The sequence below is a fragment of the Panacagrimonas perspica genome (genome assembly GCF_004364935.1).
Lineage (GTDB): Bacteria > Pseudomonadota > Gammaproteobacteria > Nevskiales > Nevskiaceae > Panacagrimonas > Panacagrimonas perspica.
The window spans coordinates 1,016,913-1,132,255 of record NZ_SOBT01000009.1 but is presented as its reverse complement, the minus strand read 5'-3'; the positions used below and the strand labels follow the sequence as shown (position 1 = coordinate 1,132,255).

Annotated in this window: 102 protein-coding genes, 1 tRNA gene and 1 pseudogene (2 of these 104 cut by a window edge); 34 read left to right on the top strand and 70 right to left on the bottom strand. The window is 65.7% G+C overall.

All coding sequences use genetic code 11. The features are described from left to right. The 7 genes from DFR24_RS16575 to DFR24_RS16545 all read right to left on the bottom strand — a co-directional run. A protein-coding gene (locus DFR24_RS16575; protein ID WP_133882488.1) for a 2OG-Fe dioxygenase family protein crosses the window boundary here: on the bottom strand, positions 1-526 show its 5' portion. It extends 182 nt beyond the left edge of the window; only the first 526 of its 708 coding nucleotides appear in the window; the start codon lies at positions 524-526; the stop codon falls past the left edge of the window. A 52-nt stretch (positions 527-578) separates the two neighbouring features. After that, positions 579-2,195: a GMC family oxidoreductase gene (locus DFR24_RS16570; protein ID WP_133882487.1), complete on the bottom strand. Its 1,617-nt coding sequence runs from the start codon at positions 2,193-2,195 to the stop codon at positions 579-581. A 31-nt stretch (positions 2,196-2,226) separates the two neighbouring features. Then, positions 2,227-3,117, bottom strand: a complete 891-nt coding sequence (gene mmsB, locus DFR24_RS16565) for a 3-hydroxyisobutyrate dehydrogenase (RefSeq protein ID WP_133882486.1) — start codon at positions 3,115-3,117, stop codon at positions 2,227-2,229. A gap of 73 nt (positions 3,118-3,190) precedes the next feature. Next, complete coding sequence (locus DFR24_RS16560; RefSeq protein WP_133882485.1) at positions 3,191-4,345, bottom strand: enoyl-CoA hydratase/isomerase family protein; 1,155 nt, start codon at positions 4,343-4,345, stop codon at positions 3,191-3,193. Continuing rightward, the gene (locus tag DFR24_RS16555; protein ID WP_133882484.1) at positions 4,338-5,120 is read right to left on the bottom strand and encodes an enoyl-CoA hydratase; all 783 of its coding nucleotides are present in this window, start codon (positions 5,118-5,120) and stop codon (positions 4,338-4,340) included. The genes DFR24_RS16560 and DFR24_RS16555 overlap by 8 nt, the downstream gene beginning before the upstream one ends. A gap of 121 nt (positions 5,121-5,241) precedes the next feature. Further along, positions 5,242-6,402: an acyl-CoA dehydrogenase family protein gene (locus tag DFR24_RS16550; protein WP_133882483.1), complete on the bottom strand. Its 1,161-nt coding sequence runs from the start codon at positions 6,400-6,402 to the stop codon at positions 5,242-5,244. A gap of 27 nt (positions 6,403-6,429) precedes the next feature. Continuing rightward, positions 6,430-7,959: a CoA-acylating methylmalonate-semialdehyde dehydrogenase gene (locus DFR24_RS16545; RefSeq protein ID WP_133882482.1), complete on the bottom strand. Its 1,530-nt coding sequence runs from the start codon at positions 7,957-7,959 to the stop codon at positions 6,430-6,432. A gap of 234 nt (positions 7,960-8,193) precedes the next feature. Here DFR24_RS16545 and DFR24_RS16540 point away from each other — a divergent pair, with 234 nt between their 5' ends. After that, complete coding sequence (locus DFR24_RS16540; protein ID WP_133882481.1) at positions 8,194-9,561, top strand: short-chain fatty acyl-CoA regulator family protein; 1,368 nt, start codon at positions 8,194-8,196, stop codon at positions 9,559-9,561. A gap of 110 nt (positions 9,562-9,671) precedes the next feature. Here DFR24_RS16540 and DFR24_RS16535 read toward each other — a convergent pair whose 3' ends face one another. The 4 genes from DFR24_RS16535 to DFR24_RS16520 form a co-directional block, all read right to left on the bottom strand. Beyond that, entirely contained in the window at positions 9,672-10,454 is a 783-nt protein-coding gene (locus tag DFR24_RS16535; protein WP_133882480.1) for an SDR family oxidoreductase, read from the bottom strand. A 23-nt stretch (positions 10,455-10,477) separates the two neighbouring features. Continuing rightward, positions 10,478-11,632, bottom strand: coding sequence for an acyl-CoA dehydrogenase family protein (locus DFR24_RS16530; RefSeq protein ID WP_133882479.1), 1,155 nt, complete (start codon positions 11,630-11,632; stop codon positions 10,478-10,480). A 228-nt stretch (positions 11,633-11,860) separates the two neighbouring features. Then, positions 11,861-12,040 carry a rubredoxin gene (locus DFR24_RS16525; protein WP_133882478.1) on the bottom strand — a complete coding sequence of 60 codons (180 nt, stop codon included), beginning with the start codon at positions 12,038-12,040 and terminating at the stop codon, positions 11,861-11,863. A gap of 24 nt (positions 12,041-12,064) precedes the next feature. Continuing rightward, complete coding sequence (locus DFR24_RS16520; protein ID WP_162851264.1) at positions 12,065-13,354, bottom strand: cytochrome P450; 1,290 nt, start codon at positions 13,352-13,354, stop codon at positions 12,065-12,067. Between the two features lie 248 nt (positions 13,355-13,602). Here DFR24_RS16520 and DFR24_RS16515 point away from each other — a divergent pair, with 248 nt between their 5' ends. Next, on the top strand, positions 13,603-14,367 hold the full coding sequence (locus tag DFR24_RS16515; protein WP_133882476.1) for a MerR family transcriptional regulator: 765 nt from the start codon (positions 13,603-13,605) through the stop codon (positions 14,365-14,367). 184 nt (positions 14,368-14,551) lie between these two features. Here DFR24_RS16515 and DFR24_RS16510 read toward each other — a convergent pair whose 3' ends face one another. The 15 genes from DFR24_RS16510 to DFR24_RS16440 form a co-directional block, all read right to left on the bottom strand. Then, positions 14,552-14,923 carry a response regulator transcription factor gene (locus tag DFR24_RS16510; protein WP_133882475.1) on the bottom strand — a complete coding sequence of 124 codons (372 nt, stop codon included), beginning with the start codon at positions 14,921-14,923 and terminating at the stop codon, positions 14,552-14,554. After that, positions 14,923-17,013 carry a PQQ-dependent dehydrogenase, methanol/ethanol family gene (locus tag DFR24_RS16505; protein ID WP_281280182.1) on the bottom strand — a complete coding sequence of 697 codons (2,091 nt, stop codon included), beginning with the start codon at positions 17,011-17,013 and terminating at the stop codon, positions 14,923-14,925. The genes DFR24_RS16510 and DFR24_RS16505 overlap by 1 nt, the downstream gene beginning before the upstream one ends. A gap of 146 nt (positions 17,014-17,159) precedes the next feature. Further along, entirely contained in the window at positions 17,160-18,899 is a 1,740-nt protein-coding gene (locus DFR24_RS16500; protein ID WP_133882473.1) for an AMP-binding protein, read from the bottom strand. 199 nt (positions 18,900-19,098) lie between these two features. Beyond that, a complete protein-coding gene (locus tag DFR24_RS16495; protein ID WP_133882472.1) occupies positions 19,099-20,493 on the bottom strand; it encodes a DUF1329 domain-containing protein in 1,395 nt (464 codons plus the stop codon). Positions 20,494-20,791: 298 nt separating this feature from the next. Then, the gene (locus tag DFR24_RS16490) at positions 20,792-23,515 is read right to left on the bottom strand and encodes a LuxR C-terminal-related transcriptional regulator (RefSeq protein ID WP_133882471.1); all 2,724 of its coding nucleotides are present in this window, start codon (positions 23,513-23,515) and stop codon (positions 20,792-20,794) included. Positions 23,516-23,657: 142 nt separating this feature from the next. After that, positions 23,658-25,115 (bottom strand): fatty acid desaturase, encoded by a 1,458-nt coding sequence (locus tag DFR24_RS25175; protein WP_136249388.1) that lies wholly within the window; start codon positions 25,113-25,115, stop codon positions 23,658-23,660. A gap of 272 nt (positions 25,116-25,387) precedes the next feature. Next, positions 25,388-26,887, bottom strand: a complete 1,500-nt coding sequence (locus DFR24_RS16480) for a hypothetical protein (RefSeq protein WP_133882470.1) — start codon at positions 26,885-26,887, stop codon at positions 25,388-25,390. Positions 26,888-27,063: 176 nt separating this feature from the next. After that, positions 27,064-28,173 (bottom strand): NAD(P)-dependent alcohol dehydrogenase, encoded by a 1,110-nt coding sequence (locus DFR24_RS16475; RefSeq protein WP_133882469.1) that lies wholly within the window; start codon positions 28,171-28,173, stop codon positions 27,064-27,066. 265 nt (positions 28,174-28,438) lie between these two features. Then, positions 28,439-28,618 (bottom strand): rubredoxin, encoded by a 180-nt coding sequence (locus DFR24_RS16470; RefSeq protein WP_133882468.1) that lies wholly within the window; start codon positions 28,616-28,618, stop codon positions 28,439-28,441. A 261-nt stretch (positions 28,619-28,879) separates the two neighbouring features. Then, positions 28,880-28,956 (bottom strand) — tRNA-Arg (locus DFR24_RS16465). Between the two features lie 57 nt (positions 28,957-29,013). Then, complete coding sequence (spt, locus tag DFR24_RS16460; RefSeq protein ID WP_133882467.1) at positions 29,014-30,219, bottom strand: serine palmitoyltransferase; 1,206 nt, start codon at positions 30,217-30,219, stop codon at positions 29,014-29,016. Next, entirely contained in the window at positions 30,216-30,473 is a 258-nt protein-coding gene (locus DFR24_RS16455) for an acyl carrier protein (RefSeq protein WP_133882466.1), read from the bottom strand. Before DFR24_RS16455 ends, spt begins: the two co-directional genes overlap by 4 nt. Before the next feature lie 153 nt (positions 30,474-30,626). Beyond that, positions 30,627-32,411 (bottom strand): fatty acyl-AMP ligase, encoded by a 1,785-nt coding sequence (locus DFR24_RS16450; RefSeq protein WP_210772516.1) that lies wholly within the window; start codon positions 32,409-32,411, stop codon positions 30,627-30,629. 215 nt (positions 32,412-32,626) lie between these two features. Continuing rightward, positions 32,627-34,606, bottom strand: coding sequence for a non-ribosomal peptide synthetase (locus tag DFR24_RS16445; RefSeq protein WP_162851263.1), 1,980 nt, complete (start codon positions 34,604-34,606; stop codon positions 32,627-32,629). Between the two features lie 8 nt (positions 34,607-34,614). Further along, complete coding sequence (locus DFR24_RS16440) at positions 34,615-35,910, bottom strand: cytochrome P450 (RefSeq protein WP_133882463.1); 1,296 nt, start codon at positions 35,908-35,910, stop codon at positions 34,615-34,617. A 27-nt stretch (positions 35,911-35,937) separates the two neighbouring features. Here DFR24_RS16440 and DFR24_RS16435 point away from each other — a divergent pair, with 27 nt between their 5' ends. After that, positions 35,938-36,576: a 4'-phosphopantetheinyl transferase family protein gene (locus tag DFR24_RS16435; RefSeq protein ID WP_162851261.1), complete on the top strand. Its 639-nt coding sequence runs from the start codon at positions 35,938-35,940 to the stop codon at positions 36,574-36,576. Between the two features lie 32 nt (positions 36,577-36,608). Next, entirely contained in the window at positions 36,609-37,415 is an 807-nt protein-coding gene (locus DFR24_RS16430) for a phosphocholine cytidylyltransferase family protein (protein WP_133882461.1), read from the top strand. 17 nt (positions 37,416-37,432) lie between these two features. Here DFR24_RS16430 and DFR24_RS16425 read toward each other — a convergent pair whose 3' ends face one another. After that, positions 37,433-37,930 carry a PepSY domain-containing protein gene (locus tag DFR24_RS16425; protein WP_133882460.1) on the bottom strand — a complete coding sequence of 166 codons (498 nt, stop codon included), beginning with the start codon at positions 37,928-37,930 and terminating at the stop codon, positions 37,433-37,435. A 112-nt stretch (positions 37,931-38,042) separates the two neighbouring features. On the opposite strand from DFR24_RS16425, the gene DFR24_RS16420 reads away from it, so the two are divergent. From DFR24_RS16420 to DFR24_RS16405, 4 genes are all read left to right on the top strand, one after another. Next, on the top strand, positions 38,043-38,378 hold the full coding sequence (locus DFR24_RS16420; RefSeq protein ID WP_133882459.1) for a PepSY domain-containing protein: 336 nt from the start codon (positions 38,043-38,045) through the stop codon (positions 38,376-38,378). Next, a complete protein-coding gene (locus tag DFR24_RS16415; RefSeq protein WP_133882458.1) occupies positions 38,375-39,043 on the top strand; it encodes a response regulator in 669 nt (222 codons plus the stop codon). The genes DFR24_RS16420 and DFR24_RS16415 overlap by 4 nt, the downstream gene beginning before the upstream one ends. Beyond that, positions 39,040-40,365, top strand: coding sequence for a sensor histidine kinase (locus DFR24_RS16410; RefSeq protein WP_133882457.1), 1,326 nt, complete (start codon positions 39,040-39,042; stop codon positions 40,363-40,365). Before DFR24_RS16415 ends, DFR24_RS16410 begins: the two co-directional genes overlap by 4 nt. Positions 40,366-40,536: 171 nt before the next feature. Then, entirely contained in the window at positions 40,537-41,703 is a 1,167-nt protein-coding gene (locus DFR24_RS16405; RefSeq protein ID WP_133882456.1) for a sensor domain-containing protein, read from the top strand. 174 nt (positions 41,704-41,877) lie between these two features. Here DFR24_RS16405 and DFR24_RS16400 read toward each other — a convergent pair whose 3' ends face one another. The 7 genes from DFR24_RS16400 to DFR24_RS16370 form a co-directional block, all read right to left on the bottom strand. Then, positions 41,878-42,678 carry a nucleotidyltransferase family protein gene (locus tag DFR24_RS16400; RefSeq protein ID WP_133882455.1) on the bottom strand — a complete coding sequence of 267 codons (801 nt, stop codon included), beginning with the start codon at positions 42,676-42,678 and terminating at the stop codon, positions 41,878-41,880. After that, entirely contained in the window at positions 42,675-43,802 is a 1,128-nt protein-coding gene (locus tag DFR24_RS16395; protein WP_133882454.1) for a dATP pyrophosphohydrolase, read from the bottom strand. The genes DFR24_RS16400 and DFR24_RS16395 overlap by 4 nt, the downstream gene beginning before the upstream one ends. After that, entirely contained in the window at positions 43,802-45,016 is a 1,215-nt protein-coding gene (locus DFR24_RS16390) for a CDP-alcohol phosphatidyltransferase family protein (RefSeq protein WP_133882453.1), read from the bottom strand. Before DFR24_RS16390 ends, DFR24_RS16395 begins: the two co-directional genes overlap by 1 nt. Next, positions 45,013-46,080, bottom strand: coding sequence for an LptF/LptG family permease (locus tag DFR24_RS16385; RefSeq protein WP_133882452.1), 1,068 nt, complete (start codon positions 46,078-46,080; stop codon positions 45,013-45,015). Before DFR24_RS16385 ends, DFR24_RS16390 begins: the two co-directional genes overlap by 4 nt. Next, positions 46,077-47,291, bottom strand: a complete 1,215-nt coding sequence (locus DFR24_RS16380; RefSeq protein ID WP_162851260.1) for an LptF/LptG family permease — start codon at positions 47,289-47,291, stop codon at positions 46,077-46,079. The genes DFR24_RS16385 and DFR24_RS16380 overlap by 4 nt, the downstream gene beginning before the upstream one ends. A 7-nt stretch (positions 47,292-47,298) precedes the next feature. After that, positions 47,299-47,742 carry an HIT family protein gene (locus DFR24_RS16375; RefSeq protein WP_133882587.1) on the bottom strand — a complete coding sequence of 148 codons (444 nt, stop codon included), beginning with the start codon at positions 47,740-47,742 and terminating at the stop codon, positions 47,299-47,301. Between the two features lie 176 nt (positions 47,743-47,918). After that, positions 47,919-48,815, bottom strand: a complete 897-nt coding sequence (locus DFR24_RS16370; RefSeq protein WP_133882450.1) for a metallophosphoesterase family protein — start codon at positions 48,813-48,815, stop codon at positions 47,919-47,921. 75 nt (positions 48,816-48,890) lie between these two features. Between DFR24_RS16370 and DFR24_RS16365 the strand changes: the two genes are divergently transcribed. From DFR24_RS16365 to DFR24_RS16355, 3 genes are read left to right on the top strand one after another with little or no spacing between them, the layout of a single operon-like run. After that, positions 48,891-50,003 carry a CDP-alcohol phosphatidyltransferase family protein gene (locus DFR24_RS16365; protein WP_133882449.1) on the top strand — a complete coding sequence of 371 codons (1,113 nt, stop codon included), beginning with the start codon at positions 48,891-48,893 and terminating at the stop codon, positions 50,001-50,003. Positions 50,004-50,007: 4 nt separating this feature from the next. Next, entirely contained in the window at positions 50,008-50,949 is a 942-nt protein-coding gene (locus DFR24_RS16360) for a hypothetical protein (RefSeq protein WP_162851259.1), read from the top strand. A 33-nt stretch (positions 50,950-50,982) separates the two neighbouring features. After that, positions 50,983-51,858 carry a hypothetical protein gene (locus tag DFR24_RS16355; RefSeq protein WP_133882448.1) on the top strand — a complete coding sequence of 292 codons (876 nt, stop codon included), beginning with the start codon at positions 50,983-50,985 and terminating at the stop codon, positions 51,856-51,858. 68 nt (positions 51,859-51,926) lie between these two features. Here DFR24_RS16355 and DFR24_RS16350 read toward each other — a convergent pair whose 3' ends face one another. After that, the gene (locus DFR24_RS16350) at positions 51,927-53,036 is read right to left on the bottom strand and encodes a sensor domain-containing protein (protein WP_133882447.1); all 1,110 of its coding nucleotides are present in this window, start codon (positions 53,034-53,036) and stop codon (positions 51,927-51,929) included. A gap of 104 nt (positions 53,037-53,140) precedes the next feature. Here DFR24_RS16350 and DFR24_RS16345 point away from each other — a divergent pair, with 104 nt between their 5' ends. The 5 genes from DFR24_RS16345 (at position 53,141) to DFR24_RS16325 (ending at position 60,153) form a co-directional block, all read left to right on the top strand. Then, on the top strand, positions 53,141-54,289 hold the full coding sequence (locus DFR24_RS16345; RefSeq protein WP_133882446.1) for a glycosyltransferase: 1,149 nt from the start codon (positions 53,141-53,143) through the stop codon (positions 54,287-54,289). A 190-nt stretch (positions 54,290-54,479) separates the two neighbouring features. Further along, positions 54,480-56,042: a hypothetical protein gene (locus tag DFR24_RS16340; protein ID WP_136249389.1), complete on the top strand. Its 1,563-nt coding sequence runs from the start codon at positions 54,480-54,482 to the stop codon at positions 56,040-56,042. A 258-nt stretch (positions 56,043-56,300) separates the two neighbouring features. After that, positions 56,301-57,533, top strand: coding sequence for a CDP-alcohol phosphatidyltransferase family protein (locus DFR24_RS16335; protein ID WP_162851258.1), 1,233 nt, complete (start codon positions 56,301-56,303; stop codon positions 57,531-57,533). Between the two features lie 70 nt (positions 57,534-57,603). Beyond that, positions 57,604-58,635, top strand: coding sequence for an acylneuraminate cytidylyltransferase family protein (locus DFR24_RS16330; protein WP_210772517.1), 1,032 nt, complete (start codon positions 57,604-57,606; stop codon positions 58,633-58,635). Between the two features lie 21 nt (positions 58,636-58,656). Next, a complete protein-coding gene (locus tag DFR24_RS16325; protein WP_133882443.1) occupies positions 58,657-60,153 on the top strand; it encodes an N-acetylneuraminate synthase family protein in 1,497 nt (498 codons plus the stop codon). A 64-nt stretch (positions 60,154-60,217) separates the two neighbouring features. On the opposite strand, the gene DFR24_RS16320 is transcribed toward DFR24_RS16325, so the two are convergent. Beyond that, positions 60,218-61,387, bottom strand: a complete 1,170-nt coding sequence (locus tag DFR24_RS16320) for an N-acylneuraminate cytidylyltransferase (RefSeq protein WP_162851257.1) — start codon at positions 61,385-61,387, stop codon at positions 60,218-60,220. Further along, positions 61,387-62,910 (bottom strand): surface carbohydrate biosynthesis protein, encoded by a 1,524-nt coding sequence (locus DFR24_RS16315; RefSeq protein WP_133882441.1) that lies wholly within the window; start codon positions 62,908-62,910, stop codon positions 61,387-61,389. Before DFR24_RS16315 ends, DFR24_RS16320 begins: the two co-directional genes overlap by 1 nt. Positions 62,911-62,995: 85 nt before the next feature. Between DFR24_RS16315 and DFR24_RS16310 the strand changes: the two genes are divergently transcribed. Further along, positions 62,996-63,910, top strand: a complete 915-nt coding sequence (locus DFR24_RS16310; RefSeq protein WP_133882440.1) for a 2OG-Fe(II) oxygenase — start codon at positions 62,996-62,998, stop codon at positions 63,908-63,910. Positions 63,911-63,953: 43 nt separating this feature from the next. Next, positions 63,954-65,063, top strand: coding sequence for a glycosyltransferase family 4 protein (locus DFR24_RS16305; RefSeq protein WP_162851256.1), 1,110 nt, complete (start codon positions 63,954-63,956; stop codon positions 65,061-65,063). A 281-nt stretch (positions 65,064-65,344) separates the two neighbouring features. Here the strand turns inward: DFR24_RS16305 and DFR24_RS16300 are convergent, their stop codons facing one another. Genes DFR24_RS16300 through DFR24_RS16280 form a run of 5 tightly spaced genes read right to left on the bottom strand, consistent with a single transcriptional unit; the run spans position 65,345 to position 71,126 of the window. Beyond that, a complete protein-coding gene (locus tag DFR24_RS16300) occupies positions 65,345-66,316 on the bottom strand; it encodes an NAD-dependent epimerase/dehydratase family protein (RefSeq protein ID WP_133882438.1) in 972 nt (323 codons plus the stop codon). Then, entirely contained in the window at positions 66,313-67,257 is a 945-nt protein-coding gene (locus DFR24_RS16295) for a lysophospholipid acyltransferase family protein (RefSeq protein WP_133882437.1), read from the bottom strand. Before DFR24_RS16295 ends, DFR24_RS16300 begins: the two co-directional genes overlap by 4 nt. Further along, positions 67,250-69,004, bottom strand: coding sequence for an ABC transporter ATP-binding protein (locus tag DFR24_RS16290; protein ID WP_133882436.1), 1,755 nt, complete (start codon positions 69,002-69,004; stop codon positions 67,250-67,252). Before DFR24_RS16290 ends, DFR24_RS16295 begins: the two co-directional genes overlap by 8 nt. Positions 69,005-69,018: 14 nt before the next feature. Then, positions 69,019-70,020: a diacylglycerol kinase family protein gene (locus DFR24_RS16285; RefSeq protein ID WP_133882435.1), complete on the bottom strand. Its 1,002-nt coding sequence runs from the start codon at positions 70,018-70,020 to the stop codon at positions 69,019-69,021. Further along, the gene (locus tag DFR24_RS16280) at positions 70,017-71,126 is read right to left on the bottom strand and encodes a fatty acid desaturase family protein (RefSeq protein WP_246051678.1); all 1,110 of its coding nucleotides are present in this window, start codon (positions 71,124-71,126) and stop codon (positions 70,017-70,019) included. Before DFR24_RS16280 ends, DFR24_RS16285 begins: the two co-directional genes overlap by 4 nt. A 144-nt stretch (positions 71,127-71,270) precedes the next feature. Between DFR24_RS16280 and DFR24_RS16275 the strand changes: the two genes are divergently transcribed. The 3 genes from DFR24_RS16275 (at position 71,271) to DFR24_RS16265 (ending at position 74,194) form a co-directional block, all read left to right on the top strand. Next, positions 71,271-71,867, top strand: coding sequence for a c-type cytochrome (locus tag DFR24_RS16275; protein WP_246051677.1), 597 nt, complete (start codon positions 71,271-71,273; stop codon positions 71,865-71,867). A gap of 226 nt (positions 71,868-72,093) precedes the next feature. Further along, the gene (locus tag DFR24_RS16270) at positions 72,094-73,209 is read left to right on the top strand and encodes an outer membrane beta-barrel protein (protein WP_133882433.1); all 1,116 of its coding nucleotides are present in this window, start codon (positions 72,094-72,096) and stop codon (positions 73,207-73,209) included. 253 nt (positions 73,210-73,462) lie between these two features. Continuing rightward, positions 73,463-74,194, top strand: a complete 732-nt coding sequence (locus DFR24_RS16265; protein WP_133882432.1) for a TorF family putative porin — start codon at positions 73,463-73,465, stop codon at positions 74,192-74,194. A gap of 49 nt (positions 74,195-74,243) precedes the next feature. On the opposite strand, the pseudogene DFR24_RS16260 reads toward DFR24_RS16265, so the two are convergent. After that, positions 74,244-74,912, bottom strand: a pseudogene (locus DFR24_RS16260) (ATP-binding protein); the annotation flags it as partial. Positions 74,913-75,051: 139 nt separating this feature from the next. On the opposite strand from DFR24_RS16260, the gene DFR24_RS16255 reads away from it, so the two are divergent. Genes DFR24_RS16255 through DFR24_RS16250 form a run of 3 tightly spaced genes read left to right on the top strand, consistent with a single transcriptional unit; the run spans position 75,052 to position 77,106 of the window. After that, positions 75,052-75,771, top strand: coding sequence for a TnsA endonuclease N-terminal domain-containing protein (locus DFR24_RS16255; protein WP_133882430.1), 720 nt, complete (start codon positions 75,052-75,054; stop codon positions 75,769-75,771). 2 nt (positions 75,772-75,773) lie between these two features. Beyond that, entirely contained in the window at positions 75,774-76,340 is a 567-nt protein-coding gene (locus DFR24_RS24965) for a helix-turn-helix domain-containing protein (protein WP_246051676.1), read from the top strand. Then, positions 76,225-77,106 (top strand): TniQ family protein, encoded by an 882-nt coding sequence (locus tag DFR24_RS16250; RefSeq protein ID WP_366518936.1) that lies wholly within the window; start codon positions 76,225-76,227, stop codon positions 77,104-77,106. Before DFR24_RS24965 ends, DFR24_RS16250 begins: the two co-directional genes overlap by 116 nt. Here the strand turns inward: DFR24_RS16250 and DFR24_RS16245 are convergent. Next, the gene (locus DFR24_RS16245; protein ID WP_133882428.1) at positions 77,079-77,927 is read right to left on the bottom strand and encodes a hypothetical protein; all 849 of its coding nucleotides are present in this window, start codon (positions 77,925-77,927) and stop codon (positions 77,079-77,081) included. The two genes, DFR24_RS16250 and DFR24_RS16245, sit on opposite strands and share 28 nt — an antisense overlap. A gap of 183 nt (positions 77,928-78,110) precedes the next feature. Further along, complete coding sequence (locus DFR24_RS16240; RefSeq protein WP_133882427.1) at positions 78,111-79,553, bottom strand: hypothetical protein; 1,443 nt, start codon at positions 79,551-79,553, stop codon at positions 78,111-78,113. Between the two features lie 291 nt (positions 79,554-79,844). Between DFR24_RS16240 and DFR24_RS24470 the strand changes: the two genes are divergently transcribed. Next, entirely contained in the window at positions 79,845-80,018 is a 174-nt protein-coding gene (locus DFR24_RS24470; RefSeq protein ID WP_162851255.1) for a hypothetical protein, read from the top strand. A gap of 113 nt (positions 80,019-80,131) precedes the next feature. Continuing rightward, a complete protein-coding gene (locus DFR24_RS16235; RefSeq protein ID WP_133882426.1) occupies positions 80,132-80,620 on the top strand; it encodes a winged helix-turn-helix transcriptional regulator in 489 nt (162 codons plus the stop codon). Between the two features lie 28 nt (positions 80,621-80,648). On the opposite strand, the gene DFR24_RS16230 is transcribed toward DFR24_RS16235, so the two are convergent. From DFR24_RS16230 to DFR24_RS16205, 6 genes are all read right to left on the bottom strand, one after another. Next, on the bottom strand, positions 80,649-82,001 hold the full coding sequence (locus tag DFR24_RS16230; protein WP_133882425.1) for a hypothetical protein: 1,353 nt from the start codon (positions 81,999-82,001) through the stop codon (positions 80,649-80,651). Positions 82,002-82,142: 141 nt separating this feature from the next. Next, complete coding sequence (locus DFR24_RS16225; protein WP_133882583.1) at positions 82,143-83,780, bottom strand: sodium:solute symporter family transporter; 1,638 nt, start codon at positions 83,778-83,780, stop codon at positions 82,143-82,145. Next, positions 83,765-84,082: a DUF485 domain-containing protein gene (locus DFR24_RS16220; RefSeq protein WP_281280180.1), complete on the bottom strand. Its 318-nt coding sequence runs from the start codon at positions 84,080-84,082 to the stop codon at positions 83,765-83,767. The genes DFR24_RS16225 and DFR24_RS16220 overlap by 16 nt, the downstream gene beginning before the upstream one ends. Continuing rightward, complete coding sequence (locus DFR24_RS16215) at positions 84,072-84,869, bottom strand: glutathione S-transferase family protein (protein ID WP_133882423.1); 798 nt, start codon at positions 84,867-84,869, stop codon at positions 84,072-84,074. The genes DFR24_RS16220 and DFR24_RS16215 overlap by 11 nt, the downstream gene beginning before the upstream one ends. A 118-nt stretch (positions 84,870-84,987) precedes the next feature. Continuing rightward, positions 84,988-85,971, bottom strand: coding sequence for a WD40/YVTN/BNR-like repeat-containing protein (locus tag DFR24_RS16210; RefSeq protein WP_133882422.1), 984 nt, complete (start codon positions 85,969-85,971; stop codon positions 84,988-84,990). Further along, positions 85,968-88,424 carry an efflux RND transporter permease subunit gene (locus DFR24_RS16205; RefSeq protein ID WP_133882421.1) on the bottom strand — a complete coding sequence of 819 codons (2,457 nt, stop codon included), beginning with the start codon at positions 88,422-88,424 and terminating at the stop codon, positions 85,968-85,970. Before DFR24_RS16205 ends, DFR24_RS16210 begins: the two co-directional genes overlap by 4 nt. 250 nt (positions 88,425-88,674) lie before the next feature. Here DFR24_RS16205 and DFR24_RS16200 point away from each other — a divergent pair, with 250 nt between their 5' ends. Continuing rightward, positions 88,675-89,355 carry a glutathione S-transferase N-terminal domain-containing protein gene (locus tag DFR24_RS16200; protein ID WP_211346611.1) on the top strand — a complete coding sequence of 227 codons (681 nt, stop codon included), beginning with the start codon at positions 88,675-88,677 and terminating at the stop codon, positions 89,353-89,355. 21 nt (positions 89,356-89,376) lie between these two features. Here DFR24_RS16200 and DFR24_RS16195 read toward each other — a convergent pair whose 3' ends face one another. Beyond that, entirely contained in the window at positions 89,377-90,165 is a 789-nt protein-coding gene (locus tag DFR24_RS16195; protein WP_133882419.1) for an enoyl-CoA hydratase/isomerase family protein, read from the bottom strand. Positions 90,166-90,439: 274 nt separating this feature from the next. Here DFR24_RS16195 and DFR24_RS16190 point away from each other — a divergent pair, with 274 nt between their 5' ends. Then, positions 90,440-91,318, top strand: coding sequence for a LysR family transcriptional regulator (locus DFR24_RS16190; RefSeq protein WP_162851254.1), 879 nt, complete (start codon positions 90,440-90,442; stop codon positions 91,316-91,318). Between the two features lie 44 nt (positions 91,319-91,362). Here the strand turns inward: DFR24_RS16190 and DFR24_RS16185 are convergent, their stop codons facing one another. The 6 genes from DFR24_RS16185 to DFR24_RS16160 form a co-directional block, all read right to left on the bottom strand. Then, complete coding sequence (locus DFR24_RS16185) at positions 91,363-92,868, bottom strand: aldehyde dehydrogenase family protein (protein ID WP_133882417.1); 1,506 nt, start codon at positions 92,866-92,868, stop codon at positions 91,363-91,365. Between the two features lie 110 nt (positions 92,869-92,978). Further along, positions 92,979-93,608, bottom strand: coding sequence for a CoA transferase subunit B (locus tag DFR24_RS16180; protein WP_133882416.1), 630 nt, complete (start codon positions 93,606-93,608; stop codon positions 92,979-92,981). Between the two features lies 1 nt (position 93,609). Next, positions 93,610-94,308, bottom strand: coding sequence for a CoA transferase subunit A (locus DFR24_RS16175; RefSeq protein ID WP_133882582.1), 699 nt, complete (start codon positions 94,306-94,308; stop codon positions 93,610-93,612). 40 nt (positions 94,309-94,348) lie between these two features. Continuing rightward, entirely contained in the window at positions 94,349-95,584 is a 1,236-nt protein-coding gene (locus DFR24_RS16170; protein ID WP_133882415.1) for a CaiB/BaiF CoA transferase family protein, read from the bottom strand. 1 nt (position 95,585) lies between these two features. Next, positions 95,586-96,368: an enoyl-CoA hydratase/isomerase family protein gene (locus DFR24_RS16165; RefSeq protein WP_210772519.1), complete on the bottom strand. Its 783-nt coding sequence runs from the start codon at positions 96,366-96,368 to the stop codon at positions 95,586-95,588. A gap of 32 nt (positions 96,369-96,400) precedes the next feature. Next, positions 96,401-97,330, bottom strand: coding sequence for a BKACE family enzyme (locus DFR24_RS16160; RefSeq protein WP_133882414.1), 930 nt, complete (start codon positions 97,328-97,330; stop codon positions 96,401-96,403). A 239-nt stretch (positions 97,331-97,569) separates the two neighbouring features. On the opposite strand from DFR24_RS16160, the gene DFR24_RS16155 reads away from it, so the two are divergent. Then, positions 97,570-98,436, top strand: coding sequence for a LysR family transcriptional regulator (locus DFR24_RS16155; RefSeq protein WP_162851253.1), 867 nt, complete (start codon positions 97,570-97,572; stop codon positions 98,434-98,436). 198 nt (positions 98,437-98,634) lie between these two features. Beyond that, positions 98,635-99,375, top strand: coding sequence for an acetoacetyl-CoA reductase (phbB, locus tag DFR24_RS16150; RefSeq protein WP_133882412.1), 741 nt, complete (start codon positions 98,635-98,637; stop codon positions 99,373-99,375). Between the two features lie 55 nt (positions 99,376-99,430). Here the strand turns inward: phbB and DFR24_RS16145 are convergent, their stop codons facing one another. After that, positions 99,431-100,306 (bottom strand): hypothetical protein, encoded by an 876-nt coding sequence (locus DFR24_RS16145; protein WP_133882411.1) that lies wholly within the window; start codon positions 100,304-100,306, stop codon positions 99,431-99,433. Between the two features lie 131 nt (positions 100,307-100,437). Here DFR24_RS16145 and DFR24_RS16140 point away from each other — a divergent pair, with 131 nt between their 5' ends. From DFR24_RS16140 to DFR24_RS16130, 3 genes are all read left to right on the top strand, one after another. Further along, the gene (locus DFR24_RS16140) at positions 100,438-101,724 is read left to right on the top strand and encodes a serine/threonine protein kinase (protein ID WP_133882410.1); all 1,287 of its coding nucleotides are present in this window, start codon (positions 100,438-100,440) and stop codon (positions 101,722-101,724) included. 91 nt (positions 101,725-101,815) lie between these two features. Next, positions 101,816-102,286 carry a hypothetical protein gene (locus DFR24_RS16135; protein WP_133882409.1) on the top strand — a complete coding sequence of 157 codons (471 nt, stop codon included), beginning with the start codon at positions 101,816-101,818 and terminating at the stop codon, positions 102,284-102,286. 53 nt (positions 102,287-102,339) lie between these two features. Beyond that, positions 102,340-103,029, top strand: coding sequence for a hypothetical protein (locus tag DFR24_RS16130; RefSeq protein WP_133882408.1), 690 nt, complete (start codon positions 102,340-102,342; stop codon positions 103,027-103,029). Between the two features lie 13 nt (positions 103,030-103,042). Here DFR24_RS16130 and DFR24_RS16125 read toward each other — a convergent pair whose 3' ends face one another. The 3 genes from DFR24_RS16125 to DFR24_RS16115 form a co-directional block, all read right to left on the bottom strand. Beyond that, the gene (locus DFR24_RS16125) at positions 103,043-104,083 is read right to left on the bottom strand and encodes an NADP-dependent oxidoreductase (protein ID WP_133882407.1); all 1,041 of its coding nucleotides are present in this window, start codon (positions 104,081-104,083) and stop codon (positions 103,043-103,045) included. Further along, positions 104,080-105,471 (bottom strand): DUF1329 domain-containing protein, encoded by a 1,392-nt coding sequence (locus DFR24_RS16120; protein WP_133882406.1) that lies wholly within the window; start codon positions 105,469-105,471, stop codon positions 104,080-104,082. Before DFR24_RS16120 ends, DFR24_RS16125 begins: the two co-directional genes overlap by 4 nt. Positions 105,472-105,594: 123 nt before the next feature. Further along, a complete protein-coding gene (locus tag DFR24_RS16115; protein ID WP_133882405.1) occupies positions 105,595-107,625 on the bottom strand; it encodes a DUF1302 family protein in 2,031 nt (676 codons plus the stop codon). Positions 107,626-108,021: 396 nt separating this feature from the next. On the opposite strand from DFR24_RS16115, the gene DFR24_RS16110 reads away from it, so the two are divergent. Then, a complete protein-coding gene (locus tag DFR24_RS16110; protein WP_162851252.1) occupies positions 108,022-108,618 on the top strand; it encodes a TetR/AcrR family transcriptional regulator in 597 nt (198 codons plus the stop codon). 54 nt (positions 108,619-108,672) lie between these two features. On the opposite strand, the gene DFR24_RS16105 is transcribed toward DFR24_RS16110, so the two are convergent. The 8 genes from DFR24_RS16105 to DFR24_RS16070 all read right to left on the bottom strand — a co-directional run. Next, entirely contained in the window at positions 108,673-109,143 is a 471-nt protein-coding gene (locus DFR24_RS16105; protein ID WP_133882403.1) for a tautomerase family protein, read from the bottom strand. Between the two features lie 135 nt (positions 109,144-109,278). Further along, positions 109,279-110,658, bottom strand: a complete 1,380-nt coding sequence (locus DFR24_RS16100; protein WP_133882402.1) for a DUF1329 domain-containing protein — start codon at positions 110,656-110,658, stop codon at positions 109,279-109,281. 256 nt (positions 110,659-110,914) lie between these two features. After that, on the bottom strand, positions 110,915-112,141 hold the full coding sequence (locus DFR24_RS16095; protein WP_133882401.1) for an NAD(P)/FAD-dependent oxidoreductase: 1,227 nt from the start codon (positions 112,139-112,141) through the stop codon (positions 110,915-110,917). A gap of 21 nt (positions 112,142-112,162) precedes the next feature. Further along, the gene (locus DFR24_RS16090) at positions 112,163-112,528 is read right to left on the bottom strand and encodes a Rieske (2Fe-2S) protein (protein ID WP_133882400.1); all 366 of its coding nucleotides are present in this window, start codon (positions 112,526-112,528) and stop codon (positions 112,163-112,165) included. Then, positions 112,525-113,556: an AraC family transcriptional regulator gene (locus tag DFR24_RS16085; RefSeq protein ID WP_133882399.1), complete on the bottom strand. Its 1,032-nt coding sequence runs from the start codon at positions 113,554-113,556 to the stop codon at positions 112,525-112,527. The genes DFR24_RS16090 and DFR24_RS16085 overlap by 4 nt, the downstream gene beginning before the upstream one ends. Further along, a complete protein-coding gene (locus tag DFR24_RS16080; protein ID WP_133882398.1) occupies positions 113,556-114,599 on the bottom strand; it encodes a ferritin family protein in 1,044 nt (347 codons plus the stop codon). Before DFR24_RS16080 ends, DFR24_RS16085 begins: the two co-directional genes overlap by 1 nt. Positions 114,600-114,648: 49 nt before the next feature. Further along, positions 114,649-114,951 carry an MmoB/DmpM family protein gene (locus DFR24_RS16075; RefSeq protein ID WP_133882397.1) on the bottom strand — a complete coding sequence of 101 codons (303 nt, stop codon included), beginning with the start codon at positions 114,949-114,951 and terminating at the stop codon, positions 114,649-114,651. 64 nt (positions 114,952-115,015) lie between these two features. Beyond that, a protein-coding gene (locus DFR24_RS16070; RefSeq protein WP_133882396.1) for a hypothetical protein crosses the window boundary here: on the bottom strand, positions 115,016-115,343 show its 3' portion. The gene runs 185 nt beyond the window's last position; only the last 328 of its 513 coding nucleotides appear in the window; its start codon lies off the right edge, out of view; the stop codon is at positions 115,016-115,018.

The window sequence follows — 115,343 nt, the reverse complement described above, 5'->3', positions numbered from 1 at the left end:
CGCTCGCGATGTTCTGGCGCCGGATCATCAGCACGAGCACGTAATCCACGCCGTCCTGATGCCGGCCTTCCGGTGTGGGATTCCCGACCACATCGCCGGCTGCCTCGATACGGAACTGGTGCACCTCGACGTGCCACGTCGCGACCTCGGGCGGCGCCAGCGCGTCGAACACCTGCGCGCAGAACCGCAGCATCGTGCCCATCGTCGGGCCGGTGGCCACGCTCTCTTCGATCGGCTCGAACCAGCGGACCACGCCGCCGTTGAGCGGGTTGTAGTCGCGGCTCTGGTAGTGCGGCTGGTGCGGCCTTCGTTCACTGTCGCCGGCTCGCGATACCGCGAACGTGGCGTGGCGTCGCCGTCGATAACGCCCGCCGTCCGCCATGTAGCCGTCGTGCGGCAGGTCGTTCCAGCTCGCGCAGAAAGCATCCCAGTCGGCGAGGCTCCCGCAGGCTTCGATCAAGCCGCGCGACTCGGCCGGCAGAAGCCGTGCAAAGCCGATGCGGGACAGGGATTCGACGAGCGTCATCCGCGAAGTATGAAGGATGGCCGAGCCGCCCTGCTTCGCGACCCGTCAGCGCTCAGCGGCGACGATCCTCGCGAATCATCGCAGCGGCCTTCTCCGCGATCATCGCCGTCGGCGCGTTGGTGTTGCCCGAGGTGATGGTCGGCATGATCGACGCGTCGGCGATGCGCAGCCCCGCGATGCCGCGCAAGCGCAGACGCGAATCCACGACGGCCTGTGCATCGTCGTCGCGGCCCATCCTGCAGGTGCCGACGGGATGGAAGATGGTGGTGCCGACGACACCCGCCGCGACGGCCAATTCGTCGTCGCTCTGGAATCGCGCGCCCGGTAAATACTCGTCGGGCCGATACGGCGCGAGCGCCGGCATCGAGACGATGCGCCGCGTCAGTCGCAATGCGTCCGCCGCGACCCGCCGATCATGTTCCGACGAGAGATAACGCGGCGAGATGCGGGGAGCGTCCGCCGCGTGCGGCGAGACGATCTCGACCGTGCCGCGCGACGTCGGCCGCAATGCGCAGACGCTGGCCGTGAACGCAGGGAAGCGATGCAGCGGATCGCCGAACTTCTCGAGCGACAGCGGCTGCACGTGATACTCCAGGTTCGGCGTCGCCTGCGACGGATCGGAGCGCGTGAACACGCCGAGCTGGCTGGGCGCCATGCTCAGCGGACCGCTGCGTCGCCACGCGTACTCCAGCCCCATCAGCAGCTGGCCCCAACGACTGTTGGCGTGCTGGTTGAGCGAGCGGATCCCTTCGATCCGGTAGATCGAGCGCAGCTGCAGATGATCCTGCAGGTTGGCGCCGACACCCGGCAGGTTTACACGCGGCTCGATGCCCAGGGTCGCGAGCCTGCGGGCATCGCCGATGCCCGATCGCTGGAGGATGGCGGGTGATCCGATGGATCCCGCCGCCAGCACCGTCTCGATGTTCGCGGACACGCGAAGGCGTTCGTCGCCGCGCGAGAATTCGACGCCGCTGACGCGCGATCCGTCCAGCACGAGCTTGTCGATCAGGGCGCCGGTGACGACGCGCAGGTTCGGACGTTTCGATGCGGGCCGCAGGAAAGCCTTGGCCGCACTCCATCGCCATCCGCGGCGCTGCGTGACTTCGAATTTGCCCGAACCCTCGTTGTCGCCGGTGTTGAAATCCGAGGTGCGCGGAATGCCGGCCTGCTCGGCCGCGTCGGCGAAGCGATCGAGGATGTCCCATCGCAGTCGCTGCTGCTCGACGCGCAGCTCGCCGCCGCTGCCGTGGTACGCATCACCGCCGCGCCAGTGGTCCTCCGCGCGCTTGAAGACGGGCAACACCTGATCCCAGTTCCACGACGCGTCGCGGGTGAGCTGCGCCCATTCGTCGTAATCGCGCCGTTGACCGCGCATGTAGATCATCGCGTTGATCGACGAGCTTCCGCCGAGCACGCGGCCGCGCGCGTAGCCGATGTTGCGGCCACCGAGGCCTTCCTCGTCCTGCGTCCGGTAACACCAGTCGGTCCGCGGATTGCCGATGCAGTAGAGATAGCCGACCGGAATCTGGATCCAGATCCAGTCATCCTTCTCGCCCGCCTCGAGCAGCAGGACCGAGACGGCGGGATCCTGCGACAGGCGGTTGGCCAGCACGCAGCCCGCCGTGCCGCCGCCGAGGATGACGTAGTCGTAGCTGCCGAAATCCTTCATCCGCAGCGTGGACGTCGAGGAGCAGAGCCCGCTAGGCGCCTGCGCGCAGCGCGTCGACGATGCTGGAGAAATCCAGCGCGCCGTAGCCGCGTCCGCTGTGGAGCTGATAGAGCTGACGCGTCAGCGCGCCGAGCGGCGTGGCGACGCCCGCGGACTGCGAGGCTTCCTGCGAGAGTCCGAGATCCTTGAGCATCAGGTCGGTGCCGAATCCGCCCTTGTACTCGCGCGACGCCGGCACGTTCTCCATCACGCCGGGCCAGGGGTTGTACAGCTCCAGCGACCAGTTGCGACCGGAGCTCTTGGCCATCACGTCGGACAACACCTTCGGATCCAGCCCGAGACGCGTGCCCAGGTTGATGGCTTCGCAGGTGCCGAGCATGTGGATGCCGAGCAGCATGTTGTTGCAGATCTTGGCGATCTGGCCGGCGCCGCTGGCGCCGGCATGGAAGACGTTCTTGCCCATCTTCTCGAGCAAGGGACGCGCGCGTTCCAGCGCTGCGGCTTCACCGCCGACGATGAACGTCAGCGTGCCGGCCGCCGCACCGGCGGTGCCGCCGGAGACCGGCGCATCGATCATCGCGAAACCCTTGGCAACTGCCGCCGTCGCCACTTCGCGCGAGACGTCCGGCGAAATCGTGCTGCTGTCGATCAGCAGCGCGCCGGCCGCCGCGTGTGCGAGTACGCCGCCGTCGCCGAGGTACAGCCGCTTCACCGCGGCGCTGCTCGGCAGCATCGTGACCACGACCTCGGCGTTGCGCACCGCGTCGGCCGCATCGCGTCCGGCCTTGGCGCCGTCCTTGACCAGCTTGTCGACGCTGGCCGCGACGAGATCGAAAACGGTCAGCTCATGACCGGCCTTGATCAGGTTCTGCGCCATCGGCGCACCCATGTTGCCCAGGCCCAGGAAGGCGATCCGCATGATGTTCTCCTCGTTGAATTCGGTAGCCCGGACGATGTCCGGGGTTCTGCGTGTTCCGTCCCGGACTTCGTCCGGGCTACGGGCGGCCCAGGTCGGCCAGCGGGCTGACCTCGTTGGCGAGTGCTGACCACGGCGCCGTGAAGTGCTCTTCGACCCAGGCGGCGGTGACCGCTTCCTGCGTGGCCGGCGTCCACTTCGGCTTGTTGTCCTTCTCGATCAGCAGCGCGCGCACGCCTTCCGGAAAATCGGGATGCGCACAGCACTGCAACGCCACGATCAGCTCCATGCGGAACACGTCCGCGAGGCCCAGGTGCTGCGCGCGACGGCGCAATTCCCAGATCAGCGCCGCCGTGGTCGGCGATCCGGAGGCCAGCGCAGCGGCGGCGCGCTTGAGCCACGCGTCTTCGCCGGTGTAGCCGGTGATCTGCTGGCGCGCTTCGGCCAGCGTCGCGCCTTCGGTCATGCGTGCGATCGCGTCGGCGTGCTTGCGCACGTTGGATTCGGGTGCCGCGTCCTTGCGCAGCGAGAACTCACGCAGCAGGAAGGTGAGGCGAGAGCGGTTGTCGTCCGCGCCAGTCGACCACGTGGCACGCGTCAGCGCTTCGAGCACGCGGCCGCGATCACCGGTGGCGACGAGGTGATCGCCGAGCCCCAGGTACAAGGCATCCGACGCGTTGATCGCCGCGCCGGTGAGCGCAAGGAACAGCCCCGCGCGACCCGGCATGCGCGGCAGGAACCAGCTCCCGCCCACGTCCGGGAACAGCCCGATCGTGATCTCCGGCATCGCGATGCGCGAGGTCTCGGTGAGCACGCGGTGACTCGCACCGGCCAGCAGGCCGAGGCCGCCGCCCATGACGATGCCGCCGCCCCAGACCATCACCGGCTTCGGGTAGGTGTGGATGCGATGATCGAGACGATATTCCTCGGCGAAGAAAGCCTCGGCCTGCGGATTCGGACCCACGCCCTTGAACGACAGCGATGCGTCGCGCAGGAAGCGCACGTCACCGCCGGCGCAGAAACCCTTGTCGCCGGCGCCATCGATGACGACGCAGGCGACGGACGCATCCTTGGCCCATCGCACCAGCGCGGCATCGAGTGCCCGCACCATGTCGAGCGACAGCGCGTTGAGCGCCTTCTCGGCGTTCAAGGTCGCGTGGCCGATCTTCTTCCCGCCGCCTGCCGCGATCTCGCGCAGCAGCACGACCGCGGTGTTGCCGGCGTCGTCAGCCATTCTTCCACTCCGGCTTGCGCTTCTGCAGGAACGCGCTGACGCCTTCCTTCTGGTCCTGCGTGTCGAACAGGTCGACGAACGCATCGCGCTCGAGCGGCAGCAGTTGCGACAGCGGCGTGTTGCGCGTGCCCTGGATCAGCTTCTTGCACGCAGTGACGCTGCTGGGACTCTGCTTGGCGACGGACTCCGCGAGCTTGAGCGCGGCCTCCAGCGACGTGCCCCCTGGCACGACCTGTTCGACCAGGCCGATGCGCAGCGCGGTCGCAGCGTCGATGCGCTCGCCGCACAAGATCATCCGCTTGGCCCAGCCTTCGCCGACCAGCAGCGCAAGGTTCTGCGTGCCGCCCGCGCAAGGCAGCAGGCCGACGCCGGCTTCCGGCAGCGCGAGCTGTGCCTGTTCCTCGGCGATGCGCAGGTCACAGGCCAGCGCGCATTCCAGCCCGCCGCCCATCGCGTAGCCGTTGATCGCCGCGATGCTGACGCCGCGAAACGCGCTGAGCGTCTCGAAGGCTTCGCCGAAGCGCGACGCCATGTCGCGTGCGACGGCCTTGTCGCCGGAGGCGAACAGTTTCAGGTCCGCGCCGGCCGAGAAGAACTTCGCACCTTCACCGGTGATCACCAGCGCGTAGATGTTGCGATCCACGTTCAGGTCAGAGACCAGCTCGCGCAGCGAGCGCAGGCTTTCGGCCGTCCAGGTGTGAGCAGGGGGATTGGAGAGCGTGACGATGGCCGTGTGGCCGCGCTTCTCCAGCTTGAGGTTGATGTATTCGCTCATGTGGGGTCTCTATGAACAGCGGTGAACGCAGAGGCGCAAAGAACGCAAAAGAAGAAAGGAAAAAAAGGTTTTGGATTCCTCTGCGTCCTTTGCGCCTCTGCGTTGAATGGGTTTTCCAACTTCATCGCAAGTCCTCGGTCGCGCCTTCGCGCAGCACGGCGCGGGCGACGATCACCCGCATGATTTCGTTGGTTCCTTCGAGGATCTGGTGTACGCGGCTGTCGCGGACGTGCCGTTCCAGCGGGAACTCGCGGCTGTAGCCGTAGCCGCCGTGCAGTTGCAGCGCCTGGTTCGCCACTTCGAATCCCACGTCGGTGGCGAAGCGCTTGGCCATCGCGCAGTACGTCGTGGCATCGGGGCTGCCGGTGTCGAGCTTCCACGCGGCGAGTCGCACCATCTGTCGCGCAGACACCAGCTCGGTGACCATGTCCGCGAGACGGAACTGCAGCGCCTGGAACTGCGAGAGCATCTGGCCGAACTGCTTGCGCGAATTCAGATGCTCCTGCGCACGATCGAGCGCCGCCTGAGCGGTGCCCACCGAGCAGGTCGCGATGTTGATGCGCCCGCCGTCGAGCCCCTTCATCGCGATGGAGAAGCCTTCGCCTTCGGCACCGAGGCGATGGCCCCCGTCGATCTCGACGTCGTCGAAGGCGATCGTGCGCGTGGGCTGGCTGTTCCAGCCCATCTTGTGTTCGCGCTTGCCGAAGCGGATGCCCTTGCTGTCCGCCGGCACCGCGAACGTCGAGATGCCCTTCGCACCCGGAGCGCCCGTGCGCGCGAACACCACCAGCAGATCCGTCGCGCCCGCGCCGGAGATGAACGCCTTGCCGCCGTTGAGAACATAGCGGCCGTCGCGCTTGTCGGCGCGCGTCTTGATCGACGCCGCGTCGGATCCGGCACCCGGCTCGGTCAGGCAATAGCTGCCCAGTGCTTCGCCGCGTGCCAGGCGTGGCACCCAGTTTTCGCGAACGCCAGGCTGCGCGAACGTGGCCACCATCCACGTGGCCATGTTGTGGATCGTGATGTAGGCCGTGGTGCTGGTGCAGCCGGCGGCGAGTTCTTCGAGGATCACCGACGCGTCGAGCCGCGACAGTCCCAGGCCGCCGAGCGCTTCGGGCGTGTAGATGCCGCAGAAGCCCAGCTCACCCGCGCGGCGGATCGTCTCGATCGGGAACTCGCTCTTGGCGTCCCATTCCGCCGCGTGCGGTGCCAGCTCACCGCGCGCGAAATCGCGTGCGGCCTGCTGGTAGGCGAGCTGATCCTCGCTCAGACCGAAGTCCATGGCGGGCGTCCGGTTCCAGCCGTCGGATCAGCGCAGCGAAATCGTGGTGTTCACACCGCCGGTGACGACGTCGTCCTCGAACCAGCGCTGCGTCACGGTCTTGGTCTGCGTGTAGAACAGGATCACCTGCTTGCCGTACGGACCCAGGTCGCCGAGCTTCGAGGCGCGCGAGCCGGTGAACGAGAACAGCGGGACCGGCACCGGGATCGGCACGTTGATGCCGACCTGGCCGACGTCGATGTCTTCCTGGAACTTGCGTGCGGCGGCGCCGGACTGCGTGAACACCGCCGTGCCGTTGCCGTTGGGATTGCTGTTGACCAGTTCGATGGCCTCGTCGAGCGTCTTCGCCGACAGGATCACCAGCACCGGCCCGAAGATCTCCTGCTCGTAGATCGACATCGACGGCTTCACGTTCGAGAAGATCGTGGGACCGACGAAGTTGCCCTTGCCGTAGGCGCCGACGTCCGGGTTACGACCGTCGAGTTCGAGCGTCGCGCCCTCGCGCAGACCGGCCTCGATCAGGGTCGTGACGCGATCGCGCGCCGAGCACGAGATCACCGGGCCGAGATCGCTGCCGCCTTCATGGCCCGCGTTGATCTTCAGCGTCTTCGCCTTGGCGACGAGATCCGGAATCCACTTCTGCGATTCGCCGACGAACACCGCCGTGGATGCGGCCATGCAGCGCTGGCCGGCGGCGCCGAACGCGGCGCCGACGAGCTGGCTCAGCGTCTGCTCCTTGTGCGCGTCGGGCAGGATCACGGCGTGGTTCTTCGCGCCCATCATGCACTGCGCGCGCTTGCCGGCCAGCGTCGCGCGGCGATAGACGTGCGTGCCCACTTTCGTCGAGCCGACGAAGGACACGGCCTTGATGTCGGGGTGGTCGCAGATGCCGTTGACGATGGCCTCACCGCCGTGGACGACGTTGAGCACGCCCTTGGGCACGCCGGCCTCGATCGCGAGTTCCACCAGGCGCATCGTCACCATCGGGTCCTGCTCCGAGGGCTTGAGCACGAAGGTGTTGCCGGTGGCGATGGCCATCGGGAACATCCACAACGGGATCATCGCGGGGAAGTTGAACGGCGTGATGCCGGCGCACACGCCCAGCGGCTGCAGCAACGTGAACGTGTCCACGCCCGACGCGACGTTGGTGGCGAGCTCGCCCATCTGCAGCGAGCCGATGTTGGCGGCGTGCTCCACGACCTCGAGGCCGCGGAAGATGTCGCCTTCGGCATCCGGCAAGGTCTTGCCCTGCTCGGCCGTGAGAATCGCCGCGAGCGGCTTCATGTTCTCGCGGATCAGCTGCTGGTACTTGAGGAAGATGCGGGCGCGCACACCGATCGGCGTCTTGCGCCAGGTCTTGAACGCCGTCTGCGCCGCGCCCACCGCCGCATCGAGCTCCTGCGGCGTGGCGAACGGCACGCGCGCCAGCACTGCCTGCGTCGCCGGATTCACGACGTCGCGCCACTGCGTGCTGCGCGAGTCGATGAACTCGCCACCGATCAGCAGCTTCACGGTGGGAACGGAAAGGGTGGAGCCGGAAGCGGTAGGAGCGTTCATGGGATCTCGTCGTGTGAGAACGCGGCGCTGTTCATGCCGCGCGATGTTTTGCATTATTCGCATCCGATAGCGCGCAGGAAGGGTTAAAAATGCGAAGGATTGCGAAGGTCGAAACGCCTGTTTGCGAATCTTGCGAAGTAGCCCGGGTGCAACCCGGGATGCGCCGCTCTCGGAAAGGCGGGCCCCGGGTTGCACCCGGGCTACGCATCGCGCTTCGCGTTCGCGAGGCCTGAGATGGCAAAGGCCTTCATGGGCGTGCGCCTGCAACGGCTGCGCGAGGAGCGCGGCATCAGCCAGGTCGCGCTCGCCAAGTCGCTGGGCATCTCGCCGAGCTATCTCAACCAGATCGAACACAACCAGCGGCCGCTGACGGTGCCGGTGCTGCTGCGCATCCATTCGCAGCTCGGCCTGGATCCGCAGGTGTTCTCGGAGGACGACGAGTCGCGGCTGATCGCCGAGGTGCGCGAAGTGCTGGCGGACGCCGGATCGGAGTCGATCTCCACGGCCGAGCTGCGATCGCTGGCTGCGAACATGCCGGCCGTCGCGCGTTCGATTCTCGAACTGCATCGCCGCGCCCGTAGTGCCAACGATCGCGCGGACGGTTTGCTCGGCGCGCTGGGCGACCAGCAGCGACTGCCGTCCTTCAGCATGCTCGGCCAGCACGAGGAAGTGCGTGACTACCTCAACCGGCGGCACAACCACGTCGAGGAACTCGACGAGGCCGCCGAGATGATCTTCCGCGATGCGGCGCTGACCATCGGCGACGCCGCGCCGCGGCTCGCGCAGCGGCTGCGCGACAAGCACGGCGTGCGCATCGTGACGAGCAGCGGCAGCGACACCGGCGCCGACAAGCATCGCTACGACGCGGCCACGCGAACGCTCGTCCTGGCGGATTTCCTGCGCCCGGGTCAGCAGGCGTTCCAGATGTCGTTCCAGCTCGCGCTGCTCGAAGCCGGTGACGTGCTCGATGCGCTGCTACGCGACAGCGCCTTCACCAGCGACGAGTCGCGTCGCCTCGCGCGCATGGGCCTGGCGAATTATTTCGCCGGCGCGCTGACGATGCCGTACGTGGCGTTCCTGCAGTCCGCGGAGGAAGTGGCCTACGACATCGAGCGTCTCGCCAATCGCTTCGGTGTCGGATTCGAGGCGGTCTGTCACCGCCTCTCGACGCTGCAGCGTCCCGGCATGCCGGGGCTGCCGTTCTTCTTCGTGCGCGTGGACCGCGCGGGCAACGTGTCGAAGCGACACTCGGCCTCCGACTTCCACTTCTCCCGCGTCGGTGGCACCTGTCCGCTTTGGATCGTCTACGAGGCCTTCAGCCAGCCCGAGCGCGTGCTCACGCAGATAGCCGGCATGCCGGACGGACGCAGCTACTTCTGGATCGCGCGGCAGGTGGTGAGCGGCCCGATCGGTTACGGGCGGCCGCAGAAAACGTTCGCCGTGAGCCTGGGCTGCGATCTGCGCCACGCGCACCGGCTCGTGTACTCCCGCGGCCTCGACCTGACCGAGCCCGATGCGTCGACGCGCATCGGGCTCGGCTGCAAGGTGTGCGAACGCCGCAACTGTGCGCAGCGTGCATTCCCGTCATTGCTGGAACGCTAGAAAGCTGCGGATGCTGTTGCGTGACGGCACGTTTCGGCGCTGGCGTAAAACGTTCTCCAGCGAGGGCCGTATCCCGGTCCGGGGTCGTGCGGCGTGAATGGACTTCGGCGTCAGGCGACGACCGCGCGCGCCATCGCGCCAGACCCTCCCAACGACCAGCCGCCGTCCACCGGCAGCACCACGCCGGTGACGTAGGCCGCGTCGTCCGAGCACAGCCACTGCGCTGCCTTGGCGATCTCGCGCTTGGTCCCCCAGCGGCGCAGCGGAATGCTGTCGGTCCAGGCCTTTTCCGCTGCCGGCGTCGGCGCCAGCCGGCGCATGCCCTCGGTCTCCGCGATGGGCCCTGGCGCGATGGAGTTCACGCGGATGCCGTGTGCCCCCCATTCCATTGCGGCGGTGCGCGTGATCTGGTCGATGCCGGCCTTCGCAGCGCAGACGTGCATCTGCATGGGTGTCGGCAGCCACGACTGCGGCGCGGTGATGTTGACGATGGCGGCACCCGGCTTGCGCAGGTGCGGGAAAGCGGCGCGCATCACGTTGAAGCATCCGAGCAGATCGATGTCGATCACGGTCTTGAAGCCGTTCGCGGACAGCTTCTCGGCCTCGGCGAGGAAATTTCCGGCAGCGCCGGAGATCAGCACGTCGATCGCGCCCCACTCCGCGCTCACGCGCGCCATCGCCGCCTCGATCGATCCGATGTCGCGGACATCGCCTGCGAAGCCGACCGCGCAGCCGCCGCCGGCCTTGAGCGACTTCACGGCCGCCTCCACCTTCTCCTCGCTGCGGCTCAGCACCGCCACCCGGGCGCCGCGAGCGGCGAAGGCCTGCGCGATGCCGAAGTTGATGCCGCTGGTGCCGCCGGCGACGAAGACGACCTTGTCGCGAAATTCCACGTCGACCTCCCCCCGGTGGGCACTCACATCGAGCGCGCGATGACTTCCTTCATGATCTCGTTGGCGCCGCCGTAGATCTTCTGCACGCGCGCATCGGCGAACATGCGGGCGATCGGGTATTCGGCGATGTAGCCGTAGCCGCCGAAGAATTGCAGGCAGGTGTCGACGATCTCGCACTGCTTGTCGGTGATCCAGTACTTGGCCATCGACGCGGTCGCGGTGTCGAGTTCGGCGACGAGCAGCTTCTCGATGCAGTGATCGATGAAGACGCGGCCGATGCGGGCCTCGGTGTGGCATTCGGCGAGCGAGAAGCGCGTGTTCTGAAAGTCGGCGATGTGCTTGCCGAAGGCCTTGCGCTCGTGCGTGTACTGGTGCGTGAGCTCCACCGCGCGTTCGGCGGTGGCCAGCGCCTGCAGCGCGATGATGACGCGCTCGCGCGGCAGCTGCTGCATCATCTGGGCGAAACCCTGGCCCTCGGCGACGCCCAGCAGCGCCTCCACCGGCACGCGCGCCTCGTCGAAGAACAGCTCCGAGGTGTCCTGGCCGTGCATGCCGACCTTGTCGAGGATCTTGCCGCGGCGGAAGCCAGGCAGGTCCGCGGTCTCGACCAGCAGCATCGAGATGCCGCGGCCTCCCGCATCCAGGTTGGTCTTGACCGCGAGCACGAGCAGATCGGCCTGCGAACCATTGGAGATGAAGGTCTTGGCGCCCGAGATGACGTAGTGGTCGCCGTCGCGCACGGCGCGGGTCTTGATGTTCTGCAGATCCGATCCGGCGCCGGGCTCGGTCATCGCGATCGCAGCCACCATCTCGCCGCTTGCGAGCTTGGGCAGGTAGCGGCGCTTCTGCGCCTCGCTGCCGTAGGCGTTGACGTAATGCGCCGAGATGCCGCTGTGCACGTGGTTGCCGAAGCTCGTGCAGGCCGCGCGGCCCTGCTCCTCGAAGATCACCGCCTCGTGCGCGAAGGTCCCGCCGGCGCCGCCGTATTCGGCAGGGATTCCCGCGCAGAGGATCCCCACCTCGCCCGCCTTGCGCCAGAACTCGCGATCGACGTGCTTCTGCTGGTTCCAGCGGTGGTCGTTCGGTACGGCCTCGGCCTCGAAGAAGCGGCGCACGGAATCGCGCAGGAGATCGAGTTCCTCGTTCATCCACGAGGAGCGGAAGGGAGTGGCGGTCATGATGGGCTCGAAGCAGTCGAAAAATGGCGTGTGGCGGGCAACTCGAGGATCCCGGCCACGGGAGCGGGGATCACGCCGCCCTTGCCGGATCCCGGAAGCCGGGACCGCGACGGCGGCAGCGGCGCGATGCGCGCGGGCCCGGGATGGAAAACAGAAAAGGGCGCCGCCCTCCCCCAGAGTGCAACCGAGGGGGAGGAGGGAGAGGGCGGCGCGGTACAACTCGGTGGATCAGCCTTCGAGCAGCACGTAGTCGGATTTGGGCGCGCCGCAGGCCATGCAGAGCCAATCCTCGGGCACATCCTCCCAGCGCGTGCCGGGAGGGATGTTGAACTCGGGGACGCCGAGTTCCTCGTCGTAGATCTCGCCGCAGGGGACACACTGGAACTTGCGCCAGGGCTGGGTGCTCATCTCGATCCTTCTTTGCCGGCGCGCTCAGGCAAGGGTGTAGTTGATGGGCACGCTCTTGGGCCCGCAGACGAACTCGGACTCGGCGAACTTGCCGGGGGCGGCCATTTCCACGGACGCGAGCCGCGGCAGCAGCTCCTCCCACAGGACGCGCATCTCCAGCTTGGCCAGGTGCTGGCCCAGGCAGATGTGCGGACCGTAGCCGAAGGCGATGTGGCTGTTGGGCGAGCGCTCCGGATCGAACGTGAACGGATCCTTGAACACCTCCTCGTCGCGGTTGGCCGAGATGTATGACAGGTACAGCAGGTCGCCCTTCTTGATCTGCTGGCCGCGCAGCACGTAGTCCTCGGTCGCCGAGCGCACGAACTGCTGCACCGGGCTGGCCCAGCGGATCGACTCGTCGACGAAGCCGCGGATCAGGCCGGGGTTGTCCTTCATCTTGCGGAACAGCTCGGGATGTTCGGCCAGCATCCACATGCTCATGGCGCTGGTCGCCGCCGCGCTGTCGTGCCCCGCCGTGGAGAGGATCACGAGGTAGCTGATCATGTTGCGCTCGTTCATCGGGCAGCCGCCGACCTTGCCGTTGGCGATCAGCGAGGTCAGATCGCCCATCGGGCAGGTCTGCCGCTCGTGGATCATCGACTCGAAGTAGTTCTTGAACTCGTTGTAGACGACGTCCCAGGTCTTGATGATCTCCTGCGGGTCGGTGATGTTCGCCCCCGGCCGGCACAGGTCCGGATCGGCGTAGGTGAACAGCCAGTGCGTCAGGTCGAGAAGCTTCTGGTGGTCCTTCTTGGGCACGCCGATCATCGTGAGGACCACTTCGGCGGGAAACCGGAACGCGAGCTCGGTGGCGAAGTCCGCGCCCTGCCCCTTGGCCAGGAATTCGTCGATGTGCCGGCGCGCCATCTCGCGGATCTGCGACTCCATCTTGGCGATGGCCTGCGGATAGAACTCCGGCTGGGTGACCTTGCGGTGCTCCGCATGTTCCGGATCATCCATGTGCACGAGCGTCTTGAAGATCGTCGGCATGCCGCCGCTGTAATCGCGCATCAGCTTCTCGGCGATCTGCGATGCCAGCGTCTTGGACCGGTCTGCGCTGTGGAACAGGTGATCCTGGCGCGAGATCTCGCGGATGTCCTCGTACTTGGTGACGATCCAGTGCGGGTCGTAGCCCGGCACCTCGGCCAGCGCCAGGGGGTAGTCCTTGCGCAGCCGCGTGAAGAGTTGATCGATCGCTTCACGGCGGCCGATGCCGAACGTCGCCGGATTGAACGCCGGGGCAATCAGCTCCGTCGGAATCTTCGGAACACTCATTTGGTTCTCCTCTTGCGTCTGGGTACTTGGCCCGGTGCCAGGCATCCCCACGAAGTCCGAGCCGCTCACCTTCGAAGAGATCCGCCGCGCTCCGGTAGCAGCGCGTATGTAGTAAACGCAATAATGCGTATACTGTCAACGCATTTTTGGAAAGACGGGACACGTGCTTGGTTAAGCTGTTGAGCAAAGGCGCAATTGAGCGGCCCCGCCCCGCCAGGAACCGGACCGTGTCCGGGAGTTAGAACACCATGAAAATGCGGGATCTCGAGCAGCGGACCGGTGTGAACCGGGAAACCATCCGCGTCTACCTGCGCCACGGCCTGATGCCGGAACCATCCCGGCCCGCGACCAACGTCGCCGACTATGGCGAGGAGCATGCGCAGGCCGTCATCGCGATCCGCAAGCTGCAGAAGGAAAAGCGACTCCCGCTCCACATGATCAAGCGCGCGCTCGACGGCGACGCGACAGCGATGCCGGCCGACGCGAGCGCGTTTCCGCACCTCGACCGCCTGATCGCCGCGCGCGTGGGCGTGGACGATTCGCTGGTGCCGCTATCGAGCGTGCTCGGACTCAACCCGAAAGCGATGGACGATGCCAGGGCGCTGGAGAAGATCGGCGCGATCAAGCTGGTGAAGCGTGGCAAGGCGCTGCATCTGGGCCGGATCGATGCGCAGCTCGTCGGCATCTGGGGAGACATGCGTGCAGCGGGCTACACCGAAGAACTCGGTTTTCATCCGGAGGTCTGCAAGCTGCATGTCGAGGCAGCCACGAACCTCGCGCACGCCGAGCTCAAGATCTTCCTGGAGAACCTGGAAGGGCGCAGCCCGGAAGGACCGGCCGCGCAGATGGCACAGGTGGCACTTACCTCGCTGCTCAGCTTCTTTGGCCTCGTGCGCGTGCGGACGGTGCTGGAGGATCTTCGCAGTCGTGCGGCGACGGTACGCGCCCAGACTCGCCGTCCCGGTGCGACGCACGCGGACCCTCGTGCCGAACCATCACGTGTGCGCAAGTGACGTGATTTTCATCCGGCGCGCGGCGGCGTGGCTTGCGTGGATTGCATCAACAGTCCCCGACCTCATTTGGCGCCTTGGGGGCAGCCAGAAGGCGATGCTGAAGCACTGACGGGCGGAGCCGCCACGACAGGTTCGCGTAGCGGTTTGCACGCGCAGGCCGCGTCGCTTCTTTGTTCTATTTGTTCTACTCGATGCTGCAGGACGACGGCGTCGCGGCCGGGAACCGGACCAGGCCCAGCTGCGAGGCGACATACACGGCCTCCATGCGGCTGTGCACGCCGATCTTCCGATACGAAGCCTTGAGGTGGAACTTGACCGTGTCCTGGGCGACGAACAGTTCGCTGGCGATGCGCTTGTTGGACCATCCGCGGCTGAGCATCTGGATGACCTGCTGCTCGCGACGCGTGAGCTTTGCGTACGGGACGACCGAAGCCCTCATCGGCTCGAGCTTCTCCCCGATGGAGCCACTGCGATGAAGTCCCGAGCCTCCTTCCCGCGCGCCCGACACGATGCCGTCCTTGTCCAGCGCATCGGACCTGCTGGATACGCGGTCCATCAGCGCGTGGCCTCCTCGGCACGTTCCTTCTTCAGGTCGTGTGCGCGCTTGATGATGTACTGGTGGATCGCGTCGACATCCGGCGCCGTCAGCACGTCCATGAACGACGGCATTCCCTGGGGCGCGAAGGCGCCGGCCAGGATGCCCGCGAAGATCTGATGCTTGTCCGGTGTGAGGTAACGCAGATCGGGGAGCACCGAACTTCCCACCGTGCTCGGCCCGTGGCACATGCCGCAGTGACCGTTGTACAGCGCGCGTCCCTTGTCGATCATCGCCGCATCCGCGGTGAGTGCGGGCGGCTCGGGCAACGCCGTGGGCCGCGGCCTGGGCGCCGGCAACGTGGCCTTGCCGCCCAGCTTGTAGGTCAGCACGCGCGCTTCGGATCCGACATCCCCGGACGACGACACCGCACCCAGCACCAGCGGCGCACCACCGCCCCAGCCCGCGGCGACGGTGACGTACTGCTCGCCGCCGATCTCGTAGCTGATGGGCGCGGCGATGACGCCGGTATTCGCCGCCACGTCCCACAGCCTGCTGCCCTTGTCCGCGGAGTACGCAAGGAACCGCCCGTCCGCCGTGCCCTGGAAGACGAGGCCGCCCGCCGTGCTCAGCACGCCACCGTTGTTGATGTACGGATACGGCTGGCGCCACACCTCGCGCTGCGCGACCGGGTCCCACGCGAGCAGCGATCCCTTGAACAGGCCGAGCACGTCCTTGAGGGTCTTGGCGTCCTCGGGAAGATCGACCGGCGGCATGCCCAGATGCCAGGCCCCTCGGCCGGTGAAGCGCTGCTCGTTGTTCGGCGTGTACAGCGCGGGCGCCTCGTTGCTCGGGATGTACACCAGGCGCGTCAGCGGACTGAACGACATCGGCTGCCAGTTGTGCGCGCCGATCGGCCCGGGATACACGAGCTGCGGCTCCTTGACGTTGGCCCAGTCGGCTTCGGGATTCTCGACGGGTCGCCCGGTCTTCAGATCGACATGGGATGCCCACGTCGCCTTCGCGAATTTGTCGGCGCCGAGCAGTTTTCCGCTGGCGCGATCGATGACGTAGAAGAATCCATTCTTCGGCGCCTGCATCAGCACCTTGCGCGGCTGCCCCTTGATCGTCAGCTCGGCCAGGATGATGTGCTGCGTGGCGGTGTAGTCCCAGGTGTCGCCCGGCGTGGTCTGGTAGTGCCAGACGTACTCACCGGTGTTCGCCTTCAACGCAACGATGGACGAGAGGAACAGATTGTCGCCGCCATCCGGACTGCGCAGCTTGCGATTCCACGGCGAGCCGTTGCCGACGCCGATGTAGAGCAGATCGAGATCCGGGTCGTAGGCCATCGAATCCCAGACCGTGCCGCCGCCGCCGAACTTCCAGAAGTTGTCGCCGGTCCACGTGGCCTTCGCCCGCTTCATCGCCTCGCTCTCGGGCGGATAACGCGGATCGCCCGGCACCGTGAAGAATTTCCAGAGCTGCTTGCCGGTGTCGGTATCGTAGGCGGCCACGAATCCGCGCACGCCGAGTTCGGCCCCGCCGTTGCCGATGATCACCTTGCCGTTCACGACGCGAGGTGCGCCGGTGACCGTGTAGCTGCGCGTCTTGTCGGGCGTCGTGTCGGTTACCCACAACGGCTTTCCGCTCTTCGAGTCCAGCGCGATCAGGCGGCCGTCGTAGGCGCCGAGGAACACTTTTCCTTTCCAGACCGCGACGCCGCGGTTGGCCACGTCGCAGCAGCCGTCGCGGCCCTTGTCACGTGAAACCTTGGGATCGAACTTCCAGAGTTCCGCGCCGGTAACCGGATCGAGCGCGGACAGAATGGAGAACGCACCCGTCACGTACATGACGCCGTCGACGACGATCGGCGTGGCTTCCGTCGCACGATCCACATCCAGCCGATAACTCCAGGCGAGGCCCAGATCCTTGACGTTGCGCGTCGTGATCTTCGCCAGCGGACTGAAGCGCTGCTCGTCGTAGGTCCTGCCCGTGCTCATCCACGATCCTGGCTCGCGATCCGCGTCGATGATTCGCTTCGCATCGACCTGCGCCGATCCTGTCGCCGGCGCGGGCGCAGCCGTCCATCCTTGCCCCGTCGCCAGGCTCATCGAAGCGCAAGCCACCACGCACGCCAGCCTCACCGAGTCCCGCATCTGTCTCCTCCGTTATTGTTTGATGGATCGTTGCTGCTTGGCGCGATGGAATCGCCTCGTTCGCCCGTTGCGTGGAAGGGGCGCGAAGTCTGCCCGCCGATTCAGGACGAACCGAACCGGCTGTTGCTGAATTCTGGAAAATCCATCTCGAAGAACTCGCTCTCGAGCCGCTCTCCGCTGGCCCTTCGTTCGGCTTCCGCCTTGCGCAGATCGACGCGCCGGATCTTTCCCGAAATGGTTTTCGGCAATTCACCGAACTCGATCACGCGGATGCGCTGATACGGCGCCAGACGCGCCCGTGCGTGTTCGAAGATGGATTTCGCAGTGATGTCGTCTGCGCGGATTCCCGCCCTGAGCGTGATGAAGGCTTTGGGAACGAAGAGGCGCCTGGCGTCCGGGCTTTCGACGACGGCGGACTCGACGACGGCCGGATGTTCGACAAGCACGCTCTCGAGTTCGAACGGCGAGATCCGGTAGTCGGAGCTCTTGAAGACGTCGTCCGTGCGGCCGACGTACCAGTAGAAGCCGGACTCGTCGCGGCGCGCCGTATCGGAGGTGCCGTAGAAGCGTCCGCCGATGGCGGCCTGTGTCTTCTCCGCATCGCCGTAGTACCCGCCCATGAGCCCGGCTGGGCGCTCGGCCAGGCTCACGGAAATTTCACCTTCTTCCGCCGGCGTTCCGTCGGCATCGAGAAGTTCGATCCGGTATCCCGGCAGCGGGCGTCCCATCGAACCGGCACGAACTGCCTGCCCCGGCGAGTTGCCGATCAGCGCCGTCGATTCGGTCTGGCCGTAGCCTTCGCGCACGGTCAGGTTCCACGCAGCGCGCACCTGCTCGATCACTTCCGGGTTGAGCGGTTCTCCCGCGCTGACGATTTCGCGCAGGCGCATGCGGTACGACGACAGATCCTTCTGGATCAGTGCGCGCCAGGCAGTGGGCGGTGCGCACAGCGTCGTGACGCCGTGGCGTTCGATCGCTTCGAGCGTGCGCGCGGCATCGAACGCCGGCTGGTTGAAGACGAACACGGTGGCGCCCACCGTCCACGGAGCGAAGAGACAGCTCCACGCATGCTTGGCCCAGCCCGGGGTGCTGATGTTGAAGTGCACGTCACCCGGAAGCAGGCCCAGCCAGTACATCGTGCTGAGATGGCCGACCGCATAGCTGCGCTGCGTATGCGTGACCATCTTCGGCTTGCTGGTCGTGCCGGACGTGAAGTACAGAAGGCTCGGATCTTCCGGGCGCGTCGTGCCCTGGCCATCGAACGCTTCTGCGCAGTCCGCCGTGTCGTATGCGGCCCAGCCCGATCGGGACGGGCCGCAGATGATTCTCACCGCGCAAGGAAAGCCGTCACATCTCGCGGCGGTGTCGGCATCGGCCACGATCGCGCGTGCGCCGGCTCGTTCCGCACGCTCGCGAAGATCGGCCTTCGACAGCAGCGTCGTCGCGGGACAGATGACGATGCCCAGCTTGATCGATGCCAGCATCAGCTCCCAGAGCTCGACGCGATTGGGCAGGACGACGATCATGCGATCGCCGCGGCACATTCCCTTGCGGATCAGGAAATGCGCGGCGCGGTTGGAGGCTCGACGCATCTGCTCGAACGTCCGCGACGTCTCGCTGCCGCTCGCGTCGACGATCTTCAGTGCGACGTTCGCATTCCCCAACGCGAGCGCATCGAAGTGGTCCAGCGCCCAGTTGAAGCGGGAAGCCTGCGGCCAGCGGAACTGCCGATACGCCGTGTCGTAGTCCTCTCTCAGGCGCACCAGCAGATCGCGGAGCGCGAGGTACTCGTCGGCTTCCTTGCTCCCGGGTGTCCTGCGACTGGCGGTGTCGACGTTCATGCATCCGTATCCGGCGATCGATCGACCGCGATCGGTCGCGGTTCTCCAACGAGCTTGCCGACCACGCGACGGATTCGCGCCTGTCGAAATGAGGGCTTTGCGGAAGGGGAAGAAGAGCGCATCAGCAAAAAAGCCCGGGCGTTTCAGCCCGGGCCTTTGCCATCACCTGCTTCGCCAGAACCTCGATCAGGACATCGGCTTACAGACCGAGACGGTTGATCGCCGAGCTGGTCATGTACTTGTTGTAGACGTCCTCACCACCATCGTCGTACCGGCTGGCATAGCCGGACTTCACCTTCTCGCTGTGACGCAGCAGCGTCATGCGATTGGTCTGGATGTCGTGGATCGTGCAGTACAGCCACGACCAGTCGGGATATCCCTTCTTGTCCTTGTACGCGCCCTTTTCGTTCTTGAACTGACCGAAGCCGGGCTCGAACTGCTTCCAGATTCCGCCGCGCCGGTCGTAGGTGACCTGGCTGATCATCATGCCGTTGCGGGCGTCCATCCATTCGCGGCGGCGGCCGACCGGCGAACGCGGATATCCGGTCGGTGCCGAATCCCACACGATCGCTTCCGGGATCAGCTCGAACGTCGTGTCCCAGAACGTCTTGCCCTTCGGTCCGCCGTTGCGCGGCGGCTCCCAGTTCGGCGACTTGCCCGCGCCGTACCAGTTGTGGCTTCCGGATACCGCGCCGAGAAACGGCTTGCGCTCGACGATCTTGAAATCGCCCCAGGTGAGCATCGGGTCGCCGGCGCCCCACGCGTCCGACAGGAACAGCGTGATGCCGGGCACCAGCGGCTCGAAGCGCTGGTTCGTCGGGAACTGGCGAACACGCTTGAACGCCGGGAAGTATCCGTAGAGATCCGGAAACTTGCGCTGATCGTAGTACCACACCGACAGGAACGACGAACCCTTCGTGTCGTTCGGAGCGGTGAAGAACACCGTGTTGTAGCGCAGCTTGTCGCTGAAGTTGTTGTAGACGGTGCCGTCGTTGCGGCCCGTGACCTGCAGCTCGGTCCAGACGAATTCGTGGAAGTACGCGTCGTCGCCGCCCGGATCCAGCGAGTAGCTCGGGATGGCGTACTGCGAGTAGTCGTGGCGACCCCAGTTCCCGCAGAGATTGGCCATGCACTGCGCGCCTTCGGTGATGTCGGGGAACGGAAGACCACCGACCCAGTGCTTGCCGACTTCGCCATCGGTCCAGACGTTGCCGTCGGGGCCGAACTTTCCGCGTCCCTTGTTCTTGAGCGTGATGTCCAGGTACGTGTTGTTGAACAGCGAGGTGACGTCCTTCGTCGCCTCCTTGATCCAGATCTTGCGGCCCTGCTCCTTGACCTGCTTGTAGGCGATCGGATCCAGCAGATCCTTCACGACGTCCACGTTGTTCGGCGTCAGCAGATCGCCGGGCTTGATCTTGCCCTTGGTGTAGAGCTCGATCGACAGCAGTTCGTCGGGATAGGCTTTCGAGATGTCGTCGGCCGAGTTGGCAATGGTTGGCCACAGCGGAGCGAGAACACCGGCTCCCGTGCCCTTGGCCACCTTCTCGATGAACGATCGCCGGCTGTAATCAAAATCATATTTTCTGATGCGCATGCGCTTCTCCTCGTTGATGTATCGCGGGGGCGGATCTCCGCCGCTCCGGCTGTTCGCTGCTCCTGCGTCTCGCCGGATCGCATTCCGGCGACTGTCGATCGCAGGCCTCCACCGGCGATGTGTTTCGCGGCGGGACGTTGGAACAAACGGATCGGCGTTGCGCCTGCCGTAAGGAGGGTCTTTGGATCCCCTCCTTTTGAGGACGGAAAAATCGCGAAGACCCTACTCAACAGGCACGACGAAACCGCATCCGAACGGACGCGGTCTTCGTAGGCGAATGGTTTTCCCGCGGCTCGCGCTATCGAGCCGAGGCGCGTTCCGGCTTGCGGCTTTCGCCTTCCTCGGCGATCAGTCCCATCTGGCGGGCGGCGGAGACGGCGGCGAGCCGGCTCACGACGCCGAGCTTGCTGTAGATGTTCCGCAGGTGCCACTTGAGCGTCCCTTCGGTGATGAAGAGAACGTCCGCCAGCTCGCGATTCGACAGCCCGGACTGAAGCTTCCTCAACACCTTGAGTTCACGCGTGGTGAGCTCCTGCCCGATCGGCGCCGTCCCCGCTTCACTCGAGGTTTCGCTGCGCGGACCAAAGGCCTTCTGCACCTGCTGCAGATAGGCCACGCTCGCAGGACTCAGCGCATCGCCACGCTGTTCGCGATACGCCGTCAGCAAGCGCTGCAGCGGCGGTCCCTCGTCGGCGAACACGCGGATGTAGCCCTGCGACATGGCGACGTCCAGCGCTTCCTGGACGATCGCAAACGTGGCGTGCAGGTTATCTCCCTGCTGTGTCGCCATCGCCTTGAGCAGCAGCAGCTCGACCTGCTTCCTGCGCTGCCGCGTTTCGACTGCGTGCGCGAGTGCCGGTGCGATCAGTTCCAGCGCGCGGGCGGACCGGTTGGTCAGCAGCGCCGCACGCGCCTCGATGCGGCTCGCCTTGTCACGCAGGACGTTGTCGAACTCGCGGCCGGCCTTGCGCGATGCCGAGCATTTCAGATCGTCCCAGACCACCAGCGCCTGGTTGATCTCGCCGTGGCGCAGCAGCAGGTCGATGCGCTCGGCGGCGACGGCGATCGCCAGGCGCGGAAGATTGTGCGCCCAGCCCAGCACCTCGCCCTCGGCCAGCGTCTCGAGGGCGTCCATCTGCGATCCCTGCGAATTCTGGATACGCGCCAGCGCCACGTAGCCCATGATCAGCGAGTCGACCGAGCACTGCTCAACGAGCGCGGTGAGTCCGTACTCCAGCGCCGCGCCTGCTTCGTCGATGCGATTCATCTCGTACAGCAGGTAGCCCCGCATCGCCTGCAGCATGATCTCGGCGGGCGTCTGTCCGCCCAGATGCGTCGCCACTTCGGCGACCGCCTCGTCGCATTCGTAGAGGGCCTGTCGCACCTGGCCCTGCTTGGCGAGCGTCGTGACCGCCCACATGTCGGCCCAGGCCGCGACGTAGTGCGCCTTGACCTCACGCCAGTAGCGCTGGCCCAGCCGAAGGTGGTGCAGGGCTTCCTCGAAATCGCTGCTCGCACTCAGTCCGCATCCGATCAGGACGTGCGCGATGCCCAGGTCCATCTTGTCGCTGTCGGGCCAGCGCTCGATCCAGTTGCGCACCTTCGGTGCGAGACCAACCCACTGGTCGCGCAACGTCAGCTGGATGTAGCGCTCCAGCTCGACCGCGCGGACGACGTAGTCCCGCTGCGACGAAGGATCGAGGACATCGCGCGAATTCTGCTCGGCGACTTGTGCTTCGAGGCCATGGAGGATCGCGTCGGCCTCTCCATAGCGTCGGACGACATTGAGCGACCACACGCGGATGCACTGGATCTTCGGAAACCGGTTCAGGTGCTCGGGGGGCAGCTTGTTGGTCCAGTACAGGAACGTGGAATGCCGCCCGTAGTTGCGGGCCTCCATTCGCGAGTAGCGATCGATCAGCGCGGCGGCCGCGTCGATGTCGCCGACGTCCAGGCTCAGGTCGATCGCAGCATCCACTCGCCGGTTGGCATCCATCCATTCGAGGGCGCGCCGGCTCTGTTCCGCGATGGCGACCGGGTCCTCGCGATTCACCCGCGCGAGCAGGAACTCCCGGACCAGTGGATGCAGCGCATACGGAAGCGCGGGATCTCCGCTGCGGCTGAACGGCAGCGCCCGACGCTCGAGGTCATCGAGAAGACTCCGCGCGTCCGCCATGCCGGTGGCCGCTGCCACCAGGCTCACGCTGAAACGGCGCAGCAGCGAGATCCGGAGCAGAAAGGTGGCGGACCGCTCGGGCAGGCGCGACAACAGCACATCGCTCAGGTATTCCGTCAGCGCCTGGCGTCGATCCACCATGCCGCGCAGGAAGGCGTCCTGGTGATGCGGATCCTCCTGCAAGGTCATCGCGATCAGGCGGATGACCGCGGGCCAACCGTGTGTGCGTTCGACGATGCCGTTGACGAGCGCCGGGCGCGGATCGACGTCGTGCTGTCGCAGAAGAGCCGCCACTTCGGCATCGTCGAACGCGAGCTGCGACGACGCGAATCGCGTGAGGCGTCCTTCCAGCAGCGCCTCGCTGACCAGCGAGGACTCCTGTGTTCTGCCACTGAGAACGAGGCCGAGTCCCCTCGGCTGATTGGCGATCAGCAAGCGCAGGATCGGTTCGGACGCGCTGTCCGCCAGCCAGTGGATGTCGTCGATGAACAGGACGGTGCGATGACTGCGCGATGCGATCTCGGCGAGCAGCGCCATGATCACGGCGCGCTTTCCCTTGGTGCCCGCTCCGCCCAGCAGCATCTGGCTACGCTGGGCATCCGCAGGAGCGACGGCGTGAAGAAGATCGATCGTCAGCTTGTCGCCGTCGCGATCATCCTCGGCAACGACCAGCCACACGACTTCGGATCCGCGTGCGACGACGTCCTTGCGCCACTCCGACAACAGCGTCGATTTTCCGTAGCCGGCCGGCGCGGTCACCGTGACCACGGGTTTTGGCTGCTCGAAGAAGGCCTCGGACAGCTCCCATCGCTTCGCCTTGAGAATGCGCTGAGCGGATGGCTTCATCGGCGAACCCTTCTATGGCCTGGCTTCGAGCAGGAGCCTTGCTTGCACCCGTGCACAGACGCATGCGCGGCGCGACGTCCAGCTGTCGCGCCGCCTCCAGCCGTCGACTGCGCGCGACGGTTTCATCGCGTGCCGCTGCGTTTCATGCGTGGACGTTCGCGCGCGCGGGATGCACCTCGACGAAATCCACCTTGTCCCGCACCGCGCAGTCGGGGCACGACCACGTGAAAGGGATCTGTGCCCAGCGCGTGCCTGCTGCGAAACCCTGCGACGCATCGCCGTTGGCTTCCCGATAGGTGTAGCCACACCCGGGGCACTTGTAGGACTTCGGCGCTGCGTTCGCCGTCACGGAGACGCTGGCAGTCGGCGACGACGCTGCTTGCGCAGGCGCTGCAGCCGGCAGCGCCTTGGACGCGTCAGGAACGCGCGAGTACTTCTTGAACAGCGCGTCGCGCTTGCCTGGATCGAGGTTGATCCTGTTCAGATCGAAGTCATACATCTGCAGTATTCGCGGGTGCATCACCGCGCGCCACAGCGGCGGAAACATCGCGAGCCAGAACATGCCCGGATAGCCATTGGGCAGCGTCGGCAGGTTCGGATAGCTGCGCAATACCTGGTAGCGACGCGTCGGATACGCATGGTGATCCGAGTGGCGCTGCGCGTGCATGTACATGATGTTCGTGGCGACGTGGTCGGTGTTCCACGAATGCTCCGGTCGCACGCGCTCGTAACGTCCATCGGGCAGCTTCTTGCGCAACAGGCCGTAGTGCTCGATGTAGTCGATGATCGCCAGGAAGAAGTACGAGGTGAACGCCACCGCGGCCAGGTAAGGAACGACGGCGAGGCCGAAGATCGCCGTCAGGATTCCGTAGGTGACCAGCGAGATCAGCGTGGGCTGGATGAACTCGTTGCCCAGCGACCACACGCTCTTGCCCTTGCGGGACAAGCGGTCCTTTTCGAGCTGCCAGGGGCGGCTGAAGGTGCTGTGCGGCAACTGGCGCATCAGCATGAAGGCGTAAAAATTCTCGCCGAAGCGCGCGGAGCCGGAATCCTCCGGCGTCGCCACGTCGCGATGATGGCCGCGGTTGTGATCCGTCATGTACTGGCCGTACACGCCGGTCGCCAGTGCGAACTTCGACAGCCAGCGTTCGAGACTGCCCTTCTTGTGACCCAGTTCGTGAGCCGTGACGATGCCGTACGCGCTGATCAGTCCGCAGGACAGCGTGACGCCGATGTATCCGAGCACGTCGAGCGGCTGGGTCGCCACGGCCCACGCACCGACGATCAACGCGAGGTAGTGGAAGACGACGCAGAAGTAGGTGAGGTATCGATAGTACGGATCGGATTCCAGCCGCGGCACCGCCGGCTCGGGCGCGTTTCGGGTGCTGGTGCCGATGACCAGGTCCAGGATCGGCATGCCGATGAACAGGAACGCTGGCACGAGCCAGAACCACGCGGTGTGTCCGGTCTGCAATCCCAGCGCGATGCTGATCGCGGGCATCAGCAGCCAAAGCGGATAGAACAACCACGCGTGCCGCTTGGGGTCTCGGTACGTTTCGGCCGACGACAGGTCCGGCACCGGGTTCACGCGCATATCCATCGCTAGCTCCTCCGCCTCATCGATTGCCCCCTTCCGGTGACGAAGCTGCGCTGGGCAGGCGACCTGTCACCTCGGAGTCTGCTCGGTATTTGAGGCGATTCGCGGTGCGCACGCGCCTTTCGAAAGGAGGGTCTTTTGTGGTGCCGGGCGAGCGGGGGAAACACTCACGCACGACGGGCCACAGGGTGTCGCGGCGTCGACGGGCCGCGTTCTTTCGTGTCCGGATCAAGGCGTTATCCGGCGGCGCCGTGGTCGCCCGGCGGGTTAGCGCCCTATCGGGAAAGCGTGGACCGATCGAACAGCGGACCCGCGATGGGCCGCAGCGGACTTTGCTCGGGGACGTGGAACACGGATTCGAGCAGGAAGGGATCGTCGAAGTGGGCGCGGCCGACGTGGGCGATGGCGTGCCGACCGAGCTGCCGCAACGCACCCGGCTCGTGGATGCCACTGGATCGCCCACCGATGGGATCGGGACCATGGGGCCCTTTCACCAGGCCGTCGGGACCGAACAGGCTCTGCGTTCCGCCCGAGGGCGACGGCATCATGAAGAGATCTTCCAGCCGCACGATCTCGTACGTCTTTTCCGTGGCGCCTTCCACATCCGACAGCGCCGCCACGCGCTGCACGGCGTGCGAATGGGCCTGGAGCCGCAGCGTCGGAAGACGTCCGGGTGCCGGTTCCGGCGCGATGACGGGAGGCTCTTCCAGATTCTCTCCCGCTCGCGATACGAGAGGCTGGACCGGATACCACTCGTGCCCGTAGCCCGATGTATGGATGCGCTCGTACACGAGCGGATGCGCGTCACCATCCAGCGTCACCCGCCAGATGAAACCGTCGAGTGGAGCTCCCTCGCCTTCACCGCGAAACCAGAAGAAGTAATTGAACTGCGGCAGCACGCGGTGGCCGACGCGCGTGAAGGTGATGTAGTAGTGAACGCGGTGTTGCGAAATCTCTGCGGCGGCACCCGATGCGGTCAGGACCGGCTGCGCGAGGACATCGTGCTCCGACGCGGTCTCGATCAGCAGATGCGGCGCATGCGCCAGGGTCAGCGCTCGCCACTGCCCGTCGGTGAGCGCGGGGAATCCGAGTTCGTCGGTGATCGCACCCACTTCGAAACTCGAGATGTCCGACACGTCGCCTTCGAGTTGCGGCTTCCACAGCGTCGGCGTTGCCTGTCCGCTTCGGCGAACGAGGGATTGCCGGTAGGCCTCGTCGAGCGTGTGCTGATAGGCCGCGACGCGCGCCTTCATCCTCGGCGCGTCGACCGCGTAGAGCCCGACGATGCGCTGAAGCGTCGAGTACTCGTCAGGCGGCTGCACGGCATCGACGAGACGTTTCAGCGCATCGGGATCGTCCATGAATTCGACGGCCGCGAGCGCACCGCCGCAGCCGTGAAAGCGCAGGTTGGACTCCGCCGTCTGATGCGCGGTGAACCCGAGGTTCCGATACTCGACGTCGCGCGCTTCCTGATCGAACTCGCGCATTCGCCGCATCCAGCCGCCGATCTCGTCGATCGTCCTGACTTCGCGCGCCATCGATGCCGTGATCCGGTCGGTGCGGAAGTAGGGATAACCGGGGACGCGGTAATAGGCGCCGTTGCCTTTCCCCGCTGCTTCCACGCGCGCGTCCATGTCGGCGTACTCCTGCCGACAGGTGCGGAATTCCTCGAACCATCCCTGGAACGGGTCGACGACGTCCGCGTCCTCCCCGTTCAACGAGGCACAGGCCGTGAGCAGCAACAACGGAAGCGCGGCAACTCGGATTCCTTTCATCGGGGCTCCAGCGATTCGCGGCACGCTCAGTCGGTCGTCAGCAGACGTTCCCAAAAGAGGTCGATCCGCGGCATGAATCCCGGACCGGCACCGAATAGTGCCATGCGGCCCCTCACGCTCTGCACGACTTCTGGAATTGCTTGCGGCACGCGTCATCCATCACGAGACCCCACCCGTCAAAAAACGAGAACGGGCTTGATCACCGCGCCGGACTCGGCGGCAGCCGCCGCTTCGTTGATCTTGTCGAAAGGGAACGATCGGATCATCCGGTCGAACGGGAAGCGCCCGTCGCGATAGAGGCTCAGCATCTTCGGAATGAAGGACTGGGGGTCGGCATCGCCTTCGATGATCGAGCGGATCACGATGCCTCGCGTCAACAGTTCGAGAAGATTGAACGTGACCGTATCGGTTGCGTTCGGGACGCCGAGCAATCCGAGGACGCCGTTGATTCCCAGCACCAACGCCGCCGTTTCGATCACCTTGGCGTTCGCAGTCGTGTCGATCGCGTGTCGTGCCCCGCCTGCCGTCGATGCCTTGATGCGATCCACGAGGTCGGGTTCCGCAGACGGCTGAAGCGTGATCGTCGCGCCCAGCTCGCAAGCCAGGCGACACCGACCTTCATTCGGCTCGACGACGATGATGGGACTGGCCCCGACCGCCGCGGCTGCCAGCACCGCGCTGATGCCGACCGCCCCTGCGCCGAAGATCACGACCGACTCGCCCTCGCGAACCTGCAACGAGTTGAGCACGGCACCGGCCCCGGTCATGACACCGCATCCCAGCGGGCCGAGCAGTTCCAGCGGCAGATCGCGCGGCACCGGCACGACATTGGTTTCGTGCGCGATGGCGTGCGTCGCGAACGAGGACTGACCGAAGAAATTCGCGAAGATCTTTTCGCCGTCGACGCTCAGCGCCGTGGTGCCGTCCGAGACGCGGCTGCCGGAGAGATTGCGCGGCATGAACTGATCGCAGTGAGCCGGCACCTCGTCGTGGCATCCGGCGCAGGATCCGCACGAATCGAAGCTGATGACAACCGGGTCGCCTGCGCGCACGCGCGTCACCTTTTCGCCCACCGCTTCGATGATGCCGGAGCCTTCGTGCCCGAGGACGATGGGCATCGGCAATCCGAAGCCGTCGCGGCACACCAGGTCCGTGTGGCAGATGCCCACGCCGACCATCCTGACGAGGACTTCGTGTTCACGCGGAGGCGCGATCTCGATGTCTTCGATCTCGAACGGGCCGCCGATCGTGCGCACGACCGCCGCCCTGGCCTTGGTGTTGCCCATGATTCCTCTCCTCCTGTTTTTTAGTGACGTTCTTCCCGAGAAAAAAAGAGGGGGGCGGAATGCGTTACCGCCCCCTGTAACCGCTCTCGCGGGGAGGAAATCGAATCCGCAGTCCTGTCGGATCTCGCGGAGTGTTCTGTCGGCGATGAATCGCAGCGAACGATTGCGCTCGCATCAACGCCTGTGCGCGACATTGCCCCAATCACTCAGGACGCGCGCCTCTCGAAAGGCAGGGTTGAATGCCCCTCCTTTCGCAGCAGCGGCCTTACACCTCGACCATGAAGAAGTCGGACTTCGGTGCCGAACAATCCGGGCACGTCCACGTCTCCGGCACGTCTTCCCAGCGAGTCCCCGGCGCGATGCCGTCGCCCGGAAGGCCCAGGGCTTCGTCGTAGTAGAAATCGCAGGTGGCGCATTGCCACTGCTTGAAAGGAGTGTCGGCCATGACGGGAGAACGGCGGGGAGGGATCGCGGCGTCGGCGCGCGTCCCGGCATCTGCCAGCGAAGCACCACGCGTTCCGCCTTCCTGGTCGCTGCGACGGCGGCGATGAGACGGAGAATTAGAGCGCAGCCTCTCGGGCCGACGCGCCCGTCGAAAGGAAGGTCTTGCGGTTGATGGCGGCGGTCATTGCCTCATGGGCGCATCCGCGCGCCACAAAAAAGCCCGATCGGCGAAACATCCGATCGGGCTTTGAATGACTGCGTTTGGTGCGCTCGAGACGATTCGAACGTCCGACCACTGCCTTCGGAGGGCAGTACTCTATCCAGCTGAGCTACGAGCGCGTTACGGCGGAAGTGTAGCGGAGGCACCCTGCGGCAGCGACCTGCCTGCGATGGGAATCAAGCGGCGGCCGTCACGGGCCGCTTCTTTGCGAGTTGTTCGAGGGCGCCGATGATGTGCGAGATCTCTTCGTCGCTGTGCGCTGCGCTCAGGCTGATGCGCACGATGTTCGTGCCGATGGGCGTCGCCGGCGGGATCATCAGGTTGGTGTACACGCCCGCATCGAGCAGCCCCTGCCATTGCGCCTTGGCCTCCTCGCGTTCGCTGAAGACCAGTGCGGCAACCGGACCCGGCGTCGTCGTGCCGACGCGATAGCCCAGGCGCTCGAGCTCCGAGTACAGCCGGCCGACGTGACGCCACAGCTTCGCGCGCAGATCGTGCCCTTCGAGCACGCGATCCAGCGCGCAGCGCGTGGCGGCGATGACGCCCGGCGGCGGCGAGGCCGTGAAGATGTAGGGGCGGCTCGCCATGCGGATCAGTTCGAGCTCCGGATGACGGCTCACGCAGAAGCCGCCGACGCCGCCCAGGCTCTTGGAGAACGTGCCGACGATGAAGTCGACCTTGTCGAGCAGCCCCAACTCTTCGCAGATGCCCAGACCACGCGCGCCGTACAAGCCGAACGAGTGCGCCTCGTCGACGATCAGCCACGCGCCGTAACGCTTGGTGATCTCGGTGATTTCCGCCAGCGGCGCACGATCGCCGAGCACGCTGTAGAGGCTTTCGACGACGACCAGGGCGCGCGAGGCGTCGGCTCCCAGCCGCGACAGATGCCGTTCGAGATTGTTCGGATCGTTGTGGCGAAAACGGATCGTGGTGGCTTGGCTCAGGCGGCAGGCGTCGTGAATGCTGGCGTGGCTGTCGGCATCGATGACCAGCGTGTCGCCGGTGCTGGCGAGTGCGGACAAGGCTCCGAGGTTGGCCTGGTATCCCGTCGAGAACACGATCCCGGACGGCCAGCCGAACGCACCGGCCAGGGCTTCTTCGAGATCGCGGTGCCCAGCGTAGTTGCCGCTCGCCATGCGCGAACCGGTGGTGCCGGTGCCCATGGCCTCGATCGCGGCTATCGCGGCGGCGCGACAGCGCTCATCGAACGTCAGGCCGAGATAGTTGTTGGTGCCGGCCAGCACCACCTTGCGTCCCTGGATGCTGGCCGAGGTCGCGGAGTGCACCTGGTCCATCGGCGTTGCCACCGATGAGACCTGTGCGCCGTCTCCGAGTGCTTTCTTGAGTTCGGCCAGAACCTTGAATTTGTCGAACAGGCTCACGCGGATTTGGGTTCCTTGAGTCGGACGATGCCGGCACAGAGCTGGTCCAGCGTACGCGCGTCGGCCAGCGTCTCCACCGGGACGGACACGTCGAGGAGATCTTCGATCTCCATGACCATGTCCATCACCTGAAGAGAGTCGAGGCCCAGTTCGCTCGTGAGATCGGTGCTGCCGTCGATGCCTGCGGCATCCGGACGAACCGATTCGAGCGCCGCACGTACCGCTTTTTCGACCGTCGAGGCCGTATCCGTCATCGAACCTGTTTCCTTCGTGCCGTGAGCGGTGCCTTGCCGACGGCTGTCGCCGCCAGGGCGGTGCTCTGGTAGGAAATTATCGCAAAGCGGACGAAGGCCAACCAGTTCGGCGCATTGGGGCCTCCGAGGAGGCCCGATGTTGAGCCGCCGGCGTTACGGCGCGAAGTCGGCCGTTTCGCCCTTGCGCATACGTGCGCGCGCGCCGTCGCTGATCAGGGCCCGCGGGGCATCCTTCCAGCGCTCGCCGCTATGGCGTTCGAGGAATTCCTTGCGCGCCGTGCTGCGGGACAGCTTGCCGGACGAGGTGCGCGGGAGCGTGTGCGGGGGCACCAGTTCGATCAGGCAGTGAATGCCGAATTCACCGTAGATGGCCTGCTGCAGACGCTGGACCAGTGAGGCCAGCGCAGCCGCATCGGTTTCCCTGCACTGCACGACCAGCACCGCCACTTCGCCGCCGTCCTCGCCCGCAATGGAGAACGCGGAGGTGTCCGTGGGACGCACTTCGGGCTGTTGCTCGGCCAGCAGTTCGATGTCCTGCGGCCAGATGTTGCGCCCGTTGATGATCAGCAGGTCCTTGGCGCGGCCGGTGATGTGAAGGTTGCCGTTGACGCGGTAACCCAGATCACCCGTGTTCAGCCAGCCGTCGATCGACAGCGCTTCGCGCGTGGCGTCGACATTCCCGAAGTAGCCCGACATGACGCTGGGTCCACGCAGGAAGATACGGCCGCAATGACGATCGGGCAGAAGACCGCCACGCTCGTCGCGAATCTCGACCTCGAAGCCCGGCAGCGGCTCGCCGCAATTGATGTAGCCGCTGCTGCGCGAGACGTTGGCGCCCACCGCGCGAGCCTCGCCGTGCATCGACAGGTATTCGCCGTCGACATGGTCGATCTGCGAACCCGTACCGATCGGCGCGAAGCTGACACCCAGCGCACACTCGGCCATGCCGTAGCTCGGCAGGAAGGCCTTGGCGTCGAAACCGGCGGGAGCCAGCACGTCGGCGAAGGTCTGGAGCCATTCCGGATGAATCATTTCGGCGCCGACACCCGCCACGCGCCAGGACGACAGGTCCAGGGCCTCGGCATCCTTCTGACGCAGCCGGCGCGCGCAGAGGGCGTAGCCAAACGGCGGGCTGAACGAAATCGTGGCGCGGTTCTGCGACATCAGCTTCAGCCACAGGCGCGGGCGCATGGCGAACTCTCGCGTGGCGAGGTAGTCGACCGAGCGCTGCGTGGCCACGCAGCCCAGCACGATGCCGACCAGACCCATGTCGTGGTAATACGGCAGCCACGAGCAGAAGCGGTCACCCGCTTCCATGCGGAAGCCGTGGTTGAAGATCGCTTCCAGGTTATTCAGAACCGCGGACTGCTTGATCATCGTGCCGCGCGGAAAGCGCGTGCTGCCCGAGGTGTACTGGAGATACGCCAGCTCGTCGGGCTTGGGCGCCTTGGGCAGCGCGGGCGCGGCCTCCAGTGCCATGAATTCGGAGCGCGTGCCGGCCAGCTTCATCGGCAGGCCCTGGGACGCCTCACGCAGCATGTCGACGAAGTCCGCCGGAGCGAAGGCGGCGCTGGCCTGGCAATCGCGCAGCATTTCATGCAGATGACGCACGTAGGCGTCACGGCCGCCCAGGTGGATCGCGGCAGGCAGCGGCACCGGAACGACGGCCGCGTACTGGCACGCGTAGAACATGACAGCGAAGTCAGGATGCGTGTGCGCCACGAGCGCCACACGGCTGCCCCGGCCAAAACGCTGCAGGCGAAGCGCGAGTTCGCGTGCCTGTTCCCGCAGTTCGCGGTAGGACAACGCGGCCGAGAGTTCGCCACGTCCATCGTAATAATTGAAGCCGGTGGCACCCTGTGCGGCGTAATCGAGCGCGTCTGTCAGCGTGGCAAAGTCCGCGCGACGAAGCTCGATCCCGCTCTCCGTGGGGGTCAAACGGTCAATTGCAGCCAAGGCACCGTCCAATCAAGAACTCCGGCATGTACCCAGAATCGAGCGCGATCGCGCCGACTGCTCGCACGCTTCGGAGGTCAAATCCCCGTAAGCGCCCCGTAAGCGAAACTCGGCGTCGGCCACTGTAATGTCTGCGCAACGAGTGCGCAATTTCATTGCCATGTCCAAGTCTGGGCGTCCGACGACCGGTTGTCCCCTCAGCGGGCCGGACCATCCAGGAAGCTGGCGAGGTCCTGAAGCGTGGGGTAGTCGAAGAGATCCATGACGTCGAGCCGGCCTGGAAAGGCCTCATCGATGCCTTCATGGAGTCGTGCCAGAGTCAGCGAACTGAGGTTGATCTCGAAAAGATTGGTCGCCGGATCGATGCGCTTGTCCGGGATCAACCGCTCGCAAAGCTGTTGCAGACGCCCCAGCGTGGTGCCCTGATCCGATGTGCCGGCCTCTGGAACATCCGCCGTCGTATCCATGAGGGGCGCCAGTTCCGCCCTCACCGCCTCGAATTCGCCCGCTTCGAACGCCCGCGCCAGCACGTGCCGCTGCAACTTGCCGCTGGTCGTCTTCGGGATGCGGGTGACGGGCAGCACGTGCGCCACCTGCAGGCCGGTCTGCTGATTGAGGACCCGCCGCAACTCGCGCGCGGTCGGCGCGAAGGCCGCGACATCGCCCCGATGCAGAACGAACACGACCAGTTCCTCGCCGCCTTCGGCCTGCGCAGCGCGCGCGCCCACGGCGACCACCTTGTTGGTCTCGACTCCCTCGACCTGTTCGGCGATGCCTTCGAGGTCGTGCGGATACCAGTTCTGGCCGCTGACGAAGATCACGTCCTTGGTGCGGCCGGCGATGACCAGCTCGCCGTCGACGACAACGCCGAGGTCCCCCGTATCGAGCCAGCCGTCCGCTGCGATCGCGGCCTGGGTGGACGTCTCATCGCGGAAATAGCCGCGCGTGACGTTGTCGCCCTTGATCAGCACGTGCCCCAGCACCCCGTCGGCGACCGGCGCACGTTCCGGGTCCGCGATGCGCACCTCGGTCCCTGGCACCCCGGTGCCGAGCCGGACCAGCGCCGCGGCCTGCGGCGCGTCCGCGGAGAGGCGACGAACCGGCTGCCCGACACTGAGCGCCGCTCGATCCAGATGGACGATCCCCAGCGCGCAGCCGGGCTTCGGGAAGGTCACGGCGAGGCTCGCTTCAGCCAGGCCATAGACCGTGAACATGCTGTCGGCACGCAGGCCATGCGGCTGCATCGTCTGCAGGAAGCGCTGGCACAGCTCAGCCGAGATCGGTTCGGCGCCGTTGAACACCAGGCGCACGGCCGACAGGTCCAGGCCCTGCGGATGCTTGGCCTCGTACTGCTTGAGGTAGTGCTGATAGCCGAAATTGGGCGAGCACAGCACCGTCGCGCGCAGCTCGGTGGCCTTGGCCAGCCACAGCAGCGGCCGGCGCGCGAACAGCTCGGTGCGCATCACGGCGTGCGTGACGCCGCCGGCGATCATGTGCAGGTGGAAGCCGATCAGCCCCATGTCGTGGGTCAGCGGCATCCAGCTCAGGGCGACGTCGCGGTCCGTGAACTGCGCGGCCTGGCGGATCGACGCGATGTTGGCCGTGATGTTCCGGTGCGTCAGCACGACGCCCTTCGGATCGCGGGTCGAGCCGGACGAATACTGGATGAATGCGGTGTCGTCGGGCGCAGCGGTATGTTCCAGACCGGGCGCGCCCGTCACGTCCAGCGCGCCTGCCTGCAAGGTCTGCGGCTGCATGCGCGCGTAGGCATCGACCAGTCCCTGTGCCGTGGCGAACGCATCCATCCGCTCGAGCGTGCGCGCGTCGCTGAAGATCCACGCACGCTCGAACTGGGCGAACACGCGGAACAGCTTGCGCCGATGCTCGTCGCTGACGCCCACGGCGATCGGCACCGGCACGATGCCGCCGAGCACGCCGGCCCAGAACATCTCCAGGAAGCGCTCGTTGTCGTTCACGAACAGGATCAGCGCGTCGCCGGCCTTCAGGCCCTTGCGCTGCAGCGCGCCGAGCAGGCGTAGCGCGCGACGGCGCAGCTCGACGAAGCTCAGCGCGCGTTGGTCGTCCTCGCCGTCGATCAGCAGCAGCTGGCGGTCATCGCGCTGGTTGGCCGGCAGCGCGGCGGAAAGCGTTTCGAAACGGGACTCGGACGGGGGCACGCAGGTTCTCAGCGCGCGACGACCTGCATCGACAGGTCTTCGCGCGTACGCAGGTTGATCTGGAATTCGGCCGGCGGGGGCACCGGGCCGAGATATTTTAGGCGGAACCGGCGTGCCGCCAGATACAGGTGCTGATTCATCTCGATCATCGCGAAGCCCTCGCCGATGCAATGACGCGCGCCGGCGGAGAACGGGATGAAGCAGAACTTCGGCCGCGTCGCCTCGATCTCGGGCGCGAATCGCTCCGGCTGGTAGGCCTCCGGATCGCTCCAGAAACGCGTGTCCCGATGCAGCAGCCAGGGGCTGATGAAGAGGTCCGTACCGGCCGGCACGTGATAGCCGCCGAGCTTGTCGTCGCCCAGCGATCGACGACTGAACAGCCAGACCGGCGGATACAGGCGCAGCGTCTCGTGAAGAACCTGCTCGGCGTAGGGCACCGGGGCCGCGGGCGCCGCGTCGACCGCCGCGTGCAGCCTGGCCTCCACGTCGGCGTGCTGCGAGAGCCGGTACCAGGTCCAGTTCAGCGTGCTCGCCGTGGTCTCGTGGCCGGCGACGATCAGCGACATGATCTCGTCGATCAGCGCGCGCTCCGGCATCGCCTCGCCCGTGTCCTTGTCGCGCGCTTCCATCAGCATCGACAGGAAATCCATCTCCACGCGCTGCTCGCGGCGGCGGTCCTCGATCATCTGGCGGACCAGCTTGGTCAGCGCGCGGAACTGCTGGGCGAAGCGCAGATCGCGCTGGCTGTCGCGCGCGATCATCGTGAACGGGTGCTCGCCCACCTCGTTGGTGAGCTTGTCGAGGTCCACGCTGAACAGCGCCTGCAGCACGATGTTCAGCGACAGCTCGCTGGTGTCCCGCGTCAGGTTGATCGGCTGGCCGTCGGCGGCGCGTTCCGCCCAGCGATCCAGCAGCGCGAGGTTGTGCCGCTCGATGAGCCCGCCGAACTGCTTGATCACGCGGCTGTGGAACGCCGGCTGCATCATTCGCCGCTGGCGCGCCCAGAAATCACCGTCGCTGACGATCAGGCCGTTGCCGAGCAGCATCTTCACGCGCTCCAGGCCCACGCCCTTCTTGTAGTTCTGGCGGTTGGTTAACAGGACCCAGCGCAGCTCGTCGGGGCCGAACAGCACCAGGCTGTCCGACGGCCGCGTCACGGTGCGCACGCGCACGACGTCGCCGTACTGCGCCTGCAGGCCCTGCAGCACCGGCAGGGTCTCGTCGTTGGCGTCGATGTCCCAGGGCCTCTCGGGCCCGGGCGCCAGCGATTCCTCCGTCATCTGGGTCATCCCTTCGTTACGCATGCCTCGTAACCCGCCATGCTATCGCCCATGCGCATCAGCGTCCTGATCGTGGACGACGTGGCCCTGTCCGGGAGCCAGGAAGCGGCCTGTCTCGCGCTGCTTCCGGAAGCCCGCCGGAGGGAGCTGCTCGACCAGCCGGATGCTCGCGCGCGCCAGCGTTCGCTGCTCGGTAGCCGACTGCTGCAGGCCGGCCTGCGCCGCATCGGGGCTCCCGCGGAAACCTTCGCTTCGAGGGACTACCCCGCAAGCGCCAAGCCGCGGCTCGAGTCGCCGTACGAGTTCAGCCTCGCGCACTGCGAGGGTCGCGTGGCCTGCGCGGTGGCCCGCGGATCGCCCGTCGGCATCGATGTGGAGCGGCTCGGCACGCTGACCACCGGGACCTCCAGCCTGTACCTGAGCCCGGCGGAGAGCGCCTGGGCCGGCGCGGATCCGGCGCGCTTCTACGCGCTGTGGACGCGCAAGGAGGCGGTCGCCAAGGCCGCGGGCCTGCGCGGCCTGCGCGACCTGCGCGCCGTCGAGGTCGACGGCGCCCGCGCGCGCGTCGACGGCCACACCTGGCACACGACGGTGCTGGACGCCGGACCCGGATTCGTCGCCCACCTGGCCTGCGCTTTCGCGGACCCGATCGTCGAAGTCGAACGGCTGACAGCGGAAACGCTGCTGTAAACTGGCTGATCGCGCCTCAACGAGTTCCCTACGTGACCAGTCGTACCGTCTTTCCCCACCGGGCCATCATCCTCAGCGCCGGTCAGGGCAGCCGCCTGTTGCCGCACACCGAAAATACCCCCAAGGCCCTGGTCGACCTGTCCGGCCGCAGCATGCTCGAGTGGCAGCTGCTGGCGCTGGAAGCCGCCGGCATCCGCGAGGCGGTGGTCGTCACCGGCTTTCGTGACGAGCAGATCGACCGCGCCATCGAGCGCAATGCGCCGGCGCTGCTGCGCGTGCGTACGCTCTTCAACCCGTTCTTCAAACTCGCCGACAACCTCGCGAGCTGCTGGCTCGCACGCGCGGAGCTGTCCGCCGGTCCCTGCCTGATCCTCAACGGCGACACGCTGTTCGAGCCCGAGATCGCGCGCCGCCTGCTGTCCGCGCCGTCCGCGCCGATCACGGTGACGATCGATCGCAAGGGCGCCTACGACGCCGACGACATGAAGGTCAGCACGCAGGGCACGCAGCTCAAGGCCATCGGCAAGAAGCTCACGGCCGAAGAGACCAACGGCGAGTCCATCGGCTTCCTGCGCTTCGAGCCGGCCGGCGCGGCCAGCTTCGTCGCCGAGATCGAACGCACGATGCGTACGCCCGAAGGCCCCGGCCTCTGGTACCTGTCGGCGATCCATCGCTTGGCCAACGCGGGTGTCGACGTGCGCGTCGCCTCGATCGAAGGCCTCGAGTGGGGCGAGCTCGATTTCCCGGTCGACCTCGAGCGCAACCGCGAGATCGCAGCCGGCTGGAAGCAGCGTGGCCTGTTCGAGGCCGACGCGGCTCCGGCGGGCGCTACGAGCTGATCGAGCCGGCGGGCGGCTCAGCCCGCCGGCGTCATCCGCGCGTGGCGACGCGCGCGCAGCGTGTTGAACCCGTCGGCGGTCGCCTCGACGTCCAGTTCCACGCTGTGACCCTGCGCGTCCTCGGTCTCGATCTCGATGTGGCCGTCATCGGCCGCGATCGACGACGTGCGCCGATAGCCCTGCGCCTGCAGCCAGGGCAGCAGTCGTGTCACGACGTCCATCTCGATGCGCTCCTCGGCGCTGGCCTGCGCCTCCATGCGCTGGCTGCGGATGACGCCACCGGCGTCGAGCAGCACTTCGAAGGCCTTCTGCTGGCCGTCGAACACCTCCGCCTCGAAGCCGCCATCGGCGGTGGTTTCGAGCTCCTCGACCGAGCGGAAACCCGCGGCCTGCAGGCTGGTGAGCGCCGCCTGCCAGCCGGATGCGGAAGGATCGGCCGTCGCGGGTGTGCCGACGACCAGCAGGGCGGCGAGCGCGACACCGCGGGACATCGTGGCAATGGAAAAACCGGACATGATGGAATCGATGCGGCGAATGAGGCGGCAGTCTTGCGCGCGCGATGCGCGCGACCCGTGAATTGAGCGTTCACAATCGGTTCACGGCGGCTATGACAAACGACGCGGCGCCATGACCCCAATTCCCCGCACCTGGACGTTCGCCGTCGCCTCGCTGCTGTTGCTGTGCACCGGCTCGGCCGTACCCGTCGAGCCATCGGGCAAATCGCTGCGAGAGGCCGTCGAACGAAACGAAATCGTCCCGCTCAAATCGATCATGGACTGGATCGAAAGCCACTACCGCGGCCAGGTCGTCGAAGTCGAACTAGAGAACGAGGGTGGCGACTTCGGCTACGAGATCGATTTGCTGACGCCCGAGGGCTCGAAGATCGAGTTCCAGTTCGATGCGCGCACCGGTGACCTGCGCTCGGTCTCCGGCAAGGACATCGAGGGAGCGCGGCGCAAATGAGACTGCTGCTGGCCGAAGACGATCGCGCGCTGGCCGATGGGCTGGCCGGCGTACTCGCGCAATCCGGTTTCACCGTCGACCAGGCCGATTGCGGTCTCAAGGCCGATTTCCTCGTGCGCACCGAAGCCTACGACCTGGTCATCCTCGACCTCGGCCTGCCGCGCCGCGATGGATTGAGCCTGCTGCGTGACTGGCGCGAGGCCGGCTATCACCAGCCCGTACTGATCCTGACGGCCCGCAGCCGCTGGCCCGACAAGGCCGCCGGCTTTGGTGCGGGCGCCGACGACTACGTGGCCAAGCCCTTCGAGCCGATGGAAGTGGTCATGCGCGCGCAGGCCCTGATCCGGCGCAGTCGCGGTCAGTCGCAGCCGCTGCTGACGGTCGGCGCCATCACGGTGGACATGAACCAGGGACGCGTCTGGGTCGACGGCCGGCCGGTGACGCTGACGCAGCAGGAATACAAGATGCTCGCGTACCTGATGCTGTCCAAGGATCGCGTGGTGTCCCGCACCGAACTGATCGAACACGTCTACGCCCGCGACCGCGACCCCGACTCCAACGTCGTGGACGTGCTGATCGGCCGCATCCGCCGCCGGCTCGGCAGCGAGCTGATCGAGACGGTGCGCGGCCGCGGCTTCCTGATCCGGACCCCCGACGCCGCATGAGGTTGTCGATCAGCACGCGGCTGATCGGCATCGCCGTCGTCACCACGCTCGCGTTGCTGCCGCTGTTCGGCTACGCGCTGTCGCGCGCCTTTCTCGCCTCTGCCGAGTCGAGCTTCGATCGCCAGATCGACGCCTACTTGCTGTTCCTCGCCGGTCGCCTGGACAGCACGAAGGACGGCGACATCGTGTTCTCGCGCCAGCCGGGCGACGATCGTTTCGAGCAGCTTCACTCCGGCTGGTATTGGCAGGTCAGCCGCGGCGGCAAGGTGCAGGAAACCTCGCGCTCGCTGTGGGACGAAACCCTCGCGCCACCCCAAGCGTCTCCACGTGAACCCGTGGACCTGCGCGGTCCCGGCGACCAGGCGCTGCGGGGCGCCACGCTGGAGCTGACGCTCGGCGGCCTCGCGGAGCCGGTGAACCTGCTCGTCACCGGTCCGCGGCAGCAGATCGATGCGGAGGTCGCATCGTTCAACTGGCTACTCGTGCGTTCGCTGGGCCTGCTGGGATTGATTCTCGTCGTCGCGCTGGTGGCGCAGATCCGCTGGGGCCTGGCGCCGTTGCGCGCGATGACCGAAGGCCTGCGGCAGGTCCGCAGCGGCAGCGCGCCGCGACTCGACGTGCGCCTGCCGTCCGACCTGAGCACCGTCGCACGCGCGATGAACGAGGTACTGGCACACCAGGAAGAACTGCTCGAACGCGGCCGCTCGGTGGCGGGCAATCTCGCGCATGCACTGAAGACGCCGCTGGCGACGATCCGCATGAAGATCGACTCGCTCGACGACGGGCACAGCCTTCGTGCCGATGTCGCGCAGATCCAGCGCATCGTCGATCACCACCTCACGCTCGCCGCCGCAGCCGGCCGCGCATCCGGTCCTTCGCGTCGCAGCGCACTCGGCGAGTCGATAGAACCCGTGCTCGCGGCCGTGCGCATGCTGCACGCGGACCGGCACATCGAACTGCGTGCCGAGTTGCCGCCTGAACTGCGCGTGGCGGTGGACGCGCAGGACCTGCAGGAACTCGTCGGCAATCTGCTCGACAACGCGGCCAAGTGGGCGCGCACGCGAGTCGATCTGCGCGCCACGCGCCTGGGCGACGACGTGCTGCTGAGCATCGAAGACGACGGCCCGGGCATCGCGGAGTCCGAACGCGAGCAGGTGCTCAGCCGCGGCCTGCGGCTCGACGAACAGCAGCCCGGCTCCGGATTGGGACTGGCCATCGTCAAGGATCTTGCGCGGCTCTACCGGTTGCAGATCGCGTTCGAACGCGCGCCGCTGGGCGGGCTGGGCATCCATCTGCGCTTCCCCGGAGTGCCGCCTCCGTAGCACGCAGCGCCGGGCGCCCGCGCTCGTGAACGAATTCTTAACTTCGCATTCACGAACCGCGCACACCTCACTCAACACACTCCTGTGCGCCCTCCTTCGGCGACGCGGAGTCCCCATGCCTTGCTGCCCCGATTCCCTGCAACGCTCCATCCGTTCCGGGAGCGCGTCGGCATGAGGATCGTCTTTCCGTATCTGGCGCAACCGCACCAGATCCCGCACTCGTTGCCGATCGCCATCGAGATGGCGCGACGCTATCCGCAATGCGAGATCCACATCGCGTATCACGGTCACACCGCATTGCCGTTCATTCGTCGGCTCGTGGCGGAATACGCGCCGGATGCGCCGCTGCACTACGACGCGCTGGCGCTCGACCCGCTGAACGCGATGCGCTGCGCGCGCGGACAGGTGCCGTGGAAGCAGCTCGCGTTGCTGATGAACCGCGACTACTTCGCGAGCTTCGACGCCATCGCCACGCCGGAGCGCACCTCGCTGTTCCTGCGTCGCATCGGCGTGAAGAGGCCGCGGATGATCTGGACGCGTCACGGCGCCGGTGATCGCGAGGTCGGCTTTTCGCGCGACGTGAACCAGTTCGATTTCGTGTTGATGGCGGGGCACCGCATCGAGCAGCGCCTGCTCGAACGCGGCCTGATCCGCCCAGGCGCGTACGCCACCGGTGTGTACGCCAAGTTCGACTGGCTACGTCCCGCGCTGCAACCGGGTCCACGCCTGTTCGACAACGCGCGTCCGACAGTCCTGTACAACCCGCACTTCTCGCCGGCGCTGTCGTCGTGGCCGCGCCTGGGCATGCAGATCCTCGAACACTTCGCGCAGAGCGGGCGCTACAACCTGATCTTCGCGCCGCACGTGCGGCTGTTCGATCCGCCGCGAACCGCCCGCTACAAACCGTTCGCGCGCTTCATGCGGCTGCCGCACCTGCGCATCGACCTGGGCAGCGAACGCAGCATCGACATGAGCTACACGCGCGCGGCCGATCTGTACCTGGGCGACGTCAGCAGCCAGGTCGCCGAGTTCATCCACCGGCCGCGCCCCTGTCTGTTCGTCGACGCGCATGCCCGCGAATGGCAGGCGGATCCGAACTTCGCGTTCTGGAATCTCGGTCCGGTCACGCGCTCGGTCGACGCACTCGATTCGCAGATCGACGGCGCGTTCGCCGCACACGCGAACTACGAAGCCGCGCAGCGACGCTACTTCGAAGAGACCTTCGAACTGCCACCCGGGCAGGCATCCGCCGCCGCGGGTGCCGACGCGATCGTGGAGTTCCTGCAGCGTCAGCGCAGTCCCGCACCGCGAATGGCCACGACCTTGGCGCTGACGTAACCGTCGTAGCCCGGACGAAGTCCGGGGGCTTTGCGTCCATGCGGGGATCCCGGACTTCGTCCGGGCTACGCGGGAGCGTGATCTGCCACGGCGTAGCCCGGGTGAAACCCGGGGCTTGTTCTCCGACCTAGCGCGAAAAGCCCCGGGTTTCACCCGGGCCACGGCGGCGTGAACTCAGACGCTCTGCTGCATCAGCTCGCGCACGAGCCGCAAGTCATCGGGCTTGTCGACATCCACCGCGGCGCGACCGTCGGCGATGTCCACCCATTCGAGGCGCGCGCCCGACAGCTCCTGCAAGCGCCCCAGCGCATCGGCCAGGCTCAGCAATCCCGCCTTGTAGCGCAGCGCATAGGTCACACCGAGCCGCACGATCATCTTGATGGGCCGCTTGCGCTCGGCCTCGATCTGCTGCCACAGCTCGACGACACCGCGCGCCGCCGGCCGCCGCATCAGGAAGATGTTGCAGCCCGAGAACGAATCGTCGGAGAAGCGCAGCCAGGTGCGCTGCGTGTTCGGCACCGCGGCGCAGACCGCTGCCTTGCGTGACAGCGCGACCGTCACATCCGCATGCGCCGGCGAATTCGCCAGGAAAGTCTCGATCCACTCCGGCCGCATCAGCGGGTGATCGCCGGTGACCACCAGCAGCGGCGTGCCCTGCTGGTCGATCGCGGCCGCAAGACTCGCGCTGGGGCCCGACGACGCCGGCATCGTCACGACCGGCTTGGTGCAGCGCGGCGCGCGCAGACCGGCAAGCGGCTCGAGGATTTCCGGCCGCTCGATGCAGATCACGATGCGGTCCACGCTCGGCGAGTCGGACAGCGCGGCCACGACGCGCTCGATCATCGTCGTGCCGCCGATGTCGATCAGCGCCTTGTGGCTGACGCCGGCGTGTTCAGCCAGCGGATCGCCACCGGCACGGCTGCCGGCGAGCACCAGTGCCGTGATCGGCGCCGTCGTCGTGCGGACCTTGCTCACGCGAGGGTCTTCTCGTACACGCGGTAGGTCTTGTACGGAATCGAATCGAGCGACTCGATCATGCGCCGCATCGGCAGGTTGTCCTCCAGGATCCACGACAGCTCGACGCGCTCGACGCGGCCCTTGCGCAACACGCCCTGGCGCATCTTCTCGATGATCAGGAACGGGATCACGCCGCCGAGCAGACCGGCACTGCTGCTGCGCCGGATGCCCATCAGCGGCACGCGCGCGCTGCGCGGTCCCTTCTTGAGCCGCAGCAGCAGCTTCAGCCAGTTGAACGGCAGCAGCTTGCCGCCCATGTCCGCGATGACCTCGTTGAGATTGGGCAAGGTGATGCCGAAGCCCACCGGTTCGCCGTGCATCTCGACGATCGCGACCCAGGTCGGATCGATCAGCGGTTTGAGGCTCTTGGCCATGTGCCGGATCTCGGCGGGCGTGAACGGCACGAAGCCCCAGTTCTGGCTCCAGGCGTCGTTGAAGATGTCGGTGATGGTGTCGAACTCGGCGTCGTAGCGCGTCATGTCGAGATTGCGCGCCGTCATCGCCGCCGGCTTGCGCCGGTCGATAAACTTGCGCGCCGCCGGCGGCAGGTCGTGCCGCATGTCGTAGAGATACGCGAAGACGTCCTTCGCCTTGGTGTAGCCCTTGGCTTCGATGCGCGCCGCCATGTAGCGCGGATCGTGCGACATGAACATCATCGGCGGCGTGTCGAAGCCGTCGATCAGCAGGCCGGTCTCTTCGTTGATGGAAAGATTGAACGGACCGCGCACGATGGTGCGTCCGCGCTCGCGCAGCCAGGCTTCGGCCGCGGCGAACAGCGCATCGAAGATCGCGGGGTCGTCTTCCGCCACGATCATGCCGAAGTGGCCGATCGTCGGATCCAGCACGAGCTTGTCGATCTGCGCGCTGATGCGCCCGACATCGCGACCGTCGCGACGCGCCAGGAAGAACTGCGTCTCGGCGTGCGCGAAGTACGGATTCTTCTTCGGCGACAGCGCCTCCTGCCGTTCCATCAGCAGCGGTGCCACGAAATTCGGATCGCTCGCATACAGCTTCGCCGGCAGGCCGATGAAACGATCCTTCAGCGCCGCCGTGTCGACTTTCACAATCTCAACCGAACTCATCACTTCTCCTTGCCGCGATATTCGGACGTCAGGAATCCCAGCCAGATCGTGCGCCAGCCGTGCCACGCGAGCGTCAGGCCTTGCCAGGCGGTGACGATCAGGAAGCCGGCGGCGCCCTGCCCGAGCACCAGCGCAATGGCCATGATGCTCATCGTGATGTTGCGTCGTGCGATGACGCTGCGAACCTTCTCGTCCAGCGTCGTCGTCGAATGCAGCGCGTGGCCGAGCCGGTGTCGCGCCACGCCCAGCACCAGGCGATCGGCCACGTAGAAGGCGATGAACGCCAGCGCGGCGACGTACAGCGGATCGTCCGGCGGACGCGCGCCCAGGCCCCAGGCCCAGGCGAAGTACCAGAACGGTGGATGCACGATGTCCAGGCCGTGATCCATCACGTTGCCGATCCACGAACTGGTCAGGGTCACGCGTGCGACCTTGCCGTCGACGCTGTCGAGCACGGCCATCGCGTAAGCGCAGGCGAAGCCCGCCAGCCACTGGCCGTCGGCCCACAGCGGCACCGCGACGAACGCCAGCACCACCGACAAGGCGGTGATCGCGTTCGGCCGGATTCCGAGAAACGTGCTCAGGCGCGTGAGCTGCCACACCAGCGGCGGGAACACCCAGCGCGTCAGCAGGTCGGTGGAACCCTTGTAGTTCTCCCAGAACATCTGGCGTTCGAGTTCGCGCCGCGCCGCGACCCCGTCGACCGCATGGATCCAGTACGGCAGCGTGCGCCTGAGCTTGTCGATGTAGGCCGGGAAGCGGCGTTCGTCCAGCGGCGCGATGCGGCCCGCGGCGAGCAGCGCGTCGGCGACCTCGCGAAGATTCGCGGCGCTCTCGGGAATGGCGTCCGCGAGCGAGGCGTCGAGGCACATCGCCACGGCGCGGCGGGCGCCGTCACCGCGCGCGGCCAGACCCGTCGCACTGTTCTCGCCGAGAAAGCGGATCAGGCGCGGATCGATGACGTTCGTACCGTCGACGACCACCAGCTTGCCCGCCAGGCCAGACAGCGCGCCGCGCAGGCGCTGTCCCAGCGAGGCGGTCGCGGAGTCGAGGCGTGCGCCGGGCCATGCCGCGCCGGCCGGCGGCCCCGAGAGCGTGACGACATCACCTTCTCCGAAGGCACCCACGCTGCGACGCAGGCGCTCCAGCGGCGGCAGGCCGAACAGTTTCTGGGCGCGCGCCAGGCCCGAGGTGTCGATCCAGAGATTCGTCATGTGCGATCGCAGAGCTGCAGCTGCACCAGGGCGATCAACGTGAACGTCACCGGTGCCCCGGCCACGGAAGCCAGTGCGGGAATCCGCCCGCTGGTGCCCATCGCCGCCATGATGCCGTCGCACAGCAGGTAGGCCAGACCCAGGCCCAGCGCGATCAGCAGGCTGCCGCCGCCACCGCCGCTGCGCGCCATCATCTGCGCGGTCGGCACCGCCAGCAGCAGCATGATGAAAGCCGTCAGCGGCGTCGTGAACGTGCGGTAGAACATCGTCTGGTAGAAACCGATCGGCTGCGCGCCGACGCGATCGCCGCTGAGCACGCCGGACAGCATGCTGCTGGAAAGATGGGGCTGCATCAGGTCCAGGCGCATGACGTCGTCGGGGCGCAGATTGATCTCCCAGCGTCGCAGCGTCTCGTGCTGGCGCTGCATCTTGGTCTTGTCCACGGCCCAATCCTCGACGCCCGACAGGTTCCACGCGCCATCGTGCCATTGCGCCTGCTCGGCCGTGATGCGCGCCGCGAACAGTCCGTCCGCGCCGCGCTCGTAGATGCGCAGGCCGGTGAGCTTGCGACCGTCCGGACTGGCGCGGTCGAACGACGCCGGGCCGTCGCGCGTCTGCACCCAGCGCGGGTCGGGTGCGTCCTCGGGCGGAGCCGTCTGGTCCCACCACGCCTTGAGCGCCTCCTCGGCGTGCGGCACCAGCCGGTCCGACAACACGAACTGCGCGGCGGCCAGCGCCAGCGGCACCGGCAGCAACAGCAGCACGAGGCGCTTGAGGCTCATGCCGGCGCAGCGCATCGCCACGATCTCGTGGTTGCGCGCCATCGCGTAGAACGCCGACATCGAGCCGAGCAGCACCGCCAGCGGCAGCGCGACGACCACTTCGCTGGGCGTGCGCAGCAGCGCGTACCGCATCAGGCCGCTCATGCCCAGGTTGCGATCGAGCACCTCGCCCGTCACATCCAGCAGTTCCAGCAGCTGCATCAACGCGGTCAGCACCAGCACCAGCGCCAGCACCTGGGTGGCGACACGACGCCGCAGATAGCGTGCGAGCACACCGTTCATGCTGTTTTCTTCTTCTTGCCGCCGCGACCGCCGAAACCCTCGAAGCCGCTCTCGATGGCGCCGATCGCGCGGGTGACCGGGTTGTCGCCGGGCCAGGCGAGGCTGCCGTGGAACAGCCAGGTGACGAAGACGGCGAACACGACCAGCGGCAGCCACACGGCAATCAGCGCGGCGGCGCGACCGGACTCGGCCATGCTCTCGCCGAACTGCAGCGCGTGGTTCAGCGCCAGCAGCGCCAGGCACGCGAACACGACGCCGGGTGCGCGCTTGCCGCGCTTGGACGCCATGCCCAGCGGCAGCGCCAGCAGCGGCAGCAACGGCAACAGCAGCGAACGCGCGAGGCGTCCGTGGAATTCGCCGGCCAGCTTGCGCACCGGGATGTCGCGCTCCGCGCCGCGGCCGTGCATGCCGTCCCACAACTCCCGCAAGGTCAGCTCGCGCACGGATTCGCCGCGCGCGCGATAGGTCGGCGGCGCGGGCGTGAAGTCCGCGTTGATCAGGCCCTGTTCGAAGCGCAGGAACGAGGCGGTCTTGTCCGCCGATTCGCGCACGACGGTGCCGTCCTCGAGTTCCAGCAGCAGGCGACGCCCGTCCGCGGAGGGCTTGAGCAGGCCGTGCTTGGCGGTCGTGATCTCTTCATCGCCGTCGATGCGACGCTGCACGAAGACGCCCTCGAGCGTGCGGCCGTCCGGTCCGACCTTGGTCGCGCTCAGGCGGAATCCCTGGCCGGCGTTGACGAAGCGGTTGTCCTCGACGCGCGCATCCCATCCGGCCTGCAGCGCGTCGTTGACCGCCACGTGATAGTCGTAGCGGCTCATCGGCTGCAGGTAGCCGAACAGGTAGAAGTTGAAGCCGCAGAGCAGCGCCGCCACGCCGAAGTACGGCATCGCGATGCGCACGATCGAGCGGCCGGTGCCGAGCATCACGTCCAGCTCGCTGTTGTCGCCCAGGCGCGCCACGGCCATGAAGATTGCGGCGGTAAAGGCGGTCGGAATCGCCAGCCCCAGGTAATGCGGCAGCAGGTTTCCCGCCATGCGCATGATCGCCGTCAGGTCCGCGCCGGTCGAAGCCGCGAGATCGAACAGTCGCAGCAGGCGTTCGAGCATCTGCGCGAGCAGCAAAGTGCCCAGCGCGAACGCCAGCGGCGGCGCGAACAGCCGCAGCGTGTATCCGTCGAGCCGATCGGGGACGAGACGTCCGAGCGCAGACACTAAGGCTTCAATCCTCCGCGCGATCCCAGGCCTGATGCAGCGCGGCGACGAGGCGATCGCGCGCATCCGCTCCCAGCGAGACCGCGGCGTCGAGCTGCGGAGGACCGGGCCAGCCCGCATCCGGGTAGTCCTGGCCCGCGAAGCTGCGCGTACCGGAGTACCGCGGGATGACGTGAAAGTGCACGTCGGGGTCGACCATCATCAGCATCAGGTAGTTGATGCGCTCGTAGGCCGAGACCTCGCGCAGCGCCCGCTCGATGCGGCGCACCACGCCGCGCAGGTCGGCGTAGGCCCCCGGACTGAGCTCCGAAAACGCCTGCACCGGCTCACGGCACACCAGGGCCAGCGAGCCGAGCGTGGGCTGCTTGGGGCGCAGCAGCACCGTCCAGTGGCTGGTCTGCGCGATACGGGTGGCCGGATCGCCGAACTTCGTTTCGGTGGGGTTGGTCATCATTTCGAGATCCGCTCGGGTGTCGACGGATGAAGGCCCGCCGCAGCGGGACTGACGGTCGACCGCATTCTATCCGTGCAGTTCGCAGAAGCGCCCGGGGTCTGCCGCATGTCGTAGCCCGGACGAAGTCCGGGATTCCCCTCCCACACGGAATGCAACCCCGGACTTCGTCCGGGCTACGGGTGACGGCGCGGCAACTGCAGGTCGTAGCGGATCGCATCGACGAACGCGCCCTGTTCGACCGACCAGCGCCGCACCAGCACCTGCGCGCGGTCGGGCTCGGCGCCCAGCACGACGCGATGCCAGCGCGCGCCTTCGTCGCGCGGATTGGGCAGAGCCGAAGAAGACGGCACGCACAGGCAGGGAATCGGGCCGTTGGGACCATCGAGCGCGTCGAGCCGCGCATCGCGCGCATGGCCATGGAGAACCAGTTCGGCTCCCGCACACCTCAGCAATTCGCGCAGCGCCGGGGCATCGGAGAGCGCCTTGCGCCACGACACGGCGCCCGCCGCGACCGGATGGTGAAGCAGCACGATGCGGATCCGGCCCGCGGCACCTTCGTCGAACAGGATGCGCTCCAGGCGTGCGAGCTGGCCCGAACCCAGCCTCCCCTGCGCCAGCAGCGGCGCCGTCGGCAGCGCCGAATTCAGGCCGATCAGCGCAATGCCCTCACCCACCCGATGCACGAACGGCCACTGCGTCTCGTCGAGCCGCGTCCATTCGGCCCAGCGTCCAAGACCCTCGCCCGCCGCCACGCCGACCAGCGCATCGTGATTGCCGGGCACCAGGCTGAGCTGTCCCGCGGGTGCCAGCGCGGACAGCCATTCCGCGGCCTGGCGGAACTCTCCAGGCAGCGAGAAGTTGGTGATGTCGCCGGTGACGACGATGTGGTCGGGCGCATGCGTGCGCAGGTCGGCCGCCAGCGCGTCGAGGATCTCGGGGCGCTGCAGATGGCGACGGCGACGCCAGGACCAGGCGCTGAGCTGGCGCTTGGAGAAGCGCTGCGCCAGCGACAGCTGCGGTTCGAACGGCAGGTGCAGGTCCGAGACGTGCGCCAACGTGACCGGGTTCATCGATAATCCGCGCTGTCTCCTGAGCGTTTCGATCATGCCACACGCCTCGCCGCCCACGTGCGGCCGTCTCGATCCATGAGCACCGCACCCTCCGTCGCCGGCCGCGTCGTCGGCGATTCGCTGCTGCGCATCTGGAGCCTGAGCAGCCCCGTGCGTTTGCAACGCCAGCTCGCACGCTTCGGCGTGGGCCTGGACACGCCGGGCGCGGCGCGCGTCGTGCTGCTGCGCGCCGACTGGGTGTTCGACGACGCGATCGTGCGCGGCCTGACGGCGGCGACCGACGACGTCGTGCTGCTGGCGCCCGATGGCGCGCGCATCGCGCTGAACGTGGCGGCGGAAGATGCCGACGCAGCGGCCGCCGCGCTCGCCGAAGGGCGCGTGAAATCGGCGAACACGCGCGCGGTTTCGGCCAGCGATCTCGCCGACGGCTACAACGACGCGCTGCGCAAGCGCGAACCGCCGTTCCTGATGCCGCTGACGGCCGAGACGCTGCCAGCCATCGAGAAGCGCGTGTTCGGCGCCTCGTACAAGGGCGTCACCGACATCGTCACTCTGTACCTGTGGCCGGCCCCGGCGCGCGCCGTGACGCGCGTGTGCGCCAACCTCGGCATCTCGCCCAACCAGGTGACCAGCGTGAGCTTCGTGCTGGTGCTGCTGGCGATGTGGGCGTTCTGGACCGGGCACTACGGCTGGGGCCTGCTCGCGGCCTGGCCGATGACCTTCCTCGACACCGTCGACGGCAAGCTCGCACGCGTGACGCTGACCTCGTCGAAGCTCGGCAACGTGTTCGACCACGGCATCGACCTGATCCATCCGCCGTTCTGGTGGTGGGCCTGGATCGTGGGTCTGCCAGCCGCGTTCCTGCCGCTGGTGGAGCCGCAGGTCGTGCTGTGGGTGATCATCGCAGGCTACGTGCTGCAGCGCGCTGAGGAAGGCATCTTCATGGCGGCGTTCGGCATGGACATGCACGTGTGGCGTCGCTTCGACAGCTTCTTCCGGTTGATCACGGCGCGGCGCAATCCGAACCTGATCATCCTCACGGTCACGTTTCTGATCGGCCGGCCCGACTGGGGCATCGAGCTGGTCGCGGCCTGGGTGGCGATCTGTCTGGTCGTGCACGCGGTGCAGATCGTGCAGGCCGCGTTCGCGCGCCGGCACGGCCCGCTGCGCTCGTGGCTGGCGTCCTGAGCGGATGGCGCTGAACGATCCCCTGCGCGATGGCATCGGCGAGGAACTGCGCCGGCCGGTTCACGCGGCCGTCACGCAACTGGCCGACCAACTCGCCGCCCTCGCCGGCAGCGCGACCGCCGCCGTGCTGTTCTACGGCTCGGGACTGCGCGACGAGACGCTCGACGGCGTGCTGGATTTCTACGTGCTGCTCGACGACGTCGGCGCCTGGCCCGGCTCGCGCCTGGCGGCGCTGGCCAACCGCGTGCTGCCGCCGAACGTCGCCTATCTCGAGCGGACCGTGGCCGATCGCCCCGTGCGCGCCAAGGTCGCCGTGATGAGCCTCGCGCAGTTCGCCGCCGGCATGACCGGCGAGGGTCTGGACACGACGCTGTGGGCGCGCTTCTCGCAGCCCTGCCGATGCGTCCACGCGCGCAGCGAAACCGATCGCGCAGCCCTGGCGTCGGCGGTGCAGGACGCGGTGAAGACGGCGGCGCGATGGGCCGCCGCCCTCGGTCCGGAGCGCGGCGCCGCGGAGGACTACTGGCGTGCCCTGTTCGCGCGCACCTACGTCGCCGAGATCCGCGTCGAACGCTCGGGTCGCGCGGACGATCTCGTCGCGCGTGACGCGGCGCGCTACGCCGAACTGCTGCCGCTCGCATGGACCGCGGCCGGCATCGCCTTCAACGTCTCCAGCGAAGGCGAGCTCTCGCCCCAGCGCGACCACGGGGATCGCCGCGGAGCCGCACGCCGCTGGGCCTGGCGCCAGCGCCTCGGCAAGCCGCTGAACGCGCTGCGCCTGCTGAAGGCGGCGTGCACGTTCGACGGTGCGGCGGACTACGTCGCCTGGAAAGTCGAGCGCCATTCCGGCGTGCACCTCGACCTCAGCGACTGGCAGCGCCGGCATCCGTTGCTCGCCGCTCCCGGCGTGTACTGGCGGCTGCGTCGCGCTGGCATCCTGCGCTAGCGCGCGCCGAGAGATCCGGCGGAGAACGGGCGCATGAAAATGCTGATCCTGACCTTGTCGACCGGCGAGGCCGCGCTGCCGGCGCTGCGGGAACAGATTCGCCGCCAGACATTCCAGGCCGACCACCACGTCATCGAAGGGCTGCCCAACCGCGAGGCGCACGAGGCGCTGCACGACGTCGTGATGCGGCGCGCCGGCGAGTACGACCTGTTCTTCAAGATCGACGCCGACATGACGTTCCGCAGGGACACCGCACTGCAGGATGTCGTCGCCGGCATCGCGCGTTATCCGGACGTGCGGCACTTCCTGTTCCCGCTGCAGGATTTCTTCACGGCGCAGGAGATCCGCGGCGCGTCGCTGTATCGCTCGGGCGTGCGCTGGGCGCCGATCCTCGATGGACTGTTCGTCGACCCGGCACCGATCGACGCCAAGGCGAGCTGGTGTGGCGGCAGCGCGACGCCGTTCCTGAACCACGGCGAGATCGCCAGCGACTTCGAGTCCTTCTCGTTCGGCGTGCACAAGATGATCAAGGTTCTGCAGCGGGATCGCAGCGACAAGAAGCTCTCCAAGCAGACCGGGCGCCTGCTCGACCTGCGGCGCGTACGCAGCCTGTGTCGCGGGCCCGACGCCGCCCGCCACTGGCTCGCGATGCGCGGTGCCGCCTGGGTGCTGCGCAACCGCGACTACACGAGCATGGCGCGCAAGGCCGATCTGCAGCGTCACTTCGAACAGGTCCAGGCCGGCGATGCGGGCCTCGACGCGCTGGCGAACCGGCTCGTGGGCAGCGACGTGTTCTGGTACCGGTCGCTGGCGCGGGAACTGGGCTGGGTCACTGCGGTGCGCGCCGCCGTGGAACGGCCGCCGGCGGCGAAGAAGCGCGTCGTGCTCATCGATTCCCCGCACCCGTAGCCCGGACGAAGTCCGGGATGCCTCTTTGGCGGGAGGAAAAAACCCCGGACTTCGTCCGGGCTACGTGCCTACGTCGCCGACTCGCGCTTGAGGAAGTCGACGATCGCGTCGGCGCCCCGCGCAGCCGAGGCGGTGCCGGGCTCGATGCCGAAGGTGTCCGCCACGTAGGCGGCCTGCACCGCGCCGAACGCTTCGGGCCGCTCGAGCGCGTCTTCCAGGGCCTGCGGCAGCGCCTCCACGTCGTCGATCACCGGACCGAGCGTCCAGAACGCGTAGTCCGGGCTGTCGCGCCAAGCCACGCGATGCGAATTCAGGAACACGCAAGGACGGGGACGCGCAACGAACTCGGCGACCTGGCTGCTGACGTCGCCCAGGTAGAGATCGACCGCGTCGACATAGCTCATGTCGATGCCGTGCACGCTGCCCAGATCGATGCGCAGGTGCGGAACGTTCGCGAAGCGCTCGAACGCGCGGTATTTGTCCGGCGTCGGCGGGTCGAACAGGCGCACGTGCGGCGCGAAGATCAGGTTGTAGCGATCGCTGGCGGCGAAGAAATCGAGCACCGCCATGCCGTGTTCGGGCCAGGACGAAAGGCCCGGCTCGAAATGAGGGTTGTACAGGACGGTCGGACGATCGTTGTCGAACCAGCGACGCTGTGTCCCGCGGGTCTGCAGCCAGTCGAACTTGGCGTAGATCCCGCTGGTGTAGTGACCGGGCCGGATCAGGCCCGCCGACAGCAGGCGCTCCTCGATCTTGCGCCCGGCCAGCAGCACGTAGTCGAAGCGGTTGACGTCCTTGGCGAAGCCGATCGCACGATCGCCCGCGCCGTGCCGCGTCCAGATCAGCCGCGTACCACCCAATCCGAGCAGGCGCATGAACAGCGACGTGCGCTCCGGTGTCACGATGGCGTCGAAGCCGCGCAGGTACGCGCGGTTCTTCAGCATCGTGCGCTTCTTCGTGCGGGAGAGGTCCAGCAGGGGGCGCTCGAGCGCTTCGACATTCACCGGCGCGGCCGGCGCGTACTGGGTCAGCAGGTCGCGGATGAAGTCGACATGGGCGGACGTGGCGCCCGCGGCAGAGACCTGGACATCCGGATGGCGGATCGCCATTTGCGCCGCGATGGGCAGCGAGTGGAAGACCTGATGCAACTGGCCGAAATACGGAAAGACCACTTTCATTTTGTACGCGACGAAGGGTTTGGTACCGTTCCGGTTTGCGGCTTTCTTCCAGCTTACGTTTTTCTCTTCGCCGCAGATATTACGGAAAAGTCCGCCATCCCTTCGTGAATAAAACCGCTTCAGCGCAGGGCCTGCGCATCGCGTTCTACTGCAACCTCATGGGCTGGCCCAAGCGTTCCAGTGGCGGGGTGCGGCAGTGGGCGCTGACCATGGCCAATGCCCTCGTCGAACGCGGCCTGGCGGTGGACATGCTGTGCGAGGCGCCGGCCTCGCGCTTCGTCGACGAACCCCTGCTCGACCCGCGCGTGGGCCGCGTGATCCTCGGCCGCGGGCTGTTCGCGCGGTTCCGGCTCGACGCCTACGTGCGTCGCCACCCGGGCGTACGCGTGGTGGCGGCGCTCAACCACTACAACATCGGCGCGGCCCGTCTGAAGCAGCGTTTCGGGCCCCGCGTGCACGTCATGCTCACGCAGCGCGAGAACCTGAGCGCCGACGCGTCCTGGCTGTCCTGGCACAAGTACGCCAAGGCGGAGCGTGGCGTGCGACGGCACTTCAGCCGCGCCGACGCCGTGGTCTCGGTCAGCGAGGGCCTCACGCGGGACCTGCGCGACAACTTCGGCGTCGATCCGGCACGGCTGCACACGATCTACAACCCGGCCTACCGCGCCCGCTTCGTCGCCGACGCGGCCTTGCCGGTCGATCATCCGTGGCTGGCGAGCAAGGACCGGCCAGTCGTGATCGCGGCCGGGCGCCTGCATCACGTCAAGGGTTTCGACACGCTGCTCGACGCCTTCGCGCAGCTGCGCACGAGCGTGGACGCGCGGCTGCTGATCCTGGGCGAGGGCAAGGAACGGCAGAACCTCGAGGCGCAGGTTCAGTCCCTGGGCCTGTCCGACGCGGTGCAGTTGCCCGGACGGGTCGGGTCGCTGGCACCGTGGATGGCGCGCGCGGACCTGTTCGTGCTGTCCTCGCGCCGCGAGGGCCTGCCCGCGGTGCTGATCGAAGCCCTGGCCATGGGAATGACGGTGGTCGCCGCACGCTGCCCGAGCGGTCCCGACGAGATCCTGGAGGAAGGCCGCTGGGGACAGCTGGTCCCGGTAGGGGACGTCCAGGCATTGGCTACGGCCATGGCGCAGGCGCTGGAACAGCCGGCGCCGGATCGCGACGCGCTGCGTGCCCGTGCGGCCTCGTTCTCGCTCGAACGCGCGCTCGAGCAGTACCTCCATTTGTGGCAGCAACCGCCCTCCGCTTGAGGCGCCGACACCGCCCAAAGCGCGCCTTGCCGTAGCGGCGCGAGACGACGACAGGCTCGAAGCACGATTCGTCCTGTCGGCCCCCTGAGACGCAGACCGCGCGCCTTCGTCACCCCCGTTCGAGAGCCACGACGACGCGAAATCCGTGGGAAGACGGCGCGCTCGACGGTGACGGCCGTCCTGTCGATCCGTGCCGGAAGGATCCGCCGAACTTCCAACCTTACAGTTACCTGTCATTTACCTGACAACTGGCTTACAGTGCCGACAGCTACAGGTAAAGACCGCCGTCCCGGATGACCCTCGCGGGCTCCACGGTCCGTTCTGCGCCAGCGTGGGGTTGGGCTCGGCGGACGCCGATCGTTGGGGCCCGTTTCCGTGCACGCGTTCCTTCAATCGTGCCCTTCGACCAGCGGACATGACGGACTCCGAGGCCTTCCTCTCGAATCTCCAGCAGCCGGCTGGTCCGCGGTTGCCGACTCCGGCGAAGGCAGCCCACGCCGTTCGCAATCCGCCGTCGGAGGCGAGCTACGACTTCATCATCCTCACGGCCGCGATCACCCGGCCCGACCTGCACACGCGCATCTTCCCGGGGTACCTGCGCCTGATCGGGACCGCGCGGGTGAAGTGGTTGATCAACATCGATCCCGTTGCCTCGGGGACCTGCGTCGAGGACACGATCGACAACCTGAGGCGCCTTCTCGCCGCGCCCAACATCGATCTGGAATTCCTGGGAGGCGAAGAGCCGGGGTGTTTCTTCAAGGCCGCGCGGCGTCTGTCCGAGCGGGCCGGGGAACTCCTCGCCCGGTGCCGTACCGGGGTGGTATGGCTGGAGGACGACTGGCGGCTCACGGCGCATGGCTCGGGCTGGGAGACGCTGACCCGACTGCGTCTGGGACTGGCAACGACCCGCGCCGGTCGCCGTTGCCGAGGCTGCCGCGGCCCCCTTTCGACCAAGCAAGCGGCGCTCGATCGGCAGACGACGCAACGCAATCCGCTGTGGTTCGTTTCGCTGGTTCCGCGCTCCCGTGTCTCGTTCAATCCCGGAATCTGGTCCAAGGAATTCTTCGTCCGCGCCGTTCTGGAGCCGCTGCGGCGTCAGCCGGCGAACAAGGTGGATGATCCGGAAACGCTGTGCGCAGATCCGTGGAACAAGCCGCAAGCGCGCCGGCTGTTCACGTTGTTCGTCGACCCCACGTTCCAGGATGCCGGCCGGCAGTGGAGCGTGGAATGCGGCTTGACGAAGTGGATCAAGGAGCCGGATGACCTCGCCAAGCGCGGATCCGTGACCTACGCCACCGACGATGGTCACGTGCAACCGCTGCGGGGCGGCGCCTTCGAAGACGCCATCGGATGGGTCCGCATACGACGCGCGTTCGGCACTCCGCTTCCGCTGCTCGGCCGCATCGTCCTCAGCGAGGGACGTCTGGCGGGGCACTTGCTCGCCGTTCCTTATCTGGCGTTCGACATGCAACCGATCGGCGAGCGCATGGCAGAGGTCTATCTGCACCGTCCACATCGCTGGTCCCGCACCTACCCGTACAAGAAGATCGATGGCCGGATCGTGTGGGGAGCCGAAGATGCAGAAGTCCACGTGCAGACCCGGCGCGGCAAGGTCGTCGGATCGCTGACGCGAACGCTGCCGGTCAGTTCTTATTGGATCGTCCCGCTGCAGGCGAGCCTCGGCTTGATCTACTTCGCGAGCAGTCTGATCGGCCGCCTGCTTCATCTCGACGCCGAGTCGAAGACACCGTAGGCGGGCTGTCCCGTTCTATCGGCGCGGCCGCGCGCACGGCACTATCATTGCCTTGCTTCTCCTGCGGTCGCCCGCTGTTCCATGCGTTGAAGGCCGCGGTTTCTGTTGTCGTGTCGGATCCAGGACGGACCTGAACCTCACGACTGAATAACGACCACTTCGGGGATCGGGTCTAGGGAGCCCGCCGCGGTGGAGGAAAGGACGGACGATGCTGTGCCGGGTCGTCGGTCGATGCGACTCGTTCTGGGCGAACGCGAAATGAATCTTTGGATCGATACCTCAGGTCTGGCCGCGGCGGAGGGGCTGTTCGGCATCCCGCCTCTGGAACGGTTGCGCCGCACGGTGGGCCGTCTTCCGCAGAGCGATCACGTGATCCTCTCCGGCGGACGCGCCACCGGATGGGCGGGCGCCGAGCAGGGACCGGACGAAGGGGCGCCGCTGGGGCTGCGACTGCGCCGGGCACTGGGCCAGGCGGGCGCACCCGTCGTGGCCATCGACGGCTCCAACGTGATCGATCCGCGCCTGATCCGGTTTCTGGGAACCCTCGGCCAGACCTGCGTCGCCAGCCGTGGCGAAGGAACGCGGCGGGCGGTCGCCCTCACGCTCGATCCGTCGGTCATCGAGGCGATTCCGCCGGACGCGCGCGACTTGCGGGAGGTGGCCAACGCCCTGACCGCCAGCGGACACGCATCGCCGCTGGACGAGCAGCGCTTCCCTGCGTACATCGACAAGCTGCGCCGCAGCCTGCCGTACTGGGTCCACGCGGTGGACGGCCCGCAGACGCGCCGCGAGCTCGAGCGCCAGATGTTCCTGGAGAACTACAAGGGTTCCACGGACCTGCTGACGCGCTGGGTCTATCCGCCGCTGGTGTGGCCGCTGACGCAGTTCTGCACGCGGTTCAAGGTGCATCCCAACGCGGTCACGATGCTGTCCATCGTGCTCGCCTTCGCGGCGGTGCCCTTGTGGGCGCACGGACAGTGGCTCGCAGGCTTCATCTGCGCGTACGTCATGAGCGTGCTCGACAGCGTCGACGGCAAGGTCGCGAGGCTGACGCTGACCGATTCCAAGATCGGCAACACGCTCGATCACGGGCTCGATCAGGTCCATCCGCCGTTCTGGTACTTCGCCTGGGCATTTGGCCTCGGCGGGCTGGCGGACATGAGCGATCCGCTGTTCCAGACGGCCGTCGCGTTCGTTGCGTTCTACGTCGCGGATCGCCTCGTGCTGCGGGTGGCCAAGCGACGCCTGGGCCACGCGCTGCACTCCAGCACGCGGCTCGACGAGCAGGCGCGCAGCATCATCGCGCGCCGCAACATCACGATGACCGTCATGGCCTTCGCCCTGCTCATTGGCGCAGGTCACGCGGGATTCGTCTTCGTGACCGTGTGGCAGGGGCTGACGTTGGCCTGGCACGGCTGGCGCGGGATCTGGCTCGGATTCCTGTCGCCCGAACGCGCCGGCAAGGAAGCAGCGCAAGCCTCGTCCAGGTGAGCCTCGTCATGAGATCGATGCGGCGAACCGCCTTCCGGGCTCTCCCTCCAGGCCGAGCGGAGTCCCCTTAGTGGCCGCCCGAGAACGCAACGGCGTGCTGGCGATCATTCCGGCGCGCAGCGGCTCCAAGAGTGTTCCTCACAAGAACATCCGCCCGTTCCGCGGAAAGCCGCTCATTGCGCACAGCATCGAGCAGGGCCTGGCGGCGCACAACGTGGATCGCGTGCTGGTCTCGACCGACAGCGCCGATTACGCGCGCGTCGCCCGCGACCATGGTGCGGAGGCGCCGTTCCTGCGGCCCGCCGACATCGCGCAGGATCTTTCGACCGACCTGGAAGTCTTCCTGCACGCCTTGAAGTGGCTGGAGCAGGAAGAGAACTATCGCCCGGAGCTGTGCCTGCACCTGCGGCCCACGTATCCGCTGCGCGACGTCGCCGACATCGAAGGCGCCGTGGCGATGCTGCTGGAGCGTCCCGACGTCGACTCGGTGCGTTCCGTCACGCTCGCTCCCCACACGCCGTACAAGATGTGGCGACTCGACGAGGCCTCGGGCCTGCTGCGTCCCTTGCTGGAAAGCGACATCCCGGACGCGCACAACGTGGCGCGCCAGGCACTGCCTCCGGTGTATCTCCAGAACGCCGCCATCGATGTCGTCCGCGCCGAGGTGCTGCTGAATGCGCGCTCGATGACGGGGTCGCGGATCCTGCCGTACCGGATGTCGGAGATCCACGACATCGACACCGAGTTCGACTTCGCGGCCGCAGCCTGGAATGCGTCGGGCGCGCTGCCAAGCGGAAAGACCTTCGTCTTCAGCCTGTCTGCACTCGTGGCCGACGGCACCGAGGACAAACTGGGCACCTCCACGCCCAATCCGGCCACGATCGCGGTCGTCAATCGCCTGCATTCCCTGGGCAACACCGTCCTCGTGTCCACCACGCGCGATCCTGGATCGGACGCCGCGGCCGAGGCAGCGCAGCGGCTCGACCAGTGGGGCGTGAAGTACCATCGCATCGTGGGAGGGAAGCCGCGGGCCGATTTCCACGTCGACGACGCGATGATTCCGCTGTTTGCGCTGCAGCGCTGGCTCGACCACAACACTTAAAAGACTTTTTCGAGGGTAGTCATGCATCCGATGTTCGAGAACCTGTTCGTCTTCGAGATGGCGAACAACCACCAGGGCGAGATCAGCCACGGCCTGGCCATCATCGAAGCCCTGGCGGGAATTGCCCGGCGGCACTCCATCCGCGCCGCCGTCAAGCTGCAGTACCGCGAGCTCGACAGCTTCATTCACCCCGCGTACGTCGGGCGCGCGGACGTCAAGCACATCGGCCGCTTCCTGAGCACCCGCCTGCCCGACCGCGACATGCTCACGCTGCTCGAAGCCGCCAAGGCCAGCGGGCTGATGACCATGGTCACTCCCTTCGACGAGGCGTCGGTGGATCTCGCGCTGTCCCACGACGTGGACATCCTGAAGGTCGCCAGCTGCAGCGCCACCGACTGGCCGCTGCTCGAGCGCATCGCCGCGGCGGGCAAGCCCACGATCGCCTCGACCGGCGGTCGCACGTTCCGCGACATCGACCGCATCGTGAATTTCTTCGAGCACCGCAACGTCGAGACGTTCGGGCTCCTGCATTGCATCGGCATCTACCCCGCGCCGATCGAGACCATCCATCTCGGCTACATGCGCAAGATGATCCAGCGCTATCCGAACGTGACGATCGGCTACAGCGCGCACGAGGGACCGGACGAACTGGATGTCGTGCGCGCCGCAGTCGCTATGGGCGCGCAGATCCTCGAGCGTCATGTGGGCCTCGCGACGGACCAGCACAAGCTGAACACCTACTCGCTCGGACCGGAACAGGTGGAGCAGTGGGTGGCCGCGGCACAGCGCACGCGCCTGATCTGCCACACGGCGACGAAGGACAAGGTGATTCCGAACGAAGAAGCGGTCTCGCTGCGTGAACTCAGCCGTGGTGTCTTCGCCACGCGCGCCATCAAGCGCGGCGAGACGCTCGACCGCAGTTCGGTCTACTTCGCGATGCCGATCACCGTCGAGTCCCAGTGCACCAGCGGCGACTATGCGGAAACGATCGTCGCCAGCCGCGATTACGAGAAGGATGCTCCGATCCTCGACGTGCGCGACGAGTCGGCGGTCCGCCACGTGCGCGACATCGTGCACGAGGCCAAAGCGATGTTGAGCGAGGCGAAGGTGGTGCTCGGAAAGGAATTCTCGATCGAGCTTTCACATCACTACGGGATCCAGTCCTTCCGCGAAGTCGGCGTGATCCTGATCGACCTGGTCAATCGCGAGTACTGCAAGAAGCTGGGCGTGATGCTGCCGGGACAGCGGCACCCGACGCACCGGCACGTGAAGAAGGAAGAGACGTTCCAGATCCTGCACGGCGATCTGACGCTCGTGGTCGAAGGCCAGACGCACAAGCTGGTGGCGGGTGATCTGTGCCTGGTCGGGCGCGGGCAGCGCCACAGCTTCAGCACGTCGGGCGGTTGCATCTTCGAGGAAGTGTCCACGACCTCCATCCGCGGCGACTCGATCTACGACGATCAGGTCGTTGCGCGGCTCGACCCGATGCAGCGCAAGACGGTGCTGGAGACCTGGTAGATCGGGGGCGACGCGTGGGCAACGATGAAACCGTTGCCCACGCTACGAAGCGGGTGAGGAACCCCTAGGGCGGCCCACCGGTGTATTTCGCGGGCGCTACGGCACGGCCCGAGGCGACGAGATCCGCGCGGATCATGTCGCTGAACTCGCGGACGGCGCCGTCGCCCCCTTCGGCGGTGCAGATGTACTTCACCGCATCGCGCACCTCCGGAACCGCGTCCGCGGGACAGGCCGACAGCCCCACGATGCTTAGGCAGGCGAGATCGTTGACGTCGTCGCCGATGTAGGCGATCTGCTCGAGGTTCAACTGCCAGCGCTGCTGGGCCTCCGCAAGCCAGATGGGCTTGTCGGTGACGCCCGGGAAGTAATCCTGGAATTTGAGCTTGCGCATGCGCGCGTGGACCACGGCGCTGTTCTCGGCGGTCACGATGCAGATGCGCACGCCTGCTTCCTGCAGCAGCAGCAGGCCCTTGGCGTCACGCGTGCTGAACTTCTTCAGCGCCTCGCCGTTGGCGTCGTAGTACATGCCGCCGTCGGTGAACGTGCCGTCGACGTCGACCACGATCATGCGGATGTCGCGCGAGACCGTGACGCGCCGGCGCAACAGGCGCTCCACGGCTTCCCAGTTCGATCGCTCCAGCGGGGCGGCGCTTTCCTCGTGCATGAGATGAACGCCGATGCGTCCGCCGAGTCTCGCGCCGGTGCGCGTGAGCTGCTCGGTGCGCGTGAACGTGAACGCGCCGTTCTCCATCACGGAGCCGGCGACGTCCTGGCGTTCCGTGCGCTGCGCCGGATCGTGGCCGAGCGGCTGCCCATCGGCGGTCCAGCAGAATCGCTTGAACTCGACGCCCGTGAGCAGCGAATCCAAGTTGTCGCGCTCGAAACGGGCGCGTGCGAGGCGGAAGTCCTCGGCGAGCGTCGCCGGCGACGTGGCCTGGACCAGGCACATCACGTCGCAGGGAACCTTCGAGGCCAGCTCCAGCATGACCGACTCGCTGCTGCCGGCACCCGTCGCGCTCGACGCCGCGCACTCGATGACCTGGACGCGGGAACCAAAGCGCGTGCGGGCATCGTCGCGTACCGCGGCGTTGTCCGAAGCGACGTAGATCGCATCGAAGGAACCGGAATCGAGCGCCGCGCCGAGACTCCAGGCGTACAGCGGGCGACCCGCGATGACGCGCAGATCGTCGGCGCCACGGCGCAGCGGCAGCAAGGCAACCCAGCGCATGGCCATCAGCGAAGCTGCTCGGTGGCCTGCGGGAAGCGGGAAGCGCTCATCTTGGTCTCGGTAATCCCTTCGTTGATTGATGGGTCCTGCGAAGTCGAACCGCGTTCGCCCGGGCGGATGTCGACACCACGCGCGGCCGCATGTGGATCGTGGATCCGGAAAACGTGTTCCGACAGCGTTTCCGCCCTCACGCTGCCGAAGCGACCCAGCAGCGAGCCGAAGCGCGCGATGCGCTCGTTGATCTGGGCCGCGGTCACGGTCGGGAAGCGGTGTGCGTGATAAGCGGCGCTGTTGCGATGATTCGGACGCAGGCGGTTCACGCGCTTCTTGAACGTGCGCCATTGACCGGCGAACCAGGATTTCAGCCACACCGAGGCCGACGTGGCTCGAGGCGCGCGATCGGCGTAGCCGCTGGCGAGCAGCACGTCGAGCACGCGATCGCAGGCCAGCGGTCCCTGGGTCGACGCCAGGTGACGATCGAAGAAGTGCTGCCGAATCTCCGGAGCGACGATTCCCAATCGCCCCGCGACGATGTCGGTGATCAGCCTGCGCACGTCGTCCTGCGTGCGCGCCTGGTGGCTGAGCCCGTTCGGCAGGTGGTAGTCGTAGACCTCGGCGGTCACCGGCATGTAGCTCACGGCCGGCGTCTCCAGCACGCTGGCTTCCACCGCGGTGGTGCAGCCGTTGTGCAGCAGCACCTTGGCCGCCATCAGCCAGGGCACGACGTTGCCTTCGTGGATCACGTCCACCTGCGGCTGGCCCGCCAGGATCTGGCGCCACACGTCGTGGTTTTCCGACGGATGCGGGCGCACCACGATGCGCAGGCCCGGGAACCAGCTCGCGAGCTTGGGCACCAGGTCGCGGAAGGCGTCGTAGATCGCCTGGTAGTGGTTCGCCATGCCGGTGGCGAAGGGCAGGCTCATGCCGAAGCCCGTGCGGCTGACATGGGTGGCGCCCGAGGCGTCGCGCTGGATCAGGTTCAGCGCGGGCACGAAATTGTTCACGAACGAGAACGTCGTGTTGATCAGGACGAAGTCGCCGTAGCGTGCCTTGAGCGCTTCCACCTGCGGCGCGAAGTAGCCGCGCACGTCGGGGCGCAACTGGTCGATGCGCGGATTGCCGGTGACGTGCACCGGCACGCCGGTGTAGCCGTGGTAGCTCTTGAAGAACGCGGCGTCGTCCTCGCCCCACGCGAACATCTGGTCGACGAACTTGAACGTGTCCTCGGAGTAGCGCCACGCGTAGTACTCGGGCGAGGTGTAGCGCACCAGCGATTCCTCGTCCCAGGCCACGATCTCGTGGCCGAGCCCGTGGATGATCTTCATCATCTTCTTGCTGATCGAACGCAGGCTCTTGGCCAGGAACAGGCCACGAGGCAGGTGCGTCATCGCGAAATTGACGTAGGTGCGCGATCCCAGGACGACGGGGAGCCCTCGCTCCGCCGCGACGCAGGCCAGCAGCAGCTTGGCGTCCAGCTCTCGCACCTGGTTTTCAACCGGGATGATGAGCGTTGTGGTGCGGTCGGTCATTCGGGCGAATTTTGCCTGAATCCGCGACGAGCAACCGCTGCCGCTGCGCGGAGTTGACGCGATCGGCCAACAGCGGAAAGCTTTGATGATGATTCCGCTCAATCGTCACGGCCCTGCCGTCCTGCTGCGCAAGTTCCGGCTCTGGTTCGAACCCGATCTCGATCCGTCGCGCGTGGCGAAGGTGTTCGAGGAGCACGACGATCGCCGCGGCTTCGCGACCTGGCATGCGCAGTGCAAAAGCGCGCTCGCACGGCCGTTGCCGGTTCGCGCGTCCCCGGGGCCGGTGATGAAGGATGGCTTCGCGGTCCAGCAGGTCATGTCGGGCGAGGCGGCGGCAAGCTTGCTCGAGGCGGCCACCAGCCGTCAGGAACCCATCCAGCTGAAGCGCGATTCGGCCAAGCTCAAAGGCTACGACCTCGACGATCCCGCGCTGGTGCGCCGGCTGGCCGAGAGCGCCCTGACCGCCGACGTCGATGCGCACTGCCTGGAATTCTTCGGCAGCGAGTACTTCGTCTACTGGTACACGCTGGCGCGCACCGCGCCCACGCAGGGCCCGGCCAACGTCTCGTTCATGTGGCACTGCGACCGCGGACCGCGGGCGCACCTGAAGCTGCTCGTCTACCTCAACGATCACAGCGAACACGGCGGCGGCACCTCGTATCTCGATCTCGCCGCCACCGACGCCGTCGCCCGCAGCGGCTACGTGTTCGCCCGCGGCAAGCGCCGCACCGGTTCGCTGGACGAACTCTCGAAGCTCGCCGGCCAGCCGCTCACAGCCTACGACCACCGCCCGCGCGCCGGCGATGCGGTGCTGTTCCAGCCTTCGCGCGTGCTGCACAGCGGCATCACGCCGCATCTCGGACCGCGCTACGTCTTCACGCTGTGCCTGCTGCCGAGCCCGGTACCATGGCGCTCCGCGCTGGAACGATCCGCTCAGGTCGATCTTCGCAACGACCCCATCTGGCACGGCGACGCCCGCGATCTGGCGCGGCGGTTCTGAGCGCTTCGACGGGACACCGTCCGTACCGCCGTCGAGCCGCTCGATGAAGCCCAAGCTGATCTACGTTTCCAACGCGACGCTGCCGTCGGCCGCTGCCAACGCGGTACACGTGGCGCTGATGTGCGACGCCTTCGCGGGCCTCGGCTGCGACGTCACGTTGCGCGCCGAGCGCGGAGACGGCGGCTCGGTTGCGGCTCACTACGCGCTGCGCCATCCCTATCGCGTGAGCTACGAAACGCGGGTCACGCACTACCTGTGGAAGACCGCCAGACGGGCACTCGCCGGGCTCGTGTCACGCGACGGAGAGACGCTGTACTTCGGACGCCGGCTGGCGACGCTGTCGCGACTGGCGCACTGGGGCTATCCCACGGGACTCGAGTTGCACCATCCGCCGCGCACGCCGACTCAAGTGGCCGCGCTGTCGGCCTTCGTCGCGTCGCCGGGATGTCTGGGCCTGGTCGTCATCTCCGAGCAGCTGCGCGCCGAGATCCTGCGGCGGGAACCCTCGCTCGATCCGTCGCGCGTGCTGGTGGCCCACGACGGCACGCGCGCTGATTGCATCCACGCGCCCCGCCAGCACGATCGTACGGTGCCGCGTGCCGTCTACTGCGGCAGCTTCCACGCCGGCAAGGGCCTGGAGACGCTGCTGCCGGCGGCCGCGCAGGTTCCCGATGTGCAGTTCGACGTGATCGGCGGAGAGCCTGCGCAGATCTCGGCATTGAAGGCACAGGCGCCCGCGAACCTGCACTTCCTGGGCCGCATGTCCCACGAGGAGTGCCAGCGTCGCCTGCCGGAGTACGACCTCGCGCTGGCGCCGTACGGATCGGTCGTGCGCGGCGTGAAGACGCCGGCACACGAGAGCCTGGCCGCGTGGATGTCGCCGCTCAAGCTGTTCGAATACATGGGCGCGGGCCTGCCGATCGTCACTACGGACCTGCCGGTGCTGCGCGAGATCCTGCAGGACGGCGAGACGGCGCTGATGCCGCCGCCCGACGATCCCACTGCGTTCGCACAGGCGGTATCGCGGCTGGCTCATGACGCACCGCTGCGCACGCGGCTCGCACAGTCGGCGCAGCAGCGTCTGCGCGGTTACACCTGGGACAATCGTGCCGCGAGGATTCTCGACTTCCTCGGCGAGGCTCAGCGCCCGTAGCCCGGGCTTCGCCCCGATGGCACTAGCTGAAGGTCTGCACAGGCCAACGCAAAGGACGCAGAGAACAGCCAAGAAAGGCGCAAAGGATCAATAGAAATCCTTTGCGCCTTTCTTTTTCCTTTGCCGTCGCTGCCTTAATCGCAGCTCCGTTGCGTTCGTCGTTGCGGTAAAGAATGGCCCCGGGCGACCCCAATGGCATGAGCTGACGGGATCCGCGAAATTCGTGGCAAGAGCCGTTTCGGAGCGTCCCCGCAGATAGGCGGGCGCTTTTTCACGGACTCTCAGCGCGGCAGCCAGCCGGCCTCGCGGTAGCCGCGCACGGCATCTGCAAATCCGGCGTCGAGATCGAACGCGGGCGCCCATCCCGCCACCTGCGCGAGTTCGGATTCCGACACTGCCCAGTCCGGATGCCGCAGCTCGCGCAGCTTCTGCGATGTGAGCATGTTGGCCGAGCCGAGCAGCTTTCCCGCATCGCCGGCCAGCGCCACAGTGCGCAGCAACGCGAGCGGCGCACGCACGAACTTCGGCGAGGCGTTGCCTACTGCGCGTGCCGCCGTGCCGAACACTTCTTCCCAGAGATAACCCTCGGGGCGCGCATCGGCCGCGCAGAGCACCGCATCGCGCGGCGGTCTGCCGGCGAGCGCTACGATCAAGCGGCACAGATCGGTCACATGGATCATCGCGGCGCGCGCATCGGCCGATCCGAGCAGCGGTACGAGGCGCTGGCGTGCGAGCTGGAAGAACACCAGCGTCTCGCGATCGCCCGGACCGTAGACGGCGGGCGGACGCAGCACCGTGATCGGCGCGCCGAACGCTTCGCGCGCCGCATCTTCTCCGGCGCGCTTGCTGGCCGCGTAATCCGACAATTGCGGCTCGCGGGCGGCCAGACTCGAAATCTGCAGAAAGTGCGTATGCGGCGACACCGCGCGCGCGATCGAGGCCAGCGTCGCGGCGCCGTCGCGATTCACGCTCAGAAACTCGCGCTGGCTCGTCGCCTTGATCAGGCCCGCGAGGTGCACGACCGCGGTCGCGCCTTCGACCAGCCGTTCCAGCGCCGTCCGGTTGCCCAGCGAGCCGGGCACGATCTCGGGCTGCACGTCGCGCCATTCCTCGATCACCGGGTCGCGACGCAGCAGCAGGCGCACGCGCCACCCGGCCTTCGCGAACTCGCGCACCAGATGTCGCCCGATGAAACCGCTGGCGCCGGTCAGCGCGACCAGCGGCGCGCCTTCGTTCGATGGAACAGGGCTCATCGCAGTGCGCCCTCGCGTGCGCGGCTCGCCACGTCGACGGCCAGCGGGAAATTGCGCCAGCGCCGGTGCTGCCAGCTCCACAGCTGCGGCTGTTCGAGGATGCGCTGCTCGGTGGCGCGAACCAACTGCTCCGTATCGGCCTCGAGACTCGCGCCGGCGACGCGCGTCAGCGGTGCATCGATACGAAACCGCCACGCGGAATCGGCGCCGATCGTGGCCACCGGCAACACCGGCGCATTCGAGTGACGCGCGAGCTGTGCCGGACCGGCCGACATCGGCATGTCCTTGCCCAGGAAGCGCAGCATCACGCCGTCCTGCGCCATCTTGGTTCCCTGGTCGAGCATGACGAACAGGATGCGCCCCTTGCGCAGCGCGCCGAGCATCTTCCCGTAGGCCTTGATGCCCTCGTTGGCGAGGATGCCCTCGATGCCGTACAGCGTGAATCCGCGCTCGAAGAAGCCCGCCGTCATCATGCGGGACTGCTTGTAGACAACGCTCACCGGGCGGCCCTGATGGGCGAGCCGCAACGCGAGCGCCGCGCCGTTGCCGGCGTGCGAGGGCAGCAGGATCGCGCCCCGGCCCTTGGCGAGCGCCTCCTGCAGATGCTCGAGGCCGTCGATCTCGCAGCGCGAATCGGACAGCACGCTGTCCTGCTTGCGGTCGAACATCGCGAGGATCTCCAGGACCGCGGCGGTGTTCACGCGGTAGGCCTCGCGCAAAACCGACTCGACCTTTGCGTCGACCTGCGGCTTGCCGAGCACGGCGGCCAGATCCTCGGCCTGGCGCTGCCGGTCCTGCCGCGCGAACAGGAACTGCAGTCCGCCGAGGAAACGGCCGAGGCCGCGCACGCGCGCGAATCCCGCCCAGCGCACCAGCGTGCGCGCCGTCAGGAACATCAGGCGCCGGCGCTGGCGCCGGATGCGCAGTCGCAGGCTAGCCATGTACGGCCGCGACGGCGGACGCTTCGACGGCCACGATGCGGCCTTCGGAGAGACGGAACAGGTGATCGGCGGCGGCGATCAGCCGCGGCTGGTGCGCGACCGCGATCATCGTCAGCGAGCCCTTCAGATGGCAGATGGTCTCGATCACCGCAGTCTGCGCGTCCGCGTCGAGATTGCTGGTGGCCTCGTCGAGGATCAGCAGGCGCGGACGATGGATCAGCGCGCGTGCAATCGCCAGGCGCTGACGCTGTCCACCGGACAGGCGCGATCCGCCCTCGCCGACGCGCGTCTGCAGGCCCTCGGGCATGGCGTCGACGAAGTCGAGCGCGTCGGCGGCCTTGAGTGCCTCGCGGATGCGCTCCTCGGAAACCGTCTCGCCGAGCGAGACGTTGTAGGCGACCGACTCGTTGACCATCGTCGATTCCTGCGGCACGTAGCCGATCTGGCGCCGCCAGGCCTGCAGGTCCATCTCGCTCAGCGGTACGTCGTCCACCAGGATGCGGCCGGATTCGGGCTGCAACAGGCCAACGACGAGATCGATCAGCGTGGTCTTGCCGGCGCCGGATGGACCGACGACCACGTTCAGCGCAAGCGCACGGATCGCGAACGTCTGGTGGTCGAGCGTGGTGGCCACGCCACCGTGGCTGAAGCTGACGTCGTCGAAGCGGATCTCGCGTTCGAGCGACGCCGTGCGCTCGCCGCCGCGGGGCTCGCGCTGCGCATGCGCCGCATCGATGGCTTCCACCATCGACCAGTAGGCGCTCTCGCGCACCGTCACCTGCTGGAACGCGCGCTGCGCCTTCGACAGATAAGCCACGACGCGAGCCAGCAGGAACAGCATGACCAGCACCGAGGGCATCGGCATCTTCAGCACGACGAGGCTGAAGAAGAAACCGACACCGACCATGATCGCCAGCAGCGGCTCCTGCAGCGCCATCAGGGCCTCGCGGCTGATGACCTGCTGGCGCAACGCCTTCTTGAGCTTGCGCGTCTGGTCGGACAGCAGCGCATCGACGTGCTGTTCACGCGCCATCGCCTTGAGCGGCTTGGCCGCCGAAAACTGCCCGCTGATCACCGACACCAGCGACTTGAGCAGCACGGTCTGGTGCTGACCGGCGCGTCGCGACACACGGATCAGCCGGCTCAACAGCAGCAGCAATATCGATCCGGCAGCAATCGCGGCAAGGCCCGCCTGCATCGAGATCGACATCGCGATGGCGAGGTAGATCATCGAGTTCAGCACCATCGCCATCATCTCGGTGGCGTTCTGGAACGAGTCCGCGCCGCGCTGCGCCTCGGACGCCATCGCGTTGGAGAGCCGGCCCACCGACTGCTGCAGGTAGTGGCTCCAGCGTGCGCCGAGCACCGCGCGGATCAAGGTCAGCCGCAGGTCGGTGGCGATGTAGGCCACCGTGTAGCCGACCTGGCGGTTGGCCAGCAGCGACATCGCGGCCTTCAGCGAAATCAGGATGATGGCCAGCATCAGCAGGTTTGGTGCGCTGGGCTGCAGCCCGAGGAAGTCGGCCACCTGCAGCGCGACCTTTTCCGGCAACGAAGGATCGCCCTTGTGATCGCCGGTCGCGAGCGTGAGCATCGACAGCAGCATCGACAGGCCCAGGCCATCGAGCAGGCCCGCGACGAACACCATCGACAGCGCCGCCGCGGCACGTCCCGGATAGCCGCGCACGAACGCGAGCATCATCATCCAGGCACCGCGCGTTTCGGCGCCGGTGGAGGGTACGGTCAACTTCTTGGATTTCTTCACGGGCGGAGAAAGCTGAGCTGCAAGCCGCTGCTGATGATCACGGGGCGCGAAGGGTCGGCCTCGAATTCCTCGCCGTCGAGAGCGTAATGCCGAAGGCCCATGACCTCGACGCGATCGCAGCGGCCGCTGAGGTATCCGCGCCGGATGTTCATGAATTCGAAGAAGCGGCCCGTCGCCACCAGCGCCAGGCAGGTCCAGAACGCTAGGGCGCCGGCGGTGATGGCCGTGAGCCGCAGCGTGCCCTGCCCGCGCTTCGCATACGGGTCGAACAAGCCTTTGCGATGTTCCAGCGTGGTGAGCAGGACGATGCGCATCGGGCCTGCAAGAGATCCACGCTCGCCGGCGTCGATCGACATCTGGGGGCTCTTCAGCGGCCCGCGTCCGATCAGCCCGAGCAGCGCCATTTTCGCCAGATGGATCGGCGTCGCGAACGGACCCTTGCGAAAGGAACTGCCATCGCCTTGCTGGTAGTCGTGACACTCGCGGATCGCCTCGTCGACCAGACCGGCAGCGATGAAGAACCCGTGGCGCGCAGGCGCCGGCTCCTGTTCGAGCACCAGCAGCCGGCGGCCCTCGATCTCGAAGGCGCGGCCGTCGCGATGCCGCGCGAGCGCCGATTCCAGCTTCTTCAGCAGATCGCCGTTGCCGTCGAACTCCGCAGCCGTGAGGTTGGTGCGCCCTCCGCCGAGCAGCATCAGCTCCGGAACCAGCGAACCCGCGGGCAGGCGCGCCAGGTGCTCGACGATCGCGTGCATGGTGCCGTCACCGGCGAGCACGAAGATCCGGCGGATTCCGCGTGCCAGACGCTCGTCGAGCGCCTTGAGCAGACCGAACCCGGCGTCGATCTCGAGCACGTCGGCCCCATAGGACTTCGCCAAGGCCACCGCACGCGCCGCGAGTCCACCGCGCGAGGCGCGAAAACTCTTCGGATTGACGATCAGACAGGCTGGAAGCTCGGCTTCCGGCGGCGCCAGGGGCGCGGCCAGCGGAGCGTTCAATTGAGCTGCGGTTTACGCAGCCATCGACGCATCGCGGATTGCCCGGGTGCGGTCTGTCCCGCTGCACGCCAGAGATCGGCCGCGGCCGCGAAGAAGCTTTCACGTCCTGTCGCGTGATAGGGGGCGTCGGGCGGCAGGCGCTCGCTCAGGCGGCGATGGGCCTCGCCGAGGTTGTGATACGGCAGCGACGGAAACAGGTGATGCAGCGCGTGGTAGCGCAGGCCGACCGGGAACAGCAGCACCGTCAGCCAGGTCTGCCCGGTGATGTTGATCGAGTCGCTGAACTGCGCCAGATGCGTCATGCGATCGCCCTGATTGCCGTAGCGATGCGCGGCGAGGTTTCGAACCCAGTTGAGGTTCAAGGTCCAGGCGAACAGCAGGTACGCCAGCAGCAGGTGATGCGCCGTGATCACGCCCTTGACCACCAGCGCCACGAGTCCCGCCAGATACAGGAAGCACAGGGCCTCGACGATCTTCAGGTGATTCTCGTCCCGCTTCGGGAAGCGCTTGCGATAGTAGGGATTCGACACCGCGGCCGAGGTCGCCGTGAGCACCCATTCCCGAAGCCCACGATGCAGCCAGGACAGCGGCGCCAGGATGCCGAAGCGCACCACGACGAACAGCGGCAGCAGCGGCGCCTGCGCCAGGTACTTCAGGATCTCGCTGACCGGCGAGGCCGCCAGCGGCAGGTATTCACCGTCGTCCGGCGTCCCGAAATAACGGGCGCTGTGATGATCGACGTGGTTGCGATACATGATCCACGGCGCCAGCAGCGGGATCCCCATCAGCAGGTTCCAGACGCGGCCGAACCAGGTCATCTGGTTGGGCGGCATGTGCACCAGCTCGTGGATGAACGTGCCCGCGCGGAAGAACAGGATGCTCGAGCCGACGAACGACAGGATCTGGGCCGCGCTCCACGTCGGTGCCGTGAAGTACACCGCCGTCAGGCCCCAGGCCACGCCGATGCTGAGCAGGAAGTCGGTCCAGTAGATCAGCGGCGAGCGCTGGTACAGGTCTCCCACGATCTCGCGAGCCTGCTGGTACCACGCCGCATCGCGTGCGCGCGCTGCTTCGGCAGCCGGGTCCGCGGCGGGTTCGGCGCGCAATTCGGAAACAGCCGGGAGAGAGAGGGAAGACATAGCGAACAAGGATACTGAGGCGCGAAACACCGGACAAGAATGCATCCGACGACCGACGCTGCGCGCAGCGGGTCCGGGCCCCGAGCCGCGCCACGGAGCGCAGCCCCCTCATTGAAAGGCGGACGAAAGGAAACCGGGCCGTCGTGGCGACAGGCAGGTACCGCGGCGCACAGCCTGCGCTTATACTTCCGGGCACTGGGTTACCTAATGTCCGCAGGGAGCTGGGTTTTGGAACACAAGGATCACGACAAGGTCTTCGTCGCCACTTTCGGCGCCGTATTGGCGGCTTTGGGAGCTTTCTTCTTCGTCTGCATTGCCGCGGCCCGCACGCTCGTCCCGGCTCATGCGCCTGAGCCGGAAGAAGTCGCCAAGCTCGAAGAACGCATTCGCCCGGTCGGCACGGTCGTCACCGACCCCGCCGCTCTCGTCAAGGTTTCCGCCAAGGTCGCCCGCGCTCCGTACTCCGGAGACGAGGTGCTGGCCAAGGTCTGCAACGCCTGCCATGTGGCTGGCGTGCTGGGTGCGCCCAAGGAAGGCGACAAGGCCGCATGGTCGGCGCGCGCCGCCGCAGAAGGCGGACTCGAGGGCCTGACCGCCGCAGCCATCAAGGGCAAGAATTCCATGCCGCCTCGTGGCGGCAGTCCGGATTTGTCCGACGACGAGATGAAAGCCGCCGTCGGAGCGATGTTGAAGCAGAGCGGCATTTAAAAGCCGCCGGGGAGAGGGGCCGCCACAGCTGCGGCATCAGTGGGATCGAGGCGCCCGTCTCGTGGGGATTCGGGCTAAAGACTCAAAGCATGGATAACCACGGGACAACCGGACTGGCCTGATCCGGAGGCGCAGCGCGTTCGCGCGCCGTCGAGTAGGCAAGGCCAAAAGAATCGTCGTGCGCGCTCTGCGGCGGCGGTGACAAAAACTACCTCAGGAGGCACCCATGCGATTCACACAGGTACTGATGAGCTCGGCTGTTGTTGCAGCGGCATTTATTGGACCGCAGGCACATGCGGCTGGCCCGACGCTGTCGGACGTGCTCGGTAATTCCGGCATCACCTTGGGCGGCTCGTTCGACGCCTCGTATGACTGGTCGCCGAACGACGCCGTCACCGGCCGCGTCTTCGATGTCGAGAAGGACGCCTTCTCGTTCCACCAGGCCAACCTGACCGCCAGCAAGGCGTTCGACGGCGGCGTGGGCGCCACGGTCAACGTCCTGCTCGGCGACGATGCGCAGATCACCAGCGGTGGTGGCGACGAAGTCGACGTGGTCCAGGGCTTCCTGTCGTACACGGCCGGCAACCTCTCGCTGATCGGTGGTCGCTACGTGACCCTCGCCGGCATGGAAGTGATCAACTCGGCCGGCAACCTCAACGCCAGCCGTTCCGCGCTGTTCTTCCTGCAGCCGCTGACGCATGAAGGCGTCCGCGCCACGTACAAGATCAACGATCTGGCGTCGGTCTCGCTCGGACTCAACAACGCGCAGTTCGCGACCACCGAGTTCGACGAGAACAACACCGACACGACGATCGAAGCCCAGCTCGCGCTGACCCCGGCCAAGAACCTGTCGATCTACCTGACCGGCTACTCCGGCAACGAAGATTCGTCCTCCATCGACGATCTGACCACTCCCGGCAATGAAGCCGACGACGCCAATCTGCGCAGCGACACGCTCGACCTGGTCGTCAACCTGAACGTCACGGACGCGCTCTATCTGGGTCTGAATGCCGACTACTTCAACACCGAAGAAGTCGGCGGCGGCAGCTTCGAGGTATACGGCGTGGCGGGCTACGTCGGCCTCAAGCTCTCGCCGAAGTTCCGCGTCGCGCTGCGCAGCGAGTACATCAGCGCCGACGACGATGCGGGCCAGGGCGACACCTACCTGCGCGAGAACACCGTGACCTTGGCGTACGCGGTCACCGACAACCTCGAGCTGCTGGCCGAAGCCCGCGCGGACAAGGTCTCCGGCAGCCTGAACAACGAAGTGTTCGCGCCGATCGACGGAGCGCCTGAGGACGACCAGTACACCGGCACGCTCAAGGCCATCCTGAAGTTCTAAGCGTCACGCTGTCAGCTCTTGCAGGTCGAGGGGCCGCGCATCCGCGCGGCCCTTTTTTTGTGCGCGCGTGCATGCCCCACTACGGGGCACTGGCACCCTCACGGGGGCATCGCCACCAACACCTCCATCTCAGCATCTTGATTCGAAGGAAGTTTTCGAATCGGCATGGGCGTTGCCTTGATCGCCGAGGGAGTGCTCGTCCAGGGGGTGCTCTTCTTTTACTTGCTCAAGACCTTCAGGAGAGAAATTCGAGATGAAATTCAGCAAATGGGTGGCCGGTTCGCTGATCGGCGCGGGGATGATCGCGAGCCCGAGCGCGTTCGCCGCGTTCACCGGCAACGTCGGCGCGTTCAGCGAGTACGTCTTCCGTGGCGTCTCCCAGGGTTCGGGCGCCGCGGTGCAAGGTGGCCTCGACTACAGCCATGACTCCGGCCTGTACGTCGGTACGTGGGCATCCACGATCGGCTTCGGCGGCGCGTCGGGCGGTACGGAAGTCGACGGCTACGGCGGTTTCGCGGGGAAGATCGGCGATCTGGGTTACGACATCGGTGGCATCTTCTACTGGTACTCGGAAGAGGACGAAGTCGACGCCAAGCTCAACACGCTCGAAGTCTACGGCGGCCTGTCGTACGGCCCCGTCGCGCTGAAGTACTACTACGCGGACGAAGCCAACTTCTTCATCGGCGACGATGAAGCCAAGGAAGCCGGCTACCTGCTGGGTACGCTGGCGCTGCCGATCAACGACTCGATCAACTTCACCGCCAGCGTCGGCATGTACAGCGGCGACGAGATCGAGCGCTTCCTGCAGACCTTCGATCCGGGCACGAGCGAAGACACGTACATCGACTACAGCATCGGCATCTCGAAGACGCTCGACGGCGGCATGACCTTCACGCTGCAGCTCATCGACACCGACATCAACGAAGGCGATTTCGACGACGACCCGCAGGTCGTGGTGGGCTTCAAGAAGTCGTTCGAGATGTAAGTCGTCTCGACACGCATCGAAAAGGGCCCTTCGGGGCCCTTTTCTTTTTTCAGATCTGGCCGCGATCCAGTTCGCGCAACCTCAGCGCCTCGCCGACGTGACCGGCCGCGAGCGCCTGCGCACCGGCGAGATCCGCAATCGTCCGCGCCACCTTGAGCACGCGGTGATAGGCGCGCGCCGACAAGCCCATCCGCGTCATCGCGGCTTCGAGCAGCCCGCGGGTCTGGGCATCGACCGGGCAATCGCGCTCGATCTCGCGCGGCGTCAGTTGTGCGTTGGGCTTGCCCGCCCGCTCGGCCTGGCGCCGGCTCGCGGCCGTGACGCGACTGCGCACGTGCTCGCTGCTCTCGGCGCCCGGATCGACCGCCGCGATCAGCGCCTCGCGCTCGACGCGCGGCACGAACAACTGCAAGTCGATCCGGTCCAGCAGCGGCCCCGAAATCCTGCCGCGATAGCGACCGACCTGATCGGGGCTGCAGCGGCACTTCCCCGATACATCGCCCAGATACCCGCATGGGCAGGGATTCATCGCCGCGACCAACTGAAACCGGGCCGGGAAATCCGACTGCCGCGCGGCCCGCGAAATCGTGATCTGCCCGCTTTCGAGCGGCTCGCGCAGTACTTCGAGCACGCCTCGGTCGAACTCCGGGAGCTCGTCCAGGAACAAAATTCCCCGGTGCGAGAGAGTCACTTCGCCCGGCCGCGGAATCGAGCCTCCTGTGAGATTCGAGCCAATTTGAGAACAACCCCCTAGAATCGGCCGGTTTTCACACGTCTGATTGAGAATAATGCACACAGATAGGTGATAACGAATACAAATCTACATAGATAAGTGATCTCGTTTCAGGAAGGGAAACGTGCCAAAAACGCCTATCAATTGGCTCCACATCACCGGCGAGGTGAATTCGGGGAGGGGCGAATCGATTCCGTTCGTAGGGGGACCGGAGAGGGACTTCTACACGCTGATGACCCACCAGCGGACCATCGAGTCGATCCAGGCCCAGGAAATCGTCCTCCGCTACACCAACGCGAAGGGCCACGCGACCAAATACACCCCGGAGTGCCTGGTTCGCTTTCGAGGCGACATCGGGCGCAAGCCAATGCTGGTCGAGGTCAAAACTCGGGAAGATCTGAAGACGCAGTGGGCAGAGTTGCGCGCCCGCTTCCGCATCGCGACCGGGCATGCGCGACGGAACGGCTGGATCTTTCGGATCTACACGGACGCGGAGATCCGCACCCCGTACCTCACCACCATCCGAGGACTGCGACTTCATCGCACACATCACTTCGCTGCCGACGAGCAAGCCAGGATCGCAGCCCACCTGATCGCCCGACCTGGGCTCAGCTTCCGTAATGCGTTGTCGGAGCTGGAACGTTGGTGGCCGGACTCCCGCGCCGAGAATCTAAGCCGCCTCTACAACCTGATCTGCGGCGGCCAGATCGAAGCGGATCTGTTCAAGCCGATCGGCTACGACACGGTCCTCGGCCCGCCAGGCTTCTGGCCGGAGAGACCCTGGTGCAGGCGCTGGTTGAGAAGCGCAGCGGTTCCCTTGCCTAAAGCCAGGCGGGGATGGTGACGATGAGCGGCACGCTGAAGCTCAAGGTCGGCTCGATCGTCCAGGCTCGGAACTCGAACTACCGCATCGAACGCATCATCGATCCGGGCCAGTGGGTCGTCTTCAATCTGGAGACCCATCGGACGGAGATGCTCGAGATCGGCGATCTCGCACTTCTACCCGGTCATGCCCAACGCAGGAACGGTCGACCGGACGCTTCGAAGGTCAGCGCCGAGAAATGGGCGAAGGCCGAGAAGACCTACGACGTCATCGAGGCCCTGATGCGGCAATCGACGAGAACCGTCGAGGACGTCGAGAAAGTAGCGGAGAAGCTCAAGATGTCGGTGCCCACGGTCTACAGGCGCCTCCGCGATGCCCGAACGCTCGAGTCGCCGGTGGCGATGATGCGAAAGACGCGCCTGGAGAATCCGACGCTCGGATTCGATCTGCTGCCGGAGGGGAAGAGCCCGGAGAATCTCGAACAGCTGGTGGTCTACGTCGCGCGAACGATGGTCCGCTTTCGCGCCGTCCGATTCCCGCGGCATCACACCGGGCCTGCTGGCGCACGGGGTCTACCATCGAACCCGTAAGTCCCACGGGATGCAGTACTGCCCGAAATGTCTGGAAGACGACGAAGATCCGTATCTGCGGGCGCAGTGGCGTTTCGCTTTGCAGTTCGGCTGCGCGCGGCACGGGATCGCATTGCGGGACGCCTGTCCCCACTGCGACGCGCCCCTGATGCCTCACCGTCGACCGGACGGCGACGCGCGCAAGTGCAGCGAGTGCTGGAAGAACCTTTCCGCTCTTCCCGACCCGCTCACCGAACCCGAACGGGAGGTCTGCCGCGCGGCGAGCGCCCTATACCGCGACGGCTCAATGCACGTGGGTTCCGAGCGCGCGACCTTTCGCGACGCGATCCTCGCGGTCCGCCGCTTGTTCTCCTGGGTGACGAGCGCTCGACTTCCCGAAGGCTTCGCCAACGAGTTCGACATCCCGTCGCCGATGCCGTCGACGGAACGGGAACCGTTCGACACCCTGGAAACCGCGCGCATCGGCGTGCGGCGATGGGCGATTCCATTTTGCTTCGCGCTTCTGCGCACATGGCCCGACGATTTTCTGAAGGCGTGTGACGAGTTCGGAGTGTCGAGAACTCGCGTGATGGATCTGCGCAGAACCGGAGCGCCGTCTTGGTTCGATTCTGCGATCGCGCGTCTTCCGCATTTTCCCCGCGCGCGCCGCACGAGGCATCCGCCGCGTAGGCCGACACTCGAAACCTACAAATCGGCGTTCGAGCGCGTCTCGTTCGAAGACTATTTTTCGACCCTGCGTCACGTGCCGCCCGGATGCGGCGAATGAGGCTGCGTCCGACCGACTGCGGAGGCTGTGGCGAAGCGCTGACAAAAGCCAAGCGCATTTTCCGCGGCGTCGGCTACTGCGAAACTTGTTACCACCGAGACTTCGTAGTGGTCGCCTGCAGGCTGTGCCTGGGTCGCGCGCGCGTACACCGCTCGGAGGGGACAGGCTTGTGCCGGCTGTGCGACGCCAAGACGCGCACCTGTATCCGATGCGAACGGCCGACGGCGCGAGCGGCCATGCGTACGGCCGACGGTGTGGTCTGCACCCGCTGCCGCCGCCATTTCGATCCGCGCCCGAAGAAGCCAGCTCCGCCCGTGGGCTACGCTACATGCTCCCGCTGCAGACGTTATCGAAGGACCGCTCTGCACACCGAAGACGGCCGACCGGTCTGCATTCAGTGCATTGCCGATCCGCTCAACGCCGAAAGGAACATCGCGGATCAGGAGGCCTACTGGGCTGCCCGGCTCGTCCGGCAGACGAACCTGCTGAAACTCGGTCTGGAGGAAGAAACCTGGCGCGAAGTATTCGAACGATTCGTCACGTGGCTGAGTGATCGCCAGCCCCACACAAAGATCGTACTGGGGCTGCGGGCGCATCTGGCGACCTTTCAAACGCTGGAAACTATCGTGGCCGAACCGACGCGAATGACGACAGCAATCTTCCTCGAGCGGTTTTCGGCCGCAGAGCTGCGCAAGGCGGAACTCGTCATGACGTTCCTGCATCAGATCAAACTTCCAGTCCCGACCCGGCAGCAGGCCGAAGACGCTTCCGACCGCAGACGCATCGCCGCCGGACTCGCGGAGATCTCGGCGAGCCCTCATCTCGCGCTGGTCGAACAGTTCGTCGAATCACAAGGCTTGAGCGACGACGGCAACAGTCGGAGCACGCGCTCGATCCGACTCGCCGCGCGTGCGGCGGTCGAGCTGGTGAAATCGTCCGCCGGCGCCAATCTCGACTCGTCGCAGGTGCGCCGTTTTCTTAAAACCTCGCCTGGCTACCGCGCGTCACTTTTCGCCTTCGTGGGATTCGCCAGATCGGCGGGTTTTGCGATCGATATGCCCAAACAGCCGGGCAAGTCCCGCAAATCCAACCACGGCACCTCCGACATTAGGAAGATCGCTACGGACTATCTCTACTCGGCCTCCGAATTGCCGGACATCCTGCTTCTCGAGCAACCGAAGGATCGCAAGCATCGGCTTCAGTCCTGCAGCGAGGAACGACTTGGAGGAAGAACCGTCGGACGCGGGCGACTCGTACCCGAATCCCAAAAGGCCCTCTCCGTACGACGTCGGGGCGCCAGTAGCTGCCTCTTCCTCCGTGTCGACCGTTTCGACGGCTTTGCGCGGCGGATCTCGCGATGCGCCTTCCACTGCTTTTTCGCGTTCGCGCCGCGTCACTCTGGGAGGATCGATGAAAGGCGCCGCGTCGACGGTCGTCTTCGGCCGTCCGCGGCGCGCCGAGGGATCGGAGTGGTGAATCACCCTCAGGAGCGAGCGCCGCTCGGACCTCTCTCGCGCGCTGTCGGCCGGATCGGACGATCCTCCCACTGAGCCGGGTTCCGCGTCCTCGTCGAGAGGAAACCACTCGATGTCGCCGAGCGGCGGCAGCTGCACCGCGACCATCCGATGCACGTAGAACCGGTCGCGGTCCTTCTTCTCACCCCATGCACCGAGCGCTTCGATTCGCCAGCGATCACGCAGGGGCGGCAATGCCTCCACTCCGGTCTTCGAGTCGGTCAGATGCGCCCTGACGATGCGATTGACCATCCGGCCCGCCATTGATCGCGCGTATTCGTCGCGGGCAAGCATCGCCAGCACCGGGATCGTTCCTTCGGAAAGGCCCGGTTTGACGGCAAGCACGGTCCGATCGGCTTGGACGATTGACCGATAAGGATCGTAAAGAGCGCTCACGGCCGACTCGATAGGCGCGGAAAGCAAACGCAGCGTCAGCTCCGTATCGCGAAGGAACCACGAGCGCGCGATCTCGAACAGCGGGATCAGGATCTCGCGCGCGCGGCCGCTGCGCCGCCCGAGCTTGATCCGCATGACGTGGCCGCCGGACATGTCGGCCGGAATCTGCAGACCGCCGAAGCTCTCGGCTCGATGCTTCCTGCCGGCGGAGAAGATCGGGTATTCGATCGCGTCGGCGTTCTTCGCCGCCGGGTTCAGTTCCACGTGACAGCTCAACCGCTCCGCACGGTCTTCGCCGACGAATCGGCCGTCCTTCCACAACGTCCCCGGCGCCAATCGGCATAGAGCGCCGACGCCGATGTGCACGGTCTGCACGGAGGTTCCGGTGCCTTCCGCCGGCCGTACCTTCATCCGGCGAAATGCGACCCGAACCTCGAGCTCTCGGGGCGAAAACGGATTCCGACGCACTTCGCCGAGCCACTCGACACGCCACACCCGGCCGTCCATGGGCAGTGCCATGTGGATCACGTCGATCACGCGCGCCTCGATCCGACAATTCCGTCGCGACGACCCGCGACGCTGCCGAAAGCCCCTTCGGAGCGATCCCGCGTCCCTTTTCGTCCGCGCCCACGACGCGGCGATGCGAAGGGGCGCACTTTGTTCATCGGGACCGATCGTAGTGGGCGATTCCCGGAGCCTCCAATCGATTATTCGGATACCGCGATCGACGCGGCTTATGGAAGTCTATCGGCGAAGACGAGCGTGCGTTCGCACGCTGGCGCATCGAGGCAAGGGTCGTCACCCTGCATCCATCCGCAGGAGAACGAGATGAACCGAATCCGCCTCATCCGCCTGGTGCTCGAAGACGAGCGCGACGCCACGACCGAGATCTCGATTCCGGGTCCGGGCGACTTGGCTCACGTCGCAGTCGTCTTCGAAGTGGTGTTCGGGGCGTTGGGATTGGAAGTCGAGTCGCCCGCCGAGAACGAAGCCGTTCACTGACCGGCCCGGTCACGGAAAGCGAACAGGAGAAAGCCCGCCGTGCCCACGCACGGCGACCGTCGCGGGCTTTAACATGATTTCTGTCATTCCATTCTTCGGTCCACAGTCCCCGTATGAGCTGGTCAGACGTTGCCGACACCTCGTGCGCCATCGCGCGCGCCCTGGCCGTCGTGGGAGACCGATGGACCGGACTGATCCTTCGCGAGCTGTTTCTGGGCAACGTCCGCTTCGAGGCGATCCAGCTTCAGACCGGCGCTTCATCTCACCTGCTGTCCACCCGTCTCAAGCGGCTGGAGAAGGACGGCATCGTAGTCCGCCATCCTTGCGAAGACCACGCGACGCGGTACGAGTATCGTCTCACTCCGAGCGGATCGGATCTGCTTCCTTTCCTGTTGAGTCTGAAAGCCTGGGGCGAGAAGTGGGGCGGCTTTAGGTCGGGTGTCGAACCGGCGCAGGAAATCGTGCACCGTCGGTGCGGGCACTCGCCCGGCACCGGGGCGATCTGCGAGCACTGCGGCGAGCGTTACGGCGCAGCCGACATTGCCGTGCGTCTCGGGAAGAGGTTCAAGGCGGAACGTCGGACTCGGATCCGCGACGCTTGACCTGCCGCAGTCCGGCTCCTCCCCAAGGCTAAGTCAAATGGGCAGCGACAAATGCCGACGCCTTCATATCGATCGATAGCTGCGTTTCCAAGTAGGCTTTGGCCGTTTTCTTCTTCGCGTTGAGGTAGGAAATTGCCTTCGCCCGGACGGCCGGGACCGTGACGAACTTTTTCGAAACCAAGTCCTTCGAACTGTAAGCATTCCAATCGGCCGCACGACACACGGCGACAACGAAGTGAAAGGCCTTTTCGTTCGTGATGGCCGATGCCAACACACCATCGATCCTCGAGACGCTCACCGCGAAAGCATTAGCGATGTCGAACGTACTCGAGCCTGCATTCTCGAACAGGGTAGCGACCCACATCTCGGCCAGCACCGTGTGCTTCTTCACGGCTTCACCCAGCTTCGACGAGTACGGCCGCTTTTCAAACAGGCGTTCGATCTCTTCCTTGAAAGACGCGAGCAGCGTGGTCTCGTCGAGGGACTCGACGATGGACGCTACGATCGAGACGGGATGGCCCAATTCATATTCGTCCGCCGGAACCTTCGGCGAAACGATCTGGGCCGCCAGCAGGCTTTTCACCCGCGTCAGATGCACGCCGGACAGCGCCCCAGCCAACGAGCCGTCGGCCGTGAGCACGCCAAGGATGGAGGCCGCGTACTGTGTCGCGTCGGCCTTGGCTTCGAGCAGCTTTTTGGTCAAGGCTTCCTTTGCTGGTCCTTTTTTCAATCCCGCCAAGCCTACGAGGAAAAGCGTCGAGTTCCGTTGCACGACAGCATCGGTGTCGATGACACACTTTACGAGCTTGGCCACAAGCTGTGGTATCGCCTCCTCGTGTAGGGTCTCGATCTCGTTCTGAACGATCGCTGCGAGATCCGGGACGGCGGAGCTGGGGAAGACGTTGCTGTTCGACATCCGTTGAATCAACTCGTCGACCAGTTGCGTCGTCGAAAGGATGGGGCGGGCTAGGAAACGAGTGATCGATTCGTAAAAGATGAAGCGCGCCTCTTCCGGCGAAGGCGTGTGACCGGACGGATGTGCTGACTTGTTCCGCAAACTCCTCAAGGTATCGAGAAATGCAGCGTCGAGGCCGGAAAGGAGATTCTTGGATCCAAGCTGGTCGATCAGGAAGCTTTCGAAGACATCCTGGTCGTCCTTTCTCTTCTTGGCCTCGTTGTAGATCGTTTTCGCGGCGCTGTTGATGCCGGCGAGCTTACCCAACTTGTCCAGCAGATCGTCGAACAAAGCGATATAGCTGAGCACAATGCAACCGCGGTAGGCGCCTGCCATGTAGCAGCTCATCGCCTCGCGCATGTAGTTTCGAATCAGCTGCGACTCGATCGTCGCGAGCAGCTCTTCCATATCGGTCAAATGCGCCATGTGCGTGCCCGGTAGCCGACGGTCGTCGGCGCGCGCGATTCGCGCGCCGAGGGACCGGTCGAGCTCTGGATTGTCCCCGCATTACGGGCCGTTGACCAAAATCGCAAACGGCAAGCCGGACGCCGAAGTCCCCAGCGAAGCTCAGCGGGCGCTCGACGGCCCCGAGGCGGAGCCGATCATGCGGTCGAACCCCGTGCGGTCGGCATCGCCCCGTGCGGACCGGTCGGTCACCGAGGCCAGCCAGCATCCGAGAAAGCCGAGCGACATCGAGACGATCGCCGGAGAGTCGAGCGGGAACAGCGGCGCCGCGTTGCCGAGGGTCTTGACCCAGACGGTGGGTCCCGCGACGGTCAGCGCCACTGCGCTGCCCAGACCGACGCTTCCGCCCACCAAGGCTCCTCGGGTAGTCAGCCCCCGCCAGCTCATCGCCAGGAGCAGCACCGGGAAGTTGGCGCTCGCCGCTATGGCGAAGGCCAGTCCGACCATGAATGCGACATTCTGGTCTTTGAAGAGGAGCCCCAGCGCGATCGCCACCAGGCCGATGCCCACCGTCGCCGACTTGAAGATCAGCAGTTCGTCGCGCTCGACCGTCCGGTCCTTGCGAAACACGCTGGCGTATAGGTCGTGCGAGATCGCCGTGGCTCCCGACAGGGTGAGACCCGCCACCACCGCGAGGATCGTCGCGAAGGCGACCGCCGCCATGAACCCCATGAACGCGCTGCCGCCGACGGCGTCCGCGACGTGCATCGCCACCATGTTGTTGCCGCCGACCACCCCCTCGGCGCCCACGTATCGGGCGTCGCCCGGCAGCAGCGTGACGGCGCCGTATCCGATGGTGAAGATCAGAACGACGAACAACGCGAACAGCGAGACGGCGATGACGATGCTCTTGCGCGCCTCGAAGACGTTGTTGACCGTGAAGAAGCGCATGAGGATGTGCGGCAGGCCCGCCGTCCCGAACATCAGCGCGATTCCCAAGGAGATCGCGTTCAGCGGGTCCTTGAGCATCGGTCCTGCCGTGAGGATCGCGTCTCCGGCCTTATGGATTCCGACGGCGCTGTCGATCAGCGCGTCGTAGGAGAAGCCGAAGCGCGCCAATACCAGCAGAGCCATGGTCGAAGCGCCCCCCAGCAGCAGAACGGCTTTGACGATCTGAACCCAGGTCGTCGCCAGCATGCCTCCGAACGCGACGTAGGCCGTCATCAGCACGCCCACGAGGACGATCGCCACCTCATAGGGGAGACCGAAGAGCAAACGGACCAACTGCCCGGCCCCGACCATCTGCGCGATGAGATAGAAAGCGATCGTGACCAAGGAGCTGCTCGCCCCGAGGATGCGCACGGGCTTTTCCGAAAGGCGATAGCCGAGCACGTCGGTGAAGGTGAATCGCCCTAGCCGCCGCAGTCGCTCGGCGATCAGGAACATGATGATCGGCCATCCGACGACGAAACCGACGGCGTAGGCGAGTCCGTCGAAGCCTACCGAGTAGATCATCGACGAGATGCCGAGGAACGCAGCAGCCGACATGTAGTCGCCGGCCAGCGCCAAGCCGTTCTTCACACCGCCGATGCCGCCTCCAGCCGCGTACAGGTCCTCGCGCGTGTTGGTGCGACGCGCCGCCCACGCGGTAATGCCGACCGTGGCTAGGATCACGCAAAGGAAGATCGCGACGGACAGACCGTGGCCGCCGGCCCGCGCCGCGACATCCGCTCCGGTCGCCGCCGGGGCGCTGACCAGGAGGGTCGCGGGAATCCCGGCTCGCTTCAGTAACCGAACCATCGACCGGCGTCGCCAGGCGATGCGTCTGCGCGCGCGTCGGCGGCATTGGCGAAACGGACGTAGAGCACGGTGAGCGCCACGGCCAACACGATCACGCTCATCGCCAGGACGATCGACCACGGCAAAGCTCCGATCGCCGAAGACTTGGCGATTTCCGGGTACAGACTCGCGAACGCGAGCAGACCGAAATAGGCCGCACACACTCCTGCGCTGAGCAGGAAGGACAGCGCCTGATTCTTCATTCGAGACCTCCGGAAGCGTGATCCACTCGTCCCAACTGCACCGCCGCCGTCATTTCGCAACGACGCCGACCTTCTTCATGTACGGACCGCAGTCCTCCGAGAATCCGTCGCGGTCGACCAAGGCATGGAAATGCTTCATCGCCGTCGGATACGCGCTCCACACGTCCCGACCCAGGATCGGAACCAGTTTCGCGTCGACCAGGCGTTCCCGGTTTCTGAGTTCGTTGTGCAGCAATGCGAGCTCCGACACGAAGCAGATGTCGGCGAGCGACAAGGACTCGCCCGCGACGTACGGCGCATTGCCGAGCGCCGATTCGATGCCGGCCATGTAGGTCCAGAAGGCTTGCGAAGCTCTGGCGTGATCGGCCTCGAGGATGTCCTGCCCCAACATTCCGAGCAGGTATGCCTGCGTGTCCCGTCCGAAGATCAAGCTCGCGTCGAGAAACGCATCGATCCGCGAAGCGGTGAAAGCGTCGCTGCCGTACAGGCCGCTGTCGGCTCTTCCCAGGCGAGCGACCGTTCGCATGATGCTGTTCGATTCGAAGACCCCCACGGTGCCCTTGGAATCGAAAGCGGCAGGAACCGTCCCGAAGGGATTCAGGCGCAGGAATCGATCGCTTTTGAACAGACCCGACTTGAAGCCGGTCTTGCCGCCGCGGCGCAGGTGAGCCATTCCCTCCTGTTCGGTGTTCGACAGCGCACGCGCATCGAAATCCCACAGCCACGTCGAGAGCTCGCTCACCGGCGCGCCGCGAACGTCGACCTCGACCCCCGAGAGTCTCCCCGCGATCGTCGCCTTCCAAACGCGGGGGTTGGGCAGGTAGGTCAGGATTCTGATGGACGCCATGCGCGACTCCGCTTCATCGAGGGTAGGATTCCGGTTGCCGCGCCCTTCGATGAGAACGGGACCGCGTACGACCTCATAGGCCCACCGCAGATCGCTCCCCGGCGTTCTGGGCATTGCACTAGGGCGTCACCAGCAGAATGGCCCCGGCCTTGCCGACCGTCATCAAGTCGGTAGTTCCGGACCTGGCCAGCCCCACGTACCAAGACGAGGTGACGTTGGGATCGTCGATTTCGGACCACGTGCGTCCGTCGTCCTGGCTGACGAGCATCGAATACATGCCCACGGCCACCACTTTGCCGTTGCCCGTGGATCTGACTCCCGAGAGGATCGAGCTGCTGCTGTGCAAGCGGGTCCAAGTCGCGCCCCAATCGGCGCTGCGAAGAACGGTGCCTTCCTGGCCGACGGCGTAGGCAACGCCGTCGTCGCGGAAATCGAGCGCCAAGATCGACGCGTTCTCCTCGCGCACGTCCGGATTGCCCTTGTGAAGCACGATCCAGCTGCGGCCGAGGTCGCACGACCGGATGATGGTGCCGGCCTCGCCGGAGATCGTGATGTCGCCGTTCTCGTGCATCACCGCCGCATACAGATGCGGACTGAACGACAGGCCTTGGTCGGTGATCAGGGTCTCCCAGTTCGGCGCGATGGACGTCCAGGTCCGGCCGCGGTCGTGTGAGATCGCGGCGCTTCCGAAAGCACCCACCGCAACGGCGGTGCCGCGTCCGTTCACGCTGACCGACAGGAGCCGATCGGAAACCGCATCGGACTCGACCTGCGTGAAGGCGCCGCCGCCGTCGCGAACGAGGATCGTGCCCATCTGCCCGACGGCGATCGTGAGATTGCCCTTGGTGGACACGCCGAGGAGTGCCTTCGCGGTCGGAGACGCTTCGGCCTTCCATTCCCGCCCGGCATCGCGGGTGGACAGGATCTGCCCGCCGCCGCCCACCGCGTAGCCGACGGACCCGTCCATCGAAAGGCTCATCAGCGCCTGGTGCGGCGTACCGGTCCGCACGCTCTTCAACGTCGTGGCGCCGACCGCAGGGTTGCCGCCGATCGTGCCCGCGGCGAAGACTGCAGCGGTCAGAATCTTCGCGATCTTTCTCATGCCACGCTCCCTGCCATAGCCACGCGCCCGTTTTCGTCGTCGCTCTCGGTGAAGAGCGACAGATCCACTCCCTCGCCGACCAGCAGGTCCTTCCTGCGGACGAACGACGGCTTCACCAGCCACACCAGCAGCGGCAAGACGATGAGCGCCAGGACCATGTTGATCAGCATGGTGAGCGTGAGCAGCAGGCCCATGTCCGCCATGAACTTGAGCGCCGACAGGAAGTACCAGGGGGCGATGCCGACGAACATGATCGACGCCGTAAACATGATCGCCTTGCCGGTCGTGGTCAGCGACGCGTCGATGGCCTTGTCCCATTTCCCGTCGTGCGCGTGGAACTCTTCGCAGATGCGGGAGAGCAGGTAGATGCCGTAGTCGATGCCGACGCCCACGCCGATCGAGCACACCATCAACGAATTGATGTCGAGCCCGATGCCGATCAGGTGCATACACGACAGCAGCACGAAGTTCGCGAGGTTCACCGGGAACAGGAGCAGGATGCCGGCGACCGCGGAGCGGTAGGCGAAACTCGTTCCCAGGAAGATCACCAGGTTCAGAAGGGCGATGATTCCCCAGTGATAGCGCTCCACGACGTAGTTCGTGGCGTGCTGGAGCGCGATCGTTCCGGAACCCAGACGCACGGTGAAGTTCTCGTGGTCCACCCCGATCTGTTCCAGCGCGGCGCGGGCCGCCTCCAGGGCGCCGTCCACGGTCTCCTGCTTGTTGTCCTTGTACCAGAACGAAACCGTCGAATCCTTCTGGCGGAAGTCGACCACGTGCGAGAAGTTCTTCAGGTGCGTGCCGATCGTCACGGCCGTGGCCGCGGCGGTGACCGCGCGGTTCGTCGGGTCTACCGGATACCAACGCGGGTCGCCGCCCGAGAACAGACGATTGCCCTCCATCATGTAGTCGAAGAACGCGAGGCTGGCGCGCGGCGGGGCTTCGCTCTGCTCCATGTGAAGCTGCAGCTGCAACGCCGTCTCGACGGTCTTGGCTTCGAACGAGGTTCTCAGTAGAGGGTCCTCGCGATCCTTGGCCTCCAGGATCAGCTCGAGGGTATCGACGCCCGGGAAGTGCGAATTGATCATCCGCACGGCCGTGTTGTACTCCGAGTCGTGCCACAGCAGATTGCTGCCCTCGACCGGGTTGCCGATCTTGATCTGCAGCGCGGTGTAGACCGAGGCGACGGAGATCACGGCGACCACGATCGTGGTCACCTTCGCCGGGCCGCCATGGGTCAACCGGGCGATCTGACCGAGGATGTTCTTGAACATCTCGTGCACGCCGGAATGACCTTCCTTGCCGGTCAGGCGTCCGACGTTCTTCGGTGCGGGCAACGCCGAGAGCAGGAGGGAGATCAGCACCACGCCGGTCGGGATCAGCCAGATGCACCAGAACCCGCAGAAGATCGCGAAGCGTTCCATCGCCGGGATCGGCGCCACGGCGATCAGGAAGATGCCGACGATGTCCGTGAAGATGCCCAGGATGCTGGGCGCCATCATGACGCCCATCGTGATCTCGGCCGCCTTGCGGCGATCCTTCACGTGCCAGTAGATCTCGTAGAAGCGCTCGGTGAACTGCACGCAATGCGAGAAGGAGCGGGCGACCAGCAGCAACGGAACGACCATCAGCAGGGGCTCGATGGGCGACTTGAGCCAGCCGGTGAGACCGAAGCCCCAGATCGCTGCGACGGCGCTCGTGACGATAGGTGTGACGACGCCCACGACATTACGCATGTAGAGCGCCAGTGCGAGGATCAGCGCGGCGAGCGTGACGCCGAAGATCTTGAAAGTCTGCTTCTGCAGGTGGTAGACCCAGCCGGTGAGCGTGGGGCTGCCTGCGATATGGATCTCGGTATGTTCGTCGCGGGCTTTGGCGGCCAAGTCCTGGAGGCGCTCGAACGCTTCGCCGTAGTCCAGACGGTCCTCGATGAAGGTCGCGTTGATCACCGTGGCCGTGCTGTCGTTGGAGACCAGGAACACGTGCGCGTTGGGCGAACGGTCGACGCGGCTGCGGAAGTCCGCCACTTCTGCTTCGGACGTGGGAACCCGGTCGCCCATCAGAGGGCGCATGTCGATGCCCAGCGGCGTCGCCTCGGCGTAACGCGCCTTTTCGGTGGCGATCGAGATGATCTGGTCGTGGTCGACGCCGGGGATCAGATCGATGTCGCGCGTCAGCTTCCAGACTTTGGCCAGCGTATCGACGTTGTAGATCGTCCCGTCCTTACGCTTCACCATCACGATGACCGTGAGGGGATTGCCGAAGTTGGGGTGATCCTTGAAGACCTGCACGAAAGGATCGTCCTTCGGCAGCAGATCGGAGAAGATCGTCTTGAGTTCGACCTTCGGAAGCCCCGCGGCGAAGAAAGCGGTGATCAACGCGAAGACGATCGCGGTCGCTCCGCGATGCTGCATCACCCAACGTGCGAATCGGAATCTGAACGACTGGACCATGGCTCTCCTTTAGTTCTTCGAGGTCCACAAACCGCTGAGTCATGGAGCATAGAATGTCATCTATCATAAGAAAAACTCTTTATGTTTATGTCGAGCATCGATTCCGATGATGTTTGCGTGAAGCCGAGGCGACATAAGCGGGCCTGATGCGCACGATCGAAAGAAATGCTTTGACCGTTGTTTCTCCGGCACCCGAGCATCGACCCTCGTCCAAATCGGAATCCTCATGCACTCGAAGGAACGAATTCGCTTGTACGACCTCGCCATGGCGGACCCTTCGGTACGCGTGAGTCCGCACTGCTGGAAGGCGCGTTTCGCGCTGGCCCACAAGGGCCTCGAGGCGGATCTGGTCCCGTGGAGATTCCATCAGCGCGGCAGCGCCGAATCGGGAACCGCCACGGTGCCGTACCTGTTCGACGGCGATCAGCTGATCTCCGATTCCTGGAGGATCGCCGTCTATCTGGAATCCTGCTTCCCCGAGCGTCCGTCGCACTTCGGAAGCCCGGACGCCGTTCCCCTGGCACGGATGATCAACAGCTGGATCGATCTCACCGTGATGCCTCTGCTGGGTCGCGTGGTCATCCCGGATGTATTCGAGGCGCTGGATCCGCTGGATCAACCCTATTTCCGCGAAGCGCGGCAGAAGCGCTTCGGGATAACGTTCGAGGACCTGCGGGCGGAACGGGAGAGCTGGTCGCTTAAATTCCTGGATTCGCTGGCGCCGTTGCGGCGGCAGCTCTCGGACAACCCGTTCGTGTCCGGTACCGCTCCGGGATACGCCGACTACTGCGTGATGGGCGCTTTCATGTTCGCCCGCTGCACGGGCAACTCCAATCTGATCTCGCGGGCCGACGCATCCGTCGTCGCATGGAACGACCGGATGCTCGGCCTCTTCGGCGGACTGGGACGCTCCGCACCCGTCGTCATCTGACGACGGGCGCGCGCTGCAGCGTCAGTTGCCTGCGAATACCGCCTTCGTCGGGCCGCCGCTCGACCGGTAGGCCGAAAGACCGGTCTTCAGATCGCGCGAAGCCCAGATCGGCTTCTGGATCTCCGCCATCGCGTCGTCCGCTGCCGCCACGCCCTGATCGCAAGCGATCCGAGTGAGGTGCTTGGTCGCGGTGTGCGCAATCGTCGGCCCTGCCGCCAGCTCTTCGGCGATCTCGAACGTCTTGGCTTCGAGGTGTTCGTCGGCGACGACCTGGTTGATCAGGCCCCACCGCTCGAGCGTCGCCGGATCGTAGCGGCGCGCCAGGATCGACATCTCCTTGGCCCGCAGGGCGCCGGCACGTTGCGTCACGCGCTGGATCGCTCCCATCAGGGGGTGCAGACCGAGCGTGGCTTCCACCGATCCGATCTTGGAATTGGCGGAGCAGAGGATGTAGTCGCAGGCGAGCGCGAGCTCGAATCCGCCGCCCACGCAGATGCCGTGAATGCTCGCCACGATCGGAAGGGGGTACGTCTCGAGCGCGCGCAGGAAGCCCACGCAGTCGATGCCCAGCTTTCCTTCGCCTTTGTTCTCCACCATCGCGTCGAACAGTTCGATCTCCGCGCCGGCGGAGAAATGCCGTAGGCCGCTGCGGATGACGACGGCCTTGGCGCCTTCGCGTCGTGCCGCGTCGAGCTCGGACACGATCGCGTCGAGCAGTGCGGGCCCGAGGAGATTGTGCGGTCGATAGACCATCTTGAGCTCCGCTACGGCGCCCCGCATTTGGCGCTCCAGTACTCCTTCGACAGACATGCTCGACTCCTATGGTGATCGGTGTGGGAGGTGTGGCGTGTCGGCGCCGAAAGGCCGCCCACGCCGGAGGGCCGTGGTTCGGGCCCTCCACTCGAGTTCACGGTTCCGCGGATACGGGATACCGCTTCGGCAGATTCGCGATGTAGTCTAGGCACGCGCTCCCCCGGATATGAAGTTCATTCTTTTTATTCGGGCAATCACTTTCATCGATACGTTCGTACGTCCGCTCACCGGCCGGGACCGACGCGTAATCGCTGCACCGGCAGGTAGTGGAATGGAATTCCGACAGATCAGGCATTTCATGGCGGTGGTCGACGCCCGCGGCTTTACCAAGGCGGCCGAGTCGCTGTCGATCACCCAACCCGCGCTCTCCGCCAGCGTCTCCAAGCTCGAGGCCGAACTGGGCGTTCGTCTGCTCGACCGTTCCCGCACGAGGGCGATCCCGACACGCGAAGGACTGAAGCTGATGGAACGCATGACGCCGGTCATGCACGCGTGCGACGCGTTGGGGAACGAGGTGCGTCTCGCATCCACCCCGAGTCCGCTGCGGATCGGCTTGCTGAAGACCGTCGCCACGCGGCCGTTGGCGAACCTGGTGCGGACCTTCAAGCGTGCGAATCCTCACGCCGCCATCTCGCTCTTCGAGGGGGACGCCGACGATCTCCAGGCGCGACTCGAATCGTCCGAGATCGACGCGATCATCACGAGCTCGAAGCCGGTCCGGCGCACCAACGCCTTCAAGTATCTCCTCAAGGAACGCTACGTCCTAGCCGTCCCCCTCGACCACAAGCTCGCCAGCGAGTCGGCCGTTCCGCTCGAGGTCCTGAAGGAGGAGCCGATCGTCTCGCGTACCCAATGCGAGATGTTCAAGGACACCGTCGACGTCCTGGCGCGCCGACGGATCAAGCCGAAGGTCGCCTATCACACCGACCAGGACGATCGCGCGATCAGCTTGGTCGCCGCAGGCATCGGCGTCGCGATGGTGCCCGAGCTGCTCGACGATCCGGACGTGGCGCAGGTCCCGTTCTCGGACTTCGACCTGACCAGGACGATCTCCGTGCAGTGGAAGAAGGGCTCGCAGGCCAAGCTGGTCAAGGACTTCGTTTTCTACGCCGCGTCGCATCGCTGGGGCCGGGCCCGCTCCGCCGCGTAGCGGTGCGAACCGGGACGGCGCATGCCGCCCCGGTTCGTTACGGCTCAGAGCTGCACGACCACCGACTTGGTCTCGGTGTAGGCGCGCAGGACGTCGCGGCCCATCTCACGGCCCCAGCCGGACTGCTTGAAGCCGCCGAAGGGCAGCGCCGCGTCGAGCACGTGGTACGTGTTGACCCAGACCGTACCGGCCTGCACGCGTGCCGCGAACTTGTGCGCCTTGCTCACGTCCCGGGTCCAGACGGCGGCCGCGAGCCCGTACTGCGTGTCGTTGGCCTTCTCGGCGATGTCCTCGAGGTCCTTGAAGCGGCCCACGGTGACGACCGGCCCGAAGATCTCTTCCTGCACCACCCGCATCGTGTCGCTGGTGTCGGCGATCAGCGTCGGCTCCAGGAAGTAACCGGAATCGCCGACCTTCTTGCCGCCGCTGATGCGACCGCCTTCCTGACGACCGATGTCGATGTAGTTCGAGACGCGGGCGAACTGCTTGGCCGACACGATGGGACCCATCTGCGTATCCGCAGCGGTGCCCACGCCGACCTTGATGCCCTTGGCTGCGTTGGCGAGCGCCGCGACGACCTTGTCGTAGACGCCGTCCTGCACGTACAGGCGCGAGCCGGCGCTGCAGATCTGCCCGGAGTTGAAGAAGATCGCGTTCGCCGCACCGGCGACCGCCTGCTCGATGTCGGCGTCGTCGAAGATCACGTTCGGCGACTTTCCGCCCAACTCGAGCGTGAGCTTCTTGAGGTTGCCCGCGGCCGCGCGGACGATGATCTTGCCGACCTCCGTCGAACCGGTGAACGCGACCTTGTCGATGCCGGGGTGTTCGGCGATCGCGGCGCCGGCCGTTTCGCCGAAGCCGGTCACGATGTTGACCACGCCCGCCGGCACGCCGGCCTCGAGGAGCAGCTCGCCCAGGCGAAGCGCCGTGAGCGGCGTTTCCTCCGCGGGCTTCAGGATCACGGTGCAACCGGTGGCCAGCGCGGGTCCGATCTTCCAGGCCGCCATCAGCAGCGGCAGGTTCCACGGAATGATCTGTCCCACCACGCCGACCGGTTCGAGCCGGGTGTACGCGTGGAACTGGGTCGTCGGCGGGGCCAGGTTGAAGGAGATCGGGATGGTCGCGCCCTCCATCTTCGAGGGCCAGCCCGCCATGTAGCGCAGGAACTCGACCGACCAGGCCACGTCCACGACCTTGGCGTAGGCCACGGGCTTGCCGTTGTCCATCGATTCGAGGAGCGCCAGCTCGTCGGCGTTGGCCTCGATCAGGTCCGCGATCTTCCACAGCAGCTTGGCTCGCTGCGAGGGCTGGAACAGCGGCCATTCGCCGCTCTTGAACGCCTTGCGCGCCGCGACGACGGCCTTGTCGACATCCGCCTTCTCGCCCTTGGCGACGTTGGTGAGGACCTTCTCGGTCGCGGGGTCGATCGTCTCGAAGGTCTGGCCGTTCACGGCATCGACCCACTCGCCGCCGATCAGCAGCTTGTGACGGCGGGAGAGGAATTTCTTGACCGCGACGAGTGCGGCGTCGGGCTCGACTGGCTTGTTCATGATGCTCCTTGCGGGATGGTGGATCGGGACCGGCTCCGTCGCGCAACCGCGACGCAGAGCCCCGGGGCGGTGCTACTCGGCGAATGCCGAGGGATAGGGCGAGCGCGTCCTCATGCCAGGACCTTGCAGCCGGTGGCGCTCTTCACGTCGTCCAGGGAGGTTCCCGGCGACAGTTCGATCAGCTTCAGTCCGTCGGGCGTGACGTCCAGGACGCACAGCTCGGTGATGATCCGGTCGACGACGGCGAGGCCGGTGAGCGGAAGCGTGCACTTGGGCAGGATCTTCTTCTCGCCGCCCTTGGCCACGTGCTCCATGAGCACGACGACGCGATCGACGCCGGCGACCAGATCCATGGCGCCGCCCATGCCCTTGACCATCTTCCCGGGGACCATCCAGTTCGCCAGGTCTCCGGACTCCGAGACCTGCATGGCGCCGAGGATCGACAGATCGATGTGGCCTCCGCGGATCATCCCGAACGACTGGGCGCTGTCGAAGTACGCGCTTCCCGGCAGCGACGTGATCGTCTGCTTGCCGGCGTTGATCAGATCGGCGTCGACCTCGCTGTCGCGGGGGAACGGTCCGATCCCGAGCAGGCCGTTCTCGCTCTGCAGCCAGACGTCCATGTCGGCGGGAATGAAGTTCGCCACCATCGTCGGCAGGCCGATCCCGAGATTCACGTAGTAGCCGCTCTTGAGTTCCTTCGCGGCCCGGCGCGCCAGTTCTTCGCGTGTCCAAGCCATCTCAGTCGGTCCTCACGGTGCGTTGTTCGATTCGTTTCTCGGGCGTCGGGTTGTGGACGACGCGGTCCACGTAGATGCCCGGCGTGTGGATCTGGTCGGGATCGAGCTCGCCGGCCTGGACCACGATCTCCGCTTCGGCGACGCAGACCGCGCCGGCCATCGCGACCAGCGGATTGAAGTTGCGTGCGGTCTTGCGGAAGACGAGATTCCCGGCGGTGTCGGCCTTCCACGCTTTCACCAGGGAGACGTCCGCTTTGAGCGATCGCTCCATGACGTAGCCCTTGCCGTCGAAGTCGCGCGTCTCCTTGCCCTCGGCGACGACCGTGCCGTAGCCGGTGCGCGTGAAGAACGCGGGGATCCCACAGCCGCCCGCGCGGAGCTTCTCGGCGAGCGTGCCCTGCGGCGTGAACTCGAGCTCCAGTTCGCCGCTCAGATACTGGCGTTCGAACTCTTTGTTCTCTCCGACGTAGGACGAGATCATCTTGCGGATCTGCTTGGTCGTGAGCAGCTGGCCCAGACCGAATCCGTCGACGCCGGCGTTGTTGCTGATCACCGTGAGTTTCTTGGCGCCGGTGTCGCGCAGCGCGGCGATCAGGGCTTCCGGGATCCCGCAGAGTCCGAAGCCGCCGACGGCCAGCGTGGCGCCTTCGTCGATCAGCCCGTGGAGGGCGACGGCGGCGGAGGGATAGAGCTTCGTCACGAGCAAGGCCGGCACTCCATGAGGATTCGATTCGAGGACGTCATGCCGATCGCGCCGCGGCCGCCGGGATCGGATCTCCGACCAGGACTCCCGCCTTGACCAGCTTTTCGATCTGCTGCTCGCTCAGACCGAGCTCGCGGCACACCGAGACGTTGTGCTCGCCGCGGAAGGCCGGATCGCCGGCCGGTCGGAGTTGGTCGCGCGAGAAGCGCCAGGGGCGTCCGGCGATCCGGTACGAGCCGCCGTTGCGGTCCGAAACGGTCTGGACGGCATCCCAGTACTCGGCCCACTCGGACTTGGCCAGATCGTCGAGCGAACGCACTTCGCCCATCGCGATCTTGGCTTCGTCGAACTGGGCGTCGAGATCCTTGAGATCCCGGAAGGTCAGGATCCACTTCTGCACGAGCGCGTGCAGTTCCTTCTTGTTCGCCAGGCGCGCATCGGCGGTTCGGAAGCGCGGATCGTCCAGAAGATCCGGCCGGCGCATCGCCTGGACGTAGAACGGGAAGGTCAGCGACCCGACCAGGCTCATCGCGGTCACGAACTTCTCGCCCTTGGGGCCTACGAAGAACGGGCAGTCGGTCGCGCCCAGGATCGCGGGTTCCGCGCCCAGATCGGCACCTGTGAGGTCCACGTGCGCGCGCTCGTTGATCGACATCAGCGTCGCGGCCATCGAGATGTCGACGTACTGACCGATCCCGGTCTCCGCGCGACGTGCGAGCGCCGCCAAGGCCGCGATCACGGCCTGCAGTCCCGTGTAGACGTCAGCATGCGACAAGCTGTCGGTCCTGGGCTCTTTCAGGGCGTCGCCGTAGTGACGCAGGCTGTGGAAAGTGAATCCCGCCTCGGCCTGGACGGTGGGCGCGTATGCCATGCGTCCACGCCATGGACCTCCCTGTCCGTATCCCGTGATCGAGACGTAGACCAGGCGAGGATTTCGCGCCGCGAGCGTCTCGTAATCCAGATTGAAGGAGGCGAGCGTGCCGGCGCGGAAATTCTCGACGACGACGTCGGCTTCGTCGCAGAGCTTCAGGACCAGGTCCCGGCCGCCGTCGACGTTGAGATCGATACTGACGTTCCGTTTGCCGGCGTTCTGCTGCGCGTAATAGCCAGAGATGCCGTCCTTGGCGGGGTAGGCGTAGCGCGAGAGATCGGGTCGCGGCGGCTCGATCTTGATCACGTCCGCGCCCAGATCCATCAGCGTGCGCGCGCACAGCGGTCCCGCGAGGACGCGCGAGAAGTCGACGACCCGGATACCGGTCAGAGGTCCGCTCATCTCAACGCCCCTTGAAGGATGCAGTGCCCGGGGCGCCAGCCGCGCGGTACGCGGCGAGTCCGACCTTCAGATCTTCGGAAGCCCAGATCGGCTTCTGAATGGCTTCCATCGCTTCGTCCGCGGCCGACACGCCGCTGTTCGCGGCGATCTGGGCGAGCTTCTTGGTGGCGGTGTGGGCCACCGTCGGACCCGACGCGATCTCGGTGGCGATGGTCATCGTCACGGACTCGAGCTGCGCATCCGGCACGACCAGATTGATCAGACCCCAGCGCTCCAGCACTTCGGGCTCGTAACGACGTCCCAACAGCGACATCTCCTTGGCGCGCAAAGCACCTGCCCGATCTGCTGCGCGCTGGATCGCACCCATCAGCGGATGAAGCCCGATCCCGACTTCCACGCTGCCGATCCGGGCGGTCTGACCCGCCACGATGTAGTCGCAGGCCGAGGCCAGTTCGAAGCCGCCGCCGACGCAGGCGCCGTTCACGCTGGCGATGACGGGCAGAGGGAACGCTTCGAACTTCTTGAGGAAGCCCACGACGTCCATCGCGAAAGCGGAGCCGTCGTTGGCCGCCCGTTCGATGAGATCGATGCGGGCGCCGGCGGAGAAGTGCTTCAGTCCGCTGCGCAGGACGATCGCGGTCGCGCCTGCGGCCTTGGATTCCTCCAACCCCTTGAGGATGCCGTCCAGGAGCACGGGCTCGAGCAGGTTGTGAGGACCGTGGACCATGGAGAGGACCGACACCCTCCCGTGCTGCGTGCGCTCGACCGCCGGTTTCGTCGTCATCTTTCTTTCCCCTTCTGTTGTTGTGTGGCGCTTCAGAATCCGACCTTGTCGCCGCCCTTGAGGGCGAGCATTTCTCTGGCCTCGTCGGGCGTCGCGATGTCGAGCCCCTGCGTCTCGATCAATCCCCTGACGAGGCTCACCTGCGACGCGTTGTCGGGCGCAAGACGGCCCTTGGTCAGCCACAGCGAGTCCTCGAGGCCGACGCGCACGTTCCCGCCGAGCGAGAGGGCGGTCATCGAGATGGGGATCTGATTGCGGCCGGCGCCCAGGACCGACCAGACGTACTGGTCTTTCCCGAAGAGGCGATCCGCCGTGCGGCGCATGTGGAGGACGTCCTCCGAGTGACCGCCGATGCCGCCCAGGATCCCGAACACCGACTGGATCAGGAACGGCGGCTTGATGAGACCGCGGTCCGCGAAGTGCGACAGCGTGTAGAGATGGCCGATGTCGTAGCACTCGACCTCGAAGCGGGTGTCGTTCTCCGCGCAGGTCGTGAGGATGTACTCGATGTCCGCGAAGGTGTTGCGGAAGATGCGCCCCTTGGACTCCTCCAGGTACGGGCGCTCCCAGTCGTGTTTGAATTCCTTGAACCGCCCGAGCATCGGGTAGAGGCCGAAGTTCATCGAGCCCATGTTCAGAGAGGCGACCTCGGGGCGGAACGTCGCCGCCGGGCGCACGCGCTCCTCGATCGGCATTGCGGGCGAGCCGCCCGTGGTGATGTTCACCACGACGTTCGAACGCTCGCGGATGTACTTCAGGAACGGCGCGAAAGCCTTAGGAGACTGGTCAGGCCGCCCGTCGATCGGATCGCGTGCGTGAAGGTGCACGATCGCCGCGCCGGCTTCGGCCGCCGCGACGGCCGACTCGCCGATCTCCTGCGCGGTGACCGGCAAATGCGGCGACATGCTGGGGGTATGGATCGACCCGGTGATCGCACAGGTGATGATGATTTTCTTCTTCAACGCGGGGCACTCCTGCCAAGCCCTTCGACCGGGCCGTTAGTGGGCCGCGGCTACGCGTCGTCAATTTTGTGTGCGAGGCGCAACCGCGATTCGCCCACGAGCTTAGTGATCGGTTCTGCATAACTGAAACTCTTTCTTTTTATCCCCCTCATATATATGATGTATGTCATGCAATGATCCGGGATCACCGAAAAGATGACTACGGAGCGGCGTTTTCTGGGTGCGAAAGGAGAACTTCGATGGAACTGCGCCAGATCAAGCATTTCATGGCGGTCGCCGAAACCGGGAGCTTCACCAAGGCTTCGGAACGCGTTTCGATCTCCCAGCCCGCGATGTCCGCCAGCATCGCGAAACTCGAGTCCGAGCTTCAGGTGAAGCTGCTGGACCGCAGCCGAACCAAGATCGTCCCGACTCCCGCCGGCATGCGTCTGAAGGACCGAGCCAATGCGATCCTCAGCGCCTGCAGCTCGATCAAGGCGGAGTTGCGCAGCGTCGCAACGCCCCAGCCGCTGCGCATCGGCGTGCTCAAGACGCTGGCCACCCGACCGATCGCGAATCTCATCTCCGGGTATCGCTGCCTGGTCCCGGGCGCCTCGTTCATCCTGGTCGATGGTCCCGCCGAAGACCTGCGCAAACGGCTCTCCGAGAAGCGGGTCGACGCGATCATCACCCGCCTCGAGGGCGAGGCCCCGGAGTTCCGGACGCGCGAGCTGTTCCGCGAGAAGTTCGTCCTCGCCGCGCCGATGGACCATCGTTTCGCCAAGGAACAATCGGTGCGCCTGTCGGCTCTCGACGGGGAGCCGTACATCTCCCGCACCGCCTGCGAGACGTTCCAGGCGACGACCAAGGTACTCACCGAGCGCAGCATCAAGTTCCGCGTGACCTACAGGACCGACCAAGACGATCGCGCGCTGAGCTTGGTCGCCGCCGGTGTCGGCCTCACCATGCTCCCCGAGCTCTTCCGCGCGCCCGGCATCCAGCACGTGCAGCTCTCGGATTTCGAGATCGAGCGAACGATCGCCATCCAGTGGCACGAAGACGCCGAAGTCCCGCAGCTCTCGCAGTTCATCAAGATCGCAGCGAGTCACGACTGGCAGGCGGCCTGATATCGGCCTACTTATGAGGGTGCGCCGCGCCTTCATACACACGCTCTATCGCGGCATTCCTCGAATCGATTGGCCCGCGCGCGATAGCGCCGGGACAATGGTCGCGTGCGATCGGAGCCGGCTCCTGCGACGTCCTGGTCTTTGACGTAAGCGGATCCGCGATTCCTTGCAGATCGCGATCGGATCAGCGGACGACGAATGATCAGACGAGCTGTGGTGACGGGCGGCATGGGCGGCCTCGGCGAGGCGATCTGCCTCAAGCTGGCGGCGATGGATTACGTCGTGATCACGACGCACTCGCCAGCGAACAAGGGTTCCGAAGCGTGGAAAGCGCGCTGGCGGGCCGAAGGGCTTCGTTTCGAAGCGTTCCCCTGCGACGTGACGGACTTCGACTCCTGTGCGGCTTGCGCCCGCGTCATCGAGGAGCAAGTGGGCCCGATCGACGTTCTTGTCAACAACGCCGGCATCACGCGCGACAAGACGTTCCGCAGGATGGGACGGGAAGATTGGGACGCGGTGATCCGCACCAATCTCGACAGCTGCTTCAACATGACCAAGCAGGTGGTCGAAGGAATGACCGCCCGCAAGTGGGGCCGCGTCATCAACATCTCGTCGATGAGCGCGCAGAAGGGCGCGTTCGGCCAAGCCAACTACGCCGCGGCAAAGGCAGGCATGCACGGTTTTACCAAAGCGCTCGCCCTGGAAGTCGCCAAGGCCGGCGTGACCGTGAACACCATCTCGCCGGGTTACATCGGCACCAAGATGGTCAACGAAATCGACCCCATCGTCCTCGCCGACAAGATCCTCCCGCAGATTCCGATGAATCGTTTAGGCAAACCGGAGGAAGTGGCGGGTCTGGTCGCGTACCTGGCGTCGGACGAAGCCGCGTTTCTCACCGGCGCGAACATCTCGATCAACGGCGGTCAGCACATGTTCTGAGCGGGAACGCATTGCTCCGTTTGACGCTGGGTCTCGAACTCCGCCACCCGGGCAATCAGGTGCGTCTTGCCCGCCTGCGAATTCGAGCCTCCAGCGCACCGAAATTGATCTGAAATCGGCCGGTTTGATCCGGATACCGGTCGATCATCATGAAGCGGTCGTACTTCTCCCTGAGATAAAGCGCCTGTGAACCGCGAATCGCGTTCCGCACGTGTCTTCGCGTGTGTCTGTCGCCCGCGCGCAGCGCTTCCAGATTCCGTTCGCGGGCTCTTGCCGCCTCGCCGATGCAGTGCTGCTGGATGTACTTGCCGGCACTCAACACGAACAGCTTCGGCGCTATGAGAAGCTTGTACTCGCCGACGGTGGACGCGGCGAGATCGCGCCGCTCGAGCAAGTCGAACGCAGCGTTGATGTCGCCGGTTGCGATCAGAGTGCGGTAAAAATCCTCGAACCCCGCGTCGACAGTCCCGTTGAGGACGATCTTCTGCGGCGCGACCATCACTAGAAATGGGGTGGGCCGCGAAAGATCGGCTGCGGTTTTGTCGACGATGCCGTGAGCGGACGAGCATGAGGCGAACGTCAGGATCAGGTTGTTCCTCGTCGCCACATTGAGATTTCGAAAGAGCGGCCAGAGCGCTTCCCACAGCACCAGAGAACCGTCGCCCGTCAGAAGGCCTTCGACGGCACCGTGACCGTCGATGTGAACGGCCGGCATCAGACCATCCGCCGCGGCTTCGGCAAGCTCGGCGAGCGCCATCCGAAGCTCGACCGGGCGCGCGCAGTCGACTGTGCGCACCGTCATGCCGGCCTCCCTCGCGACACCCGCGCGAAGATCGTGGGCAAGCCTGAGCCCCGGCGCTACCTCCTCCTCGTTCATGCAGTTGAGGACCACGAGGCAGTTCGCGTGGAGATGGGTCGTCTGGCCGGTCACGGGGGGATCGAGTTCCTGCTGGAATTCGGATGCTACAGAGCGACCGGCAGTCGATCACGCAGAACTCGCGAAGTGCGGCGCGGCCGCCGCAGTAAAATGCGCAGACCGACACCCTTCCCGAATACCCGACTGTGAACGCTTGGACCGATGCCGTAGGCTGGGACGGCGAATGGGAGCCCCAAGGGCAACTGCCGGCGGGCGGGCAAGGCGTCGTCAAACACGTACGCCACCGGGTCACCGGACAAGCCGCTTGCCTCAAAATCCTGAGCCGGCAATCGGATCCCGAGAGGCGCGCCAGGTTCTTCCGCGAAGCCACCGCCTACGCCACCTGTCTGCACGCCGGCATACCCCGCTTGGTGAGCAGCAACGCGAACCTGCACGAGGACCCGAAGCGCAAGTTATTCCTGGTGATCGACTTCGTCGAGGGCCCGACAATCGCCGAGCATGTGGGACGAAACGGTCCGCTCCCGTTCGACGAGGCGGCGGCCATCGTTCTGCGACTGTTGGAAATCGTCGGATACGTTCACGGCGAAGGATGGGTCCACCGCGACATCAAGCCCGACAACATCATCCTGCGCGCGTCCTCTCCCGCAGATCCCGTGCTGCTCGATTTCGGCTTGGGCTACCGCGATGGGGCATCGAACGATTTTCGTACGGAGCAAGGGCAGGAGATCGGCAATCGCTTCCTGCGGCTTCCAGAACTGTCGGCGGGCAGTCCCGCCAAGCAAGACGTGCGCACCGATCTCGCGTTCCTCGGAGGCATCTTCTTCTTTCTCTTGACCGCGACCTCGCCGGCGACGCTGCTCGACCAGGCCGGGCGGATGCCGCATCAGCGGGCCGAGGCGACGGCCGCGATTCGGCTGACCGCCGGTCCTGCCCTCAACGTACTCCTGTCGTTCTTCGACCGCACTTTCTCGCAGAAAATCAGCGGACGATTCGAGTCGGCGAACGCAATGAGGAAAGAACTCGAGGCGGTCGTACATAGGCAAAATCGCCCCGCTTCCGAACCGGAAGACGATCTGGATCTCGTCATGGCGAGTTTGAACACCGTCGCCGATCGGGAGTTGGCGAAGAACAAGCAGCGTTACGAGCGCGTGATGAATGTCGTCCGCGAGGTGCACGCGGAAATCTTGCGGAAGGTTTCGTCGACCTACCGGTCCTATGCCGGAGGCCACGTTGATTTCACCCAGGGTCTGCGCAACCGGTTGGGTTTCCACCATTTCGCCACGCACGACAAGCGCTACGCACCCGAGTTTCTGATCCGCGTCGAAGGGGAAGAACTCGTCGTTCTCGTCGATGGGACGATGTTCTACCGTACCGACGTCGAGGAGCCGGTGCTGGACGACGCCTTCCGCCGCAGCGTGCGCGACCTGTACGTCGCGGGTTTGCGCGATCTGACGTCCGGCGAAGGCGCATGAGCGGAGCTTTTTCTGCCAAATTCATCCGGCTGGAAGCGGCCGGATCGGGCCGTGGCGGAACCGAACCAACGGCGCTGTGCGGACGAGGCGAATGACACAACGTCCGACCGCTGCGATCTACCTCGCGAAGTTTGTCGGCAGGGATCCGCCCGAAGCCTTCTACAAGGTGGGCATTACCGCCAAGGTGGACGACGTTCGCTCGCGTTTCGTTCCCGGTTTTGTCGACAGCCCCGTCCACAATTACGAGATCGACATCGAGCTGGTGCAGTATTGGGACACGCTCATGGTCTACGCCACAGCCTTTGAAGCGAAGATCCTGGATCTGTTGCGAGAATACCGCCGTCTTCCTGCCCATCCTTTCAGCGGCCAGTACGAGTGCTTCGAGTACTCGCCGCGGGTCAAAGACATCGTGACGGCGGCCTTCGAGGACGTTTGGTGCAGCTCGACGCCCCCAGCGCTGGCGGAGAGCCAGCCCGAATATTCCGAGCAGGATTTCGCTCGAGTTCAAGGCTGGGGATATTTCTTGGATCACGGCAACGACGAGCGGGGCGCACAAGATTGAACGTGTCTGCGTTTGCGCCGACTCTGCCGCAACACCAAGCGCGGAGTTTTCCTTTGGATCCACAAAAGCTTTTCTCGGACAGCCGATTCGACGACCGGTGCGCGCATTGCAACGGACAGGCCGACACTCGCGATCACGTCCCTTCGAAGGTACTGCTCGATAAACCCTATCCGGGCAGCCTTCCGGTCGTCGGCTGCTGCGCGGTCTGCAATGCAGGATTTTCCGACGACGAAGCATACGTGGCTGCCTTTCTTGAGTGCGTCATCAGGGGAACCACCGTTCCGGACGATAGGTTCAGACCCAAGATTGCGGCGCTCCTCAAGCGGCGTCCGAACTTGGCCGAACGGATCGAGTCCTCGAAGTCGATCGCTTCCTCGGGCATTCCGGAATGGTCGCCGGACGGCGAGAGTCTTCGAAAGGTCGTCCTGAAACTGGCACGCGGGCACATTGCATACGAACTGGGGCAGCAGCGCCCCGAGGAGCCGCTTCGCGTCGACATCGCGCCGTTCAACCTGATGACCCCCGAGCGCCGTCGGGAGTTCGAGGAAATTCCTCCGCAGTATCTCTATCCCGAACTCGGGAGCCGCAGCTTCATCACCTTGATGGAGGGCAAGCCGTGCGCCTACGGCGTATGGCTGGTCGTACAGTCCGGGCGCTACCGATATGCTGTGGGTCAGGGTGAGGGCGACTGGGTCCGATTCATGATCGGCGAGTATCTCGCCTGCCGGGTGGAGTGGGACTGACCCCGCGGAGCGGTCAGGCGCGTCCGAGCCGGATCAGCCGCTTGCCCCGATTCACGCCGGAATAGAGCTCTCCGATCGCAGGCATCGCCGATTCGAGTCCGTCTGTGATGTCTTCGCGGAAAGCGAGGCGTCCGCTACGCACGTGCGGCGCGAGCCAATCCACCGCCTCCTGGTAGCGGGCCTCGTAGTCCATCACCAGGAAGCCGGTCATGGAAGCGCGCTTCACAAGCAACGCGCGCTCGATGCGCGGACCGACCGGCCACGGATCCCAAGTCGCGATTGACGAGGTTCCGCAGACGACCACACGAGCTCCACGCGAAAGATGCTTGGCCGCTTCGTCAGCAACGGGTCCGGCCGTGTTGTCGAAGAACACATCGACTCCGCCTTTGCACGCGGCCGCAAGCTCTTCGGCGAACGTCGGAGCCTTGTAGTCGACCGCGACGTCGAAACCGAGCGACTTGCACCACTCGGTTTTCTCTGCCCCGCCTGCGATCCCGATCACCCGACAACCGAGGATCTTCGCGATCTGCCCGACGGCGGATCCGACGGCACCTGCCGCTGTGGAAACCAGCAGCGTCTCCCCGCGTGCTGCCCTGGCGGTCTCGACGGTCCCGAAGTACGCGGTGATCCCGTTGACGCCCAGGATACCCAGCGCGAGGGACACGGACAGATCGCGCTCCAGGATCTTCCGCTTGATGGCGCCCGCTCCGGCGACGCAGTATTCCTGCCACCCGAACATCCCCATCAGGTGATCGCCGACCTCGAAGCCGTCGAGTCGCGACTCGATCACTTCGCCAACCGCGAAGGACGGCATCAGTCCCCCAACGGGCACCGGCGTCCCGTAGTTCGCTGCGATGTTGACCCACCCCCGCATCGCGGGTTCGACGGACAAGAAGAGATTCCGGATCAGGACTTCGCCAGGCTGCACGTGCGGGATCTCCGCGTGCCAGATCGCGAAGTCGTCCGCTGACGGCGTCCCGTTCGGACGCCGACCGAGGACGATCTGTCGGTTGGAAGGCCGCCCGGCATTGGGGAACGGGAAAGGTGTGTTCATGCCGAACTCGCTCCGAGCTTGATGAGCGCCGCTTGGGTCAGATACTTGTTGTAGATGTCGGGATCGTTCGCACCGCTGCGGTGCGAGCCTTCGAGAACACGAACTTGGTTCAGGCGCGTGATGTCGCCGGTCTGGATGTCGGACGCCGTGACGTGGACCCAGCTCCAGTAGGGATGGGCTCCGTCCATGTGGCGATCGGACCCTTTCTCGTACAGATCGTAGGCGCCGTCGAAAGAGCGGTACGGCTGTCCGCGGCGATCGAACGTGAGCATTCCCACGACCGCGTTGTTCCGCGCGTCGAACCAAACCCGTTTCTTGGAGATCGGTGCCCGCGGAAACTTCAGGGGTTCCGCCTCGACGATGATCGTCTCCGGAATCAGTTCGACCGACGTGTCCCAGAACGATTGGCCGGCTGCCCCTCCATGTACCCCACATTCCCAGTTCGGATGGCTCGGATTCCAGTTTCCGGACAATCCCGCGAGGAACGGACCCCGGCCGACGATCCGGTAGTTGCCCCAGGTATGCAGCGGGTCACCGGCGGCCCACGCGTCCGACAGGTACAACGAGGAGCCTGGGACAAGGGGCTCGAACCGCTGGGTCGTCGGGAACTGGCGCACGCGCCGGAACTCGGGCACGTAGCCGTACAGGTTGGGGAACGTGCTGTGGTCGTAGTCCCAGATGTTCAGGAACGATGTGCCGCGGAACGACGTCGGCGACAGGAAGCAGACCGTCTGGTACCGAAGCTTGTCCTTGTGCTCGGGCCAATACGGCTTAGGTTCGAGGACCACGCGGGCGACGGGCGAGAACTCGGCCCAGACGCCGGCGTAGTTGAAGCGCACCTTGCCGTCCTTGCCGGAGATCTCGAACTCCTTGAAGGCGTAGGTCGACGCGTCGTGACGGCCCCAGTTGAGCGTCTGCGCCGCGAAGAGCTCCAGTCCCGTCTTCGGATCGGGGAACGGATTCCCGCCGATCCAGGGCTCGCCGTCGGCGGCGTTGACGACGTTCCCTTTCGCATCGAACTTCGCCTTTCCCGCATTGCGCAGCGTCGCCTCGATGTACTCCCACGGCGACAGCCGCATCGCGTCCCGCGTCGTCGGGAGCGTCTTGAGGCGCCGCCCCAGCTTGAGAAGCTGCTCGTACCTGACCGGCTCGAGCAGATCTTTGACGTGCTCGACGTTCGAGGCGTCGATCACGTCACCGGTTTTGATGCGGCCCTTCGTGAACCCTTCTATCGAGAGCAGTTCCTCGGGATACGCCTTTTCGATCGTGCCCGTGTCCGCGATCGCCTGCGCGAGCGGACAGAGGACGCCCGTCCCGAGGATCCCGGCGGCGCAGTCGCGTAGGAATTTTCTGCGGGAATACTGGCGGTCGTAACGAATCACACGCATGCGGAACGCTCCCGGCGAGGACCGGACAGTTTGGTCGTCGTCAACGAAAAGGGCCGATGGCGCCGAAAGACGCCACCGGCCAAAGAAACCCCGGAAGGAGGAGACTCGCGGGGATGAACTCGTTTAGAACTTGAGACTGGCGCGGATCGTGATTTCATCCGCGTAGTCGATCGTCGACAGGAGGTTGTTATTCGGATTGCCGTACAACCCGCCGTCGACATAGTTGTAGAAGGCTTCAAGGGTCACGTTGCCGCGAACATTCCACCGGACCAGTGGCTGCAGAAAGACTCCGCCGCGAAGATCGTAGAGCGATGCGAAATCAACTTCGAAAACTTTGTTCGGGAACGGCTGGGTCATGCCGAACACGAAGTAGTTCGCGTTTCCACTCAGGCCGCCTGCGCTCTTGGTTTCGCTGCCATCGAATCCTTCGAGAAGACGCCCCACAAGATCACTCTTATTTTTTGTAAGAATTTCGAACACCAGATAGGTTCCCGGGAAGTCATTCGAGAATCGATGCCACTTGTCGACGACCAACGAGAGAATGTACTCGTCTGTCTCTTTGAAGCCCTTACTAAGGTCGGGCGCTGTGAAGACGCGATCCGGTGTGTACTGCGCCTCAAGATTGAAGATCAGCTGATTGAGAAACTCGTTCTCGCTTTCGAGCACATAGCTTCCGCCGAGCATGAGGTTTGTTTCCTTGAAATACTCGCGGGCAAGGTGACCCCGGAGGCTGCCACCGGCCGCCATGAAGTCCGTATTGAGCGCCGCCCTCAGTTCGGTGGCGTCTGCTACTTCGCTCTGAAACGCATCCTGCAGTGCAGGGAAATCGCGGACTGCGGCGTTGAAGCCTTCAATGGCTTGCAGGCGCGTTGATGCAGCGTACGAGAACCATTCGTCTGCGGTGTAGACGCCTGCGGGAGCGACTTCGAAGGGCGAGTGCGACATCGCCTCAGCGGCGCTGCCATAGAGGCGGCAGATCGTCGGGTCGAACTCCCCGGGACATCCGACAGCCGCAGGCAACTTCAATGCGTAGGTCGTATTGACGATCGAACCCACGCTTCCCAGACTTTGATCAAACGGCTTAACGACCCCGGACTCGGTCCAGCGGAATACGCCATCGGGGTTGTAGCGTCTCACCGCTCCCGCCTGCCAGCCGAATTGACCGTAGTCGCCCTTGAACCTCAGGCCGAAGCTGACCTTGTCCCATTCATCGAGGCCGTTCTTCGCGTACATGTCATGCACGGTGAACTGCACAGGGATGACGTTGTAGGCGGTGTTCGGGTTGCCGAAGACGGTCGGGGTGAATTTCGATATGTATGCGTCTACGAGTAGCGTGTCAGTCAACTGGCTGGTAATTCGGATCGACGGCTGAGGGGTTCGCTTGTCGGAGAACTCCTCAAGACCTTTGTCGAGAATCAGATGGCGCCGCAGGTCGAGACCGTTCGGAACATCAAGCGTTCTAAAGAAGAGTGCCTGACCCCAAGCGATCTGCTGATTGCCGATGCGGATCGCGGTGGTGCCGTTTCCGGGCGTCACTTCAAAGAAGAATGTGGGGAAGTAGACCTGATAGTTTCTTCCGCTCCATTCGAGCGGGAGCGGATGCCGATCCCCTTCGACGATGTACTGCATGTAGTTGGGCTGGCCGTGATACAGCTTTGAGTCGCCGCCCGTGATCCCGCCCTGGAACCCAGACACGCTGTCGCCGTTAAAGTCGTCATAGACATTGGGCTGGTAGATCGCCCTGAGACGGCTATTGAAACTTACGCGATCCGAGATGCGAATACCCATCTCGATTTCACCGCGCATGATCATGTAATTGATGTCGTTCTCGTCGTTCGGGACGAAGTCGGAACGACGTACAGTGTCCGCGAAGGGGATCGGGAGATCTCCCCATCGCACGAGGTTGGCCGACATCTCGGGAGGCAGATAGGCCTGGCGCTCGACCGTCCTGTCCTGGAACACGTTGCCGTTCTGATTGGCGACGTTCTTGTCGCCCGTGGTGCTGATCGCGGTTTCCTGACGAAGGAACCCGCCCACCTTGATATCCATACCCGCCCAGTTCCACCCGTCGAGGGCGCTGGCGGGTCCGGACACGACGGCGAGCATCGCGGCGGCGGTTGCGGTCGCGATCTGCTTCTCGATTGCTTTTCTCATTCTCCTACCCTCGTTCGTTCGATTTTCTAAGCGCGTTCGCTCTTGCGCGACGCGTCCCTTCCCAGTCATTCGATTCAGCAAGCCGGCTTGGGCATCTTTCTTTATATGTTGCTCATCATTCCTTTGCCGAATGCGATGCGGAACTCGTCCCGTTTCCACGATCCGTACGCCGCTCGGTACCGAAACGACCGCCGCGCTGTAGGATGTCGATGCATCCCGCGCACGGCGCCATTCGACGCCGTGCAGCCTATGGAGCGGTCGAACATAAGTAAAACTCTTTGTTCTTATGAACCGCATCCACTCGCGTTATGCCTTACTCGCATCCGCTACGGAAAAGCCCTTCATGACGACTCCCTTCGCTTTCATGAATACTGCGGGCTGATTGGAGATCAGAACGTGAGATATTCCCCCGACCACAAAGCGGCAACCCGCGAGCGTGTGCTTCGCGAAGCCGCCACCGCGTTGCGCGAGCACGGAACGGCTGGCGTCAGCGTCGCGGACATCATGAAGCGAGCAGGCCTCACGCACGGCGGCTTCTATGCGCACTTCGAATCCAAAGACGACATGATCGGGCACGCGGTCGAATACATGTTCGATCAGCGCTACGCGACGGTCCTCTCGTACGAAGGTCTCAAGGATCCCGGCGAAGCGCTGGCGGCGTTCGTCGACGACTACCTCTCGCTCGACCATCGCGATCGTCCCGAGACGGGATGTCCGATCCCGGCCCTGTCCGCCGAACTCAGCCGAATGGAGAGCGGTGCCTGCCTGCAGTTCAGGAACGGGTACGAGCGCTTGGTCGTCCGCATGAGCAAGTTGCTTCGTCCGGCACACGGCGCCAACGCCACACCTCTGACGAAGTCCGCGCTTGCGGAGATGGTGGGTTCGTTGGTCGTCGCCAGGGCACTGCCCGATCCCGAATCCGCGAACTTCCTCAAGAACGCCCGCTCGCAGGTGAAAAGCCGGCTCGGCAGCGGACGCAAGAAAGCGTCCTGATCGGGATGCACCGCGTCGAGTCGTCGGCCGCGAGCGGCCGACGACCCGTCGGGCTCAGGCCGTGGTCCTGCCGCGATTCGGCGGGGTGATGGTTTCCTTCCAGTCGTACGCGGTCGCCTTGTTCTCCTGCACCCACCGCGCTTCCGCGGCGGACTGGAACGGCGGCGGCCGATGGCCGTGGATGGACCACAGATCGAACATCGTCTCGTCGATGTGGAATTCCCAATCGAAGCCCTTGTCCTTCACCCAGGGCGCGATCGCTTCGTCGCTGAACTTCACCCAGAAGGCGCGCTGCTCCGGCTCGGGCAGGGTGCGCGCGATGTGATCGATCCAGATGCGCACGAAATCCTTGCGGGGTTCGCCGCCCATGTAGAACGAATCGGCCGGCACTTCCTGGAAGATCACGCCGACGTAGAACGCCGGGATCGGGATCGAGGTGTACAGCTTGGTGATCGCCTTCGAGAAGGCCTGCTTTTCCTGCGGGGTATACGCGCCAACGGGGTGATACACCTTCCAAAGCGGCATGGAACTCTCCTGTTATGGTTTTGCCGACACGATTCGGACTCGGTCTTTCGTCGGCTGCGGAAGACGAGCGAGCGAACGTCGGATCCGACAGTTCCGCAGCGGGATCCCCCGGACCCCGCCGCGGAACGCCGGTGCCTACGCCTTGCCCAAGCGCTGAATGGCTTCCTGGGTGCAGTACTTGTTGTAGATGACCTCGGGGTCGGCGAAGAGCTCGCTCTTGTGGCCGCCGGTGACCGTCGGCTTGTACTCGATGAGACTGATGCGACCCGTCTGCACGTCGTAGATGTGGACGTAGTGCCACGACCACTCGACGTTGCCTTCGTTGTCCTTCCACACGGTGTTTCCGTCGATCATCTGGCCCGAGCCGAGCTCGAAGTTGACCCACGGATTGCCAGCGCGGTCGTAGCGGCCGCAGTTGAAGTAGTTGCCGGTACGGGCATCGATCCACGCGCGCTTCTTGCTCACGGGAGCGCGCGGATAGCCGGTCGGCTCGAAGTCGACGACGAGCATCTCCGGCACCATTTCCCACTCGGCGTTGAAGAACTGCGTGCCCTTCTTGCCGCCGTGCGTCGGGTGATCCCAGTTCGGCTTCGAACCCGACCAGTTGCCCTGGAAGGGACCGAGCATCGGCCGACGCTCGACGATCTTGAAGTTGCCCCAGGTCAGCATCGGATCTCCGGCGCCCCACGGATCCGTCAGCAGCCACACCACGCCCGGGATCAGCGGCTCGAATCGCTGGTTGGTCGGGAACTGGCGCACGCGACGGAAGTCGGGCAGATAGCCGTACAGATCGTTGAACTTGCGCTGGTCGTAGTGCCAGATGTCCAGGAAGGAAGTGCCTTCCTGAGCGGCCGGCGCCGCGAACGCGAATGTGTGCGCGCGCAGCAGATCTTTCTTGTTCTGAAAGATCGTGCCGTCGAGACGGTTGGTGATCTGCAGCTCGACCTTGATGAACTCGTACTTGTAGTCGACGTCGCCGGCGGGGGAGACGGAACGCTCGCGGATCGCGTGACCGCAGTAGTCGTGCTTGCCCCAGCAGAGGGACATGTTCGCGAGCGCTTCGGCACCGGTCTTCAGTTCCGGGAACGGCGCGCCGCCGATCCAGGTCTTGCCGTCCTTCGTGTAGACGTTTCCGTCCGGACCGAATACCGCCTGGCCCTTGTTCTTGATGCTGACCTCGAGCCACTTCTTCGGATACATCTTCGTCAGATCGCGCTCCGAGGGGCGGATCTTGATCAGGCGGCCTTGGTTCTTGATCTGGTTGTAGGTGAAAGGATCGAGCAGTTCCTTCGCATCCTCGACGTTCGAGGCCGAGATCGTATCGCCCGTCTTGATCTTGCCCTTCGTGAACATCTCGATCGACATGAGCTCGTCGGGGTACGCCTTGCTGACGTCGCTCGCGTTCGCAATCATCGGCCAAACCGGCGCGAAGATGCCCGCTGCTGCGGCACCTTTGGCCGTCTTCTCCAGCAGGGCACGACGACCGTAGTCGAAGTCGTATTTCCTGATACGCATTGGTTTCTCCTGTGTCGCACTAATGCCCCGTTGTGTCCGGACGGGCGATGCCGGTTGAGGCGACTCTATTGAATGATATCCATCATTCCATCGCCGATAGCACGTACGAGGGAATGTTTCGGTTGGATGCCGCGGAGCAACGAGTTCGCACGCACGGCGCAAGGATCTTAGGCCCGCCGTTCGCATAACTCCAATCGATTGGAATTATCTCAATTCACTATTCGGCTTATGCTACGCGCATGCTGCAGTGCGGCGATCACGCACTCGCCGCCATGCGCCGCAGCGGATGCGCCTGATCCGTCAGCAGCTTGGGATCGACGATCCGGCGTTCCCTCATCATCTTCCGCGTGGGCGTGACGTCGCCTCCCCGGTTGACCATGCTGGCTCCGACGATCTGTCCCTGTCGAAGATAGAAGACGGTGAATTTCATCTCGGAACGGTCGCCGCGTACGACCGCATCGTCCCAGCGGTCCGGAAGGCCCAGCATCTGCATGTTCACGTCGAACTGATCCGACCAGAACCACGGGACGTCGCAGTACGGCGTCCCGCGTCCGCACATTGCCTTGGCGGCTCCGATCGATTGGTTGCGGGCGTTCTCCCACGACTCGAGGCGCACCCTTCGGCCGACGTATTCGTTGGTATGGCACGCAACGTCGCCTGCCGCGAAAATGTCCGGATCCGAAGTCCGGCCGAACTCGTCGACGACGATGCCGTCCTCGACGTTCAGGCCCGCGTCGCGGGCGAGCTCGACGTTCGGCACCACACCGACGCCGACCAGAACGACATCCGCGGGTATCATCGTTCCGTCCGAGCAGATCACGTGCTCGACGCGGCTGTTGCCGAGCATTCCGATCGCAACGGAACTCACGCGGATCTCCACGCCGTTGGCGCGATGCAGATCCTCGTACAGTCGCCCAAGATGCGGAGCCGCGATGCGCTGCAGCAGGTTCGGATGCATTTCCAGCACCGTGACCTCGCAACCCATCGAGCGTGCGGCGGCCGCGGCTTCGAGTCCGATGAAGCCTCCGCCGACGATGACGACCCTGGCGCCTTCCTTCATGCAGCGGTGCAGGGCGACGGAATCGTCGATGGTCCGCAGAAAGCGAACGCCGTCCAGATCCGCACCCGGGATGTTCAGGGCCCGCGGCCTCGATCCCGTCGCCAGCAGCAGCTTGTCGTATCCGATTCCGCCGCCGCCGAGCACCACCCGCTTGTGCTCGCGGTCGATCGCCGACGCGCGGCAGCTCAGCCGCAATTCGACACCTTTGTCCTCGTAGAAGGCCGCGGGAAGCATCAGCGCCGACGCGCTCTGCGGCTCGCCGTGCAGAAGCACTTCCTTCGAAAGTGCCGGGCGCTCGTAGGGCACGTGGCGCTCGTCTCCGACCACGACGATGCGTCCGTCGAATCCTTCCGACAGCAGCGTCTGCACGGCCTGACCTCCGGCCTGGCCGGCTCCGACGATCACGAACGTTTTCTTCGACATCCCGGGTTCCTCCGCGCGCCGTCAGCGGGCCGCGCCGTCCTCGACGAGCACTTCGATTCGGCCCGACACCACGCGGATCGGGATCTCCTTGAGCTTGGTGTCGGCCGGATTCAGACCGACGCCGGTACGGGCGCAGAATTCCCACTGGTGGCGCGTACACACCACCACGCCGTCGCAGAACTCGCCTTTGCTCAGCAGCCCGCCGTTGTGCGGACACTTGTCCTCGTAGGCGCGCACGCCGCCGTCGAGTCCGAGCAGGAGCACCTCGGCTCCGCCGACCGATACGCCGACCATTTCGCCTTGCCAGACTTCGTCCGCCGCACCGGCGTCGAGCCAGGTGCCGGCGGCTGCGGATTCGCCGACGGTCGGCGTCGAGGGGTGTGTCATGTCGTTTCCGGATCCTGATGTTCCGACCGGCCGCTGCCGGTCGGGTCCAAATCGATTTCGCGTTCCTGGCGTCGACGGAACTGCCGCAGGTATTCGCTGGGGCACTCGCCGAACTGGCGCTTGAACTCTTCGACGAAGTGCGAAGAACTGGCGTATCCGATGCGCAGGGCCGCCTCGCTGACCCGCAGTCCTTCCCCGACGATCATCACGCGGGCGCGCTCGAGCCTCATGCGCCGGAGAAACTGGTGCGGCGATACGCCCATGACGGATTTGAAGCCGTGCGCCAGCGACGAAGTGCTGGCGCCCACGCGCTCGGCGATGTGGGAAATGCGGATCGGCCGGTGCAGCTCGGCCTGCATGATCTTGATCGCGGCCGTCACTTTCTTCGCTTGGCGTTCGTAGAGCGCCTTGCCGCGCACCAAGTCCGGGTGTCGGCGGTACAGCCGGAACGCGATCTCCTTGAGAAAGAGCGCTCCCAGCACCCGCCGTTCGGATCCGTCGGCCTGGGCGTCGATCAGACGCCGGAACGCGTCGGCGATTCCGGGCGTCAGATCGTAGACGCCGGGTGCGGACGCCGGTCCCCGCGACGACATGTCCTCGGGCGCATCCTTCGGGTCCCCGCCGACCAGCACTTCGGCCATCGTCGAGGCCGACATCTCCAGGACGACGCCTACGAAGGGTGCGCCCGAGAACGGCTCGACGAGTTCGATTCCCGGATCGTCCTCGCGGATCGCGTACTGGCCCGCCGCGACGGTCGCCGAAGCGCCCGCCACGTTGACCACGCTTCTTCCCGACACGACGCACACCACGGCGAGCGACGACGACGGCGCGCGCCGGTGCGGCTCGGCGACGCGCGACGACCGCAGCGCGAGCAGGCTCCCGGCCGCCAGTTCGGCCGATCCGTCCGCCGGACACACCTGCTCGATCGCCTTCTTCAGCGCGGCCTCGCCCCGGCGACGGTCGAGCGCGTCCGGATCCGACGGCGGATACGCCGACAAAGGCACGAACGCGGCTGCGCCGAGCGTCATTACGCGGCGGGCCGGGCGTCCGATCCGCCGAATGCGGCGCGCGTTCGCGCAATCGCCTCGAATCCCGCCTTCTCGAGCGAAGCGCGATCGGCCGAGCCGGCCGGATCCGATCCCAGCAGCTCGGCGAGTCCGCGCACGGCGTCCGAGGCGCGCTCGGACCACTCCGCGTGCCAGCGCTCGAACGCAACCCGGTTGGCGGGATTTTGTGCGACCGCGTACTTAGCCAAGGCCTCGGTCCAACGCATCGCCCGTTCGGAATCCTTCGAGAGATTCTTCAGGAGCATCCACGTGAGTTCGTCGCCGTTGGCTCTTGCGATCGCGCCCAGACGCTCGACCAGCATTTCGTCGACCAGCGGCCGGATCACCGTGTTGGAGACGACGAAGGCCTCGGCCCAGTCGTACGCCACGAACGAGCGCTCGACCAGCTTGCGCAGGCCTTGCCACTCCGGACGCGTCTCCCAGGTCCGGCGCCCCTCCGCCAAGGCCGCGACGGACGGGCAGGCGATCTGCATCTGACGCGTCCGGTAGGCAGCGAGCGAACCGCGCCGCAGCAGGTCGCCCGCGGCGAACGACGCGCAATAGGTGATGTAGGACGAGGGCGCCATGCCCGCGATGTACATCTGCACCATCTGGATGCCGTGGGTCAGGTAACGCGTCGGCACGAACGCCGCGGCGAGATATCCGATCCAGTCCGCTCCGAGCCGTGCGTCGTGTCCCGCGTCGGAGTACTCATCCATCGCGCCGTTGAGGAACGCTTCTTCCTCTTCCTGCACCGTGACGTACTTCCGGTACGTCATCTCGTCCGGATCCCGGAATTTCTGCCAATCGTCCGCCTGAACTTCCGAGCGGTCGCGGTACGTCGTGAACCAGGTGTTCACGGGCGACGACGGATTGAGCTCGAGCGGCGACTCGCGGTTGCGTCGCGTGGATGGATTCAGATCGTGCGATCCGACCTCGTATTCGGTCGGAACGCGCCCGAGATTTCCGAGCATGCTCCAGGCACGCAGTTTCTTCGTCGGTCGAGTGGGACTGGTGCCGTTCATGCGCGCTCCCGTTTTCCGGATCGTGTGTTCGTAGGGTGTTGTCGGGTCGTCATGCCGCGTCGCGGCCCTTGAGCCGCCACTCGATCATGTCGGTGCCCACGTGGATGCGTCCGGCCCACGAGGACATCATCGTTTCGAGCAGCCGCATCGGATATGCGCGACCGACGTTGCGCTCGATGGCGGCGCGGGTGACCTTCATGTAGCCGTGACAATGCACGCGGACGTACGCGCCGCGGTCGAGAACTTCGACGTCCTCGTCCGGGTTGTCCTCGATGATCGCGTCGACGATGCGTTCGACCTCTTCGGACATCCGCAGGACGGGACCCACCAGCGTTTCATTCGGATCTGCCATATCGGCTCCGCAAAGTTCCGCGGCGACAAGCCGCGAAGTGGAACGACCGTGTCGCGGCGGGCCGTCAGGCCGACCGGCGCGGGCGCAGAAGTGCGGCGGCGATCAGGATCGTCGACGCCATCGTGAAGGGCGCCACCGACACCGCCGCCCAGTAGCCGACCGCGTCGAACACGTTTCCCGTCGCGCCGAAGGTCTTCGAGTAGCCCCCGGTCATGCAGTGCACGTTTCCGAACGGGACGCAGAAGTAGAAGACGATGTTCAGCCACACGGTGGCGATCAGCGTCCAGGCGATCGCCGCACGGAATTTTCCGTCGAGCTTGGGAACGACTGCCGCGCCGAACGCGCACAACATCCCGTTCAGAATCGGGCCCACGTGCGCGCCGGCCCATCCG

What these genes read in the sequence shown, in the direction of transcription:
- DFR24_RS16570 (WP_133882487.1), bottom strand. Translation starts at nt 2,195, where the DNA reads ATGAAGGATTTCGGCAGCTACGACTACGTCATCCTCGGCGGCGGCACG.
- DFR24_RS16560 (WP_133882485.1), bottom strand. Translation starts at nt 4,345, where the DNA reads ATGGCTGACGACGCCGGCAACACCGCGGTCGTGCTGCTGCGCGAGATC.
- DFR24_RS16555 (WP_133882484.1), bottom strand. Translation starts at nt 5,120, where the DNA reads ATGAGCGAATACATCAACCTCAAGCTGGAGAAGCGCGGCCACACGGCC.
- DFR24_RS16550 (WP_133882483.1), bottom strand. Translation starts at nt 6,402, where the DNA reads ATGGACTTCGGTCTGAGCGAGGATCAGCTCGCCTACCAGCAGGCCGCA.
- DFR24_RS16545 (WP_133882482.1), bottom strand. Translation starts at nt 7,959, where the DNA reads ATGAACGCTCCTACCGCTTCCGGCTCCACCCTTTCCGTTCCCACCGTG.
- DFR24_RS16540 (WP_133882481.1), top strand. Translation starts at nt 8,194, where the DNA reads ATGGCAAAGGCCTTCATGGGCGTGCGCCTGCAACGGCTGCGCGAGGAG.
- DFR24_RS16530 (WP_133882479.1), bottom strand. Translation starts at nt 11,632, where the DNA reads ATGACCGCCACTCCCTTCCGCTCCTCGTGGATGAACGAGGAACTCGAT.
- DFR24_RS16525 (WP_133882478.1), bottom strand. Translation starts at nt 12,040, where the DNA reads ATGAGCACCCAGCCCTGGCGCAAGTTCCAGTGTGTCCCCTGCGGCGAG.
- DFR24_RS16520 (WP_162851264.1), bottom strand. Translation starts at nt 13,354, where the DNA reads ATGAGTGTTCCGAAGATTCCGACGGAGCTGATTGCCCCGGCGTTCAAT.
- DFR24_RS16515 (WP_133882476.1), top strand. Translation starts at nt 13,603, where the DNA reads ATGAAAATGCGGGATCTCGAGCAGCGGACCGGTGTGAACCGGGAAACC.
- DFR24_RS16510 (WP_133882475.1), bottom strand. Translation starts at nt 14,923, where the DNA reads ATGGACCGCGTATCCAGCAGGTCCGATGCGCTGGACAAGGACGGCATC.
- DFR24_RS16505 (WP_281280182.1), bottom strand. Translation starts at nt 17,013, where the DNA reads ATGAGCCTGGCGACGGGGCAAGGATGGACGGCTGCGCCCGCGCCGGCG.
- DFR24_RS16500 (WP_133882473.1), bottom strand. Translation starts at nt 18,899, where the DNA reads ATGAACGTCGACACCGCCAGTCGCAGGACACCCGGGAGCAAGGAAGCC.
- DFR24_RS16495 (WP_133882472.1), bottom strand. Translation starts at nt 20,493, where the DNA reads ATGCGCATCAGAAAATATGATTTTGATTACAGCCGGCGATCGTTCATC.
- DFR24_RS16490 (WP_133882471.1), bottom strand. Translation starts at nt 23,515, where the DNA reads ATGAAGCCATCCGCTCAGCGCATTCTCAAGGCGAAGCGATGGGAGCTG.
- DFR24_RS25175 (WP_136249388.1), bottom strand. Translation starts at nt 25,115, where the DNA reads ATGGATATGCGCGTGAACCCGGTGCCGGACCTGTCGTCGGCCGAAACG.
- DFR24_RS16480 (WP_133882470.1), bottom strand. Translation starts at nt 26,887, where the DNA reads ATGAAAGGAATCCGAGTTGCCGCGCTTCCGTTGTTGCTGCTCACGGCC.
- DFR24_RS16475 (WP_133882469.1), bottom strand. Translation starts at nt 28,173, where the DNA reads ATGGGCAACACCAAGGCCAGGGCGGCGGTCGTGCGCACGATCGGCGGC.
- DFR24_RS16470 (WP_133882468.1), bottom strand. Translation starts at nt 28,618, where the DNA reads ATGGCCGACACTCCTTTCAAGCAGTGGCAATGCGCCACCTGCGATTTC.
- DFR24_RS16455 (WP_133882466.1), bottom strand. Translation starts at nt 30,473, where the DNA reads ATGACGGATACGGCCTCGACGGTCGAAAAAGCGGTACGTGCGGCGCTC.
- DFR24_RS16440 (WP_133882463.1), bottom strand. Translation starts at nt 35,910, where the DNA reads ATGCGTAACGAAGGGATGACCCAGATGACGGAGGAATCGCTGGCGCCC.
- DFR24_RS16435 (WP_162851261.1), top strand. Translation starts at nt 35,938, where the DNA reads ATGCGCATCAGCGTCCTGATCGTGGACGACGTGGCCCTGTCCGGGAGC.
- DFR24_RS16425 (WP_133882460.1), bottom strand. Translation starts at nt 37,930, where the DNA reads ATGTCCGGTTTTTCCATTGCCACGATGTCCCGCGGTGTCGCGCTCGCC.
- DFR24_RS16420 (WP_133882459.1), top strand. Translation starts at nt 38,043, where the DNA reads ATGACCCCAATTCCCCGCACCTGGACGTTCGCCGTCGCCTCGCTGCTG.
- DFR24_RS16415 (WP_133882458.1), top strand. Translation starts at nt 38,375, where the DNA reads ATGAGACTGCTGCTGGCCGAAGACGATCGCGCGCTGGCCGATGGGCTG.
- DFR24_RS16410 (WP_133882457.1), top strand. Translation starts at nt 39,040, where the DNA reads ATGAGGTTGTCGATCAGCACGCGGCTGATCGGCATCGCCGTCGTCACC.
- DFR24_RS16405 (WP_133882456.1), top strand. Translation starts at nt 40,537, where the DNA reads ATGAGGATCGTCTTTCCGTATCTGGCGCAACCGCACCAGATCCCGCAC.
- DFR24_RS16395 (WP_133882454.1), bottom strand. Translation starts at nt 43,802, where the DNA reads ATGAGTTCGGTTGAGATTGTGAAAGTCGACACGGCGGCGCTGAAGGAT.
- DFR24_RS16390 (WP_133882453.1), bottom strand. Translation starts at nt 45,016, where the DNA reads ATGACGAATCTCTGGATCGACACCTCGGGCCTGGCGCGCGCCCAGAAA.
- DFR24_RS16385 (WP_133882452.1), bottom strand. Translation starts at nt 46,080, where the DNA reads ATGAACGGTGTGCTCGCACGCTATCTGCGGCGTCGTGTCGCCACCCAG.
- DFR24_RS16375 (WP_133882587.1), bottom strand. Translation starts at nt 47,742, where the DNA reads ATGACCAACCCCACCGAAACGAAGTTCGGCGATCCGGCCACCCGTATC.
- DFR24_RS16370 (WP_133882450.1), bottom strand. Translation starts at nt 48,815, where the DNA reads ATGAACCCGGTCACGTTGGCGCACGTCTCGGACCTGCACCTGCCGTTC.
- DFR24_RS16365 (WP_133882449.1), top strand. Translation starts at nt 48,891, where the DNA reads ATGAGCACCGCACCCTCCGTCGCCGGCCGCGTCGTCGGCGATTCGCTG.
- DFR24_RS16360 (WP_162851259.1), top strand. Translation starts at nt 50,008, where the DNA reads ATGGCGCTGAACGATCCCCTGCGCGATGGCATCGGCGAGGAACTGCGC.
- DFR24_RS16355 (WP_133882448.1), top strand. Translation starts at nt 50,983, where the DNA reads ATGAAAATGCTGATCCTGACCTTGTCGACCGGCGAGGCCGCGCTGCCG.
- DFR24_RS16350 (WP_133882447.1), bottom strand. Translation starts at nt 53,036, where the DNA reads ATGAAAGTGGTCTTTCCGTATTTCGGCCAGTTGCATCAGGTCTTCCAC.
- DFR24_RS16335 (WP_162851258.1), top strand. Translation starts at nt 56,301, where the DNA reads ATGAATCTTTGGATCGATACCTCAGGTCTGGCCGCGGCGGAGGGGCTG.
- DFR24_RS16325 (WP_133882443.1), top strand. Translation starts at nt 58,657, where the DNA reads ATGCATCCGATGTTCGAGAACCTGTTCGTCTTCGAGATGGCGAACAAC.
- DFR24_RS16320 (WP_162851257.1), bottom strand. Translation starts at nt 61,387, where the DNA reads ATGGCCATGCGCTGGGTTGCCTTGCTGCCGCTGCGCCGTGGCGCCGAC.
- DFR24_RS16315 (WP_133882441.1), bottom strand. Translation starts at nt 62,910, where the DNA reads ATGACCGACCGCACCACAACGCTCATCATCCCGGTTGAAAACCAGGTG.
- DFR24_RS16310 (WP_133882440.1), top strand. Translation starts at nt 62,996, where the DNA reads ATGATGATTCCGCTCAATCGTCACGGCCCTGCCGTCCTGCTGCGCAAG.
- DFR24_RS16305 (WP_162851256.1), top strand. Translation starts at nt 63,954, where the DNA reads ATGAAGCCCAAGCTGATCTACGTTTCCAACGCGACGCTGCCGTCGGCC.
- DFR24_RS16300 (WP_133882438.1), bottom strand. Translation starts at nt 66,316, where the DNA reads ATGAGCCCTGTTCCATCGAACGAAGGCGCGCCGCTGGTCGCGCTGACC.
- DFR24_RS16295 (WP_133882437.1), bottom strand. Translation starts at nt 67,257, where the DNA reads ATGGCTAGCCTGCGACTGCGCATCCGGCGCCAGCGCCGGCGCCTGATG.
- DFR24_RS16270 (WP_133882433.1), top strand. Translation starts at nt 72,094, where the DNA reads ATGCGATTCACACAGGTACTGATGAGCTCGGCTGTTGTTGCAGCGGCA.
- DFR24_RS16265 (WP_133882432.1), top strand. Translation starts at nt 73,463, where the DNA reads ATGAAATTCAGCAAATGGGTGGCCGGTTCGCTGATCGGCGCGGGGATG.
- DFR24_RS24965 (WP_246051676.1), top strand. Translation starts at nt 75,774, where the DNA reads ATGAGCGGCACGCTGAAGCTCAAGGTCGGCTCGATCGTCCAGGCTCGG.
- DFR24_RS16245 (WP_133882428.1), bottom strand. Translation starts at nt 77,927, where the DNA reads ATGAGGGCTCGCCGAGATCTCCGCGAGTCCGGCGGCGATGCGTCTGCG.
- DFR24_RS24470 (WP_162851255.1), top strand. Translation starts at nt 79,845, where the DNA reads ATGAACCGAATCCGCCTCATCCGCCTGGTGCTCGAAGACGAGCGCGAC.
- DFR24_RS16235 (WP_133882426.1), top strand. Translation starts at nt 80,132, where the DNA reads ATGAGCTGGTCAGACGTTGCCGACACCTCGTGCGCCATCGCGCGCGCC.
- DFR24_RS16230 (WP_133882425.1), bottom strand. Translation starts at nt 82,001, where the DNA reads ATGGCGCATTTGACCGATATGGAAGAGCTGCTCGCGACGATCGAGTCG.
- DFR24_RS16225 (WP_133882583.1), bottom strand. Translation starts at nt 83,780, where the DNA reads ATGGTTCGGTTACTGAAGCGAGCCGGGATTCCCGCGACCCTCCTGGTC.
- DFR24_RS16215 (WP_133882423.1), bottom strand. Translation starts at nt 84,869, where the DNA reads ATGGCGTCCATCAGAATCCTGACCTACCTGCCCAACCCCCGCGTTTGG.
- DFR24_RS16210 (WP_133882422.1), bottom strand. Translation starts at nt 85,971, where the DNA reads ATGAGAAAGATCGCGAAGATTCTGACCGCTGCAGTCTTCGCCGCGGGC.
- DFR24_RS16205 (WP_133882421.1), bottom strand. Translation starts at nt 88,424, where the DNA reads ATGGTCCAGTCGTTCAGATTCCGATTCGCACGTTGGGTGATGCAGCAT.
- DFR24_RS16195 (WP_133882419.1), bottom strand. Translation starts at nt 90,165, where the DNA reads ATGTCTGTCGAAGGAGTACTGGAGCGCCAAATGCGGGGCGCCGTAGCG.
- DFR24_RS16190 (WP_162851254.1), top strand. Translation starts at nt 90,440, where the DNA reads ATGGAATTCCGACAGATCAGGCATTTCATGGCGGTGGTCGACGCCCGC.
- DFR24_RS16185 (WP_133882417.1), bottom strand. Translation starts at nt 92,868, where the DNA reads ATGAACAAGCCAGTCGAGCCCGACGCCGCACTCGTCGCGGTCAAGAAA.
- DFR24_RS16180 (WP_133882416.1), bottom strand. Translation starts at nt 93,608, where the DNA reads ATGGCTTGGACACGCGAAGAACTGGCGCGCCGGGCCGCGAAGGAACTC.
- DFR24_RS16170 (WP_133882415.1), bottom strand. Translation starts at nt 95,584, where the DNA reads ATGAGCGGACCTCTGACCGGTATCCGGGTCGTCGACTTCTCGCGCGTC.
- DFR24_RS16165 (WP_210772519.1), bottom strand. Translation starts at nt 96,368, where the DNA reads ATGACGACGAAACCGGCGGTCGAGCGCACGCAGCACGGGAGGGTGTCG.
- DFR24_RS16155 (WP_162851253.1), top strand. Translation starts at nt 97,570, where the DNA reads ATGGAACTGCGCCAGATCAAGCATTTCATGGCGGTCGCCGAAACCGGG.
- phbB (WP_133882412.1), top strand. Translation starts at nt 98,635, where the DNA reads ATGATCAGACGAGCTGTGGTGACGGGCGGCATGGGCGGCCTCGGCGAG.
- DFR24_RS16135 (WP_133882409.1), top strand. Translation starts at nt 101,816, where the DNA reads ATGACACAACGTCCGACCGCTGCGATCTACCTCGCGAAGTTTGTCGGC.
- DFR24_RS16125 (WP_133882407.1), bottom strand. Translation starts at nt 104,083, where the DNA reads ATGAACACACCTTTCCCGTTCCCCAATGCCGGGCGGCCTTCCAACCGA.
- DFR24_RS16120 (WP_133882406.1), bottom strand. Translation starts at nt 105,471, where the DNA reads ATGCGTGTGATTCGTTACGACCGCCAGTATTCCCGCAGAAAATTCCTA.
- DFR24_RS16115 (WP_133882405.1), bottom strand. Translation starts at nt 107,625, where the DNA reads ATGAGAAAAGCAATCGAGAAGCAGATCGCGACCGCAACCGCCGCCGCG.
- DFR24_RS16105 (WP_133882403.1), bottom strand. Translation starts at nt 109,143, where the DNA reads ATGCCGCTTTGGAAGGTGTATCACCCCGTTGGCGCGTATACCCCGCAG.
- DFR24_RS16100 (WP_133882402.1), bottom strand. Translation starts at nt 110,658, where the DNA reads ATGCGTATCAGGAAATACGACTTCGACTACGGTCGTCGTGCCCTGCTG.
- DFR24_RS16095 (WP_133882401.1), bottom strand. Translation starts at nt 112,141, where the DNA reads ATGTCGAAGAAAACGTTCGTGATCGTCGGAGCCGGCCAGGCCGGAGGT.
- DFR24_RS16090 (WP_133882400.1), bottom strand. Translation starts at nt 112,528, where the DNA reads ATGACACACCCCTCGACGCCGACCGTCGGCGAATCCGCAGCCGCCGGC.
- DFR24_RS16085 (WP_133882399.1), bottom strand. Translation starts at nt 113,556, where the DNA reads ATGACGCTCGGCGCAGCCGCGTTCGTGCCTTTGTCGGCGTATCCGCCG.
- DFR24_RS16080 (WP_133882398.1), bottom strand. Translation starts at nt 114,599, where the DNA reads ATGAACGGCACCAGTCCCACTCGACCGACGAAGAAACTGCGTGCCTGG.
- DFR24_RS16075 (WP_133882397.1), bottom strand. Translation starts at nt 114,951, where the DNA reads ATGGCAGATCCGAATGAAACGCTGGTGGGTCCCGTCCTGCGGATGTCC.